At 56.7% G+C, this 114,154-nt stretch carries 107 protein-coding genes, 1 rRNA gene, 1 pseudogene and 2 riboswitches (2 of these 111 only partly in view); of the genes and pseudogenes, 67 read left to right on the forward strand and 42 right to left on the reverse strand.

The features are described 5' to 3' along the window. Positions 1-117, forward strand: partial view of a glutathione peroxidase gene (locus tag VXJ35_RS00230; RefSeq protein WP_064020006.1) — the final stretch only. 426 nt of this gene lie to the left of the window's left edge; 117 of the gene's 543 nt are visible here — the last part of the coding sequence; its start codon lies off the left edge, out of view; its stop codon occupies positions 115-117. 28 nt (positions 118-145) lie between these two features. Here VXJ35_RS00230 and VXJ35_RS00235 read toward each other — a convergent pair whose 3' ends face one another. Continuing rightward, positions 146-568 (reverse strand): helix-turn-helix domain-containing protein, encoded by a 423-nt coding sequence (locus VXJ35_RS00235; protein ID WP_064020007.1) that lies wholly within the window; start codon positions 566-568, stop codon positions 146-148. A gap of 133 nt (positions 569-701) precedes the next feature. Between VXJ35_RS00235 and tmpT the strand changes: the two genes are divergently transcribed. Next, the gene (tmpT, locus tag VXJ35_RS00240) at positions 702-1,343 is read left to right on the forward strand and encodes a thiopurine S-methyltransferase (protein ID WP_064020008.1); all 642 of its coding nucleotides are present in this window, start codon (positions 702-704) and stop codon (positions 1,341-1,343) included. A gap of 92 nt (positions 1,344-1,435) precedes the next feature. On the opposite strand, the gene lacI is transcribed toward tmpT, so the two are convergent. The 3 genes from lacI to VXJ35_RS00255 all read right to left on the reverse strand — a co-directional run bounded on the left by lacI (position 1,436) and on the right by VXJ35_RS00255 (position 4,466). After that, positions 1,436-2,518, reverse strand: coding sequence for a DNA-binding transcriptional repressor LacI (lacI, locus tag VXJ35_RS00245; protein ID WP_000805902.1), 1,083 nt, complete (start codon positions 2,516-2,518; stop codon positions 1,436-1,438). A gap of 683 nt (positions 2,519-3,201) precedes the next feature. Further along, positions 3,202-3,317: ribosomal RNA gene (gene rrf, locus VXJ35_RS00250) — 5S ribosomal RNA — on the reverse strand. 108 nt (positions 3,318-3,425) lie between these two features. Beyond that, on the reverse strand, positions 3,426-4,466 hold the full coding sequence (locus tag VXJ35_RS00255) for a site-specific integrase (protein ID WP_408953922.1): 1,041 nt from the start codon (positions 4,464-4,466) through the stop codon (positions 3,426-3,428). A 628-nt stretch (positions 4,467-5,094) separates the two neighbouring features. Here VXJ35_RS00255 and VXJ35_RS00260 point away from each other — a divergent pair. Then, a complete protein-coding gene (locus VXJ35_RS00260) occupies positions 5,095-6,090 on the forward strand; it encodes a hypothetical protein (RefSeq protein ID WP_064020009.1) in 996 nt (331 codons plus the stop codon). Between the two features lie 196 nt (positions 6,091-6,286). Next, positions 6,287-7,228, forward strand: a complete 942-nt coding sequence (locus VXJ35_RS00265; RefSeq protein WP_064020010.1) for a dienelactone hydrolase family protein — start codon at positions 6,287-6,289, stop codon at positions 7,226-7,228. Between the two features lie 121 nt (positions 7,229-7,349). On the opposite strand, the gene VXJ35_RS00270 is transcribed toward VXJ35_RS00265, so the two are convergent. Both VXJ35_RS00270 and VXJ35_RS00275 read right to left on the reverse strand, forming a co-directional pair. Further along, entirely contained in the window at positions 7,350-7,589 is a 240-nt protein-coding gene (locus VXJ35_RS00270; RefSeq protein WP_064020011.1) for a Rho-binding antiterminator, read from the reverse strand. Continuing rightward, complete coding sequence (locus tag VXJ35_RS00275) at positions 7,586-7,981, reverse strand: translocation/assembly module TamB domain-containing protein (RefSeq protein ID WP_157198026.1); 396 nt, start codon at positions 7,979-7,981, stop codon at positions 7,586-7,588. Before VXJ35_RS00275 ends, VXJ35_RS00270 begins: the two co-directional genes overlap by 4 nt. A gap of 430 nt (positions 7,982-8,411) precedes the next feature. On the opposite strand from VXJ35_RS00275, the gene VXJ35_RS00280 reads away from it, so the two are divergent. The 3 genes from VXJ35_RS00280 (at position 8,412) to VXJ35_RS00290 (ending at position 11,735) form a co-directional block, all read left to right on the forward strand. Continuing rightward, positions 8,412-9,392, forward strand: coding sequence for a YiiX/YebB-like N1pC/P60 family cysteine hydrolase (locus tag VXJ35_RS00280; protein WP_064023301.1), 981 nt, complete (start codon positions 8,412-8,414; stop codon positions 9,390-9,392). Between the two features lie 96 nt (positions 9,393-9,488). Beyond that, on the forward strand, positions 9,489-10,298 hold the full coding sequence (locus VXJ35_RS00285; RefSeq protein WP_064020013.1) for a class III extradiol ring-cleavage dioxygenase: 810 nt from the start codon (positions 9,489-9,491) through the stop codon (positions 10,296-10,298). Positions 10,299-10,484: 186 nt separating this feature from the next. Then, positions 10,485-11,735: a dicarboxylate/amino acid:cation symporter gene (locus tag VXJ35_RS00290; protein WP_064020014.1), complete on the forward strand. Its 1,251-nt coding sequence runs from the start codon at positions 10,485-10,487 to the stop codon at positions 11,733-11,735. Between the two features lie 9 nt (positions 11,736-11,744). On the opposite strand, the gene VXJ35_RS00295 is transcribed toward VXJ35_RS00290, so the two are convergent. Further along, positions 11,745-12,341: a Uma2 family endonuclease gene (locus VXJ35_RS00295; RefSeq protein ID WP_064020015.1), complete on the reverse strand. Its 597-nt coding sequence runs from the start codon at positions 12,339-12,341 to the stop codon at positions 11,745-11,747. 150 nt (positions 12,342-12,491) lie between these two features. Between VXJ35_RS00295 and polA the strand changes: the two genes are divergently transcribed. Together polA and VXJ35_RS00305 are read left to right on the forward strand one after the other, a co-directional pair. Further along, complete coding sequence (gene polA, locus VXJ35_RS00300; protein WP_064020016.1) at positions 12,492-15,221, forward strand: DNA polymerase I; 2,730 nt, start codon at positions 12,492-12,494, stop codon at positions 15,219-15,221. Positions 15,222-15,227: 6 nt separating this feature from the next. Continuing rightward, a complete protein-coding gene (locus tag VXJ35_RS00305) occupies positions 15,228-16,133 on the forward strand; it encodes an MBL fold metallo-hydrolase (RefSeq protein WP_064020017.1) in 906 nt (301 codons plus the stop codon). A gap of 16 nt (positions 16,134-16,149) precedes the next feature. On the opposite strand, the gene hldE is transcribed toward VXJ35_RS00305, so the two are convergent. Further along, a complete protein-coding gene (gene hldE, locus VXJ35_RS00310; protein WP_064020018.1) occupies positions 16,150-17,580 on the reverse strand; it encodes a bifunctional D-glycero-beta-D-manno-heptose-7-phosphate kinase/D-glycero-beta-D-manno-heptose 1-phosphate adenylyltransferase HldE in 1,431 nt (476 codons plus the stop codon). Between the two features lie 72 nt (positions 17,581-17,652). Here hldE and arsC point away from each other — a divergent pair, with 72 nt between their 5' ends. The 3 genes from arsC to VXJ35_RS00325 all read left to right on the forward strand — a co-directional run bounded on the left by arsC (position 17,653) and on the right by VXJ35_RS00325 (position 19,473). Further along, positions 17,653-18,000 carry an arsenate reductase (glutaredoxin) gene (gene arsC / locus VXJ35_RS00315; RefSeq protein WP_064020019.1) on the forward strand — a complete coding sequence of 116 codons (348 nt, stop codon included), beginning with the start codon at positions 17,653-17,655 and terminating at the stop codon, positions 17,998-18,000. After that, the gene (gene wrbA / locus VXJ35_RS00320; RefSeq protein WP_064020020.1) at positions 18,000-18,587 is read left to right on the forward strand and encodes an NAD(P)H:quinone oxidoreductase; all 588 of its coding nucleotides are present in this window, start codon (positions 18,000-18,002) and stop codon (positions 18,585-18,587) included. Before arsC ends, wrbA begins: the two co-directional genes overlap by 1 nt. 535 nt (positions 18,588-19,122) lie before the next feature. Then, a complete protein-coding gene (locus VXJ35_RS00325; protein WP_197495924.1) occupies positions 19,123-19,473 on the forward strand; it encodes a hypothetical protein in 351 nt (116 codons plus the stop codon). Here VXJ35_RS00325 and VXJ35_RS00330 read toward each other — a convergent pair. Beyond that, positions 19,439-20,536, reverse strand: coding sequence for an IS5 family transposase (locus VXJ35_RS00330; RefSeq protein WP_064020022.1), 1,098 nt, complete (start codon positions 20,534-20,536; stop codon positions 19,439-19,441). The two genes, VXJ35_RS00325 and VXJ35_RS00330, sit on opposite strands and share 35 nt — an antisense overlap. A 64-nt stretch (positions 20,537-20,600) precedes the next feature. Here VXJ35_RS00330 and VXJ35_RS00335 point away from each other — a divergent pair, with 64 nt between their 5' ends. From VXJ35_RS00335 to VXJ35_RS00365, 7 genes are all read left to right on the forward strand, one after another. Beyond that, positions 20,601-20,999, forward strand: a complete 399-nt coding sequence (locus tag VXJ35_RS00335; protein WP_269454919.1) for an RNA polymerase sigma factor — start codon at positions 20,601-20,603, stop codon at positions 20,997-20,999. A gap of 142 nt (positions 21,000-21,141) precedes the next feature. Further along, a complete protein-coding gene (locus VXJ35_RS00340; protein WP_064020024.1) occupies positions 21,142-22,170 on the forward strand; it encodes a FecR family protein in 1,029 nt (342 codons plus the stop codon). Between the two features lie 199 nt (positions 22,171-22,369). Then, complete coding sequence (locus VXJ35_RS00345) at positions 22,370-24,784, forward strand: TonB-dependent receptor (RefSeq protein WP_064023302.1); 2,415 nt, start codon at positions 22,370-22,372, stop codon at positions 24,782-24,784. Positions 24,785-25,030: 246 nt separating this feature from the next. Next, a riboswitch (cyclic di-GMP riboswitch) is annotated at positions 25,031-25,109 on the forward strand. A 124-nt stretch (positions 25,110-25,233) separates the two neighbouring features. Next, a complete protein-coding gene (locus VXJ35_RS00350; protein WP_197495926.1) occupies positions 25,234-26,037 on the forward strand; it encodes a hypothetical protein in 804 nt (267 codons plus the stop codon). A gap of 250 nt (positions 26,038-26,287) precedes the next feature. After that, positions 26,288-27,013, forward strand: a complete 726-nt coding sequence (locus VXJ35_RS00355; RefSeq protein WP_064020026.1) for a hypothetical protein — start codon at positions 26,288-26,290, stop codon at positions 27,011-27,013. A gap of 5 nt (positions 27,014-27,018) precedes the next feature. Continuing rightward, positions 27,019-28,662 carry a hypothetical protein gene (locus VXJ35_RS00360; RefSeq protein ID WP_157198028.1) on the forward strand — a complete coding sequence of 548 codons (1,644 nt, stop codon included), beginning with the start codon at positions 27,019-27,021 and terminating at the stop codon, positions 28,660-28,662. Between the two features lie 27 nt (positions 28,663-28,689). Further along, positions 28,690-29,313: a cohesin domain-containing protein gene (locus VXJ35_RS00365; protein WP_157198029.1), complete on the forward strand. Its 624-nt coding sequence runs from the start codon at positions 28,690-28,692 to the stop codon at positions 29,311-29,313. A gap of 47 nt (positions 29,314-29,360) precedes the next feature. On the opposite strand, the gene VXJ35_RS00370 is transcribed toward VXJ35_RS00365, so the two are convergent. Continuing rightward, positions 29,361-29,510 (reverse strand): multicopper oxidase domain-containing protein, encoded by a 150-nt coding sequence (locus VXJ35_RS00370; RefSeq protein WP_197495930.1) that lies wholly within the window; start codon positions 29,508-29,510, stop codon positions 29,361-29,363. Here VXJ35_RS00370 and VXJ35_RS00375 point away from each other — a divergent pair, their 5' ends adjacent. Beyond that, on the forward strand, positions 29,511-29,987 hold the full coding sequence (locus VXJ35_RS00375; protein ID WP_064020029.1) for an MEKHLA domain-containing protein: 477 nt from the start codon (positions 29,511-29,513) through the stop codon (positions 29,985-29,987). Positions 29,988-30,025: 38 nt separating this feature from the next. Further along, positions 30,026-30,502 carry a CreA family protein gene (locus VXJ35_RS00380; protein ID WP_064020030.1) on the forward strand — a complete coding sequence of 159 codons (477 nt, stop codon included), beginning with the start codon at positions 30,026-30,028 and terminating at the stop codon, positions 30,500-30,502. A gap of 8 nt (positions 30,503-30,510) precedes the next feature. On the opposite strand, the gene VXJ35_RS00385 is transcribed toward VXJ35_RS00380, so the two are convergent. From VXJ35_RS00385 to VXJ35_RS00400, 4 genes are all read right to left on the reverse strand, one after another. Next, complete coding sequence (locus tag VXJ35_RS00385) at positions 30,511-32,451, reverse strand: hybrid sensor histidine kinase/response regulator (protein WP_064020031.1); 1,941 nt, start codon at positions 32,449-32,451, stop codon at positions 30,511-30,513. Continuing rightward, positions 32,448-32,963, reverse strand: a complete 516-nt coding sequence (locus VXJ35_RS00390; protein WP_064020032.1) for a YfiR family protein — start codon at positions 32,961-32,963, stop codon at positions 32,448-32,450. The genes VXJ35_RS00385 and VXJ35_RS00390 overlap by 4 nt, the downstream gene beginning before the upstream one ends. Before the next feature lie 14 nt (positions 32,964-32,977). Further along, a complete protein-coding gene (locus tag VXJ35_RS00395) occupies positions 32,978-35,017 on the reverse strand; it encodes a TonB-dependent siderophore receptor (protein WP_064020033.1) in 2,040 nt (679 codons plus the stop codon). 93 nt (positions 35,018-35,110) lie between these two features. Next, positions 35,111-35,959 carry an aldo/keto reductase gene (locus tag VXJ35_RS00400; protein ID WP_064020034.1) on the reverse strand — a complete coding sequence of 283 codons (849 nt, stop codon included), beginning with the start codon at positions 35,957-35,959 and terminating at the stop codon, positions 35,111-35,113. Between the two features lie 631 nt (positions 35,960-36,590). On the opposite strand from VXJ35_RS00400, the gene VXJ35_RS00405 reads away from it, so the two are divergent. The 3 genes from VXJ35_RS00405 (at position 36,591) to VXJ35_RS00415 (ending at position 41,044) form a co-directional block, all read left to right on the forward strand. Further along, positions 36,591-37,523 (forward strand): GIY-YIG nuclease family protein, encoded by a 933-nt coding sequence (locus VXJ35_RS00405; RefSeq protein WP_082880748.1) that lies wholly within the window; start codon positions 36,591-36,593, stop codon positions 37,521-37,523. A 489-nt stretch (positions 37,524-38,012) separates the two neighbouring features. Next, the gene (locus VXJ35_RS00410) at positions 38,013-39,176 is read left to right on the forward strand and encodes an FIST signal transduction protein (protein ID WP_064020036.1); all 1,164 of its coding nucleotides are present in this window, start codon (positions 38,013-38,015) and stop codon (positions 39,174-39,176) included. Beyond that, positions 39,173-41,044, forward strand: coding sequence for a bifunctional diguanylate cyclase/phosphodiesterase (locus VXJ35_RS00415; RefSeq protein WP_064020037.1), 1,872 nt, complete (start codon positions 39,173-39,175; stop codon positions 41,042-41,044). The genes VXJ35_RS00410 and VXJ35_RS00415 overlap by 4 nt, the downstream gene beginning before the upstream one ends. Positions 41,045-41,079: 35 nt before the next feature. On the opposite strand, the gene VXJ35_RS00420 is transcribed toward VXJ35_RS00415, so the two are convergent. Together VXJ35_RS00420 and VXJ35_RS00425 are read right to left on the reverse strand one after the other, a co-directional pair. Further along, a complete protein-coding gene (locus VXJ35_RS00420) occupies positions 41,080-41,295 on the reverse strand; it encodes a diguanylate cyclase domain-containing protein (protein WP_064020038.1) in 216 nt (71 codons plus the stop codon). Between the two features lie 68 nt (positions 41,296-41,363). After that, positions 41,364-42,711, reverse strand: a pseudogene (locus tag VXJ35_RS00425) (IS5 family transposase). Positions 42,712-43,696: 985 nt separating this feature from the next. Here VXJ35_RS00425 and VXJ35_RS00430 point away from each other — a divergent pair. Together VXJ35_RS00430 and VXJ35_RS00435 are read left to right on the forward strand one after the other, a co-directional pair. Beyond that, complete coding sequence (locus VXJ35_RS00430; RefSeq protein WP_064020039.1) at positions 43,697-45,229, forward strand: DUF1175 family protein; 1,533 nt, start codon at positions 43,697-43,699, stop codon at positions 45,227-45,229. Then, complete coding sequence (locus VXJ35_RS00435; protein ID WP_064020040.1) at positions 45,199-46,899, forward strand: hypothetical protein; 1,701 nt, start codon at positions 45,199-45,201, stop codon at positions 46,897-46,899. The genes VXJ35_RS00430 and VXJ35_RS00435 overlap by 31 nt, the downstream gene beginning before the upstream one ends. A gap of 154 nt (positions 46,900-47,053) precedes the next feature. On the opposite strand, the gene VXJ35_RS00440 is transcribed toward VXJ35_RS00435, so the two are convergent. After that, on the reverse strand, positions 47,054-47,590 hold the full coding sequence (locus VXJ35_RS00440; RefSeq protein WP_231914818.1) for a GNAT family N-acetyltransferase: 537 nt from the start codon (positions 47,588-47,590) through the stop codon (positions 47,054-47,056). 43 nt (positions 47,591-47,633) lie between these two features. Then, on the reverse strand, positions 47,634-48,104 hold the full coding sequence (locus VXJ35_RS00445; protein ID WP_064020042.1) for a hypothetical protein: 471 nt from the start codon (positions 48,102-48,104) through the stop codon (positions 47,634-47,636). A gap of 551 nt (positions 48,105-48,655) precedes the next feature. On the opposite strand from VXJ35_RS00445, the gene VXJ35_RS00450 reads away from it, so the two are divergent. From VXJ35_RS00450 to VXJ35_RS00460, 3 genes are all read left to right on the forward strand, one after another. Next, positions 48,656-49,825, forward strand: coding sequence for an ATP-binding protein (locus VXJ35_RS00450; RefSeq protein WP_157198030.1), 1,170 nt, complete (start codon positions 48,656-48,658; stop codon positions 49,823-49,825). Next, on the forward strand, positions 49,818-50,447 hold the full coding sequence (locus tag VXJ35_RS00455) for a DUF4276 family protein (RefSeq protein ID WP_197495932.1): 630 nt from the start codon (positions 49,818-49,820) through the stop codon (positions 50,445-50,447). Before VXJ35_RS00450 ends, VXJ35_RS00455 begins: the two co-directional genes overlap by 8 nt. 81 nt (positions 50,448-50,528) lie before the next feature. Continuing rightward, positions 50,529-51,626, forward strand: coding sequence for an IS5 family transposase (locus VXJ35_RS00460; protein WP_064020044.1), 1,098 nt, complete (start codon positions 50,529-50,531; stop codon positions 51,624-51,626). A gap of 410 nt (positions 51,627-52,036) precedes the next feature. Here the strand turns inward: VXJ35_RS00460 and VXJ35_RS00465 are convergent, their stop codons facing one another. Genes VXJ35_RS00465 through VXJ35_RS00475 form a run of 3 tightly spaced genes read right to left on the reverse strand, consistent with a single transcriptional unit; the run spans position 52,037 to position 55,261 of the window. Then, positions 52,037-54,424 carry an ATP-binding protein gene (locus tag VXJ35_RS00465; protein WP_064020045.1) on the reverse strand — a complete coding sequence of 796 codons (2,388 nt, stop codon included), beginning with the start codon at positions 54,422-54,424 and terminating at the stop codon, positions 52,037-52,039. A gap of 5 nt (positions 54,425-54,429) precedes the next feature. After that, on the reverse strand, positions 54,430-55,038 hold the full coding sequence (ribA, locus tag VXJ35_RS00470; protein WP_064020046.1) for a GTP cyclohydrolase II: 609 nt from the start codon (positions 55,036-55,038) through the stop codon (positions 54,430-54,432). Between the two features lie 28 nt (positions 55,039-55,066). Continuing rightward, positions 55,067-55,261, reverse strand: a complete 195-nt coding sequence (locus VXJ35_RS00475; RefSeq protein WP_064020047.1) for a hypothetical protein — start codon at positions 55,259-55,261, stop codon at positions 55,067-55,069. 54 nt (positions 55,262-55,315) lie between these two features. Here VXJ35_RS00475 and mnmG point away from each other — a divergent pair, with 54 nt between their 5' ends. The 18 genes from mnmG to VXJ35_RS00565 all read left to right on the forward strand — a co-directional run bounded on the left by mnmG (position 55,316) and on the right by VXJ35_RS00565 (position 73,257). Then, the gene (gene mnmG / locus VXJ35_RS00480) at positions 55,316-57,184 is read left to right on the forward strand and encodes a tRNA uridine-5-carboxymethylaminomethyl(34) synthesis enzyme MnmG (protein ID WP_064020048.1); all 1,869 of its coding nucleotides are present in this window, start codon (positions 55,316-55,318) and stop codon (positions 57,182-57,184) included. Then, positions 57,184-57,810 (forward strand): 16S rRNA (guanine(527)-N(7))-methyltransferase RsmG, encoded by a 627-nt coding sequence (gene rsmG, locus VXJ35_RS00485; RefSeq protein ID WP_064020049.1) that lies wholly within the window; start codon positions 57,184-57,186, stop codon positions 57,808-57,810. The genes mnmG and rsmG overlap by 1 nt, the downstream gene beginning before the upstream one ends. Further along, positions 57,803-58,579 (forward strand): ParA family protein, encoded by a 777-nt coding sequence (locus VXJ35_RS00490; protein ID WP_064020050.1) that lies wholly within the window; start codon positions 57,803-57,805, stop codon positions 58,577-58,579. Before rsmG ends, VXJ35_RS00490 begins: the two co-directional genes overlap by 8 nt. Next, positions 58,579-59,430, forward strand: coding sequence for a ParB/RepB/Spo0J family partition protein (locus tag VXJ35_RS00495; protein ID WP_064023303.1), 852 nt, complete (start codon positions 58,579-58,581; stop codon positions 59,428-59,430). Before VXJ35_RS00490 ends, VXJ35_RS00495 begins: the two co-directional genes overlap by 1 nt. 269 nt (positions 59,431-59,699) lie before the next feature. Next, on the forward strand, positions 59,700-60,068 hold the full coding sequence (locus tag VXJ35_RS00500; protein ID WP_064020051.1) for an ATP synthase subunit I: 369 nt from the start codon (positions 59,700-59,702) through the stop codon (positions 60,066-60,068). A gap of 19 nt (positions 60,069-60,087) precedes the next feature. Next, positions 60,088-60,852 carry a F0F1 ATP synthase subunit A gene (atpB, locus tag VXJ35_RS00505; RefSeq protein WP_054760845.1) on the forward strand — a complete coding sequence of 255 codons (765 nt, stop codon included), beginning with the start codon at positions 60,088-60,090 and terminating at the stop codon, positions 60,850-60,852. Positions 60,853-60,894: 42 nt separating this feature from the next. Then, positions 60,895-61,179: a F0F1 ATP synthase subunit C gene (atpE, locus tag VXJ35_RS00510; protein WP_020484117.1), complete on the forward strand. Its 285-nt coding sequence runs from the start codon at positions 60,895-60,897 to the stop codon at positions 61,177-61,179. Positions 61,180-61,279: 100 nt separating this feature from the next. Beyond that, a complete protein-coding gene (locus VXJ35_RS00515; protein WP_054760810.1) occupies positions 61,280-61,753 on the forward strand; it encodes a F0F1 ATP synthase subunit B in 474 nt (157 codons plus the stop codon). 3 nt (positions 61,754-61,756) lie between these two features. Next, on the forward strand, positions 61,757-62,287 hold the full coding sequence (locus tag VXJ35_RS00520) for a F0F1 ATP synthase subunit delta (protein WP_054760812.1): 531 nt from the start codon (positions 61,757-61,759) through the stop codon (positions 62,285-62,287). 21 nt (positions 62,288-62,308) lie between these two features. Continuing rightward, positions 62,309-63,850, forward strand: a complete 1,542-nt coding sequence (gene atpA / locus VXJ35_RS00525) for a F0F1 ATP synthase subunit alpha (RefSeq protein ID WP_064020052.1) — start codon at positions 62,309-62,311, stop codon at positions 63,848-63,850. A gap of 11 nt (positions 63,851-63,861) precedes the next feature. Further along, complete coding sequence (gene atpG, locus VXJ35_RS00530; protein ID WP_064020053.1) at positions 63,862-64,725, forward strand: F0F1 ATP synthase subunit gamma; 864 nt, start codon at positions 63,862-63,864, stop codon at positions 64,723-64,725. A 45-nt stretch (positions 64,726-64,770) separates the two neighbouring features. Further along, positions 64,771-66,144: a F0F1 ATP synthase subunit beta gene (atpD, locus tag VXJ35_RS00535; protein WP_054760816.1), complete on the forward strand. Its 1,374-nt coding sequence runs from the start codon at positions 64,771-64,773 to the stop codon at positions 66,142-66,144. Between the two features lie 24 nt (positions 66,145-66,168). Beyond that, positions 66,169-66,591 carry a F0F1 ATP synthase subunit epsilon gene (locus VXJ35_RS00540; RefSeq protein ID WP_054760818.1) on the forward strand — a complete coding sequence of 141 codons (423 nt, stop codon included), beginning with the start codon at positions 66,169-66,171 and terminating at the stop codon, positions 66,589-66,591. Positions 66,592-66,662: 71 nt separating this feature from the next. Continuing rightward, entirely contained in the window at positions 66,663-68,087 is a 1,425-nt protein-coding gene (gene glmU, locus VXJ35_RS00545; protein ID WP_064020054.1) for a bifunctional UDP-N-acetylglucosamine diphosphorylase/glucosamine-1-phosphate N-acetyltransferase GlmU, read from the forward strand. Then, positions 68,087-69,922, forward strand: coding sequence for a glutamine--fructose-6-phosphate transaminase (isomerizing) (gene glmS / locus VXJ35_RS00550; RefSeq protein ID WP_064020055.1), 1,836 nt, complete (start codon positions 68,087-68,089; stop codon positions 69,920-69,922). The genes glmU and glmS overlap by 1 nt, the downstream gene beginning before the upstream one ends. 249 nt (positions 69,923-70,171) lie before the next feature. Next, positions 70,172-70,624 (forward strand): nucleoside deaminase, encoded by a 453-nt coding sequence (locus VXJ35_RS00555; protein ID WP_064020056.1) that lies wholly within the window; start codon positions 70,172-70,174, stop codon positions 70,622-70,624. Further along, complete coding sequence (locus VXJ35_RS00560) at positions 70,617-72,515, forward strand: diguanylate cyclase domain-containing protein (RefSeq protein WP_064020057.1); 1,899 nt, start codon at positions 70,617-70,619, stop codon at positions 72,513-72,515. The genes VXJ35_RS00555 and VXJ35_RS00560 overlap by 8 nt, the downstream gene beginning before the upstream one ends. A gap of 247 nt (positions 72,516-72,762) precedes the next feature. Continuing rightward, positions 72,763-73,257: a GNAT family N-acetyltransferase gene (locus tag VXJ35_RS00565; protein WP_064020058.1), complete on the forward strand. Its 495-nt coding sequence runs from the start codon at positions 72,763-72,765 to the stop codon at positions 73,255-73,257. Between the two features lie 149 nt (positions 73,258-73,406). Here the strand turns inward: VXJ35_RS00565 and VXJ35_RS00570 are convergent, their stop codons facing one another. Both VXJ35_RS00570 and VXJ35_RS00575 read right to left on the reverse strand, forming a co-directional pair. Beyond that, positions 73,407-74,201 (reverse strand): LytTR family DNA-binding domain-containing protein, encoded by a 795-nt coding sequence (locus tag VXJ35_RS00570; protein ID WP_064020059.1) that lies wholly within the window; start codon positions 74,199-74,201, stop codon positions 73,407-73,409. After that, positions 74,195-75,520: a LytS/YhcK type 5TM receptor domain-containing protein gene (locus tag VXJ35_RS00575; protein WP_054760827.1), complete on the reverse strand. Its 1,326-nt coding sequence runs from the start codon at positions 75,518-75,520 to the stop codon at positions 74,195-74,197. Before VXJ35_RS00575 ends, VXJ35_RS00570 begins: the two co-directional genes overlap by 7 nt. A 339-nt stretch (positions 75,521-75,859) precedes the next feature. Between VXJ35_RS00575 and VXJ35_RS00580 the strand changes: the two genes are divergently transcribed. The 7 genes from VXJ35_RS00580 to VXJ35_RS00610 all read left to right on the forward strand — a co-directional run bounded on the left by VXJ35_RS00580 (position 75,860) and on the right by VXJ35_RS00610 (position 84,881). Further along, the gene (locus VXJ35_RS00580; RefSeq protein ID WP_064023304.1) at positions 75,860-76,861 is read left to right on the forward strand and encodes a hypothetical protein; all 1,002 of its coding nucleotides are present in this window, start codon (positions 75,860-75,862) and stop codon (positions 76,859-76,861) included. A 216-nt stretch (positions 76,862-77,077) separates the two neighbouring features. After that, positions 77,078-77,599 (forward strand): RNA polymerase sigma factor, encoded by a 522-nt coding sequence (locus VXJ35_RS00585; protein WP_064020060.1) that lies wholly within the window; start codon positions 77,078-77,080, stop codon positions 77,597-77,599. 100 nt (positions 77,600-77,699) lie between these two features. After that, positions 77,700-78,659, forward strand: a complete 960-nt coding sequence (locus VXJ35_RS00590; protein WP_269454934.1) for a FecR family protein — start codon at positions 77,700-77,702, stop codon at positions 78,657-78,659. A 14-nt stretch (positions 78,660-78,673) separates the two neighbouring features. Then, positions 78,674-81,139 carry a TonB-dependent receptor gene (locus VXJ35_RS00595; RefSeq protein WP_064020062.1) on the forward strand — a complete coding sequence of 822 codons (2,466 nt, stop codon included), beginning with the start codon at positions 78,674-78,676 and terminating at the stop codon, positions 81,137-81,139. 230 nt (positions 81,140-81,369) lie between these two features. Then, positions 81,370-81,445, forward strand: a riboswitch (cyclic di-GMP riboswitch). Positions 81,446-81,518: 73 nt separating this feature from the next. Continuing rightward, positions 81,519-82,403 carry a hypothetical protein gene (locus VXJ35_RS00600; protein ID WP_064020063.1) on the forward strand — a complete coding sequence of 295 codons (885 nt, stop codon included), beginning with the start codon at positions 81,519-81,521 and terminating at the stop codon, positions 82,401-82,403. Positions 82,404-82,481: 78 nt separating this feature from the next. Continuing rightward, a complete protein-coding gene (locus VXJ35_RS00605; protein ID WP_064020064.1) occupies positions 82,482-83,660 on the forward strand; it encodes an HAF repeat-containing protein in 1,179 nt (392 codons plus the stop codon). A gap of 141 nt (positions 83,661-83,801) precedes the next feature. Beyond that, positions 83,802-84,881 carry a hypothetical protein gene (locus VXJ35_RS00610; protein ID WP_064020065.1) on the forward strand — a complete coding sequence of 360 codons (1,080 nt, stop codon included), beginning with the start codon at positions 83,802-83,804 and terminating at the stop codon, positions 84,879-84,881. A 121-nt stretch (positions 84,882-85,002) separates the two neighbouring features. On the opposite strand, the gene VXJ35_RS00615 is transcribed toward VXJ35_RS00610, so the two are convergent. Then, entirely contained in the window at positions 85,003-85,155 is a 153-nt protein-coding gene (locus VXJ35_RS00615) for a hypothetical protein (protein ID WP_157198031.1), read from the reverse strand. A gap of 278 nt (positions 85,156-85,433) precedes the next feature. Here VXJ35_RS00615 and VXJ35_RS00620 point away from each other — a divergent pair, with 278 nt between their 5' ends. Continuing rightward, positions 85,434-86,153, forward strand: a complete 720-nt coding sequence (locus VXJ35_RS00620) for a hypothetical protein (RefSeq protein ID WP_064020066.1) — start codon at positions 85,434-85,436, stop codon at positions 86,151-86,153. 141 nt (positions 86,154-86,294) lie between these two features. Then, the gene (locus tag VXJ35_RS00625) at positions 86,295-87,011 is read left to right on the forward strand and encodes a YebC/PmpR family DNA-binding transcriptional regulator (protein WP_064020067.1); all 717 of its coding nucleotides are present in this window, start codon (positions 86,295-86,297) and stop codon (positions 87,009-87,011) included. Positions 87,012-87,014: 3 nt separating this feature from the next. Here VXJ35_RS00625 and VXJ35_RS00630 read toward each other — a convergent pair whose 3' ends face one another. From VXJ35_RS00630 to VXJ35_RS00665, 8 genes are all read right to left on the reverse strand, one after another. Further along, on the reverse strand, positions 87,015-87,605 hold the full coding sequence (locus VXJ35_RS00630) for a TIGR00730 family Rossman fold protein (RefSeq protein ID WP_064020068.1): 591 nt from the start codon (positions 87,603-87,605) through the stop codon (positions 87,015-87,017). 107 nt (positions 87,606-87,712) lie between these two features. After that, positions 87,713-87,853: a hypothetical protein gene (locus VXJ35_RS00635; RefSeq protein WP_157198032.1), complete on the reverse strand. Its 141-nt coding sequence runs from the start codon at positions 87,851-87,853 to the stop codon at positions 87,713-87,715. 105 nt (positions 87,854-87,958) lie between these two features. Beyond that, on the reverse strand, positions 87,959-88,426 hold the full coding sequence (locus VXJ35_RS00640) for a CBS domain-containing protein (protein ID WP_064020069.1): 468 nt from the start codon (positions 88,424-88,426) through the stop codon (positions 87,959-87,961). A 758-nt stretch (positions 88,427-89,184) separates the two neighbouring features. Then, positions 89,185-89,457: a DUF5710 domain-containing protein gene (locus tag VXJ35_RS00645; protein WP_408953923.1), complete on the reverse strand. Its 273-nt coding sequence runs from the start codon at positions 89,455-89,457 to the stop codon at positions 89,185-89,187. Positions 89,458-89,607: 150 nt separating this feature from the next. Continuing rightward, complete coding sequence (locus VXJ35_RS00650) at positions 89,608-89,763, reverse strand: hypothetical protein (protein ID WP_197485085.1); 156 nt, start codon at positions 89,761-89,763, stop codon at positions 89,608-89,610. Between the two features lie 159 nt (positions 89,764-89,922). Then, the gene (locus VXJ35_RS00655; RefSeq protein ID WP_064020070.1) at positions 89,923-90,402 is read right to left on the reverse strand and encodes a cupin domain-containing protein; all 480 of its coding nucleotides are present in this window, start codon (positions 90,400-90,402) and stop codon (positions 89,923-89,925) included. Between the two features lie 2 nt (positions 90,403-90,404). Then, positions 90,405-91,241, reverse strand: coding sequence for a glutamate racemase (gene murI, locus VXJ35_RS00660; RefSeq protein ID WP_064020071.1), 837 nt, complete (start codon positions 91,239-91,241; stop codon positions 90,405-90,407). A gap of 95 nt (positions 91,242-91,336) precedes the next feature. Then, positions 91,337-92,392, reverse strand: a complete 1,056-nt coding sequence (locus VXJ35_RS00665) for an NAD(P)-dependent alcohol dehydrogenase (RefSeq protein ID WP_064020072.1) — start codon at positions 92,390-92,392, stop codon at positions 91,337-91,339. Positions 92,393-92,564: 172 nt separating this feature from the next. Here VXJ35_RS00665 and mutY point away from each other — a divergent pair, with 172 nt between their 5' ends. From mutY to VXJ35_RS00680, 3 genes are all read left to right on the forward strand, one after another. Next, entirely contained in the window at positions 92,565-93,632 is a 1,068-nt protein-coding gene (gene mutY / locus VXJ35_RS00670; RefSeq protein ID WP_064020073.1) for an A/G-specific adenine glycosylase, read from the forward strand. Next, a complete protein-coding gene (locus VXJ35_RS00675) occupies positions 93,616-93,888 on the forward strand; it encodes an oxidative damage protection protein (protein WP_054763375.1) in 273 nt (90 codons plus the stop codon). The genes mutY and VXJ35_RS00675 overlap by 17 nt, the downstream gene beginning before the upstream one ends. Positions 93,889-94,026: 138 nt before the next feature. Continuing rightward, on the forward strand, positions 94,027-94,563 hold the full coding sequence (locus tag VXJ35_RS00680) for a hypothetical protein (protein WP_064020074.1): 537 nt from the start codon (positions 94,027-94,029) through the stop codon (positions 94,561-94,563). Between the two features lie 38 nt (positions 94,564-94,601). On the opposite strand, the gene VXJ35_RS00685 is transcribed toward VXJ35_RS00680, so the two are convergent. From VXJ35_RS00685 to hpnR, 8 genes are all read right to left on the reverse strand, one after another. Then, complete coding sequence (locus tag VXJ35_RS00685) at positions 94,602-95,138, reverse strand: hypothetical protein (RefSeq protein WP_064020075.1); 537 nt, start codon at positions 95,136-95,138, stop codon at positions 94,602-94,604. 37 nt (positions 95,139-95,175) lie between these two features. Continuing rightward, positions 95,176-96,591, reverse strand: coding sequence for a dihydrolipoyl dehydrogenase (lpdA, locus tag VXJ35_RS00690; protein WP_064020076.1), 1,416 nt, complete (start codon positions 96,589-96,591; stop codon positions 95,176-95,178). 208 nt (positions 96,592-96,799) lie between these two features. Further along, the gene (locus tag VXJ35_RS00695; protein WP_064020078.1) at positions 96,800-97,897 is read right to left on the reverse strand and encodes a phosphatidylinositol-specific phospholipase C; all 1,098 of its coding nucleotides are present in this window, start codon (positions 97,895-97,897) and stop codon (positions 96,800-96,802) included. Positions 97,898-98,319: 422 nt separating this feature from the next. Further along, positions 98,320-98,820, reverse strand: a complete 501-nt coding sequence (locus VXJ35_RS00700) for a YkgJ family cysteine cluster protein (protein ID WP_064020079.1) — start codon at positions 98,818-98,820, stop codon at positions 98,320-98,322. 30 nt (positions 98,821-98,850) lie between these two features. Continuing rightward, positions 98,851-99,156 (reverse strand): hypothetical protein, encoded by a 306-nt coding sequence (locus tag VXJ35_RS00705; protein WP_064023306.1) that lies wholly within the window; start codon positions 99,154-99,156, stop codon positions 98,851-98,853. A gap of 196 nt (positions 99,157-99,352) precedes the next feature. Continuing rightward, entirely contained in the window at positions 99,353-100,054 is a 702-nt protein-coding gene (locus VXJ35_RS00710) for a hypothetical protein (protein ID WP_064020080.1), read from the reverse strand. A gap of 213 nt (positions 100,055-100,267) precedes the next feature. After that, positions 100,268-101,011: a hypothetical protein gene (locus VXJ35_RS00715; RefSeq protein ID WP_064020081.1), complete on the reverse strand. Its 744-nt coding sequence runs from the start codon at positions 101,009-101,011 to the stop codon at positions 100,268-100,270. Between the two features lie 163 nt (positions 101,012-101,174). Further along, a complete protein-coding gene (hpnR, locus tag VXJ35_RS00720; protein ID WP_064020082.1) occupies positions 101,175-102,737 on the reverse strand; it encodes a hopanoid C-3 methylase HpnR in 1,563 nt (520 codons plus the stop codon). Between the two features lie 319 nt (positions 102,738-103,056). Here hpnR and hisC point away from each other — a divergent pair, with 319 nt between their 5' ends. The 4 genes from hisC (at position 103,057) to VXJ35_RS00740 (ending at position 106,987) form a co-directional block, all read left to right on the forward strand. Then, positions 103,057-104,136: a histidinol-phosphate transaminase gene (hisC, locus tag VXJ35_RS00725; RefSeq protein WP_064020083.1), complete on the forward strand. Its 1,080-nt coding sequence runs from the start codon at positions 103,057-103,059 to the stop codon at positions 104,134-104,136. Between the two features lie 131 nt (positions 104,137-104,267). Continuing rightward, on the forward strand, positions 104,268-104,867 hold the full coding sequence (gene petA / locus VXJ35_RS00730) for a ubiquinol-cytochrome c reductase iron-sulfur subunit (protein WP_064020084.1): 600 nt from the start codon (positions 104,268-104,270) through the stop codon (positions 104,865-104,867). After that, on the forward strand, positions 104,864-106,261 hold the full coding sequence (locus tag VXJ35_RS00735; protein ID WP_064020085.1) for a cytochrome bc complex cytochrome b subunit: 1,398 nt from the start codon (positions 104,864-104,866) through the stop codon (positions 106,259-106,261). The genes petA and VXJ35_RS00735 overlap by 4 nt, the downstream gene beginning before the upstream one ends. A gap of 3 nt (positions 106,262-106,264) precedes the next feature. Continuing rightward, positions 106,265-106,987 carry a cytochrome c1 gene (locus VXJ35_RS00740; protein WP_054759463.1) on the forward strand — a complete coding sequence of 241 codons (723 nt, stop codon included), beginning with the start codon at positions 106,265-106,267 and terminating at the stop codon, positions 106,985-106,987. An 85-nt stretch (positions 106,988-107,072) separates the two neighbouring features. Here the strand turns inward: VXJ35_RS00740 and ftsH are convergent, their stop codons facing one another. After that, complete coding sequence (gene ftsH / locus VXJ35_RS00745) at positions 107,073-108,986, reverse strand: ATP-dependent zinc metalloprotease FtsH (protein ID WP_082880752.1); 1,914 nt, start codon at positions 108,984-108,986, stop codon at positions 107,073-107,075. A 571-nt stretch (positions 108,987-109,557) separates the two neighbouring features. On the opposite strand from ftsH, the gene lexA reads away from it, so the two are divergent. The 3 genes from lexA to VXJ35_RS00760 are packed head-to-tail and all read left to right on the forward strand — an operon-like array spanning position 109,558 to position 110,718. Further along, entirely contained in the window at positions 109,558-110,187 is a 630-nt protein-coding gene (gene lexA / locus VXJ35_RS00750) for a transcriptional repressor LexA (protein WP_064023307.1), read from the forward strand. A 12-nt stretch (positions 110,188-110,199) separates the two neighbouring features. Continuing rightward, positions 110,200-110,349 (forward strand): hypothetical protein, encoded by a 150-nt coding sequence (locus tag VXJ35_RS00755; RefSeq protein ID WP_157198033.1) that lies wholly within the window; start codon positions 110,200-110,202, stop codon positions 110,347-110,349. A gap of 45 nt (positions 110,350-110,394) precedes the next feature. Beyond that, on the forward strand, positions 110,395-110,718 hold the full coding sequence (locus tag VXJ35_RS00760; RefSeq protein WP_054759467.1) for a hypothetical protein: 324 nt from the start codon (positions 110,395-110,397) through the stop codon (positions 110,716-110,718). Positions 110,719-110,740: 22 nt separating this feature from the next. Here VXJ35_RS00760 and VXJ35_RS00765 read toward each other — a convergent pair whose 3' ends face one another. Then, positions 110,741-111,895 carry a PilT/PilU family type 4a pilus ATPase gene (locus VXJ35_RS00765; protein WP_054759524.1) on the reverse strand — a complete coding sequence of 385 codons (1,155 nt, stop codon included), beginning with the start codon at positions 111,893-111,895 and terminating at the stop codon, positions 110,741-110,743. A 161-nt stretch (positions 111,896-112,056) separates the two neighbouring features. Here VXJ35_RS00765 and VXJ35_RS00770 point away from each other — a divergent pair, with 161 nt between their 5' ends. Beyond that, a protein-coding gene (locus tag VXJ35_RS00770; RefSeq protein ID WP_064020086.1) for a PAS domain-containing protein crosses the window boundary here: on the forward strand, positions 112,057-114,154 show its 5' portion. Its footprint extends 512 nt past the window's final position; only the first 2,098 of its 2,610 coding nucleotides appear in the window; it begins with the start codon at positions 112,057-112,059; its stop codon lies beyond the right edge, outside the window.

Genomic DNA, 114,154 nt, shown 5'->3' on the forward strand with positions numbered 1-114,154 from the left:
TGGAATTTTCATAAATATCTGATCGGCCGCAACGGCGAATTAATCTCGGCCTTTCCCAGTAACGCCACGCCGGAGCAATTGGACGCCAAAATCGGCGAATTGCTGTCCGGGCATTGATTCCGTGAGGGGGAGGCTTCGCCGCGCGCTAGCCGCCGTTCTTGACGTTTTTCCCGCTTCTGCCTGCTGCGGGCTTGCGCGCGGCCACTTTCAGCAAGCGCAAAAATTTCGGGCATTCGAAATGGCTGGCTGCGGTGCAGTCGGCGGCATGGAGCAGGCCGTCGCGCATCGCGGCCAATTCCCGTATCGTGCGATCCAGTTCCCGCGCCTTCTCTCGCAACAAATCGCGGTCGATGTTGGTGCCTTCGGCCGAAAACATCGTGGCAATCTGGTCCAACGTAAGCCCGGCGCGCCGGCCCATCGCAATCAGCCCCAGCCTTTGTAAGGTCGCGGTATCGAACTGCCGCCGCAGCCCGATTCGGCCGCTAGAGCGGATCAGGCCTTTTTCCTCGTAATACCGCAACGTGGACGCCGGCAATCCGGAAATCCGCGCCACCTCGGCAATATCCATCAGCGTTCCTTTCGAAATTAACACTTGACTTAAAGTCGGCTTGAGTTCGTATTCTGAGCCGGAACCCCATTCGCCGCAATGCCCGAGGCAACGCGGCGCCATGGCATCGAACCCGAACCCGTGAGGATTAAATATGGATGCGAATTTTTGGCACGAAAGATGGCAACGCCGCGAAATAGGCTTTCATCAGCCACAGGCCAATCCGTTGTTGGTTGCCTATTTCGATAAACTGAATTTAGCGGCCGGCAGCCGGGTTTTGCTGCCCTTGTGCGGCAAGACCCGCGACATCGCTTGGCTGCTGGACCGTGGTTTCCGCGTTGCCGGCGCGGAACTCAGCAAGATCGCGGTCGAGGAATTATTCGACGAATTGGAATTGGCGGCGCAAATCAAACCGGCCGGTCCGCTATGGCACTACCGGGCGGATAACATCGATCTGTTCGTCGGCGACATTTTCCAACTGTCGGCCGAACTGCTCGGTCCGGTAGACGCCGTTTACGACCGCGCCGCCTTAGTCGCGTTGCCAGCGGAAATACGGCGAAAATACGCAGCCCATTTGACCGGTTTGACCGCCGGTGCGCCGCAGTTGCTGGTGGCATACGAATACGACCAACTGCTGGCCGAAGGCCCGCCGTTTTCTGTGGTCGCCGACGAAGTGCTTGGCCTCTATGCCGGCAATTACCGCTTGACGCCGCTAGCGCGCAGCGAAGTCGAAGGCGGCTTGAAAGGCATGGTGGCGGCGGTCGAAGCCACTTGGTTATTGGAAAAAGCGAACTGAAAGCCGCGGCCGCCGGACTGGTGGCGGCAGGCCGTTTTCGCGGCTAGATGGTGTGCAGCAGCGCGTATAGCCGAACTTGCGTCACTAGGCCTTCACTGCCCGCTTTCCAGTCGGGAAACCTGTCGTGCCAGCTGCATTAATGAATCGGCCAACGCGCGGGGAGAGGCGGTTTGCGTATTGGGCGCCAGGGTGGTTTTTCTTTTCACCAGTGAGACGGGCAACAGCTGATTGCCCTTCACCGCCTGGCCCTGAGAGAGTTGCAGCAAGCGGTCCACGCTGGTTTGCCCCAGCAGGCGAAAATCCTGTTTGATGGTGGTTAACGGCGGGATATAACATGAGCTGTCTTCGGTATCGTCGTATCCCACTACCGAGATATCCGCACCAACGCGCAGCCCGGACTCGGTAATGGCGCGCATTGCGCCCAGCGCCATCTGATCGTTGGCAACCAGCATCGCAGTGGGAACGATGCCCTCATTCAGCATTTGCATGGTTTGTTGAAAACCGGACATGGCACTCCAGTCGCCTTCCCGTTCCGCTATCGGCTGAATTTGATTGCGAGTGAGATATTTATGCCAGCCAGCCAGACGCAGACGCGCCGAGACAGAACTTAATGGGCCCGCTAACAGCGCGATTTGCTGGTGACCCAATGCGACCAGATGCTCCACGCCCAGTCGCGTACCGTCTTCATGGGAGAAAATAATACTGTTGATGGGTGTCTGGTCAGAGACATCAAGAAATAACGCCGGAACATTAGTGCAGGCAGCTTCCACAGCAATGGCATCCTGGTCATCCAGCGGATAGTTAATGATCAGCCCACTGACGCGTTGCGCGAGAAGATTGTGCACCGCCGCTTTACAGGCTTCGACGCCGCTTCGTTCTACCATCGACACCACCACGCTGGCACCCAGTTGATCGGCGCGAGATTTAATCGCCGCGACAATTTGCGACGGCGCGTGCAGGGCCAGACTGGAGGTGGCAACGCCAATCAGCAACGACTGTTTGCCCGCCAGTTGTTGTGCCACGCGGTTGGGAATGTAATTCAGCTCCGCCATCGCCGCTTCCACTTTTTCCCGCGTTTTCGCAGAAACGTGGCTGGCCTGGTTCACCACGCGGGAAACGGTCTGATAAGAGACACCGGCATACTCTGCGACATCGTATAACGTTACTGGTTTCACATTCACCACCCTGAATTGACTCTCTTCCGGGCGCTATCATGCCATACCGCGAAAGGTTTTGCACCATTCGATGGTGTCAACGTAAATGCATGCCGCTTCGCCTTCGCGCGCGAATTGATCTGCTGCCTCGCGCGTTTCGGTGATGACGGTGAAAACCTCTGACACATGCAGCTCCCGGAGACGGTCACAGCTTGTCTGTAAGCGGATGCCGGGAGCAGACAAGCCCGTCAGGGCGCGTCAGCGGGTGTTGGCGGGTGTCGGGGCGCAGCCATGACCCAGTCACGTAGCGATAGCGGAGTGTATACTGGCTTAACTATGCGGCATCAGAGCAGATTGTACTGAGAGTGCACCATATGCGGTGTGAAATACCGCACAGATGCGTAAGGAGAAAATACCGCATCAGGCGCTCTTCCGCTTCCTCGCTCACTGACTCGCTGCGCTCGGTCGTTCGGCTGCGGCGAGCGGTATCAGCTCACTCAAAGGCGGTAATACGGTTATCCACAGAATCAGGGGATAACGCAGGAGGATCCTACCGTTCGTATAATGTATGCTATACGAACGGTAGATATCAAGCTTATCGATACCGTCGACCTCGAGTGTCCTACTCAGGAGAGCGTTCACCGACAAACAACAGATAAAACGAAAGGCCCAGTCTTTCGACTGAGCCTTTCGTTTTATTTGATGCCTGGCAGTTCCCTACTCTCGCATGGGGAGACCCCACACTACCATCGGCGCTACGGCGTTTCACTTCTGAGTTCGGCATGGGGTCAGGTGGGACCACCGCGCTACTGCCGCCAGGCAAATTCTGTTTTATCAGACCGCTTCTGCGTTCTGATTTAATCTGTATCAGGCTGAAAATCTTCTCTCATCCGCCAAAACAGCCAAGCTTGCATGCCTGCAGGTCGACCTAATCGCCATCTTCCAGCAGGCGCACCATTGCCCCTGTTTCACTATCCAGGTTACGGATATAGTTCATGACAATATTTACATTGGTCCAGCCACCAGCTTGCATGATCTCCGGTATTGAAACTCCAGCGCGGGCCATATCTCGCGCGGCTCCGACACGGGCACTGTGTCCAGACCAGGCCAGGTATCTCTGACCAGAGTCATCCTTAGCGCCGTAAATCAATCGATGAGTTGCTTCAAAAATCCCTTCCAGGGCGCGAGTTGATAGCTGGCTGGTGGCAGATGGCGCGGCAACACCATTTTTTCTGACCCGGCAAAACAGGTAGTTATTCGGATCATCAGCTACACCAGAGACGGAAATCCATCGCTCGACCAGTTTAGTTACCCCCAGGCTAAGTGCCTTCTCTACACCTGTGGTGCTAACCAGCGTTTTCGTTCTGCCAATATGGATTAACATTCTCCCACCGTCAGTACGTGAGATATCTTTAACCCTGATCCTGGCAATTTCGGCTATACGTAACAGGGTGTTATAAGCAATCCCCAGAAATGCCAGATTACGTATATCCTGGCAGCGATCGCTATTTTCCATGAGTGAACGAACCTGGTCGAAATCAGTGCGTTCGGACGCTAGAGCCTGTTTTGCACGTTCACCGGCATCAACGTTTTCTTTTCGGATCCGCCGCATAACCAGTGAAACAGCATTGCTGTCACTTGGTCGTGGCAGCCCGGACCGACGATGAAGCATGTTTAGCTGGCCCAAATGTTGCTGGATAGTTTTTACTGCCAGACCGCGCGCCTGAAGATATAGAAGATAATCGCGAACATCTTCAGGTTCTGCGGGAAACCATTTCCGGTTATTCAACTTGCACCATGCCGCCCACGACCGGCAAACGGACAGAAGCATTTTCCAGGTATGCTCAGAAAACGCCTGGCGATCCCTGAACATGTCCATCAGGTTCTTGCGAACCTCATCACTCGTTGCATCGACCGGTAATGCAGGCAAATTTTGGTGTACGGGCAGTAAATTGGACATGAATTCCATGGTCTGTTTCCTGTGTGAAATTGTTATCCGCTCACAATTCCACACATTATACGAGCCGGATGATTAATTGTCAACAGCTCATTTCAGAATATTTGCCAGAACCGTTATGATGTCGGCAGGCCTTGAAGCGCTGCATCATAACGCTTTTCGGCTCGACCGCGTTTCCCGCTGCCAACCAGTCCATTTTGTATCGATCCATAGCAACATCGAACCACGTTGCTTCAAGGATTGGTTGTAATCGCGCCAACTGGTTGTTCTGTATTTTTGGGATTGTGGCTTGGGCATTTCGGCTCGCAGTCAGTGATTTTCCTCACTCAATGGGGACTGCAGGTGATTGATGCAACAAAGCCCCCAGAACTTGAATCGCCGCTAGTTCCCAAAGTCGGCCGCTTAGCGTTATACATCTATACTTAACCGCCTTCCGGCCAGGCTCCTCTGTGCGTGGTAACGGGGGCCCGGAGCCGTAACCGCGCTCGAATTCAGGCTGCAAGGGCGATCGTAACCATCATCCATTAGCGCTGAAGCAGGTGCCAGCCAGGCGAGTGCGTTATCTGTATTCCGACTGGCGCAGCAGCATGGGGACTAAGGCGAAGGCGTTTCGCGACATTATTGAATACGGAAAAATATCATGAGTTTGAAAGGTTTGGCTTCAGCGTTTGCGTTGGTGTTATCGGTGCTCGCGACAGTCGTAGGAATGAGCATGTTGCAAAGCCATTTCGGCTGGTCGGAAGCCACCATGTCGTGGCTTTTCTTCGGTATCGGTACGCTTGCCTCTGTCATTTTGACGTACAAATTGAGGCATCTCGCGTTCGTCAATGTAATCCCCATCGAAAAGAACCGGCCGCTAAAATTGAAGCCCTTACATTATGTCGGTTTGTGCACGATGGCAGCGGGTGCGACATTGTCGGTAGCAAGTATCACAGGCGTGTTCGTTACCTTCCCGTATGCAGACAAGTTAGTACTGTTGCTCGGGTTAGCGGTTTACATGATCACCACGCCGGCGAACGGGCAATCGACTTTCCGCGCCAATCGGCCGGCGGACTTGCTCGGCAGGTTTAGATTGCTGGCAATCTTGGGCACTTGCGTCCTGTTTCTTTCTATCGTCGGTTGCTTGGTCGACATAACGTTGAGCACGATTTTACCCAGCGACTTCGGCTTATCCGTAGGTATTGGCGTCGGAGTTGTCCTTGCAATCGGCATGGTCGTTTTAGCCGAAAACGCCCGGAGTCGTGTCGGCACTCACTACCAAACGAAAGGGCAATTCCAAAAAATGCTGCAAATCAGCTGGATTAGAATCCCGGTGACTTTGATGCTTGGCTTATACATCGGGGTTAGCGGAATTGGGCTCGGAATCGGTTACGGATACACGTATTTATTCGGAGTAGAAACGACCAAGGTATTCGCAGTAACCGGCTGGCATTACGGCGGTTCGCGGAGATGCGCCAAACCGGAAATCGAGGGCCGACCCTTGTTGATCGGCGAAAAGGCGCTTTGCGTCTCGAAAGATGCAAGATTGAGTCTACCGGTAGGGACGGAATTGAAAGCCGAAGGCCGCGAATCCGTCGCGGGGTTTAACGTCAATAGAATTCTTTCCTACACGCAGAAGGCCGGTTCGACTAACTAATTTGACGGAAGCGGCTGCGGCGAATCTTGCGCCGGTTTGGCAATCTTACCCACCTCTTGATTTCAACTCTGCGCCGCCCCGGTTGAGCGGCAACTGCGTTTTGCCGGGAGAGACTATACTCTTCTGCGCCTTAGTATAAAGGCTAGAATCCGGAGCGCCCGGTTTGGTGTTAAATCCATCTGCAGAGGAAACGATTATGAAAATATGCCGCTACGCCGTATTGGCGGGCTTTTTAATGGCGAATGCCTTCATCGGGGTTCAGGCTCACGACCGTCCGAACTGCACCGAGCAACGCCGGCCGTCAATCGAGTTTGTCGAGATCCAATCGGAAAAATTGGCATTCGATTCCGCCGTGCCGGGCGGTGTGGTCAGTCAGGGGCCGTTAACCGTTAAAGCCAAACTGTCGATACCGGCCAAACGCCATTGCCGTGGCGGTTTGCCGGCGGTTGTGATTTTGCATGGTTCCGCCGGCATCGATTCCCGCGGCGATTTCTATACCGGCGAATTGCTGGAAGCCGGGATCGCCACGCTGGAAATCGACATGTGGGAAGCGCGCGGCGTTACGTCCCCCGCCAATCGCCCGCTATTACCTATTCTGACCTATCCCGACGCCTTTGCCGCACTGGCGTTTTTGAGCAAGCAGGAAGGAATAGACCCGGAGCGTATCGGCGTAATGGGTTTTTCCTGGGGTGCGATCATGGCCTTGGCCAGCGCTACCGAGCAGGTGACGCAGCACTACGGCGACGGCCGCCGGTTTAAAGCACATGTCGCCAATTATCCGTTGTGTTACGGATACAACAATCCGCGTTTGCCGTATTTCAGCTTCGGCAGCCAAAACGGCAACCCGTTGACCGGCGCGCCGGTGATGATTCAGATCGGCGAGCTGGATGGTTACGACGAAAGCGCGGCGCCGTGTCATGCCTTGAAAGCCGTTCTTCCGGCCGACGAACAAGCCTTGGTCGACGTCGTCAGTTATCCGAATGCTACCCACGCTTGGGACCGACTAATGGTGCCGATCGCGATCACGGATAATTTCGCCCATTTGGGTAGGGGCGGTACGGTGGAGATGATTCCGGAGGTTGAGCAAGCTTATAGCGCGCGTCAGAAAACCGTCCGCTTTTTCCGGCGCCAACTTTAACGGCGTAACGCGCGCCGGTCCGGCCCGGTAAAGTCCTAAGCCCCGTTGGACTGTCGCGTTTGTCGACCGGCTTTTGCGGCGACAAGCGCGAACCGGCCGGATCTCGCAGCACGGCAAGCGATCAAAACCGCACTTCTTCGAATGCAGCGTTGGGCGTCAGAACTTCCATTTTTGCCAGGCAGTGGGTTTCGACCCGCTCGCTATCGAGTTGCAAATACTCGCGTTTGTCCGCCGTCGTTCCGGTATCGACGGCTTTGGCTTTGATAATGCGGCCGTCTTTCAACGTCAGCCGCACGCGGTAACCGTACATACAGGCGATTTCCAGATAATCGTGCAAATCGCAGGCGATGGGTTGGGTCATGGCGAGTCTCCTAAGGAGCAGGTGATCGAATAAGCCGGGGTATCGGATTCCGGCAATTCCGGTTCAGAGTAAATCCGGGTTTGTGGCGCTTTTGCCGGGCCGCTAACGGCCAGTATCGCAGAAATTTTTTGGTCTTTCGACAAACGGTAGGCTTTCACATCCAGCCACGGCTCGGCCGGCGGACCGTTGAACAGGAATTTAGCCTTGCACAGCGTCTGCGGTAGCGGCCTTCCTTCATACCGACTCAACCGTTCAACTTTGTGGCGTCGGCCGGCTTCCGCAACTGTAAGCGTCCGGCCTGCTTGGCGGTCAAACCCAAACCGGAAAAACTGACTCGATCGCCGAGTAGGATGGCGACGTCGGCAGCTGCAAACGGGCTGCGGATCTTCCATTCCGGGAACTCACTGTCTTCGTTATGCAGGGACAGGCTCAGTTCGACGTTGCGCTCGGCATTGCTCGACGATGGCGCCGCCGCCGAGTTTCGGATTGGCCGTGGCTTTGCAACTTTGCGTCAAATGCGGAAAAGCTTGCGGTGAGCTTCGAGTTCGCATCATACGGGCTAAACAAATCCTGATAAAACCGAAGCCGCTAATGACAATCGTGGGGCAGTCGGTCGAGCACGCGGCGCCGATTGCGTTGTGCTGAAACTGCCGGCCAAGAGATGCGGTAATGGTTAACATGACGACCGCAAAGACCGCTATCGGCGCAGTTCGAATGATATACGGAAGGGAAAATCCTTACCGATTACGAATTTATTGTGGCGACGTAGGCTTCGTGGTAGATATACAGAAACTATCTAATAACTTGTTAAGTGTTGTAAGCATGTACATCATTGAAATAGCCAAACTACAGGCTGGCGATATATTTTTGACTACACAAAAACATATAGTCAGCAAAGCAATAAAGGCGTTTACGTCAAGTGATTACTCTCATGCGATGTTGCATGTAGGTGATGGAAGTTATATCCATTCAGATGGGGATGGCGTTCAGGCTGGAAATGTTCAAAGATTGCTATTTGATGACGAGAAGTATATTCAAGTGTTAAGGCTTAAAGATGGCATAGATCGCAAGTTAATTGATGCGGCATGTGCATTTGCGAGAAATGAGGTAGGTAAACAGTATTCTGTAAAAGATGCAATAAACACAAAAAATCCATTATCAAAAAAATCAGAAACTAACAGACAGTTTTGTTCACGCTTAGTAGCTCAATCATTTGAGAGTGTGGGTTTGAAACTCGTAAAGAATAGCTCATATTGCGCACCGCAAGAATTGGATGACTCAGAATTTACTGTTCGGGTTTCTGATTGCGTTCGGAAGGCCACTGATGCTGAAATTGAATTCGCAAACACACAAAACCCGTTAGAAAATCAGGCTAATATCACCAACAGTATTTTTACAAAAACCAGAAGTGTAACTGGCCAAGACATTCAAACATTTGAACAGCTTTCTAATTATCTGCTAGAAAATATTCAGCATGATGGACAAATAACCAATATTATTATGGAATCTGGTTATCTGTTCATGTGGCAGCATGAGGTGAACGCTAATCCTTGGCGTTACACTCAAGAATTATTCATGTCTCTTCCTGTATCAAAAGAAAAGCTTAACGAAATAGCTGTCGCTGAATTAAAGAGTGCGCTTAATTCTAAACAGAGGTATGTCTATATGTATGAACAGTACATGAGGATCTGGCAAGCCAAACGACTTAAATATGCAGCCATACATATCATGCTTTACCAAAAATTAATTGAATTAACTGATCTAAGAATCAGTAATAGTTCTCATGTGATAGAAAACACTTAACAATTAGTTCCAGTGGACATCAAAAAGCACCACTCGTTCCTCGCTCTGCTTGTTGCTGCCACTAAGCATAGCGTTAGCTTTCACTAGAGAGTACTTATGAATAATCAACGTCGAGCATTGTTCTTATCTCATGGGGGTGGCCCACTGCCACTTCTTGGTGACGGTACTCATACCGAAATGGTTTCTTGCCTGAAGGAAATCGCTGCAAGGATTTCTAAACCTGCTGCAATTATTGTTGTTAGTGCGCACTGGGAGGCTGGCATTGCAACCGTTACTTCCGGTGCAAACCCAAGTTTGATTTACGACTACAGCGGCTTCCCGCCAGAGTCCTATGAAATCAAATACCCCTGTCCCGGCAGTCCGGCCCTAGCCAGTTCCATCATCAGGCAACTTGAAAAAGCGGGCATCAATGCGAGTACTGACAGCGCCAGAGGATTCGATCACGGGCTGTTCGTGCCGTTAAAGATCATGTATCCAGAAGCAGACATACCCTGCGTGCAGTTGTCACTCATTAAAGGCCTTGATCCTCTAGTACACATTAATCTGGGGCGTGCACTCCAGGGCTTGCGCGATCCATCGATCCTTCTGATTGGTTCGGGGTTTTCCTTCCACAATATGAGAGCCTTTTTTGCACCGGAAACGGTAGATTCTCAGAATGCGAATACGTCATTTGAGCGTTGGTTGATTGACACTTGTTCGAATAAAAGCATTTCGGAAGAAGAAAGAACCAAAAGGTTAATAAATTGGGAGGCAGCTCCTTCCGCTCGCTATTGCCACCCCAGAGAGGAGCATTTATTGCCCCTTCAAGTCTGTTATGGGTTTGCAGCTTCTTCTTGTACAAAATCTTTTGAATTGCAAATTCTCAACAAAGAATCGAGCATGTATTTGTGGGAGCATGAAAGCTAGCAAATCGCTGTACAGGACAGTTTTTCCGTTCGCTGCCGCTCACTCCAAAACTGCCTGTGGCTCAGGCGTTATGCAATATATGGGAAGCCAGCTCATAGATGTGCTGAACAACGCGAAGCCTATCGCTCGCGACTCGCACGTTCAATATCAACTTAAGGTCGTTCCGCTTTTCGCCCATTCCATTCTATGAAACACCACCATCGTTTGTTGCTGAGTCTCGTGCTTGGCGCCGCTGCCGGTTTGGTTTGCCACGGTTTCGCCGGCAACGGCGGCTTGCAGATGTTCAACCGTTACCTGCTGGAGCCGGTCGGTCAGATTTTCCTGCGTTTGATTTTCATGATCGTGGTGCCGATGGTGATGAGCGGCCTGATGCTCGGCGTCTACCAGCTCAGCAGCCACCACGGTCTGGCGCGGGTGGCCAAGCGTACTTTGCTGTTCACCGTGATGGCCAGTTCGGCGTCGGTAGTAATCGGCGTGTCGTTGGTCAATCTGTTGCAACCCGGCACCGGTCTGGATATTTCGCAGATGCTCGGCGACGCGGCCGGCGTGCACAAGATTAGCCAAAACGTGGCGCAAGCCAAGCCGGTGGTGCAATCGTTGCTGGAGATCATCCCGAAAAATCCGCTCCAAAGCGCGGTACAGGCTTTGGACGGCGAAATGCTGTCGTTGATGTTTTTTTCGCTGGCGTTCGGCGCGGCGTTGGCGGCGGCGAACGGCGGTAAACCGTCGCGCTGGCTGGAATTGCTGGAAGAAACTTACGCTGCCTGTCTGCGCGTGGTCGACGCGGCGATGCAGTTCGCGCCGTGGGCGGTGTTCGCGTTGGTATTTCAATCCACCTTCAAATTCGGCCACCAGATTTTGTTCTCGCTGGGGTTTTACGTGCTGGTGGTGGTTGCCGGCCTGCTGTTGCAACAGGGCTTGGTTTACAGCGCGCTGCTGCGGCTGTTCGGCGGCATTGCGCCCTGGCAATTTTTTCGGCAATGCCGCGACGTGTATCTGTACGCCTTCGCCACCGCGTCGTCGAACGCCACGCTGCCGCGTTCTTTGGAATTGGCGGAGCGGGAATTGAAGCTTCGCCCGGAAGTGTCGCGCTTCGTACTGACTATAGGCTCCACCGCCAACCAGAACGGCACGGCGCTGTTCGAAGGCATTACCGTGTTGTTTTTGGCTCAGGTCTATGGCGTCGATCTATCGCTGGCACAGCAAGTACAAGTGGTGTTGATGTCTATCCTGGCCGGCATCGGCACCGCCGGCGTACCGGGCGGCTCGCTGCCTTTAATCATGATTTTGACCCAGCAGGTCGGCATCCCGGCCGAAGGCATGGGCCTGATTCTAGGGGTGGACCGGTTTTTGGACATGTGCCGCACTACCTTGAACGTCAGCGGCGATTTGGTCATTGCCGCACTGGTCGATCAGCCGCGGCAAAATCCCGTTTGATGCCGCCGGTTAAGGCAACGGCTCGGCCGGCGGCGCTTGGTTAAACGCGGCGACGTCCTCGTTATCGACTTGCTCGTAGATGTCGGCCACGCTCAGGCTGATACCCAGCGCTGCGAATTCGATCCGGTCGCCCAGATAGTAATAAAACGACTGCCAATGCTGGTTGCGGCGGAATACCTGAATCTCGCCTTTATCCTGCTCGACCAGCACGTATTCTTCCAGCGTCGGAATGGTCTGGCAGCGCAGGCGTTTGGCGGTTTGGTCGAATTTGCGGGTGGTTTTGGACAGGACTTCCACGATCACCACCGGCGCGGTTTTGTAGTAGTTGTCCTGCTTATCTTCGCCGCAAACCACCATTACGTCCGGGTAGAAAAAATCGTCGGCGATGCGCAGATTCATGTCGTGCATGAAAGTCTTGCACGGCTTGCCTTTCAGGCCGTTCTTGAACAAATTGAAAATATTACCTTCCAGCAAGTTATGGTTCTCGCTGTCGCCGGTCATCGCATAGGCTTCGCCGTCGATTAATTGATGCCGGAGTTCGGACTGGCGTTCGCCGGCCAGATATTGGTCCGGGCTGATGCGGGTTTTGAGTTTGGCAGGGGCCATGACCGTGCTCTGCTAAGTTACCGATTGCTAAAGTCTACTGCGCCAAGCGCTGCCGAGAAAAGCGCGCATGGGCGGGGTGTGAAATTCTACGCTTGCAGCGCTCTGGCTCGCCCTGTATCGTTCCGGCATCTATCTGTCTTTTAATCGCACATGTCCGATTCCGCCAACAATAAACTGATTCTGGTCGACGGTTCGTCCTTTCTGTTTCGCGCCTTTCATGCGGTACCGCCATTGACCAACAGCAAGGGCGAGCCGACCAATGCCGTTTACGGCGTTTCGAATATGCTGCGCAAGCTGATCAACGATTACGCCACGCCCTATTTCGCGGTCGTGTTCGACGCGCCGGGCAAGACCTTCCGCCACGAGTTGTACGACCAATACAAGGCGCACCGGCCGCCGATGCCGGACGAGTTGCGGGTGCAGATTCAACCCTTGCACGACTTGATCCGCGCGTTGGGTCTGCCGCTGATCATCGAACACGGCGTCGAAGCCGACGACGTACTGGGCAGCTTGGCGCAAAACGCCGCCCGCCAGGGCTTCAACGTGATCATTTCCACCGGCGACAAGGACATGGCGCAATTGGTCACCGAACGGATCATTCTGGAAAACTCGATGACCGGCGCGGTGATGGACATAGCCGGCGTGCAGGAAAAGTTCGGCGTCAAACCCGAGCAGATTATCGATTACCTGGCCTTGATGGGCGATGCGGTCGATAACATCCCCGGCGTGCCCAAAGTCGGGCCGAAGACCGCCGCCAAGTGGTTGCAGGAATACGGCACGTTGGACAATCTGATCGCCAGCGCCGCTGAAATCAAGGGCAAGATCGGCGACAACCTGCGCGAGGCCTTGGGCCAACTGCCGTTGTCGCGGGAATTGACCACGATCAAATGCGACGTGGCTTTGCATTACAGCCTGGACGACCTGAAACGCAAGGCCCCCGATATCGCCGCGTTGAAGGACCAGTTGGGCAGTTTGGGTTTTAGCAGTTGGTTGAAAACGCTGAACGGCGACGCGGCGGTTACCGCCGGCGAGCCGGCCGCACCAGCAGCAGCGCCGAAACCGGCGCCGGTTGCAAAAGACTACCAAACCATCCTCGGCCAAGCCGAGTTCGACGCGTGGTTGGCCCGGCTGGAACAAGCCGAGTTGTTTGCCTTCGATACCGAAACCAGTAGCTTGAACTACAGCGAAGCCGAGATCGTCGGCGTCTCGTTTGCGATCGAAGCCGGACAGGCCGCCTATTTGCCGCTGGCGCACGACTATCCCGGCGTGCCGGTGCAATTGGATCGGCAGGCTGTTTTGCAGACCTTGAAACCGCTGCTGGAAAATCCCGACCGCGCCAAACTCGGCCAAAACTTGAAATACGACGCCCACGTGCTGGCCAACCACGGCATTGCACTGCGCGGCATTCGCCACGACACCATGCTGCAATCCTACGTGCTGAACAGCACGGCGACCAAGCACAATATGGACGACCTGGCCAAACATTACCTGGGCGTGGACACCATCCATTTCGAGGACGTTTGCGGCAAGGGCGCCAAGCAGATCGGCTTTGCCGAAGTGGCTATCGACCGCGCTACCGAATACGCCGCGGAAGACGCCGACATTACCTTGCGCCTGCACCAAACCTTGTCCGCCGAATTGCAGCAACGGCCCAGCTTGTGGGCTTTGTATAACGACATCGAATTGCCGTTGGTCAAAGTGTTGGCAGCAATCGAGGAAAACGGCGTGCTGATCGACAGCGACATGCTGGCCCAGCAAAGCCAGGAACTGGCGGACCGGATGATAGGCTTGGAAATCCAGGCCCACGATTTGGCCGGTTCGGCATTCAATTTGGGTTCGCCGAAACAGATTCAGGAAATCCTGTACGACCGGCTGAACCTGCCGGTGTTGAAGAAAACCCCGAAAGGCCAGCCCTCGACCGACGAGTCGGTGTTGCAGGAACTGGCCGTGGATTACGCGCTGCCGCGCGTGATCCTGGAGCACCGCGGCCTGAGCAAGTTGAAATCGACTTATACCGACAAGTTGCCGCAGCAGATCAATCCCAAAACCGGGCGGGTGCATACCTCCTACCATCAGGCGGTGGCCGCGACCGGGCGCTTGTCGTCCACCGACCCCAATCTGCAGAACATTCCGATCCGCAGCGAAGACGGCCGCAAAATCCGCCAGGCCTTTATCGCCCCGCCCGGTTACAAAATCGTCGCGGCCGACTATTCGCAAATCGAACTGCGGATCATGGCGCATTTGTCCGGCGACGCCGGCTTGCTGAACGCGTTCGCCGCAGGCGCCGACATCCACCGCGCTACCGCCGCCGAAGTGTTCGAGGTGGCGCCGGACCAGGTCACCCACGACTTGCGCCGTTCGGCCAAAGCGATCAATTTCGGTTTGATTTACGGCATGTCGGCCTTCGGTTTGGCGCAGCAACTGGGGCTGCCGCGCAACCAGGCCCAGTCTTACATCGACCTGTATTTCAGCCGGTATCCCGGCGTCAAGCACTACATGGATAGCACGCGCGAATTGGCCAAGCAGCAAGGCTACGTCGAAACCATCTTCGGCCGCCGCCTGTATTTGCCGGACATCAATGCCCGCAACGCCGCCCAACGCCAGTACGCCGAACGCACCGCGATCAACGCGCCGATGCAGGGTAGCGCCGCCGATATCATCAAACGGGCGATGTTGGCCTGCCACGACTGGATCGAAACCAGCGGTGCCGATCTGAAAATGATCATGCAGGTGCACGACGAGCTGGTGTTCGAAGTCGCGGAACCGATTCTCGCGGACAGCATGGCCAACATCACCGGCATCATGTCCGCCGCTGCCGAGTTGGCCGTGCCGTTGCTGGTGGAAGCCGGCAGCGGCGCCAACTGGGACGAGGCGCATTAGGCCGGTATGAAGTTCAAGTTCTGGGGCGTCAGAGGCTCGATCGCCACGCCGGGGCCGAAGACCGTCCGCTACGGCGGCAACACCACCTGCATCGAAATCACCAGCAGCGCCGGCGATCTGATCATTCTCGACGCCGGTACCGGCATTCACGCCCTGGCGCAGACGCTGCTCGATCAGCGCAACCTGACGGCCCACATTTTGATCACCCACACCCATTGGGACCACATCCAGGGCTTGCCGTTTTTTTTGCCGATGTTCAGGCCCGGCAACCGGATCAACATCTACGGCGGCCTGGAACCGGTCACCCATCAGGGTATCGAGCGGGCGATGCGGGTGCAGTTACAGCACGCCTATTTTCCGATCAGCGAAGCGCAACTGAAGGCGGAGGTGCGTTACACCACGTTGAAAGCCGGCGAACCGGTGCGGATCGGCAGCGTCCGCGTCACGCCGACCGTGTTGAACCATCCGGTATTCAACTTCGGCTACCGGGTCGACGACGACGGCGGCGGCTCGCTGTTTTTCACCGGCGATTACGAGCCGCCGCTGAACCCCTATCCGGAGCAGCACCCCGGTTATTCGGCGATGCAGGAATTGATCGATCAGAAAAACGAAGAAGTGGTCGGCGCAATGGCCGGCGTCGACGCCTTGATCATCGACAGTTCCTATACCGACGCCGAATACGCCGAGCGCCACGGCTGGGGCCACGGCACCTACCGTTCGGCGTTAGATATTGCAGCCCAGGCCAAGGTTAAGCAATTGTTTCTAACCCACCATGAACCGACCCGCAGCGACGCCGAGCTGGATACGATTTATTCCGGCCTGTTGCAAGCCGGGCAATTGGGATTTCCGGTCTGGCTGGCGCGCGAGGGCGACCAGTACTGCTTGCCGTTCGTAGCGGAAAATCCGGCTTAGCGTACGGCCAGCGCCATCACGGCCGAGATTTATCGCGGATGGTCTGGATGATGCCGGTGGTGGAATGGCCTTCGATGAAAGACAGTATCTTCACTTCGCCGCCTGCCGCCAGTACGCTGTCGTGGCCGGCTATGCTGGTGATGTCGGTATAGTCGCCGCCTTTGACCAGAATGTCGGGCAGTAATTGGTCGATGGCCTGCTTCGGCGTGTCTTCCGCGAACTCCACCACCCAGTCCACGCACTCCAGCGCCGCCAGCATTTCCATCCGGTGAGCCAGACCGTTGACCGGACGTTCCGGGCCTTTCAGACGCTTGACCGAATCGTCGCTGTTGACCAGCACCACCAGGCGGTCGCCCAGGGCTTTGGCTTGCTGCAGATAACGCACATGGCCGGGGTGGAGGATGTCGAAACAGCCGTTGGTGGCGACGATTTTTTCGCCGTTTTGTTTGGCGGCGGCGCGTTCCTTCAGCAGTTCCGGCAAGGTGCAGACGCCCTTGTGCCGCGCCCGCGGGCCTTGCAGCGCGGCGGCCAGTTCGTCGGTATCGACCGTGGCGGTACCCATTTTGCCGACCACGATGCCGGCGCCGATGTTGGCCAGTTGCGTGGCCTCCGCCAGCGTTTTTTTCGCCGCCAGGCTGGCGGCCAATACCGAAATCACCGTGTCGCCGGCGCCGGTGACGTCGAACACCTCGCGGGCATGGGTCGGCAAATGCAGCGGTTCGGCATCTTTGCTGAGCAGACTCATGCCGTGTTCGCCGCGGGTGACCAGCAGCGCGTCCAGTTGCAGGGTCTCGATCAGATTTAGGCCGCGTTCGACGATCTGCGCCTCGTCGTTGCAGCGGCCGACCACCGCTTCGAATTCGCCCAGGTTCGGCGTAATCAAGGTCGCGTTGCGGTATATCGAAAAATCGCTGCCTTTCGGATCGACCAGTACCGGTTTTCTCAATTGCCGGGCCAGCGCGATGAATTGCTGCACTTTGTTTAACGTGCCTTTGCCGTAATCCGACAACACCGCCACTTGCGATTGCATCAGCTCGGCGTGGTACAGGTGCAGTAACGGATCGCTGTCGATTTGGTGAAAGCCGTCCTCGAAATCCAGCCGGATCAATTGCTGGTGGCGACTCATCACCCGCAGTTTGGTGATAGTCGGGTAATTCGGGATCGCTTGGAACAGGCACAACACCCCGGCGTCCTTCAGCAATTTTTCCAGCGCGTTGGCCGCCTGGTCTTCGCCGGTAAAGCCCAGCACCGAGACTTTGCCACCCAGCGCGGCGATGTTCAGCGCGACGTTGCCGGCGCCGCCGGCGCGGAACTCGTCCTGTTTGACATGCACTACCGGCACCGGCGCTTCCGGAGAAATACGCGAGGTCGGGCCGTGCCAGTAGCGGTCGAGCATCAGGTCGCCGACCACCAGCACCCGAGCGTTGGAATAGTTGGGTAATTGCATGGCTGTGTGAAGTAATCCGTGATTCGAAGGGTGCTATTATAGCCGCAACCCATTGCGATACAGGTGCGAAGCATGAGCGTGAAAATCTACCACAACCCGCGTTGCGGCAAATCCCGGGATACCTTGAAGCTATTGGAAGCCAATAATATCCAGCCCGAAGTGGTCGAATATCTGAAAACCCCACCGACCGCCGCCGAATTGCAGGATATTTTGCAGAAACTGGGGCTGAAACCGCGCGAGTTGATGCGTACCAAGGAACCCGAATACAAGGAAAACGGTTTGGACGACAAGTCGTTGAGCGATGCCGAATTGATCGAGGCCATGGTCAGAATTCCGAAACTGATCGAACGGCCCATCGTGTTGAAAGACGGCAAAGCCGCCGTCGGCCGTCCGCCCGAAGCCGTGTTGAGTATCCTGTAATGGCGAAAATCCTGATCCTGTATTACAGCCGCGACGGCGGTACGGCTCGAATGGCGCAGCATATCGCCCGCGGCGTCGAGTCGGTGGCCGGCGCCGAGGCGTTACTGCGCACCGTGCCGGAGGTGTCGGCAGTATCGGAAAAAGTCGCCGACAGCGTTCCCGACAACGGTGCGCCGTATGCGACGTTAAACGATCTGGAAGGCTGCGACGGCTTGGCGCTGGGCAGCCCGACCCATTTCGGCAATATGGCGGCGGCATTGAAGTATTTTCTGGATAGCTCGACACCGCTGTGGTTTTCCGGCGCGCTGTCGGGCAAGCCGGCCGGCGTGTTCACCTCGACCGGCAGCATGCACGGCGGCCACGAAACCACGCTGTTGTCGATGATGTTGCCGTTGATGCACCACGGCATGCTATTGATGAGCCTGCCCTGCAACGAAATCGCGCTGCGAGAAACCGTCAGCGGCGGCACACCCTACGGCCCCAGCCACTGTTCCGAAGCCGACGCCGAACTGACCGAGCACGAGAAGCGCTTGTGTTGGGTGCTGGGCGAACGTTTGGCGAAGACTGCTTTGGCCTTGAAAGCTTAATCCTGGAAATCGCGGCGGGTGGGTCGGACGAGAATCCAGACGGTCGGGTAGCGGGCTGGAATTGAAATGCATTGGCAGCAAAACCTATTTCGAGAACGCAGTAATCGGCCACGGCTTGGTGCTCGCCAATGGATAAGCCAACGGCCCTATTCCCTGGGATAAGCGTTATCGGCACAGTTGTGGCGTGACTCATAGTGAGTTATATGACTTAACGACTGTGTCATTTCACCTATTCAGCAACCTTAACACCAGCCATCGACTAGCTGCCGTTTTACCAATTCCACATCATATGGCGCTGCCAGAGTTTATTCCGGTCGAGCGCTGTCCCCGCCAAGCCTGGATTAAGCGCGTAAAACGATAAGCCTATCCCGCACAATCGCCGCAATCCGAACCGAAGCCTGGCATATGGCCCCGCTTTTGCTTTCAATGAAGTTCAGATTTCCCGATTCAGCGCTAATGCGCCCATTTTTGGCGGTTATTGGAGCCAAAAATACAATCCACTGATTTTGCCGGTCAATAACCCACATCACACAATATGGGCGCACAACCGTTCGCTGATATTTCCGCTTTCTGGACCGAGTCGCTGGCGAACGAACTACTGCGCTTTTTTTACGGCCGATTGAAATGTCCGGATACGGCGGCGGAATTGACCCACGATACCTATCTCGGCTTGCAACAAAGCATTAGCAGGCTGGTGAAAAACCCACTGATATTTCCCCTTACCCACGGTTGCCGTGATTTTTTCGTGTTGAAATCGGTCATGACATCGAGTTTCAAGCGTTTTGCCCCTGTTTCAAGGGCTTTTTATTCGCCTGAAGCCGTCTGTGGACGGTTTTCAGGCGTACTTCACCCTAGGTGGGCGCACTCCACGCCGGTTTCGGCGTGAACACCAATAGGTTGAGCAAGCGCGTCAGGTTGTAGGCGGCGAAGCAAAACAAGGCTTGGCCAGCGACTTTGGCTAAGCCGATGTGACGGGTTTTGCGCAGGCCGCCGACCGTTTTGACCCAGCCAAAGGCTTCTTCGACGATTTTGCGGCGCTTGAGGCTTTGGGCGTAACCTTTGCCGCGCGCGGTGCGGCCATCGACGGCACTGCCGGTCTTTTTCCGGGCCACATGGGCTTTGATGTCTTGCGCCTTGAGTCCGTTGACGAAAGCCGGTTGGTCATAGCCTTTGTCGGCACCGACGCTACCGCCTTTGGGCACACGGCGTTTGATCATTGTTTGCGCGGCTTCGATTTCGGCGGTGCCGGTGGCTTGGGTGGTTTCGACATCGACAATCAGGCCGTTGCGATTCTCGGACAAGGCATGGGTGATGTAACGCAGTTTGGCCTCGGTGTATTCGCCTTTCTTGTAGAGCCGCGCTTCCGGGTCTGTCGTGCTTTGGTGGGTGGCGTTGCTGCGCTTTTCGCCGCTGAAGTCGACCTCGGGATTGCGGCCGGCGGGTTTGTCCGGGCCGCTGCCGTCTTTCTTAACGAAGCTTTTGTGCGAGGCCCAGGCTTCAATGAGGCTGCCGTCGACACTGAAGTGTTCGTCGGACACCAGGTTTTGCCATTCGGCTATGGCCAGTACCCGCTCAAAAAATTCGCGACTCAGCGCTTCGGACAGCAGCCGTTCGCGGTTGGCGCTGAACACGCTGCGTTCCCAGACAGCATCGTCGATGCCCAGACCGACAAACCAGCGAAACAGCAGGTTGTAGTCCAGCTGTTCCATCAACTGGCGTTCGCTACGAACGGTGTACAGCACTTGCAACAGCAAGGCGCGCAGCAGTTTTTCGGGCGCAATCGACGGGCGGCCAGTGTGCGAGTAACGCTCGGCAAAGACGGCATTCATAGAGGTCAATACGCCATCGACGAGTAGACGTAAACGACGCAACGGATGCTGTTTGGGAATACGTTCTTCCAGGCTAACGTAGCTGAACCAGCTATTTTGAATGGCATCGTGTCCGCGCATTGAAAGGCTCCAAATTTAGGTAGCCTATTTTAACAGTTGGCGGCTCATCTATGCCTTAGCCTACTTGGCTTTTCGAGTTTTTCACCAGCCTGTTAGCAGAAATTCGCCGGATAACATCCGTGCCATGGCATTTCGCATAGCCGTCAATCTGGCCATCGACCACCAGCGTAAAACCATCGTCAGGGATCGGCATAGCGCAACCGACGATTTCGACACTATTGCCGATACCGTAGCGTCGGCGGCGGCGCAACCGGAGCAAATACTGATGGCCAGGGAACGGCTATCCAGGTTGAACAGCGCACTTAACAGCTTACCGGCGACGACCCGAACCGTATTTTTGCTGCACGGTTCCGAAGGCCTGACCTACTCGGAAATCGCCGAACGCCTCGGCATATCCAAATCCCAGGTCAATAAATTACTGGCCGAGGCGATGCGGCATTGCTCGCAACAAATGCCCGATTGACCGATGCCGCACTTAACCTCCACCGCGTAACGCAATTAACTGCCAGCATAGCGATATCGGTAAAATCGCCTCTACCGTGGTCGTTTTAGCGCGGCAAACGTCTTTATAGATAGCCTTACCAATATCCTATTGCCAATTCAAAATGATTGCCCCATCGGACCCAGCCAGCAGCCTCTCGGTAAAGGATCAGGCCATAGATTGGTTGATCCGGCTGCGAGACGATCAGGTTGGCGACGACGATCTCGAAGCCTTCGCCGAATGGTTGGGACAAACGCCGGCACACGCGGAAGCCTTCGCCGACGCCGAACAACTGTTCAAAGACATGGTGTTGGCTGCCGGCGATCCTGCGCCAAGCGCAAGCAACTCAGTCGCGCCGCCCAAGACAGCGCAAACCGTTCCGCTGACGAAGCGGCTGCGCCAAGTCGGCATGCAGCGCTGGCTAGCTCCGGCAATCGCTATCGCCGCAGCTTGGCTGGTGGCGGTCGGCCTGGTCATGCCGAAACAGGCGCATTTACTGAGCGATTATCTCAGCGACTATCGCACCCAAACCGGCGAGCTGCGCGAAGTTCAACTCAGCGACGGCAGCCGTTTGCTGTTAAATACCAACAGCGCGATTTCAGTGGATTTCAGTTCGAATGCGCGGCAAATCGTGTTGCACCACGGCCAAGTTCGTTTCACGGTCGCCAAGGATGCGCAACGGCCATTCGAGGTGGTCGCCGACGACCTTAAAATACGGGCTCTAGGCACGATTTTCGATGTCTACAAAAACGGTCATGCCCAGACCCGCGTCATTGTGCAGGAGCATGCGGTGGCGGCAACGCTAATCGGTAACGGCCCGGAACCCGCCGGCGTCAAAATCCGGCAAGGGCAGCAATTGAATGTTCAAGCGGGACAACCCTTGCCGCAGCCGGAACCGGCGACACTGGAGCAAGCCACGTCTTGGCAACAACGCCGCTTGGTAATCAATGACCGGCCGCTGATCGAACTGTTAGCGGAGCTGGAGCGCTATCGCCTGGGCAGAATTTTTGTCGGCGACGCGTCGCTGAACCAGCTGCGCGTCAGTGGCGTGTTCTCTTTAGACGATCCCGAAAGCGCCTTGCGGACGCTGCGCCAGGCACTGGCATTAAAAGAAACCCGAATCGGCCCGTGGTGGGTGGTGCTCCACCGGTAAAGCGGATTTTCCGAATCGAAGTTAACCGCCGCCAGCCACCGGCCGCAACGGATTTCAGCAAGGAAGGCTCTTGAGAAACGCCAGCACAGATTTGGGAAGCTGCGAAAGTAGCCGGATTGCTGCCAAACCCGGTCGATCGGCAACAGATAGCGCTAATTCGGCCCGGAAATCCGAAATCGGCAAAACGCTGCTTGCCGGAATGCTGGCTTCGTACCATCTGTTCGGCGTCGGCGCGGTATCGGCAGCCGATCCCAGCGTTCGCCACTATCGGATACCCAGCCAATCGCTAAACAACGCACTGCTCCGTTTTGCCACGGAGTCCAATCTGGAACTGGTGTTTTCGGCCGACGGGGTACGCGGCATCGACAGCCCCAATCTGGACGGCGATTTCACGCCGGAGCAAGCCTTAGGCAAACTGTTGCAAGGCAGTGGTTTCAGTTACCGATTCAACGACGCCGACACCGTCACCCTGGAATTGCAGCCGCAGACCACGGACCAGGCGCTGCCTTCCAGGCCTGTCACCCTCGAGGCATTGACGGTGATCGGCGAAACCGGCAGCAAGATGCCGGCGGCAACCGACCCGACCACCGAAACGCTCGTGGAAACTGGCGTCCCCAGGTACGCGGTCGCAACTATCGCCAGCGCCACCCGCACCGATACCCCGACCAGACAAATTCCGCAATCGGTGCAGACCGTCAAACGCTCGTTAATCGACGACCAACAAAGCGTGACCGTCAGCGAGAGCCTGATCAATGTCAGCGGCGTGGTGCCGCGCAATACGCTGTACACTCCGGCGCTGGAAGGCACCATTATTCGCGGTTTTGCTTCGGAACAACTGCTCGACGGCTTCACCCAGTATTACAACCCCGGCGATCGGGAAAGCACCGCCAACATCGACCAGGTCGAAGTGCTCAAGGGCTCGAATGCGCTGTTATACAGCGGCGGTTCCGGTTCGCCGGTCGGCGGCGTCGTCAACATCAGCTCGAAGCTGCCCCAAGCCAAAGTTTTCGCCGAAGCCGGCGTCAAAGTCGGTAGCTACGATTTCTATCAGCCCTTCATCGACCTCAACCAACCGTTGAACGACAACGTGCTGTTTCGGATCAACGCCGAATACACTGCGGCCGGCAACCGGATCGATGCCATCGACAGCCAGCGTTTCAATGCCAATCCCGCGCTAACCTTCACCGACAACGACCGCACCCGTTTCACCGTGCAGGGCAAGATTTCGCGTTGGCAGCAGCCCGAATACCAGGGGGCGCCGGCCACCGGCACGATTGCCGGCGACTTCCGCAGCGACAGCGACCGTTTCATCGGTCCCGCCAACGCACCGGACAGCCGTTCCAAGACCGATGCCGTTTGGGGCACTCTCGAACACCGACTCAACGCCATCTGGACCTTGACGCTGAAAGCCCGTTACGCCGAGTCGGCTTTCAACCAACGAGTGCAAACGCTATTCGGCGACGACAACTTCTCCGCCGACCGGCCCTACTCGTTATTCGGTTCAACCACTTGGGCCCTGGTCAACGCCGAGTTGAGCCAGCATCAACAGGAGCGTAGCGTCCAGGGTTACGCGGTCGCTAAATTCGATCTGGGCCCGAGCAAGCATTCGCTGGTTTTAGGCGCCGACGGCAGCCGGCTCGACGATGCCGGCTTCATTGATGCCGACATGGCTCGTACCGGCTTGGCCGACCTGTCCGCGCCGGTTTTCAACCTGCCGTACCACAAGCCCGGCCCCGGAATCGACAACCAGTTTATCGGTAACCTGACCTACGGCGGTTATGCGCAACTGCAAAGCGACTTTTACCGGCGTTTTCATCTGCTTGGCGGGCTTCGGCTGGGCACGGTCGAAATCGGCTTTGAAAATCGGCAGTTGCATATCCGAGCAACCACCGACAGCCAAAAGCTGTTGCCAAAAGTCGGCGGAGTCGTCGACCTGACCGACCATATTTCCTGGTTTGCCGGTTACAGCGAAGGTGTGCGCGGCCAGCCGTTCGTCAATTTTGTGTCCACGCCGCTGCCCGAACTGTCGCGCCATCTCGAAACCGGCTGCAAATTCCAAGTCGCCGACCAGCTCAGCGGCCAAGTCGCCGTCTACCGGATAGACCGCAGCCAGGTCGCTGTCACCGATAGCGGCGATATCGAGCGCCGTTCCGTCGCGGCCGGACAACAACGTTCTCGGGGAATCGAAGCCGATCTGGCCTGGCAACCATTCCAAGCTTTGAGCGTACTGGCCAATTACGCCCATACCGACGCCCGCTTCGCCGACGGCAAAGCCGGGGTCGCCGCCGGTAACCGCTTGCCGCAGGTGCCGGAAAATTCCGGAAGAGTTTGGAGCCATTACCGCTTTCAAGCCGGAATCCTTAATGGCTGGAGCGCTGGATTTGGCGTTTATCTGCGCGACGGCGCCTTTTTGTCGAACAACAATGGCTTTAAAACTAGCGGCTATCACAGCTTCGATGCCGCCATCGCTTACGAAACCGGACATTTTAAGTTAGCCGCAACCGTCAAGAATCTGACCGGCGAACGTTATTTCCTACCCTACGACTATTTCGATGGCCGGGTGGCGCCGGCGGCCAATACGTCGCTGTTCGCGACCTTGTCGGTGAAATACTGAGCCATCCTCCGCGCCGAGTCGCCGTATTCGCACCGCGCGCGCCAACCCGGTCGACGCAAAAAATTAAACCTGTTCGCCACTTTTTTGTGGTCGTTTTTTTAGTTCATCCGACTTCCTATATGACGATGTTTCGATCCCGTTGCGAACGCTTTGGCGGCGGCATCGAACTTCGCCGCCCCGCTACGGCCATCGATGCCGCGCTGTAGCCATTGGTGATCTCGCCAGCCTGGAGCGATGTTGCAGGCATAGGACACCAGCCACATCCGCCGCGAGGCGGAGCCGGAAAGCCACGGGTCTTGGACGACAAGACGGCCGGGTTGCCTTCGACCGACAGGTTGAGGCTGTCGTAACGCGGCAGCCGATCGAACCGGATTATCTCGTTACCGGTTCGACACCTGGCGTTTGCAAGTTAAACGCTAACCGTAAACCGTAATTTTTAAGGAAAAAATATGCATACCAAACCCGCCAAGTTACTCTTTCCAGCGCTAACCCTAGCATTTGCATTCGCCTCGACAAACGCTAGCGCTACCTTGCTAAACGCCAGTTCCGGCGGCACTTTTACCATCAATTTCGACCGCGATGCCTTTGCCAACATGTTGGGTGGCAGCGCCAGCGGTATTGCCGGCATATTCAACGACCGGTTTTATAACGCGGCCGAATCCGACTACACCACGCAGTCGGGTGGTGCGCTGTTAGCCGGTCGGGATAATGTCGAATCGGACTCTACTAATTTGATCCACACCCTGACCGGTACTTCTGTCAATTCGGTGCAAGCAACTTCTCGCCACGCTCAAGCCACTTCCGCCGACTTTGCCATCGACTCCGATTCCGGCAGCTTTGCCGGAACAGGGCAACTGGGCATGCTCGGGGTGCAAGCCATCGGCATAGGCGCCACCGCGCTTGCCGGCCCTTATGCTGGCGGCGGTATGGTCTATGGCGATTATTCGCTTAAGTACAACAGCGCTTCTGCCTATTGGTCTTTGCAAAACAATATTTTCTTCCCTATGGAAGCCTATGCGTTGGCCGATTTGGCACTGGTCTTCACAGATGCCAATAACTGGCAATTGACCGGTAATTTGCTGCTGAGTGCCGACAATGCCAGCATGTTGTTTGGAACCGAGGGGGCCAATGTCGGCACGTTCAAACTGAGCGTCGGCTCAATTTCCGCAGTACCGGTTCCGGCTGCCGTTTGGATGATGGGGTCCGGTTTATTGGGTTTGCTGGGCATCGCCCGCCGGCAAGCCGCGGTTTAACACGGGTTATGCGCCGCAGCCGACGCTTTTTCGGGATCGGTTGCGGTTTTCCCGGAATTGCGCCGGTCAGGCCGGCTAACGCCCCGGAATCTTAATTTACGCAGGAGCGCCCATGTCAGTTGCTTTTCGTTGTGCCGGTTCGGCACCAAGAATTTTCTTTGTCCTTACGCTCAGCGTTTCAGGTGTATTTTTCACCCCTTTCGGTGCATTCGCGGCCACGCTGAATGCCGCGGCGGGCGGGACTTTTACGATGAACCTGGACCGCAATGCCTTTGCCTTACTCAACGGCGGCACGGCCTCTAATCCCGGCGACTTTTTAGTGCAGTTTTTCGATACGCAGGCTTCGGATTATAAAAGCTACAGCGATTCGTATTTTTACCTGGGCAATACCAGCCGCACGGAAGTTTCGGCCCTGAATTTGGTGCATGACATCACGCCGGTCGGCAGCAGCAATCCGACAGGCCAGGCCGCCAACCGCCACGTCAAATCCACCACGCCCAACTTTTCAATCGACAGCGAGACCCTGGCCGGGACGGGTTTGCTGGGCATGACCGGTATCGAGCTGTTCCGCGGCCTCTACAGCGGATCGCTCATCACTGGCGACTATTCTTTGCTGTACAACCCGAATAATCGGCAAAATGCCTGGGCCGATTTGGGGCAAGACGGCACACCCAGCGGCTGGTACCTGCAAAACAATGTCAGCTTTAGCATGGTGGTTTATGAACTGACCAATCTGGTAGTGAGTTATACCGACGCCAATCATTGGCAAATGAGCGGAGACTTACTGATGAGCCCGGAAAATGCCGACTTTTTACACGGCGCGCGTCTGGCCGATATGGGCGATTTTTGTTTGGGCGTTGGCAGCCACAGCGGTTGTGGGCAAGTGAGCACCGTGCCGGTACCGGCGGCTCTATGGTTATTTATCAGCGGATTAACCGGTATGTTTATCGGCCGGCTGCCAGGCCGCCGGAGTTGATTCCCATGCGCGCGATACCTTACTTAATATCTTCGCTTGCCATGTCGATGCTAGCTACGGCCGGCCATAGTTATGCCCAATCGCAATTTACTTATGGCCCTTACGTCAGCGTGCAAATGAATGTCGACGGCAACGGCAATAACATCCCGGGCGATGCCGCTCACGAGCCGACCATCGCCTTCGATCCCAATAACCCGGATAAACTGGTCGCCGGCTGGAAGCATTTCGCCAGCGTGTTATCCGGCAGCCGGGAAGGCGGCTGGGGCTTCAGCGACGACGGCGGCAAGCACTGGCAATTTCAGGGTTCGGTTACTCCCGGCCAGCAACGTACCAACAACATGGTCGATGTGGACTCGCTTGGTAATTTCTACTACCAAAGCCTGCATTACGACGCTACCGGCAGTTATGCGCAAGATATCGAAGTGCTTAAATCGATCGATAGCGGGATCAGTTGGCAAGCACCGGTTTACGCCCACGGCGAAGGTGCCGACAAAGGCCGCATCGGCATCGACCGCAGCGGAGCGGCGAGCGACGGCCATATCTATTTGGCCTGGCGCGAGGGCCTGGACGATCGGCATTTCAGCCGCTCAACCAATCATGGAGAGAGCTTCGAGGAACTGATAGCCATCCCCGGCAACCCGGCTTTCGGCACGATAGGCGTCGGCCCGCAAGGCCAGGTTTATGTTAGCGGGCGGAGCGAAAACGGCGAACTGGTGGGTGCCAAACTGGTATTTGAGGCTTATCTGTTTGCGACCTCGCCGGATGCGCGCAATCCGCGCGTTACCCCGACGTTTACCACGCAAACGCTGGATTTGGGCGGATCGCCGGTGATGTTTCAATACCGGAACAACCCCAACCAATACGGTCCGCCCGGCGATGTACAAGTCAGCGTCGATACTTCCGATGGCCCGATGCGCGGCAATATTTATGTCATGGCCCCGGTCGATCCGGCGGGTATCGACAATATGGACATCAATTTCATTCGCAGTACGGACGGCGGTCTGACCTGGTCGGCCCCAATGCGCCTGAATAACGATCCCGCCGACCGCAATGCCTATCAATGGTTTGCGATGCAAGGCGTCGCGCCCAATTCGCGGATCGACGCCGTTTGGTACGACACGCGCGGCAGTTTACAGCCCGGCATTTCGCAACTGTATTACGTTTACTCTTGGGACGGCGGCGTTACCTGGAGCGCCAACCAGGCCGTGACCGCACCGTTCAACACCCAGATTGGCTACCCGCAGGGTGCGCAAAAACTGGGCGACTATACCCATTTGGTTTCCGACGCCAACGGCGCGCATGTCGCCTACACCGCCACTTACAACGGCGAACAGGACGTGTATTACCTTAACCTGTTTCCGGACTGCAACCACAATGCAATTTCCGACGTGTTGGATATTCAGCAACGCCGCGTCGGCGACACCAACGCCAACCATCTGCCGGATAGCTGCGAAAACATCATTGTGCCCGGCGATATCGATGGGGATAAGGACGTTGACCTGTCGGATATCAAGTTGGTATTGGCCGCAAAGAATCGCGCCGCATCGGCCAATAACGATCCCCGCGATCTGGATCGGAACGGCGTTATCAATATGCTGGACGCCAGAAAACAAACGTTGTTATGCACGCGTTCGAATTGTGCAGTTTAAGCGACAGGAAGGAATTTGATGTTAACCATGAAAATTAATTTGTTGTGGGCGCCGATGTTGCTGGTTGCCAGTAGCGCGCAAGCCGGCATCGAGTTGGGCTTTGGCTTGGCCGCACAATCAGGCAGCCGTGTCGAGGTACCGATCGTGGTATCCGGCTTGGTCGATGTTTCGGCACCGTCGTTGGCCGCCTACGATCTGGACATCGGTTCCGATTCCCGCCGGCTAGCGTTCTCCTCGGTAAGTTTCGGCAATCAATTGGATGTATTCGGCCTGGGCATAAACCCAGCTGCAGCGGAATCGGTTGGGCCTGTGCCCGGCTTGCTGAATTTATACGAACTGTCGTTGGACAGCGGAAACGACTTGGATGCGTTTCAGGCCGACAGCTTTACTTTGGCTACACTGGCATTTAACGTCCTGCAACCCGGCAGTAGCGACCTTACCATGGTTGCCAATGCTCTGAGCGATGCTCACGGAGAGTCATTGCCGGGAGTCAGTGTGCAAACATCGGCGACCGTTACTACCGTACCGATACCGCCCGCCGCCTGGTTAATGTTGAGCGGATTGGGATTTGGGGTAAGGCAGCCTCTAATACCAAAAACCCGCTTAAGGACCGGTTTTAAACCTGCTTTCGACCGAGTTTATAGAAATTAAAGCGTCTCACCGCGCGATCCGAATGGCCGCGCGGTAATCTCGAATGGTTACTGGATATTCCAAACGCCCATCATGCCCATGTCCTCATGCTCGAGGATGTGGCAATGGAACATGGTCATACCGGTAAAATCGGGAAGGCAGCCGGGTTTTAGCGTATAAAACAATTCTACCGCCTCGGCGTTACTCAACAGCCCCATATGCTCGACTTAACCGTTCCCAACTCGGCCAACGATTTCCACGGCCGCCACATCCGTTTGGTGCTGGACAGTTACCGGCGTTTGCTGGGAAAGCCGTTGTTACAACCCGCTGCCGGCCAGTCGCTGGGCGAAGCCGCCTTTAACGCCGAATTCGTGCTGCTGTCGCACACGGCCGATGCCGACCCGCTATTCAACTACGGCAACCGCCAAGCCTTGGCATTGTTCGAATTCCAGTGGGCGGAATTGGTCGGCCTGCCGTCGCGCTTTTCGGCGGAGCCGGTCAACCGCGCGGAACGCGAGCGCTTGTTGGCGCAAGTGTCCGGCCGCGGTTATATCGACGATTATTCCGGCGTGCGCATCGCCAAGTCCGGCAAGCGGTTTCTGATCGAACACGCGGTGGTTTGGAACGTTTACGACCAATGGCGGCGCTACTACGGCCAGGCCGCTTGTTTTAGCGATTGGCGCTTGCTACCCTGAAGCGCCTGCCCGTTTCCTCGAATCCAGCGGAGAATTTTATGTTCAAAAAATTACTGAAACATGGCGGCCGCATCGCGTGCGGCTTGATTGTCGGCGCGGCCGCACCGGCAATCGCCGACGAAGTAGGTTGCGTGACCACGGCCTGGAAATTGATCGGCGCCAACCACAAAGTCTGCGTCGATGTGTTCGAAGACCCGAAAATTCCGAACGTGATTTGCCATATCAGCCAGGCCAGAACCGGCGGTATCTCCGGCGGCTTGGGGCTGGCGGAAGATCCGTCACAGTTCTCGCTGGCCTGCCGCCAGATCGGCCCGATTGCGTTACCGGCCAAATTGCCGGCCGAGGAAACCGTATTTTCGGAAAGCACCTCGTTATTGTTCAAATCGACCAACATCACCCGCTTGTGGGACGCCAAACACAACACGCTGGTCTATCTGGCAATCAGCCGCAAGGTGATCGAAGGCGCGCCGGCCAACAGCGTGTCGACGGTGCCGGTGATGCCCTGGGGGAAATAAGCCGGCGCTCAGGCCGGCGGCTGGCTAGTGGCGGTTCGGCCTGCCGTCGGCGGCGCGATCCATTTCAGCAAGGCCTCGTACAATGTCGCCGGCAGGATCGGTTTGCCGATGAAATCGTTCATGCCGGCTTCGGCGCATAATTGCTGGTCGCCGTGCATTACGTTGGCGGTCATCGCAATCACCGGCAACTTCAAGCAGGACGGCATTTGCCGGAGCAGCCGGGTGGCCTGGTAGCCGTCCATCACCGGCATCTGCACGTCCATCAACACGCAGTCGTAACGGCCGGCTCGCAGTTTTTGCAGCGCAATTTCGCCGTTTTCGGCCACATCCACCTGAATTTGGGCTTGTTCCAGTAATTCCACCGCGACGATGCGGTTGATTTCGTTGTCTTCGGCCAGCAGTACCCGGCTGCCGTGCAACGGCCGCAACCGTTCGGGTTCGAAACTGCTGCGGTGGCGGCGCATCTGGAAATTGCGGATCGTGGCCAAATCGGTGACGCCGAGCAGCACGTCGAAGGTAAAGGTGGAGCCGATGTTGGGCCGGCTATCGACCCGGATGCTGCCGTGCATCTGTTCGATCAATTGTTTGGAAATGATCAAACCCAGGCCGGTGCCGCCGTAATTGCGGGTCACGCTGCTGTCGCCCTGGCTGAATGCCTGGAACAGTTTGTGTTGCTGTTCGGCGGTAATGCCGATGCCGGTATCGCTGATGGCAAACTGCAAGCGCACCGTCGCCGCATCGCGCTGCAACTCGGTGACGGCGACCCGGACTTCGCCGCGCTCGGTAAACTTGATCGCGTTGCCGACCAGATTGATAAAAATTTGCCGCAAGCGCTGCGGATCGCCGATCACGGCATGGTAAGCGTCGGTTTGCTCGGGCCGGATCAGGCGGATACCTTTCTTGGCGCTGAGCTGCAACATGGTCGAGAACACGTGTTCCAGCGTTTCTTCCAATAAAAACGGGATCGTCTCCAACTGCATCTTGCCGGCTTCCATTTTGGAAAAGTCGAGGATGTCGTCGATCAACGCCATCAGCGAATGTGCCGACGATTCCACCCGCAATAAATATTCGCGCTGCTTAACGTTCAACGGGCTGTTCAGGCACAGTTCGACCAAGCCGACGATGGCGTTCATCGGCGTGCGGATCTCGTGGCTCATATTGGCCAGGAATTGGCTTTTGGCCTGGTTGGCCGATTCGGCTTCCAGCTTGGCGGCTTCCAGTTCCCGGGTTCGGGTCTGCACCTGGATTTCCAGCTCGGCTTCGTGGGCTTCGGTCTGGGCCAGCATGTTGTTGAAGGCCTCGGCCAGATCGCTGATCTCGTCGTTGCCGGCGTAAACCGAGCGCCGGCTGTAATCCTGGTCCCGTTCGATCTGGCGCGCGGTTTCCGCCAGCCGCAGGATCGGCCGCAAAAACGAGCGTTGCAGGCGCTGCACATATAAGCCGACCACGCTCAAGGCGATCAGGATAATGCCGGCGTTCAGTAGCGCATTGAACAACAAGGTGTGGTAGCTCTGTTTCAGGCTGGCTTCCAGCGTGATATAGCCGACCACCTGCTGGTTCTTGTGCAGAATCGGTTGAGTGATAGACCGGGTTTTGGCAATTTGCTCGGGCCACCATCCGTGCCAGGCCGACGCCGGTTTGCGGTAGCTGACCAGGGTTTTGCCGGCGGTGTTCTGAATTTGGCCGGAAATGATGTCCGGATCGTGGGCCAGCGCGTCCAGAATTTCCTGTGCCGTCTGGGCATCGTCGAACAGCAGCGCGAAACTGCTGTTTTGGCCGATCATGCTGGCGGTAAGCTGCAATTTGTAGCCGATGGCCTGTTGTAACGCGCCGTATTCGCGCACCGTCAGCGACGCTGTCGCCACCATCAAACTCAGCATCACCATCAGGCGCAGGATATTGCCGAGTTTGCGGCTGATGGAGATACGCGGTTGAGTCGAGGCGGTCATTCTATTAGTTCGGCCATCCGAAGCAATTTGGAACTCAATGTTAAATGGGCGGATTTTACCGGCGCTAAATTTACCACCAATTTCAACTTATTATCGCGCAAGCTGAATTGCACCATGCCGCCGGCGGCGGCGAAGCCGTCGCTATCGCCGACCAGCAACACGTGCCCGGCTCGCGCTTGCTCGGCGACGTCCGCGGTCAATAAGCCGTTTTCGGCCAGGAACAAAATGCTGCAGCCGCCGATGCCGGCGTTGGTTTCGATAGCGACGTGCACCGGCGCGCCGTCTATGGTTTGCCCTTCCAAAACCGGTAGAAATTTACGCAGCGGGCTGGCGCCGCGCAAACAGATGACGATGGGCCGCGGCTCCGGCCAGCGCGTCAATTCGGCGAAGTGGAACAGGTAGGCGGTTTTCAGTTGAAATTCGCGATCGCCGGCCGCGGATTCCGCCGCTGCGGCGGCCGCAGCGCTTAGCCAAACGCAGAGGCTGAGTAGCATATATAGGAAAACGCGCATCGTGTCGCTCAAGCCTAAAAGCGCCAGGATATTTGCGCCAGATAGCCGCGTTGCACCTGGCTGGAAACCGGGATGTACAACGCGTCGTTGAATTCCGGACGCTGGCCGTCCAACAGATTTTGCCCGACCAGCGACAGCTCCAGGTTCTTGGCCGGGTGCCAGCCCAGCCGCAGGTCCAGCGAAACGTAATCCGGAATCCGGGTTTGGTTGACGGTGATGCGGTCCACATAACGCAGCCAGGCGTCCAGTTCGATATCGTCGGTCAAATCCAGCATCGAACGCAACGACAGGCTGTGCTGCGGATTGACCGATTCCTCGGCCAACGGGTCCAGAAACCAGGGTTGCCGGTTGTCGGCTTCGTTGTCGAAGCGGATGCCGGTATAGGAAGCTTGCAGGCGCCAATCGTGGCTGACCCGGTAGTTGGCGGCCAGCTCCAGGCCGTAACTTTTCACGTGCCGGTAATTGCCGACGCTGAGGTCGAGAATCGGCAACGGAAAGCCCGGCGCTTGGGCATTGCCGGTAAAGCCGGCGACCTTGACGCCCTGGATCCGGTCGTAAACGTTGTAGAACAGGGTGCTGTCCAAGTCCAGCCGGTTGCTAATCTGCCAGCGCCAGCCCAGCTCGTAGGCCACCACGTTTTCGGTGCGCATGTCCTGGTTGGCGTCGGCCAGAAAAAACAACGATTGTTGGCCCGGAACCGGCAGAAACAGCCGGATGCTCTGCTGGGCGCGGTTGGGCAGCGCCACCGCCCGCGATACCCCGGCCCAGAGCCGGTGGCGTTTGTGCGGGGTCCAGATCAGCCGGGCGTTGGGTTCGGTTTCCCAGCCGGTGTAAGTGAAGTGTTCGACCCGGTTGCCCAAGGTTAATTGCAGATTGTCCAGCAACTCGATGTTGTCCTGGGCGAACAAGCCGATGTTGTGTTGGGTAAACCGGTCCGGCTCGAAGCCCAGCGTCAGCGAGTTGTCGAAACGGTCGTCGATAATCTGGTAATTCAAGCCCCACATTAAACGGTGGTTGCCGAATAACGGCTGGCTGTGCTGGATGTCCAGATTGTAATGCGAGCGGCTCATCCGGTTGGTGGCCATCTGCCAGTCGGTCTGGGTGAAGGCCATGTTGACCCGCAATTCCCGCTCGCCGTCGAATTGGTGGGTCCAGTTGCCTTGCAGGCTGCCGGATACGCCGTCCTTGCCGAAGTCGTCCTGGCGCCAGTACGGCGGCGTGGCCGACGACACGCCGGTCAAAAAACCGTGCAGCCGGTAACGGGTGGCGGTGGCTTCCAGCATTAACTGGTCGCGTTCGCTCAGTTGGCTGTCCAGGCGGAAGTTGGCGGACTCGGCATCGCCGGTATCGTGGGTGTTGTGCACGCCGGCCATATCCACACTGGCGTCGCGCACCACCGCATTGACCGAACCCCGCAAGTAAGTCGACTCGGACAGCTTTTGCCCGTAACGGACGCCGCCGAAGCCGCGTTCCTCGGTGCCGCCGCCGGCCGTGAGCAGGCCGCCCTCGGTGTCGGCCGCCGAACGGGTGACGATGTTGATCGCGCCGTTCACCGCATTCGCGCCCCACAAACTGCCGCTGGGGCCGCGCAGCACTTCGATCCGCTCGATGTTTTGCAGCAGCGGAATGTGCTGGCCCCAATACACGCCGCTGATCAGCGGGTCGTAAATGCTGCGGCCGTCGACCATGACCTGCAGTTTGTTGGCGTAGAGGTCGTTGAAGCCGCGGGCGCTGACGCCCCAGTTCCAACTATTGACCCTGGCTACGGCCATACCCGGCGCCATGCGCAACAACTCCGGCAGGCTGGTGGCGCCGGAACGGCGGATATCCTCGGCGCTGATCACAAACGCCGCGGCCGGCGTGTCTTTGACGGTTTGCGCCTGGCGGGCCAGACCGGATACTTTCAGCTCGGTCAATTCGTCCCAACTCAAGGACAACAACTCGCTGGTGCTGTCCAGCGCATCTGCGTCGTCGTCGTCGGCCATCGCCAGTTGCGCCAATAGCAGCGTCAGGCATAGGCCGGCGAGTTGGCGAATCAGGCGAGTTGAGGCCATGGTCTGGGATTAAGGCAAAAGTTGTCTTGCATTATAAGTGAGTCGCCGCCGCAGGCAACGCGACTATGGTATGAACTGCGCCGGACTATCCGCTCAAAACAGCGCCGAAATGGCCGCGCATTCGTCGGCGTCGAGGGCAAATTCGAAGATCGCCAAATCCTCGCGCATATGTTGCTCGGAACTGGTGCCGGTCAGCGGCACGACGCCGTGCTGGTGCAGATAGCGGAAAAATATTTGCGCCGGCGTCCGGCCGTGCGCGCTGGCCGGTCCGGTTAGCGCCGGGTGCGCCAGAAGCCGCGGGTTGGCGGTCAAGGTCCAGAAACTTTGGTAGACGATCTGCCGCTGCCGGCAGAAGGCGCGAATCGGTTTGTCGTAGCCGGTGTCGGCATAAAACCGGTTTTGAATTACGGCCGGTTTGACCGTGGCGGTTTGATACAAATATTCGAACAACGCAAAATCGTAACAATTGCTGATACCCAACTGCCGCACCTTGCCGGCCGCGACCAAGCTTTCCATGGCTTGCCAGACTTCCAGCAACTGGCCGCGGTCGGCCAGCGGCGAATGCAGCACCAGACCGTCCAGATAATCGGTTTGCAAATTGCGCAGCGAAACCGCGAACGACTGCGCGACCTGCTCCGCCAGCCCGGCGCGCGGGTCGTAAGGAATCCGTTGCGGATCGTGGCCGTTCAGCGGCGTGAATTTGGTTTGCAGGTAAAGGTCGGCGCGGTCAAGGCCCAAATTGGCGCAGGCGGCGGCAATGCCGCGGCCGACGCCGGCTTCGTCGTAATGCTTGGGTTGGCAGGCCGTGTCGATGCCGCGAAACCCGGCGGCGATGGCTTGCTCGACCAGTGCGGCAGTGCGTTCCTGTTTCCAGGCCGTACCGTAAAGAATGCCCGGCATGCGCACGCCGGCGGCGGAAACAACAAAAGCGTGGTCTGGCATGAGCGGCTCCCGAAAAAAGCTCGATCTTCGGCGATTGCCGCGGGGCCGTCAATTCCCGACATATTCCAAGCCAAACCAAGCCTTCGATTCCGATAGGGTTACACCGTTGTTTATCACGGTCTTTGGAAGCGATGGAAGGCGCAATCGACCCAAGGCGGAAGTTCGTGTATTTATCTAGAATCTCGGTTTAAAATTTAAATCAGCCATTCAAATAATAAAAGTTGTAGGGTGGATAAGCGAAGCGCCATCCACCCTACGGCCCTAACAGTTTCGATGTAAACTAGGCCATCGATTTCGATATGGTTTCAACTGCGTTGAATGATGGTTTTTGGAAGTGGAAAGAGTGTATGTGACACTTTCTTGTCGGCCTCATTTATCAAACAGGTTATTGAAAAAAGAAAATCGGTGGAGAAAATCTTCCAATTTGCCGTTAAAAGCCATTTTGGCTCAAGGAGCAATGACTTAAGTAATTTTTTTACGAGAAATGCTTTTTTTGACTAAAAAGTGGAGCAGATTTTTAAATTTCAGCCGCCTGTTAACCAAATTACTGATTCGCAGCAAACTATCTTGTGATAGTTGATTAGAGAATAATTGAATTTTCATTCAGAATTAACTATTTAAATTTACTTTTATGACTACAGGTTATATTTACATATTAGCTAATAGCTCAATGCCTGACTTGGTGAAAGTTGGATATACAACTCGAAGCCCCGAAGAAAGAGCAAAGGAACTCGGCGCTAATACAAGTGTAGCTGTACCATTCATCGTTGCTTTTAAGCGTTTAGTCTCAAATTGCGAGGCTGTTGAGCGAATGATCCACGACCGACTGGCTGCAAAGGGGTTTCGGGTTGCAGAAAATAGAGAATTCTTCAGAGCACCCGTATCTGTTGTTGTAGATATCATCTTAGGCTTACCACCGGAAATACTTCAGGTTTCACCTGGAACGATAACTGAATCTATTTCGCCCAATCTACTATCTAAAGAATCATTGCCGTGGATTGATCTATGGCGACAAGCTGAGTCGCTTTTTTATGGCCTTGGGGATGACCTAGAAGATAGAGAGGCTGCAAAACTAATCTATCTCGATGCAATAAAGCTTGGTTCTTCTTGGCCATATTTCCGCTTAGCCGAAAATGAATTTGCGACTAATATTGATTCCAATCGATGGACTGAAGCTCGTCGATATGCAAGAGAAGGCGTGGCTAAAGGCAACTATCTTTGTTATTTAACTTTGGCAAAAATTAGCAATATGCAGAACGATATGATGTCGGTTGTTAAGGCAACAAATCTTCTTTTTCGAACGAGAGCGGAAAAATCTGATACTAAGCTCGAAAGTATTCTGAGCTTTGTTTCTGAACTGCAGAGTCTCTTCTTTCAGGCTCCTGACGTTTTGGACAATATCAACGAAGTGTCCTTAAGTGAAATCAGGTCTTTGATAAGTGAATTACTAGATGAGTGTGATCGCAATGCTAACTTGATTATTAAATTTTGGCCCGAGGGACATGAACGGGGACTTAAAGATAACCAAAGACTTAAGGATAAAATTAAGTCGTTGTGTGTATAGCCCGGTAGATACGCACCGCGTACCTTCTGGCTTTTGCTACCATGAAGGCTTTAACAGGTTGGTGAAAAACTCTTTTTTGCAACCAATCAGACCTATATTTAGTACTACAAGATTGATTCAGCACTAAATAAAGGCTTCTTCTAGCTAAATTAGTGGCTGGAATATGGTTTTTCACCAACCTGTTAATGGTAAGCGATGCGTACACATCTGATGTGCAATTAGCATTCGATCAAGCGTTACAGGCTCCGAACCGTACATACAGAAAGGAAGCCCAACAGTCCGCTTTTGGCCGGACGGCGCCACTCGGGGGGAGGGACTGGAACCGCGTAGCGATTTCGTCGAAACGTTCAATTCCCCGCCGGCTACCTGCGCCACCCCGCCGAAGCAGCGCGAAAACTGTGCGCCAGCCAGCGCGGTGCTGCGCCCGGTTTTTACATTTTCCCTTACGCCAAGTATGCTTTCCGCCGGAACGTTTATGGAGCACGCACAATGGGGCCGGGAAGTTTTGCCTATTTTCCCTCAATCGATTTACCCGCCATCGAAAGCCGGTTGGCGGAATGGCGCGCGGTTTTTCCGGAAATGGGGGTGCTGGCCTTGTTTCCGGAAGCCGAAAAGGCGCAGATTTCGGAATTGCAGGCCTTATGTAACGATTGCGGTCTGCCGCTGTGCGGCGCGATATTTCCGCAATTGGTCTACGCTACCGATTTTCGCAGCAACGGCCTGTGCCTGCTGCGTTTCGACCGGATGCCCTACACCGCGCTGTTCGAGGTACCGCGGCAGGACGGGATCGGTGCGGCCGAGGCCGCCGACACCATTGCCGGCCACATCGGCCGCCATCTCGAAGACGATGTGCCGGCCACCTTGTTTTTAATGCTGGATGCGCTGCTGCCGAACATCGGTTCCTTGCTCGACGAACTTTACCTGCGCCTGGCCAACCGCGTGCATTACGCCGGCGCCAATGCCGGCAGCGAGACTTTTCAAGCCATGCCCTGCTTGTTCGACAATCAGCGGATCGTCGGCAGCGGCGTGTTGGCGATGTTGCTGAAGCCGCATTTCGGCGCGGTGTTGGAGCACGGCTACCGCAGCGAAGCCGAAACGTTGCCGGCCACTTCCACCGACCGCAACCGGATCATCCATATCGATTGGCGGCCGGCATTCGAGGTTTACCAGGAACTGGTACGGGCCAAATTCGGCGTCGAGATTACCCGCGATAACTTTTACCAATACGCGGTGCATTTTCCGTTCGGCATTCTCCGCGCCAACCACACGACCTTGGTGCGGATTCCGGTCATGCTCGACGCGGACAACGCGCTGTACTGCATCGGCGAAGTGCCGCCCCATTCGATGTTGGCGCTATTGGACGCTCCGCAAGTCGATTCGCCGGATACCTTGCAAACCCTGCACGGCGGATTGTCCAAACTCAGCGGCGATCCGGCCGGCCAAGAGTTGCTGCTGTTTTATTGCGCCGGCCGCCGCCAACATCTGGGTGCGGCCGCCGCCGGCGAAGAATTGGCGATTTTTAAGAATTTCAGCCAAGCATCCGCCATCGCCGGCGGTCTGGCATTGGGCGAAATCGGCGACACCACGCTGTGGGGATACCCTTTGTTCCATAACGCGACCGTGGTTAGCGCCGCCTGGACGAATCCCGCATGAGGCACGACGACGTCATTCCGGTTTTGTACGAAATGGCGATGACGATCGGCGGCGAGATCAGTTTGCAGCCGCTGCTGACCCGCACCCTGCAACGCCTGCTGTACTTCACCTCGTTTCCGGCCGGTTTCATTTGCCTGGATCTGGCGCCGAGCGCAACGGCCGGCGACGCTTATCTGGAGGCGGCGCTTCTGGCCGCGATCGGCGATTTTCAATTAATCAAACACATCGGCGACAGAATAACGCTACCGGCCGCCTTGGCGCTGGGTCCGGCGGCTCGGGAAGACGACCGGGCCGCGTTATTCTCCGGATTGCCGGTGAGTCGGGACCGCTACCGGGCGTTTCTGCGCTTGCCGATAACCGACATCGGCGTCGTGATTCTGATCGCGCCGATCATGCCGGAAACTCATCTGCCGCTGACGCGGATGTTCGAGCCGATCATGGCGCATTTGGCCAGGGCAATATTGCTGTGCCGGCATTACGACCAACATACCTCGCAACTGATTGCCGACAAACGCCAGGCCGACCAGCGCGCCGAGTTTCTAGCGTTGCACGACGGCTTGACCGGGCTGCCCAACCGGGCATTGCTGCTCGACCGCATTCAGCAAGCGATGGCGATGGCCACCCACAACGGCCAATACGGCGCGCTGTTGACGCTGAACCTCGACCATTTCAAGCAACTGAACGACATTTACGGTTACGAGACTTGCGACAAGATTCTGGTCGAAACCGCGCGCCGGCTGGAGCATTGCGTGCGGGAGGGCGATACCGTGGCCCGCTTCGGCGGGGACGAATTCGTCTTGCTGCTGTGGCCGTTGTCGGTATCGAAGCAGGAAGCGGCGATTCAGGCCGAAGCCATCGCCCAAAAGGCGCAGCAGGCGCTGCTAACGCCTTACCAATGCGACTCGCGCGGTTTGCTGGCGACGTTCAGCATCGGCATCAGCCTGTTCCGGGCCCACGGCGACAGCCTGGAAAGCCTGCTGAAAAATGCCGAAACCTCGTTGTACCAGGCCAAAACCGCCGGCCGCAATACCATCCGCTTCTTCGATCCGGGGATACAAGCCGCGATGATGCAGCGGCTGGAATTGGAGGCTGACTTGCTGTCTGCAATACGCGGCAACCAACTCGAGCTTTATTACCAAATCCAGGTCAACGACCGCGGGCTGGCCACCGGCGCCGAGGCTTTGATCCGCTGGCACCATCCGCGGCGCGGAATGGTTTCGCCGGCGGTATTCATTCCGCTGGCGGAAGAGGCCGGGTCGATTATCGAAATGGGCGATTGGGTGCTGGCCGAGGCTTGCCGCCGGCTTGCAGCCTGGCAGTCCGATCCGCGGCTAGGCCGGCTGGAGGTGGCCGTCAACGTCAGCGCGATTCAGTTTCAACAACAGGACTTTACCGCCAAGGTCGGCGCGCTGTTGGCCGAATACCCGTCGGTGTCGCAACGCTTGAAACTGGAGCTGACCGAAAGCGTGTTGTTGAACCGGGCCGAGGATGCGATCGAAAAAATCCGTTTACTAAAAAACCAGGGCATCCGCTTTTCGCTGGACGATTTCGGTACCGGTTATTCGTCGCTGGCCTACTTGAAGCGCTTGCCGCTGGACCAATTGAAAATCGACCAAAGTTTTGTCCGCGATATCGCCAGCGACCCGAGCGCCGCGGCGATCACCCAAACCATTATCGCGATGGCGCAGACATTGGGCTTGGAGGTCATCGCCGAAGGTGTGGAAACGCAGGAACAATTGGGGTTGCTGAGGAATTTCGGCTGTCGCCATTACCAGGGTTATCTGTTGAGCCGGCCGCTGTCGGTCGGCCAATTCCAGGCCTTGCTGGCCGGCGGCAACCCGCTGTTAGATGCGGCCGAGGCGGAATGACGCCAAACCGCAGCGCCGCTCCGGTTTGACCGGCGTCAAGCCGTAACAGCCGTGGGGTTCGGCTGCGGCCGGTAACGCCGCTTCGCTTGATACATGCGCTGGTCGGCAATCTCCAGCAAGGCATTGATGTCGCCGCTATCGTCGGGAAATTGGGCGGAACCGATACTGGCGGACAGCGCATAGCCCCTGTTCTCGAACGAAAACGGCGCCTCGATGGCCGAATTGATCCGGGCGACGGCCGCTACTCCCAATCGGTTGGAAAGTTCCTGAATAATTAGTCGTCCCTGAAAAAGCCGAAATTGTTCAGAGACGACCGCTCTCATGCGAACGATAAAAAATGCTCGACTGATGAAGTCATCCCAAGTCGTGACAGTAGCGCCCAAAAACGAGACCAAAAAATCCTCAACCGCCTGAGGATCAAACGGATGTTATGGCCGGCACCGCACAGGATGGCATGCAACGCATCGCCCAGTTCGCCTTTCAGGTAGTTGCGCCCCAATAATCCGTCGTTCTTTAGGTGGCCGATGATCGGTTCGATAGCGTTGCGACGTTTGAGTGCGCGTTTGAGTCGTCGTGTATCCACGCCGCGTTTTTGCCGGGCTTTGTAAATCGTGACCCCGGGCAGCTCGACACCACGATAACCCAAGTCGACAAACGCTTCTTTGGCGTGCGTACCGCTCAGTATTTCTGCCTGTTCCAGACAGGATTCCAGGGTGTGACCATCGTAGGGATTACCCGGAAAGCTACGGGCACCCAGTACGAAATTGCTTTTATTCGTGACGGTGATGCCCACTTTGACGCCGAATTCATATTTCTTGTGGACTTTACCTTTGGCAATGCATTCCACTTCCGGGGCGTGAAAACTGTAGAGTTTGTTTTTATCCTGGGGGTTGCTGATTCAGAATCCGTTGGGTTTTCGCCAGCGTCTCTTTGAACACCCCTTTGACGGCGTCGGATTGATTGTCCAATTGACGTTCAATATCTCGATACACTCGGCCGACCAAAGTCTTTAACTGCTTGAGCATTTTGCGTTTGCGCTTCATTTGCTTGGCATGACTGTACCGGTTCGCCATTAGCAGCAAATACGGAGCTTTACGGTTGTAGTTCTGCCGTAGCGAAATCTCATGCTGCTCAGCCAAGCGGACCAGGTGCTGGCGACAGCGTTCGTACAACTTCCCATCGGTCGGATACGTGATGGCTTTCTCTTGCACCGTGCTATCGACCGTCACCGATTCAAAATCCTGCTTGTTCACGGTCTTGCTATCTACGCCAGCCTGAATCGTCACCGATAACATCCATTCACAACCGGCTTCGCCAATCCGTTTCCGCCAATAGGTCAGTGATGTGGGGTGGCAAGGCATCTGGTGTTGGAAATACGCTTCGCCGCAAAAGTATTGCCAGTACGGATTTTCCAGCCATTGCGCGACCACCGCTTCATCGGAGCGTGCGAAGGCATGTTTGAGGTAATGAAGTCCCGCTATCAGTCGCGTGGGCAAGGCAGGCGCACCTTGATTCTCGGTAAAGAACTCGCCAAAGGCATCATCCAGGACTTTCCAATCGATCAGATTAGCCAGTTGGTAAAGCTCGTGTTTTGGGTTTAACAGGTCGGCTAGCGGTGTGTTGAATAGATCGATTTGACCACTCGTTTCTTGGGATTTTGGCTTCATTTTGAATAAAAATTTGCAAGAAATTAATAGCTATTTTACCCCTTTCTTGCAATTATTGCCCGCTTCTTAATTAGATTACTTATTTTATTTCAATGTGTTAGTGGAAATTTTAGGGCTTTTCAGGGGCAACTAATTACGCCGAACAAGTGATCATTAACAGGTTGGTGAAAAACTATATTCTGGACACTAATTTCGCGGGAAGCCTGCTATTTTTAGTTCAAAAGATTGTTCTACGATATTAAACATAGATTCAGTTGTCTTCGAAAATGAATTTTTCACCAACCTGATAAGAGTAACGTAGCCACGCTACTCTTATCCTTAAAAAGCTGTTGAGAAAAGTCCAGCTTCTAAGCTGGTTATAAATTTTGCAAGAGAAGGGGCTTTGATACGCGTGTTTAACAGGTTGGTGAAAAACCATATTCCAGCCACTAATTTAGCTAGAAGAAGCCTTTATTTAGTGCTGAATCAATCTTGTAGTACTAAATATAGGTCTGATTGGTTGCAAAAAAGAGTTTTTCACCAACCTGTTAGGCGAATAACAAGGAGTTATACGGTTTCTGTATACCTACCGAAATTGATCCTAGAAAAGAAACTTTGAGGATCATCATATGAATTTTTTCTTTAAATTATCTGAACTGCGTGAACTTACCGCTAATACCAGATCTGCGCCATTGAATCAGATTAGACGATAGACAGCAATGGTTCGTCAGCCTCGAATCATCAACTCACTGAATGAAATTGGTGACATCGATCTACCCCATGATCAGCGTATTCAACATACTGTTTTTGAGTTAGGAGTAAGAAAGGATTTGTATCCCTGAACCTATCGAAAGGCGCGCAGCATTGAGCTTCGACGAACTCAGTCTAGAATGCCGGTCAATCCAAACGCCGCCATTGTCAAACAACCTGGCTCAGATTTGCCGTTAGCGGATTTGATTGCTACATTTCCCGCACCGAATGAGATGTCGTTGCCGTGGAGGCCTGGATGCGGAAATTTAGCTTGCTCAACCGATACCGGCTGTCCGGGTTAGCCCTGGCCTGGCTGGCGGTATCGGCTCACTGTCCCGCTGCGCCCAGCGACGATCCGGATATTCTGGCCCGGCGCGGCCAACAAAGGCCGTTCAGCACCAGCCCGGCCGAAGCGCCGACCATCGTGCTGAGCAAGCCGGCCGGCGGTTGGACCAGCGGCTTGCAAATAACCGTCGCCGGCACCTGCTCCGACCCGGCAGCCGATCCGGTCGTGGTGAATATCAACGGCGTGCGCTATTACGTCCGTAATGCCAACGGCAGCTTCAGCCGCGCCTTCCCGGCCGCAAAGGGCAAGAACAGCGTGATTGCCGAATGCGCCAATGCCGCCGGCGTTGCCAAAGCCTCGGCGACGGTGGACGCGGTGATTTCGCCGATACCGTTGAAAGTGATCCTGACCAGCGACAGCGACGGCGTCTATACCGACCTGCACATTTACGAACCGGACAAAAGCCACGTCTATTGGGCCGATACCAACTCCAGCAGCGGCGGCATTTTCTTTTTGAATTCGAACGGCGACAACTTCGACCAAGCCGGCTACGGGCCTTATTTATACGTGCATCCGGCGCCGCCGGTCGGCGTGTTCCGCATCGATACCAATTATTGGCCGGGCGGCGCGGTGCAACACACGCTAGCCAACCTGGACATCATTCTCGACGAAGGCCTGCCGAGCGAAAGCCGGCGCCGGGTGCAAAAACCTTTGGCTCGGCCCGGCGAGACCCAAACCCTGGCTTACGTCGCAATCCAGGGCAACCGGCAACCGGCGAAAATTTACGTGCCGGGGCAGGACGCGGAGCGCGACATGCCGGCCGAAATCAGAGAGTACATCAAACAGGAACCCAAGCGCGAAGGCGAAGATAGCGGCGAGGATTTGAGCTATTTGCCGGCGGCGGACGCCGAAGCGCTGCGCGAGACGGTCACCAACGTCGCGCTGCTGCAAGCCCGCAAACCCAGCCCGTTGTGGGAACCGAAACAACGCGACTGCGCCGGCCTGGTCCGCTTCGCCTACCGCACCGCGCTGGAACCGCGCGATGCGGCCCGCACCGCCAAGCTCGGCATCCCGGCCAAACTGAATTTGCCGGCCGTGTCGGAGCAGGCCCGGAAAACCTTGCCGAATTATCCGCAGCTCTGGCAGACGGGGGTAAGTAACGGCTTGCCGCGTTACGGCCATTTTGCCGACGCCGAAACCCTGATCGGCTATAACTTTCGCTTGAAATCGCGCGATCTGGCGGCGGCGCAGAGCGGCGATTTGCTGGTTTACCAAAAACCGTTGCTGAACGACGAGCCCTACCATTTGATGCTGTTCGCCGCCGGCCGCGCCGAAAGCCTGGCCGTTTACCATAACGGCGCTCAAGGCAGCGAGGGCCAGGTAAGGGTGGTGCGCGTCGCCGAATTGCTGAACTCGCCCGACCCGGTCTGGATTCCCCGCCCGGAAAATCCCTATTTCCTTGGAGTGTTCGAATGGAACCGCTTACGCCCGCAAAACGCCTGACCGCCATCGCCGCCGGCATAGTCTTGGCTGCCGGCGCCGGCGTGGCGATCTACCGGGAAGTGGCCCGGCAACCGTTGGCCAAGTTGGTCCGCGCCGATCTGCCGCTGCTGGAATTGACCGTGAAATTGCGCGACTCAGCCAATCAAGATCTGGACGCCGCCAATTCGCTGGTCGGCAGCAACGACGAGGTTCCGGCCGGCGACGAACGCTGTCCGGCGCTGGTCGGCGGCGACGCCGGTTCGGCTACGGTAGTGGACGTCTTCGTCAAGCGCCCGGCCGACTGCCCGAAACGCGCCGCCTGGTATGTACGCAAACACCCGGTGGCGTTGACGCTGCACTTCAACCAGGGCGAGGCGTTTTTACAGTGGTGGGACCAGCAAGCCGAGGTGCAACGCCTGCTCGATAACCGCTTCGTCAAAGGGCTGTTCTTCGGCCTGCTGCAAAGCCTGCACGTCAAAGCCGAACAGCTCAATCTGCAAGGCATACAAGGCGACTTCCTGCTACAGGTGCTGCGCGACGCGGTCGGCGCCAACGCCGAATTGCATTACGACATGGCCCACGGCAGCCAGGGCTGGGTGATTGGTTATAGCCGCGGCGCCAGCCGCTTTGCCGACCAGGCCATGCCGGCACTGGCCGGCGTGCTGGCCAGCAGCGGCTATCGGGTCGGCAAATTGCCGGAACCGATTCTGGAAGCCCGCATCGGCCTGCAAAAACTGTTCGTCACCGAATACGACGGCCGAATTTATCTGGCGCAAAGCCTGGAAGCGTTACTGAACGTATTGGACAGCATCGCGCCGGAAGCCGGCGGCGGCGATGCGCCGCTCAGCCTGGTGCTGCGCAGCGAGGCCTTCGTTGCCCATCTGCTGCCGGTAATGGCCGGCGCGGAAAGCTATCCGATCCGCTGGGATTTTGCGCTGAATGGCGCCGAACCCGGCTGGTTAAGCTTGCCGGCAGCAAGCTGGCAGCGCCAATTGCACCCGCGTTTGTTCGATGGCGTAGTCGCCAGCATGCCGCACGACGCTTTCGCCGGCTTCGCGGCCAGTCTGGCGTTGCCGCCGGACCTTACCGGCGACGATTGGCGCAAACTGGCCGCGGCCGGCCCGGCGGCCAACCCGCCCGGCCCGGAGCCGGCCGGCATCGGCGTGGTGTGGGATTTCAGCCCGGACGATCCGGCCGGCGCGGTCGGCGTCGTCGTTGCCAATCCCGGCCAGCCGCAAGCCAGCGCGGCCTATACCCAATACCTGAAAAATCAGGACCTCGGCGCCGAGTGCGCCGGCGGCAGCCTGTTCCTTGCCGCCAGTTCGGCGAATTTGCTGACGCGGATGAAAGACGCCTGCAACAAACAATCGCTGAGCCCGCTGGATTGGCAGCGCGGCGCCGAGAAACAACGCTTGCAGGATGCGCAGTTGCTTGCCTTCGTCAACCCCGGCGCGGCCGCCCGCGAATTGTTTCTGGCCGGCGGCGCCGGCGCCAACCAAGACGCCAACGAATTCGCGCCGCGCTGGCAACAAGACTACGAAGCCGCCAAAGCCGCGATGCGCCGGGATGGCGACAAGCTGTTCGGCAATCTGCCGCTGCTCAGCTACGCCGGCCGGGTGGCGGACAATGCCGCCGGCGCTCGCTTGCAAGGGAAATTGGTCGCGCAAGCCGTGGCGGCAGCCGCCGATTGAAGCGCCGCCGCCCAGCGCATTTGGTTTGTTAACCCGGCCCGTTTAATCACTGGTATTCCGTTCGGGCTGAGCGCTTCGAAGCCCTTTGCAGCATACCCTTCGACAGGCTCAGCACCCTCAAGGGCATAAAGGCGAAAGTTATTTAAGGGCCAAGTTAATAATCGCCGGAGTTAAGCGACATCTGAGCCTGCTGCACCGGTTTTTCCAGCAGTTTCAGACACAAGCCGCCGACCTTCGGCGTCCACAGTGCCGGATTCTCGGGGAAGGGTTCGATACGACCGGTACTGCGATAACCGCGGCGCTGGTAAAACTCGATCAATTCCCGCCGCTGCGGAATCACAGCCATGACAAAAACCCTGACCGGCCAGATTCGCGTCGCCCATTGCTCGGCCTGCTGCAAAAGTTGTTTGCCGATACCCTGGCCTTGATGAGCCGGGCTGACCGCCAACATGCCGATATGCACCTGCCTCGCGGCATGGCGTAAATGCACCGATCCCAAAAGCTGGGTTTGCCATTTACAGGCCAGAATCAGCGAATCGGATTCGGCCAGCAATTCGAAAATCCCGGCGGCGTCGATTCGGCGGCCGTCGAGCAAGTCGGCTTCGGTGGTCCAGCCCAAGCGGCTGGTTTCGCCGCGATAGGCCGAGTTGATCAATTGCGCCAACGCCTCGGCGTCGTTCGCATCAGCCACACTAAACTCCAATTCCATAGCCCGCTCCCGATCCGGTCGCCAGTCAAGCCAACCAGGCGTTGATTTTGGCTTTGACATCCGCTTTCAGTTGCTTGGCGAAACGGTAAATGGCGGTCTCGGCGATTTTGGCGTGTGCCCAACGCAGCCAACCGCTGACGGTATGGTAGATAAAGGCAATCGGCGTAAAGGTCAGCAGTTGCGGCTTGGTCAGGCTGAACACCCGCGCCACCAGCAAGGTACCCAGCAGCTTGGCGAACAGTTCCAGCAAGATGCCTTGCAATAGCAGTCCGTGTACCAATAGCGATAGCGCCGCCAAATTGATCGGCGTGACGATCATTATCGGCACCGCAATCGCCAACAAGGCCATCGGCGGCGAGGTCCGGCTCAACCAACGCTCGACACTTTCCAGCCGCAACCACAGCGCCAGATAATGGCCGCACGCGGACAGAAAGTCCCACAGCCATTCCTCGATAATCAGCAGCACCGCAAGCAGCGTCAGCAAAAGTTTTTTCATCGTCGTCATCCGGCAAAAAATTCAACCGCACTATACCGAAACGGGCTCGGCGTTGTCGCCGAAAACCGCCAGATAAGCAGGGATACCGGCATTCCCTTACAACAGGCCGCTCCGGTATTGCTCTTGCATTCTCTAGGAACCCACGAATCACAGAAACATCTCGACTCTAGTAAGGTGGTGATAACCATATCCCGACCTCTACACTTAATAGGGGACAAAAGCTTTATTTAGTGCCAATTTCTCATTTAACCACTAGATATAGACTAAATTGGTCTCAAAAAATAGTTTTTCACTAACCTGCTAACTCTAACGGTATTATCCTATAGCTAGTAGCCCTCTGTGGGTAAACGGTGGGTGTGGTAGAATATAAATATTTATGAATTACTCTCGTTAGAGTGATTTATTGAATTTCTTCAAGCGCTAGTTAAGGCATAGGGTTTATTATGGCATTAGCAGGTTGGTGAAAAACTCTTTTTTGCAACCAATCAGACCTATATTTAGTACTACAAGATTGATTCAGCACTAAATAAAGGCTTCTTCTAGCTAAATTAGTGGCTGGAATATGGTTTTTCACCAACCTGTTAGTGAAATTATGTTACTCGGAATTTAAAGATGAGCCTAGATACTGGGATATTTCTGATGCAGAGTTTTCTAAAATTAATTTGATTGTAGGAAAAAACTCATCGGGTAAATCCAGACTTATGTCTGTAATTAATTCTTTTGCCAGAATACTGTGTGGACAGCACAAGGCTTACGAAGCCTGTGGTTTTTTGGTAACTCTAAAGTTGAATAGTGGTGAGTTTTCATATGAAATAGCATTTAAAGAAGGAACTGTAATAAAAGAAGTTCTTTTGGTTGATGGCGAAAAAAAGCTTAGTCGCGATGAAAACGGATCCGGGCAAATTCACTACGAAAAAGAAAACACCTTTTTGGACTTTAAAATTCCAGCTAATGCGATTGCTGCAGTAAACCGCAGGGATGAAATTCAGCATCCTTTTTTAATAGAGCTATATCAGTGGGCTAATAGTGTTGTTTTGTATTTATTCGGCTCAGACTTTGGAAGGTCGCGCGTTATGGGAGTAACTGACGCGCATGCATTTTTTAACAACCCCAATCCTCCTCCATTTGATGATCCTGACGACTTTGTTAGAGTCTACTCTTCTGCATATAAGAGATTTGGTGAAACGTTTGATAAGGCTGTTATTGCAGACATGGGGGAATTGGGCTATTCATTATCAGATGTAGGGGCGGACAATCTTCAGGAACTTTCCAACTTTCCTTTTGCTGCGGTAGGAATATTTGTAGTAGAAACCGACTTAGGATTTAAAAATCCGCAAATACAAATGTCTCAAGGCATGTTCCGTGCCCTCGCACTTGTAGTGCATCTCAATTTGTGCGCATTTTCAAGAAACAAGCAATTAATTCTTGTAGATGATATTGGTGAAGGATTGGATTATGAAAGAGCAACATCAGTAATCAAACTTCTAATAACCAAGGCCAAAGAAAACGATATGCAGCTTATTATGACTACTAATGATCGTTTTGTTATGAATGAGGTGCCGCTAGAATATTGGGCTGTATTAAAGCGAAAAGGCGGCATTGTTAAGATGTTTAATGCCAAAAACTCTCAAAAGCAATTTGAACAATTTAAGTATCTTGGTCTTAATAACTTTGATTTTTTTGCTTCGGATTTTTTTGAAGCAGAGGTTCTTAATGACTAAAAAATTTGCTGTATTTGTCGAAGGATTTACAGAACAAGAGTTCGCAATTCGGTTATTGTCCGAATTAGCAGGAAATCATGGAATATCTTTTGAGGTTCAGTTACAGCATCAGGGGAAACTTTCTTTTTCGGAACTGCGTTCACATCAGTCACCGACCATACATGTTTTAGTCGCAAATTGTTGTAATGATGGACAAGTTAAATCGCAAATAAAAGATCGGTATAATTCTCTAAAACTGGCCGGATATTCCTTAATTGTCGGCTTGCGTGACGTTTATCCATTTACACATACTGAAATAGACAAGTTAGAAAACAGCTTATTAATTGGGCTACCTATTGGTGATTTACCAATACATCTACATTTAGCTATTATGGAAATTGAAGCTTGGTTTTTAGAGGAAACAACCCATTTTCAACGTATTGACAACAATATAAATACAAGCAATTTAATTGCCAGTGGTTTTGACACCAACAGTATGCATGCTTATGATTTGCCACATCCCGCCGAAACCCTAGCAAAAATATATAACAGCGTAGGTAAAGGGTATACGAAAAACAGAAGGCAGGTACAGAGAACTATTGATGCATTATCTTACGAAGAATTGTACTTAACAGGCTGGTGAAAAACTCGAAAAGCCAAGTAGGCTAAGGCATAGATGAGCCGCCAACTGTTAAAATAGGCTACCTAAATTTGGAGCCTTTCAATGCGCGGACACGATGCCATTCAAAGTAGCTGGTTCAGCTACGTTAGCCTGGAAGAACGTATTCCCAAACAGCATCCGTTGCGTCGTTTACGTCTACTCGTCGATGGCGTATTGACCTCTATGAATGCCGTCTTTGCCGAGCGTTACTCGCACACTGGCCGCCCGTCGATTGCGCCCGAAAAACTGCTGCGCGCCTTGCTGTTGCAAGTGCTGTACACCGTTCGTAGCGAACGCCAGTTGATGGAACAGCTGGACTACAACCTGCTGTTTCGCTGGTTTGTCGGTCTGGGCATCGACGATGCTGTCTGGGAACGCAGCGTGTTCAGCGCCAACCGCGAACGGCTGCTGTCCGAAGCGCTGAGTCGCGAATTTTTTGAGCGGGTACTGGCCATAGCCGAATGGCAAAACCTGGTGTCCGACGAACACTTCAGTGTCGACGGCAGCCTCATTGAAGCCTGGGCCTCGCACAAAAGCTTCGTTAAGAAAGACGGCAGCGGCCCGGACAAACCCGCCGGCCGCAATCCCGAGGTCGACTTCAGCGGCGAAAAGCGCAGCAACGCCACCCACCAAAGCACGACAGACCCGGAAGCGCGGCTCTACAAGAAAGGCGAATACACCGAGGCCAAACTGCGTTACATCACCCATGCCTTGTCCGAGAATCGCAACGGCCTGATTGTCGATGTCGAAACCACTCAAGCCACCGGCACCGCCGAAATCGAAGCCGCGCAAACAATGATCAAACGCCGTGTGCCCAAAGGCGGTAGCGTCGGTGCCGACAAAGGCTATGACCAACCGGCGTTCGTCAACAAACTCAAGGCGCAAGACATCAAAGCCCATGTGGCCCGGAAAAAGACCGGCAGTGCCGTCGATGGCCGCACCGCGCGCGGCAAAGGTTACGCCCAAAGCCTCAAGCGCCGCAAAATCGTCGAAGAAGCCTTTGGCTGGGTCAAAACGGTCGGCGGCCTGCGCAAAACCCGTCACATCGGCTTAGCCAAAGTCGCTGGCCAAGCCTTGTTTTGCTTCGCCGCCTACAACCTGACGCGCTTGCTCAACCTATTGGTGTTCACGCCGAAACCGGCGTGGAGTGCGCCCACCTAGGGTGAAGTACGCCTGAAAACCGTCCACAGACGGCTTCAGGCGAATAAAAAGCCCTTGAAACAGGGGCAAAACGCTTGAAACTCGATGTCATGACCGATTTCAACACGAAAAAATCACGGCAACCGTGGGTAAGGGGAAATATCAGTGGGTTTTTCACCAGCCTGTTAACCTGGCTCTGTTATTTCCGATATTCTGTTTGGGCTGAGCCGGGCAAAGCTTGAAGTGGAGAGCACTCGACCAACTCAGGGCGAACGGTATTGAAGCACTGGGTTAATAGATGCCGGCTGCTGCAAATGTTGCTGCAAGAAATGCCGGATGTTACTGAATTTGGCCGGATATGGCTGAAGCAAGTAAAGGCGGTTGGTTAGGTAAATCCAACCGTTTGTGCCGGCTGCCGGCTGTCGGATGTTTCAGGCTCCGGTCTCGGTTTCCTTGTCTTCGTCGGAGGTCATTTCGGAAATTTCCTTCAGGCGGGCGACGGCTTTGAAGTTGACGCTGCCTTCCGGATACTGGCCTTCGGCGTTCATCGTGCCGGCTTCCTGGCCGGTCAGCAGGCTGAGGGCTTCATCGACGTTGGAAACGGCGTAGATGGCAAAATTGCCGCGCTCGACCGCGTCCACCACTTCTCGTTTCAACATCAGGTTGCGTTTGTTCGAGGTCGGAATGATCATCGCTTGCCGGCCGGTCAAGCCGCGCGCGGCGCATAATTCGAAGAAGCCTTCGATTTTTTCGTTGACGCCGCCGATGGCTTGCACTTCGCCGTATTGGTTGATCGAGCCGGTCATCGCGAAGCCTTGGTTGATCGGGGTGCGGGTCAGCGCCGATATCAGGCAGCACAATTCGGCCAGCGAGGCGCTGTCGCCGTCGATGTGGCCGTAGGACTGTTCCATCGCGATGCTGGCCGAGATCGCCAACGGAAATTGCTGGGCGTAACAGTGGCCGAGGTAGCCGGTCAGAATCATCACGCCTTTGGAGTGGATGGGTTGGCCGAGTTCGACTTCGCGTTCGATATCGACGATGCCGCGCGAGCCGGGATGCACCGTGGCGGTGATCCGGGCCGGTGCGCCGAAGCTGCTGCCGCCGATGTCCATCACGGTCAGGCCATTGACCTTGCCGATGGCTTCGCCGTCGGTGTCGATCAGGATCGTGCCGTCCAGCATTTCTTCCAGGATGGCTTCGGCAATGCGGCCGTTGCGTTGTTCGCGGGCGGCCAAGGCCAATTCGATTTCGGCTTTGCCGATCTCGCTGGCGCCGGTCTGGCTGCTCAATAGGTTGGCTTCGGCGATGATTTCCAGGCAGTTGTTGACGTGGGCCGACAGCCGCTGCTGGTTTTCCGCCAGGCGGCAACTGTGTTCGATCAGGCGGACCAAGGCCAGGTCGGTCAAGGGTTTTGCGCCGGCGTCGCGGGCCTGTTGTTTCATGACCTGCACGAACTGGCCGATGCTGTCCGGCGTGCGTTTGATGTGGTCGTCGAAATCGGCCAATACGCGGAACATCTCGTTGAACTCGCTATCCAGCTCTTCCAGCAGGTAATAAATGTCGCGGGTGCCGACCAGGATTACTTTGACGTTGAGCGGAATGACTTCCGGTTTCAAGGTGATGGTGTTGATGCCCAGTTCCGAATACGGCGATTCGATTTCGATTTTGCCGGCTTTCAGCGCCCGCTTCAGGCCCTCCCAAACAAAGGGGTAGGTCAATACTTTTTCGGCGTCGAGGATCAGGTAGCCGCCGTTGGCACGGTGCAGTGAGCCGGGGCAGATGCGGCGGTAATTGGTGATCAGCGTGCCTTGGTCGCTGACGTATTCGATGCGGCCGAACAGGTTTTGGTAAATCGGGTGCGGCTCGTAAATCACCGGGGCGCCGGCGGCGTCGTGCTTGCAGTCCACCAAAATGTTGGGCAGATACTGTTCGATCAGCATCTGGCGTTTGGCGATGATTTCCCGGTTTTCCGGGTTGCGGCTCGGCATCAAGAAGTCGCTGATGGTGTTGCTCAGGTTTTTCTCGATTTCCGCCAGGTAGGTAATCACGTCGTCGACGTTCTGGTACTTGTCGGTCAGTTCGGCCAGCAACGGTTCCAGCGCCAGTTTGATAGTATCGCTATCCAGTTGCCGAATTTCCTCGGCCAGCGTACGCCGCCACTGCGGCAGTTCCAGCAATACGTCGCCCAGATACTCTTCGAGCTCTTCGGTGTGTTGGTGGAAGGCGTCGCGCTCGGCTTCCGGCAGCAGCGTGAATTGCTCCTCGTCCAGCGCCTTGTTGTTGCGGATCGGCAGGAAGGTGATCGAGTCGTTGTCGCGGTACAAGGCCACGCCCATGGCCCGGGCTTTGCTGTCGACCAAATCGATTGCCGCGTTGTAACGCTGGTTGAAGCGGCGTTCGATCGCGGTTTTCTTTTGCTGGTAGCTGGGGCTTTCGAAGGCGGCCGGAAAGGTGGCCAGCACGTTGTCGATCAATTTTTCGACGTCTTTGGCAAAACTGTGGCCTTCGCCGGACGGCAATTCGACGGCAACCGGTTCGCGCGGGTTTTCGAAGTTTTCGACGTAAGCGTAGGACAGCGGCGATTCCTGTTGTTCGGCGTAGCCGGTCAGGTAATGGCTGACCATCGACAGCCGGCCGGTGCCCGGATCGCCCATGACGAAGATGTTGTAGCCGGGGGCTTTCATCGCGATACCGAACGCCAGCGCCGACTGGGCGCGGTTCTGGCCGAGGATGCCGTTGTAGCGGGAACCGGTGTCGGCGGCAGGCAGGTCGATCGTCAGCTTCAGCGCTGCGGCCGGTAGTTTCAAGTGGTCTAGCATGGCGCTCAGGAACGGTCCGGGACCGACAGCATGTGGCGCATGCGTTCGGCCTTGGTTTTCAGGTAGTCGAGGTTGTCGCGGTGGATGCGGGTTTCGATGGCAATCCGGTTATTGACTTGCACGCCGAGTTTGGTCAACTCGTCGATTTTTTGCGGGTTGTTGGTGATCAATTCGATCGAATGCACCTTCAGGTTGTCCAGAATCAGCGCAGCGATGTCGTATTGGCGTTCGTCGGCCAGATGGCCGAGTTTGATGTTGGCATCGACGGTATCCAGGCCTTGGTCCTGTAGGTTGTAGGCTTGCAGTTTCTTCAGCAGGCCGATGCCGCGGCCTTCCTGGCGCAGGTAGATCAATACGCCGTAACCGGCGGTATTGATCATGTCCAGCGCCATGTCCAACTGCTCGCCGCAGTCGCAGCGGCGCGAGCCGAGCACGTCGCCGGTGAAGCATTCGGAATGGATGCGGACCGGCACGTCGTCCTTGCCGGCCACGTCGCCTTTGACGAAGGCCACGTGTTCTTTGTCGTCCAGACTGTTGCTGTAGTAATGCAGGATGAATTCGCCGTGTTTGGTCGGAATCCGGGTTTGAACTTTGTCTTCTACGGTTGCTTTCACTGAGCTGGAAATCCTTGAAATGCGCGGGTTACGCGGCTAAGCCTTTTGCCATCGCCTCTCCGGAAGCGATGGCAAAAGGCTCCAACCCGCGATGTTTGGCTTTACGGCGGTATTGGGTCTTGTCGGCGTAGGTTTGAGCTTTGTTGAATTGGCGGGCGAATTTAGCGACCGGATTGTGCTTGGGTTTGTCCGGCAAGCCCTGGCCGGGGTTTTGTTTTCTCATGCTTTTTTCTCTCTAAGCTATTAAAATAACGTTTTATTTGAACATAGATTGCCTGTGAAATTCCAGAAAGACTTTGACGTAATCGTGGTCGGCGGCGGCCATGCCGGTACCGAAGCGGCGTTGGCGGCGGCGCGTACCGGCGCGCAAACCCTGTTGCTGAGCCAAAACATCGAGACGTTGGGGCAAATGAGCTGCAATCCCGCCATCGGCGGCATCGGCAAGGGCCATCTGGTCAAAGAGGTCGATGCGCTGGGCGGTATCATGGCTAAGGCTATCGATTTGGGCGGTATCCAGTTTCGCATCTTGAACGCCAGCAAAGGCCCGGCGGTGCGGGCGACCCGGGCGCAAGCGGATCGCCAGCTTTACAAACAAGCGGTACGTAGTGCGTTGGAAAATCAGCCCAATCTGGCCCTGTTCCAGCAAACCGTATCTGACTTGATCGTACACGGCGACCGCGTCACCGGCGTCAAAACCCAGATGGGTTTGGAGTTTAACGCCAAGGCGGTGGTATTGACCGCCGGCACTTTTTTGGCCGGACGGATTCACATCGGTCTGGAAAATTACAGCGGCGGCCGCGCCGGCGATGCGGCATCGATTGCGCTGGCCGAGCGCCTGCGCGAGTTGCCGTTTCGCGTCGGCCGGCTGAAAACCGGCACCCCGGCCCGGATCGACGGCCGCACCATCGACTACAGCAAATTGCAGGAACAGCATGGCGATACGCCGCTGCCGGTGTTTTCTTTCATGGGTAGCCGCGAACAGCATCCGCGCCAGGTTTGTTGCCATATCACGCGGACCAATCAGGAAACCCACGACATCATTCGCTCCGGCTTGGACCGGTCGCCGATGTATTCCGGCATCATCGAAGGCGTCGGCCCGCGCTACTGCCCGTCGATTGAGGACAAAGTCGTGCGCTTTGCCGAGCGCGATTCGCACCAGATTTTTGTCGAGCCGGAAGGTTTGAATACCAACGAAGTCTATCCGAATGGTATTTCCACCAGTTTGCCGTTCGATATTCAGTATCGCTTCATTCGCACGATGCTGGGTTTCGAGAACGCCGAAATCGTTCGCCCCGGTTATGCCATCGAATACGACTTTTTCGATCCGCGCGATTTGAAAACCTCGCTGGAAACCAAGCACATGAATGGGCTGTTCTTCGCCGGCCAGATCAATGGCACCACCGGCTACGAAGAAGCCGCCGCGCAAGGTTTGATCGCCGGGCTGAACGCCGCGCGCTTGGCAAAAGGCCTGGAAAGCTGGTGCCCCGGCCGCGAGGAAGCTTACATCGGCGTGATGATCGACGACTTGATCACGCGCGGCACATCCGAGCCTTATCGCATGTTCACCAGCCGCGCCGAATACCGCTTGCAATTGCGCGAGGACAACGCCGATCTGCGCTTGACCGAACAAGGCCGCGAATTGGGTTTGGTCGACGACGAGCGTTGGCGCCGGTTCGAGGAAAAGCGCGAAGCCATCGCCAATCTGCAAGGCAAGCTTGCCAAAAAGTGGATCAGAGCCGAATCCGACGAAGCGGCGTTGGCGGAGCAGTACTGGGGCAAAAAATTGGTCAAAGAAGCCAGTTTGATGGACATGCTGCGCCGGCCGGAGGTCGATATCGAAAATCTGTTAACCTTCACCGACGAAACCGAAATCGACGAGCAAGTTGCCGAACAGGTGGCGATTCAGGCTAAATACGCCGGTTACATCGACCGTCAGCAAACCGAGATTAGCCGCACCCAGCGCTATGAGCATCTGAAATTGCCGGAGAACGTCGATTACAGTCTGGTGTCCGGCCTGTCCAACGAAGTCAGCGAAAAATTGAAAAAACAGCGTCCGGAAACTTTGGGTCAGGCTTCGCGCATTCCCGGCATAACGCCGGCGGCGATTTCCTTGCTGTTGGTGCATCTGAAAAAGAAAAGCGCCTGATGGACGCCTGCCGAGAACAGTTGCGGCAAGGCCTTGCCGCCTTGGGCTTGTCGCTCGAGGATGGCCAGATCGAAGCATTGCTGCGCTTCGTGGCGCTGATGGGTAAATGGAACAAGGCCTACAACCTGACTGCGGTGCGCGATCCGCTGGATATGGTGGGTTTGCACATTTTGGACAGTCTGGCGGTTTTGCCGCATATCAAACCGGAATTGATCGCCGATATCGGTACCGGTGCCGGTCTGCCCGGTATTCCGTTGGCGATTTGCCGGCCCGATTGCCGTTTCGTGCTGGTCGATTCCAATTCCAAGAAAACCCGCTTCGTGCAGCAAGCCGTGCTGGAGCTGAAATTGACAAACGTCGACGTGGTGCACAGCCGGGTCGAGCAATTCAAACCGAGCCGATTGTTCGACATGGTGTTGATGCGCGCTTTCGCCTCAATGCCGGACATCGTTAAAATGACCGGCCATTTGTTGGCCGAGGACGGCGTGTTGCTGGCGATGAAGGGGCAGCAGCCGATAGGCGAACTGGCCGGAATCGGCGCCGAATACCAAGTGATTCCGCTGGCGGTGCCTGGCGTAGATGCCGAGCGTTGTCTGATTCGCATAGAGAGACTCAAGCATGGCTAAGATAATCGCGATCACCAATCAGAAAGGCGGCGTCGGCAAGACCACGACCAGCGTCAATCTGGCCGCCGCGCTGGCAGCGACCAAGCGCAAAATCCTGCTGATCGATCTCGATCCGCAAGGCAATGCGGCGATGGGTTGTGGCGTCAACAAGGACGAGCTCGAATATTCCAGTTGCGAATTGTTGCTGGAAGAGGTGCCGGTCTCTGGCATCATCGTCAAAAACAAGGCGTTGGGTTTTGATTTGATTCCGGGTAACGCCGATCTGACCGCCGCCGAAGTGCAATTGATGGCGGCGCAACACCGCGAGCGGCGTCTGGCCGATGCGTTGTTGCCGGTCAAGGACCAGTACGATTACATTTTGATCGACTGTCCGCCGTCGTTGAACATGTTGACCTTGAACGCCATGGTCGCGGCGCACAGCGTTCTGATTCCGATGCAATGCGAATATTATTCGCTGGAAGGCTTGTCCTCGTTGATGTCGACCTTGCGCAACATCCGCGATACCGTGAATCCGGGGTTGCACCTGGAAGGCATACTCCGGACCATGGTCGACAGCCGCAGCCGCTTGGGCAAGGACGTGTCGGACCAATTGATCGAATATTTCGGCGATAAGGTATTCCGCACCACGATCCCGAGAAATATCCGGCTGGCCGAAGCGCCCAGCCACGGCGTGCCGGTATTGGCTTACGACAAGGCTTCGCGCGGTGCGGTCGCCTACATCGCGCTGGCCGGCGAACTGATCCGCAAACATAAAGCAGCAGCCAAATGATGAATCCGAAAAAACGCGGTTTGGGCCGGGGCTTGAGCGAATTGCTCGGCGACGTTTCGGCGCCGGCTCCGGAAAAGACCCACGATACGCAAAAGCTGCCGATCGAATTTCTGCAACGCGGCAAATACCAGCCGCGCAAGGATATGGATCCCGACAAGCTGAAAGAGTTGTCCGATTCGATTGCGGCGCAAGGCATCATTCAACCCATCGTCGTGCGCAAAGTCGCCGGCGAAAAATACGAAATCATCGCCGGCGAGCGCCGCTGGCGCGCCGCGCAGTTGGCGGAGCTGGCCGAAGTGCCGGTGTTGGTCAAGGATATCGACGACCGCTCGGTGATGGCGATCGCCTTGATCGAAAACATTCAGCGCGAGGATTTGAATGCGTTGGAAGAAGCCGAAGCCTTGCACCGGTTGCAGGACGAGTTCGAGTTGACCCATCAGCAAATCGCCGAAGCGGTGGGTAAGTCGCGGACTACGGTAACCAACTTGCTGCGTTTGCTCGAATTGGCCGGCGAGGTGAAAACCATGCTCGGCAAAGGGCTGCTGGAAATGGGGCATGCTCGCGCCTTGCTCGGTTTGGACGAGGCGAAACAGGTCGAAATTGCGCACAAGGCCGTCAAGCAAAACCTGAGTGTTCGCGCCGTCGAGAAGCTGGTGCGCGAGATGCACGAGGACAAGCCGGCGGCTCCGGTAAAACGGATCGATCCCGATACCTTGCGCCTGCAGCGCGAGTTGTCCGAGCGCACCGGCGCCAAGGTCGAGATCAACCACCAGGCCGGCGGCAAGGGTAAGTTGATCATCAACTACACCAGTCTGGAAGAGCTGGAAGGCATTATCGGCAAAATCCACTGATACGGCGGATTGTTGCAAGCCCGTGTCGGTTTGTCGCATCTGCTACACGGTTTTCTCGGCAAACCTTAGAAAAACTGTTGATTTGTCCCTTGGCATGCCGATTGCTTTTATTGTCGGGGCATTGTCGGACAGTCCTGTCCGGGTTTTGAATTCTTGATTGCGCTTCAAAGCCTTAGCTTCGGCTCGGCCCGAGCTGAATGGCGGCCTTACCTTGCGTAAACGGCGGTGGCTGGATATAATCGCCGCGCTTAACGGTCAAGGAGATATTTATGACAGTCGAAAATTCGTTTTCAACTGTCAGACGGGTGTTGTATGCGCAGGTCCTGATGGCTACGGCAGTGGCGTCGGGATTTTTATTGATGGGCGGCTGGAAATCCGCAATGTCGCCGCTGATCGGCGGTGGCGTGGCCTTGATTCCTAATCTTTATTTTGCATACAAAGTCTATCTCGCCCGGTATCGGGATGCGTCCGGCATCCTCAAGGCGTTTTATGCCGGTGAGACGGTCAAGCTGTTGCTGACGGCGGCCTTGTTCGCGATGGTATTGCAAATCCCTTGGATTAATTTTTTAACGCTGTTGGTGGGTTATATCGCAGTGTTGTCGGTTTTTTGGTTCGCGCTTTTTTATTGGCGCGGTTAGTTTTGAATTGAGAGGCAAAATGGCTAGTGAAGGCGGCGCAACCGGTTATATAGTCCATCACTTAACTCCGTTATCGGTTGGTGAAGGATTTTGGACATTGCATCTGGATACCTTGTTTTTTTCCGTATTTTTGGGCGGATTGTTCATTTTGTTTTTTAAGTCGGTTGCCGAGCGGGCAACCTCCGGCGTGCCGGGACTGGCGCAAAATATTGCCGAAATGCTGGTCGAATTCGTCGATACGCAGGTCAAGGACAGTTTTCACGGCCGTAGCGCGTTGATCGCGCCGTTGGCGCTGACCATCTTCTGCTGGGTATTTCTGTGGAATGCGATGGATATGCTGCCGGTAGATTTGTTGCCGATGATCGGTAGCCTGATGGGCATGGAATACATGCGCGTGGTGCCGAGTACCGATTTGAACGGCACCTTCGCGCTGTCCATCAGCGTGTTTTTCCTAATTTTCTTTTACAGCATCAAAGTCAAGGGCTTGGCCGGTTTTGCCCACGAAATGACTTGCACCCCGTTCGGCCCGAAAATGATGCCGTTCAACCTGCTGCTGAAAACCGTCGAGGAATTGGCTAAACCGATCTCTTTGGGTTTGCGGCTATTCGGTAACCTTTACGCCGGTGAGCTGGTGTTCATCCTGATCGCATTATTGCCGCCGATCGTGCAGCCTTTGCTGGGCTTCCCGTGGGCCGTATTCCACATTCTGGTCATTACTTTGCAGGCTTTCATATTCATGGTTTTGACCATCGTTTATCTGAGTCTGGCCTGCGAAGACCACTAACCGTTTTATTTTTTACATTCATATCAATCTTTAGGAGACATTATGGAACTCGCATCATTAATCGCCAACGTTCAAGGCTTCACCGTTATTGCCGTCGGTATCATTTTAGGTTTGGGCGCGATCGGTACTGCTATCGGTTTCGGCCTGTTGGGCGGTAAATTCCTGGAAGGCGCGGCCCGCCAGCCTGAATTGGTGCCGATGCTGCAAGTCAAAATGTTCATCATCGCCGGTTTGCTTGACGCGGTAACCATGATCGGCGTAGGTTTGGCGCTGATGCTGACTTTCGCGAACCCGTTCCTTTCTGCCGTTCAATCCGTTGCAGGTTAATTAACCCACCCATCTGTAACCTGAGGCGTAAGCCTTTTGCGTGTCGTTTATTGCGACTGCGGACAGATAGACTAACAACGGCATTACGAGGAAAGCATCAATGAGTATCAATGCTACTCTGATCGGGCAGATGATCACTTTCACGCTTCTGGTGTGGTTCACCATGAAGTATGTCTGGCCGCCGATCATTGCTGCTCTGGAAGAGCGCAAAACCAAAATTGCGGAAGGTTTGGCTGCGGCGGAAAAAGGCCAGGAAGAGATCAGACTGGCCGAAAAGAAAGCCAAAAGCGTTTTGAAAGAAGCCAAGGAGCAGTCGGCCGAGATCGTCAGCGCCGCACAAAAGCGCGCCAACCAATTAGTCGAAGAAGCCAAGGAACAAGCTAAAAAAGAAGGCGAGCGCCTGTTGGAAGCAGCGAAAGCGCAAATCGAACAGGAAATGCTGCACGCCAAGGAAAGTTTGCGTAAGGAAGTTTCCTCTCTGGCTTTGCGTGCCGCCGAGCAGATTTTGAAAGAAGAAATCGACAAGGCCAAGCACCAGGACATTATCAGTAAAGCGGCGGAACAATTGGGTTAAGCGATGGCTGAAATATCGACATTAGCAAGACCTTACGCTCAGGCCGCTTTTAAGCGGGCCAAAGAAGCCAATGCTGCCCAAAACTGGTCCGATTCTTTAACGTTTTTGTCTTTGTTGGTTCAGGACGAGGCCTTAGCCGGTATCGTCGCCAATCCCAGAGTCAACAAACAGAATACAGCACAGTTGATACTGGATATTTGCCAGGATCAAATTCACGATGAAGCCAAGAATCTTCTCAAAGTGTTGATCGAGAACGACAAATTGCCTTTGTTGCCTCAAATTTCGGTGATGTTCGAACAGTATAAGGCCGACGACGAAGGTTACGTTAATGTCGAGCTGCAAAGCGCTTATGCTTTGACAAAAGCCGAGCAAGGCAAATACGTCGCCATGCTCGAGAAATTTTTGCAGAAAAAGGTCAACGCGTCCGTGTCTGTCGACAAATCGTTAATTGGGGGCATCCTCGCCAAAGCCGGCGACAAAGTCATTGACGGTTCCATCAGAGGCCAGCTTCATCAATTAGCTAAAAGACTTTAAGAGTTAGAGCGGGAAAATAACATGCAATTAAATCCATCAGAAATAAGTGATCTGATCAAGAAGAAGATCGAGAATTTCGACGCGCATCTCGAGGCCCACACCGAGGGCACCGTAGTCAGCGTTACCGACGGTATCGTTCGGGTTCACGGTCTGTCTGAAGCAATGCAAGGCGAAATGCTGGAATTTCCTGGCGGCTCTTACGGCATGGCTTTGAACCTGGAAAGAGACTCGGTCGGTGTGGTTGTGCTGGGTGCATACCAACACATTACCGAAGGCGACACCGTCAAGTGCACCGGCCGTATTTTGGAAGTGCCGGTCGGCGAAGCCTTGTTGGGCCGCGTGGTCGATGCGTTGGGCAACCCGATCGACGGCAAAGGCGCGATCGAGACCAATCTGACCTCCCCCATCGAAAAAATCGCTCCGGGCGTTATTGCCCGTCAATCGGTAGACCAACCGGTCCAAATCGGATTGAAATCTATCGACTCTATGATTCCGGTCGGCCGCGGCCAACGGGAGCTGATCATCGGCGACCGCCAGACCGGTAAAACCGCGATTGCCGTCGATGCCATCATCAACCAAAAAGGCACCGGCATTAAATGTATTTATGTCGCCATAGGCCAAAAACGTTCGTCGATTGCTAATGTGGTACGCAAATTGGAAGAACACGGCGCGATGGAACATACCATCATCGTCGTGGCATCGGCTTCCGAATCGGCTGCGTTGCAGTTCATCGCGCCGTACACCGGTTGCTCGATGGGCGAATACTTCCGCGACAACGGTCAAGATGCGCTGATCATTTACGACGATTTGACCAAGCAAGCGTGGGCCTATCGCCAAATCTCCTTGTTGCTGCGCCGGCCGCCGGGACGCGAGGCGTATCCGGGCGACGTGTTTTACATCCACTCGCGCTTGTTGGAACGTGCGGCCCGAATCAACGCCGACGAAGTCGAAAAACTGACCGGCGGTAAAGTCAAAGGCAAAACCGGTTCCTTGACCGCATTGCCGATCATCGAAACCCAAGGCGGCGACGTTTCGGCCTTCGTTCCGACCAACGTGATTTCGATCACCGACGGCCAGATATTCCTGGAAACCGGTTTATTCAACTCCGGTATCCGTCCGGCCGTAAACGCCGGCTTGTCGGTATCGCGGGTTGGCGGTGCGGCGCAAACCAAGATCATCAAAAAGCTGGGCGGCGGTATCCGTTTGGACTTGGCGCAGTTCCGCGAATTGGCGGCATTTGCTCAGTTCGCTTCCGACCTGGACGAGAGCACCCGCAAACAAATCGAGCGCGGCCAACGCGTGACCGAACTGATGAAGCAAAACCAATATGCGCCGATGTCGGTCGCGGAAATGGGCGTTTCGCTGTATGCGGCAAACAATGGATTCCTGGATAGCCTGGAAGTCAAGCAAGTCCGTATGTTCGAAGCGGCGCTGTTGGATTTCATGAGAAACGAGGAAGCCGAGTTGATGGCGAAAATCAACGAAAAAGGCGACTACAACGACGATATCCAAAAAGGCATTCACGCGGCGATCGAGCGTTTCGTCAAGACTGCTAGCTGGTAAGGGACTCGCACATGGCTGTTGGTAAAGAGATACGATCAAAAATCGCGAGTATCAAAAATACTCAAAAGATTACTCGAGCCATGGAGATGGTGGCGGCGAGTAAGATGCGTAAAACCAAAGACCGTATGCAGGCTACCCGGCCTTACTCGAAAAAAATTGGTCAGATCATTCGGCATCTGGCCAAAGCCAATCCGGAATACAAGCATCCGTTCATGATCGAGCGGGAGGTTAAGCGGGTAGGCATTATCGTGGTGAGTTCCGACCGTGGTTTATGCGGTGGCTTGAACGCCAACCTGTTCAGAAAAGTGCTGGCCGAAATGCAGCAATGGCAAAGCAAAGGCATTGCCGTCGATGTCTGCGCGATTGGCGGCAAAGGTGCTGCGTTTTTCAGCATGATCAACGCCAATCTGGTCGGCCAGGTTTCGAAGTTGGGCGACACGCCGCACCAAAGCGACATTATCGGTCCGATCAAAATCATGCTGGACGCGTTCACGAACGGCGATATCGACGAACTGTTCTTACTCAGCAACGACTTTGTCAACACCATGACGCAAAGGCCGGTGATGCAGAAGCTGTTACCGGTGGCGGTTGGCGAGCTGGGCGAAGAGACCAAGGGCCGGTGGGATTACCTGTACGAACCTAACGCGAAAGACGTGTTGGACAGCTTGCTGATCCGCTATGTCGAATCGGCGGTATTTCAAGGTCTGGTGGAAAACAACGCCTGCGAACAGGCGGCGCGGATGGTGGCGATGAAAAGCGCTTCCGACAACGCCGGCAATATCATCAAAGAATTGCAACTGGTCTACAACAAAGCCAGACAGGCTGCGATCACGCAGGAAATTTCCGAAATCGTCGCTGGCGCCGCTGCGGTATAAGGCATTCGAGACAAGTTTAGATAGATTTTTATAGAGGACGACATAATGAGTTTGGGTAAAATCGTTCAAATCATCGGCGCGGTCGTCGACGTGGAATTTCCGCGCGATAACCTGCCGAAAGTATATGACGCGTTGAATGTCGAGGGCGGTCTGGTTCTGGAAGTTCAACAACAATTGGGCGACGGCGTGGTGCGGACCATTGCGATGGGTTCCACCGACGGTCTCAGCCGCGGCGTCAATGTCACCAACACCGGCGAAGCGATTAAAGTACCGGTGGGCCAAGCGACGCTGGGCCGCATCATGAACGTTCTCGGCGAAGCGATCGACGAAAAAGGCCCGATCGGCGAGAAAGAAAAATGGACCATTCATCGCGATGCGCCATCTTACGACGAGCAAGCGCCGGCCAACGAATTGTTGGAAACCGGCATCAAGGTTATCGACCTGGTTTGCCCGTTCGCCAAAGGCGGTAAAGTCGGCCTGTTCGGCGGTGCCGGCGTGGGCAAGACCGTCAACATGATGGAATTGATCCGCAATATCGCGATCGAGCACAGCGGTTACTCGGTATTCGCCGGCGTCGGGGAACGGACTCGCGAAGGTAACGACTTCTATCATGAAATGACCGATTCCAACGTTATCGACAAAGTATCGTTGGTTTACGGCCAGATGAACGAGCCGCCGGGAAACCGTCTGCGTGTGGCGTTGACCGGTCTGACCATGGCGGAATTCTTCCGCGACGAAGGTCGCGACGTACTGTTTTTCGTCGACAACATCTACCGCTACACGCTGGCCGGTACCGAAGTATCGGCGCTGTTGGGCCGGATGCCGTCCGCGGTAGGTTACCAACCGACGCTGGCTGAAGAGATGGGCGTACTGCAGGAACGTATCACCTCGACCAAAACCGGTTCTATCACCTCTATCCAAGCGGTATACGTACCGGCCGACGACTTGACCGACCCGTCGCCAGCCACTACTTTCGCTCACTTGGACGCGACCGTGGTATTGTCCCGCCAGATCGCCGAGTTGGGTATTTACCCTGCCATCGATCCGCTCGATTCCACCAGCCGCCAGTTGGACCCGCTGGTGATCGGTCAGGAACACTACGAAACCGCGCGTACCGTACAAGGTATCCTGCAACGCTATAAAGAATTGCGCGACATCATCGCGATCTTGGGTATGGACGAACTGTCGGAAGAAGACAAATTGACCGTGGCTCGTGCCCGGAAAATTCAACGTTTCCTGTCGCAACCGTTCTTCGTAGCCGAGGTATTTACCGGTTCGCCGGGAAAATACGTGTCGCTGAAAGACACGATAGCCGGTTTCAAAGGCATCATCAGCGGCGAGTACGACAGCTTGCCGGAACAAGCTTTCTATATGGTCGGCACGATAGACGAAGCCATCGAAAAAGCCAAAGGCATGTAATCCGGCCCATAGGAGAGTTTTAACATGGCAATGACAATACATGTGGACATCGTCAGCGCCGAGGCGGAAATTTTTTCCGGCTTGGCGGAGATGGTGTTCGCTCCTGCCGAGTTGGGCGAAGTCGGTATCGCGCCGCGCCATGCGCCGTTGATAACCAAATTGAAGCCCGGCGAAGTCAGGGTGAAAATCAGCGACAAAGAATCGCAGGCGTTTTTCGTGTCCGGCGGGTTCTTGGAAGTGCAGCCGCATTTGGTGACCGTGCTGGCCGAAACCGCGATCAGAGCCCACGACATTGACGAAGCGGCGGCATTGCAAGCCAAAGCCAGAGCGGAAGAAATGTTGCAAGACAAGTCCGGCAAATACGATTACGCAATTGCCGAAGCCGAGTTGGCGCAGGCGGTCAACCAGTTGAAAACTCTGGACAGACTCAGAAAGCGTGGCGCGTAAAATCCGATTTGCGTGAAAATTTAAGCCCGATAGCGTAACGTTATCGGGCTTTTTTTGTTTAAGGAACAGCGATGTCGATAAAAACCATTATTCTTGCTGCCGGCCAAGGTACGCGGATGCGCTCGTCCCGGCCGAAAGTACTGCACGAAATTGCCGATAAGGCGCTATTGCAACACGTCTACGAGACAGCGCGCTCGCTGGACAACAACCAAATCTACATCATCTACGGCCACGGCGGCGAGACCGTCAAACAAACGCTGGCCGCACTCGATGCCACCTGGATCGAACAAAAGCAACAACTGGGCACCGGCCACGCCGTACAACAAGCGATTCACCACGTCGAAGACCCGGACACGGTTTTGATTCTGTACGGCGATGTACCGTTGCTGAAACCGAAAACCCTGCACGCCTTGCTGCATAAAGTCAGCTTGACCTCGCTGGCGCTATTGACGGTCAAACTCGAAGACCCGACCGGCTACGGCCGCATTGTTCGGGACAAAGACCACGCCGTGGTGCGTATCGTCGAGCAGAAAGATGCCAACGAAATCGAGTTGCAAATCAACGAAGGCAATACCGGCATTCTGGCTTGCAAGGGCAGCCAACTCAAGCAATGGCTGGCCAGACTCGGCAATAACAACGCGCAAAACGAATATTACCTGACCGACATCATCGAAATGGCGGTGGAAGACGGTTTGACCGTCGAAACCAGTCAAGCCGGCAGTGCCGACGAAGTGCTCGGCGTCAACAACCGGGCGCAACTTGCCCATCTGGAGCGGGTCTATCAGGCCGAGCAAGCGCAAATGCTGATGGAAAATGGCGTTACGCTACGCGATCCCGCTCGTATCGACGTCCGCGGCGAATTTGCCGAACTCGGCCAAGACATCGATATCGACGTCAACGTTATTTTTCAAGGTACGAATCGGATCGGCTCCAACGTCAAAATCGGACCGAATTGTCTGATCAAGGATGCGACGATTGCCGAGGGTGTGGAAATCTTGGCTAACAGCGTCATCGAAGACGCCAGCATCGGCAGCGGCAGCCGGATCGGTCCGTTCGCCCGCTTGCGGCCGCAAACCAAGTTGGCCGACCATGTGCATGTCGGCAATTTCGTCGAAATCAAAAAATCCACAGTCGCCAGCGCTAGCAAGATCAACCACTTGAGCTATATTGGCGATAGCGAAGTCGGTAGCAAGGTCAATATTGGCGCCGGGACCATCACCTGCAATTACGATGGCGTCAATAAATTTAAAACCGTGATCGGCGACGGCGCGTTTATCGGTTCCGATACCCAATTGATCGCGCCGGTGACGGTTGGCAAAAACGCCACGATAGGCGCGGGCTCCACCATCACCAAAGACACGCCCGACGGCCAATTGACGCTGAGCCGCGCTAAACAGCTTAGCGTGCCGAATTGGCAAAGACCGGTTAAACAGGCGGAGATTGTTCCCGACAATCTTCCGCACTCCCAACATCCCTGTCGGTCGGAGAAAGAATAATGTGTGGCATAGTCGCAGGCGTTGCTCAGCGCAACGTGGTCCCGATTTTGATTGAAGGTTTGAAGCGTCTGGAATACCGCGGCTACGACTCGGCAGGACTTGCCGTGCTTCACAGCGGCGAAATATTCAGAAAACGCGAACTGGGCAAAGTCAAAGGATTGGAAGAATTGATCGCGGCCGACCCGATCGAAGGCCGCATCGGCATCGCCCACACCCGTTGGGCTACCCACGGCAAGCCCAGCACCCGCAATGCCCATCCTCATGTCAGCAAGGACAGAGTGGCGGTGGTGCATAACGGCATCATCGAAAACCACGATAACCTGCGCACCGCGTTGCAGAAAAACGGCTACGTGTTCACCTCGGAGACCGATACCGAAGTTATCGTGCACAAGGTTGCCGAAGAACTGAAGGCAGCCGGCAGTTTGCTCGACGCGGTCGGTAAAACCGTGAAAAGCCTGCGCGGCGCCTATGCGCTGGGCGTGATCGACAGCGAACAACCGGACGTGCTGGTTGCCTGCCGCAAAGGCAGTCCGCTGGTGATCGGCATCGGTATCGGCGAATACTTCATCGCCTCGGACATCGCCGCCTTGTTACCGGTCACGCAACGTTTCATCTTCCTGGAAGACGGCGACATCGCCGAATTGACCATCAATGGCGTCACCATCTTCGACGAGGCCGGCCGCCGCGTGGTACGCCCTGTCATCGAAAGCCAGCTCAAGGCCGACGCGGTCGACAAAGGCAAGTACCGCCACTACATGCTCAAGGAAATCTACGAGCAAGCCTGGGCGGTGTCGGAAACGCTGGAAGGCCGCTTCATCGACAACCGCCTGCAGGACAACGCCTTCGGCCACAACGCCGGCGAAGTATTCGACCAAATCAAGTCGGTGCTGATCCTGGCCTGCGGCACCAGTTACCATTCCGGCTTGGTCGCCCGCTACTGGTTCGAAAAATACGCCCGTGTGCCCTGCTCGATCGAAATCGCCAGCGAATTCCGCTACCGTAATCCGGTCGTGGCGCCGGATACCTTGGTCGTGACCATTTCCCAATCCGGCGAAACCGCCGACACGCTGGCCGCCTTGCAGGAAGCCAAAAAACTCGGTGTCAAGCACTCGCTGGTGATCTGCAACGCCCCGGAAAGCTCGCTGGTACGTGAATCGGAATTGGTGTTGATGACCCGCGCCGGCCCGGAAATCGGCGTGGCTTCGACCAAGGCCTTTACCACCCAGTTGGTGGCCTTGTTGATGCTGATTATCGCGGTCGGCCGCCGCTTCGAACTCAGCGCCGAGAAAGAGGAACACATCGTTTCGCAACTGTTCGCCCTGCCCGGCAACATCGAAAAAGTGCTGAAGCTGGATAACGCCATCGAACTGTTGTCGCAGCGTTTCGCCGACAAGCATAACGCGCTGTTCCTCGGTCGCGGCACCCATTACCCGATCGCGATGGAAGGCGCGTTGAAGCTGAAGGAGATTTCCTATATCCATGCCGAAGCCTATCCGGCCGGCGAATTGAAACACGGCCCGCTGGCCTTGATCGACGCCGAAATGCCGGTGGTCACGGTCGCGCCCAACAACAATTTGCTGGAAAAGCTGAAATCCAACATCCAGGAAGTCAGCGCCCGCGGCGGGCAGTTGATCGTGTTCATGGACGAGGACTTGGCCGAAAGCGATGCCGCCGACGAGAACGTGCAAATCGTCAAAATGCCCAGCGTCGCCAACGCCATCTCGCCGATCATCTACACGATACCGCTGCAACTGCTGTCCTACCACGTCGCCGTACTGAAAGGCACCGACGTCGACCAGCCCAGGAACTTGGCCAAGTCGGTCACGGTGGAATAGCGCGGCGAATTCGACGGACGGGATTCCGTAGCAGTAAAGGGGAAATTTAAGGGTTTGTCGAATAAGGTTCGGCAAGCCCTTTTTATTTGCCAGTCAATGGTGGCAAAAGCGGCTGGAACTTGCCGAAGAGATCGGTGTTCATTAGTTTGACGTCGGTCCGACAATCGAGGCTTATCAGGCGAAGGCGATACGGCATAATGTGGTTTTACAAGTTCCGACGCCGCTGCGTCCCAGTTTCGGAGTACCCAGATGAACTACGATAGCCTATTGAAGATTGCATATCAGGAAGCCCTCACCGGATTCGAAGAAGGCGGTGTCCCGGTCGGCGCCGCCTTGTTCGATGCCGGCGGCAATTTGTTGGGACGCGGCCGCAACCGCCGAGTGCAGGATAACGATCCGTCGGTTCACGGCGAAACCGATGCCTTTCGCAAGGCCGGCCGGCAAACCAACTACCGCGACAAGATTTTGGTGACCACACTGGCGCCCTGCTGGTATTGCTCGGGCCTGATCCGCCAGTTCAACATCGGCACTGTGGTGATAGGCGAATCGGAAAATTTCGCGGGCCACCTGGATTGGTTGCGGGAAGCCGGCGTGACCGTCGTCGAAATGGACGACGAGCGCTGCAAAGCGCTGATGCGGCGCTTCATTGCAGAGTCGCCGCACATTTGGTTCGAAGACATCGGCGAATGCCGGCATGGCTAGAGTATTGCTGTTTTGGCTGCTGCTGTCCGGTCTTGCGGCCTCGGCCGCCGAACCGGACAAAGTCAGCTTGCAACTGAAATGGAAACACCAGTTTCAATTTGCCGGTTACTACGCCGCCAAGGAAAAGGGTTTTTACCGGGAAGCCGGCCTGGATGTAAACATCGTGGAGGCGGAAACCGGTACCGACCCGGTGAGTGAAGTGGCTGCCGGCCGTGCTCAATTCGGCGTCGGCACCAGCGAATTGATATTGAATCGTTATCGCGGCGCTAACATCAGGGTGTTAGGCGTGATTTTTCAACACTCGCCGCTAAGCTTGATTACCCTGGCCTCGTCGGGCATAGACCATGTCCACAAGTTGGTCGATCGCAAGGTGATGATAGAAGCCAACTCCGCCGAACTGTTTGCCTATCTTTATCAGGAGGGCTTCACGCCCAGAGCCTTTGCGTTGCAACACCATAGCCAGGATTTAAACGATCTCTTATCCGGCGAAACCGATGCCATGTCGGTTTACGTCACTGACGAACTCTACGAGCTGAAACGGCAACGCATCGCCTATAACCAATTCAGCCCGAACATGAGCGGCATCGATTTTTACGGCGACAATTTTTTTACGCTGGATAGCGAACTCCAGACCAAGCCCGAGCGGGTCAAAGCCTTTCGGGAAGCAACTTTGCGCGGCTGGCGTTACGCGATGCAGAACCCGGAGGAACTCGTTCAACTCATTTACCAGCAATATTCGCAACGCCACAGCATCGAACATTTACGTTACGAAGCGGCGGCAATGGCCGAACTGATGAAACCGGACTTAATCGATCCCGGTTACATGAACAAAGGCCGGTGGCAACACATTGCGCAAACCTATCATCAACTCGGACTGCTACCGGAAAATTTCGATGTCGAAGCCATGCTCTACTTTCCCGACAGCGAAGCCGATCTGAGCAAGTTGAGAACAACGCTGTATTACGGCGCGGTGGGATTGGCGCTAATGAGCCTGCTGTCGGTCGTCCTGTTTCGTTTCTACCGTCGGGCCAGCATCAATGAAAATCGGCTGAATACCATGTTCGAGCATGCACCGTTGAGCCTGATCGTACTCGACGAACGTTGCCTTATCAAAAGCTGGAATACGGAGGCGGAAAAGACCTTTCTTTGGCGCAGCAGCGAGATGCTGGGCAAAAATATCATGAGCATCGTTGCACCCCATTACTGCGCGGATGTGGAGCAAAAACTGGCCGAGGTGATTCGACGGCATAAGGTCGTACGCTGCGAAAATCTCAACCTCAGGCGAGACGGCAGCGAAATTCTGTGCGAATGGCTGAATGCGCCGTTTCAAGACGCCAAGAATCGCGCCAACTTTATCCTCTGCATGGCACGCGACATCACCGAACAGAAGCATCTGGAGCAGCAATTGGAACAGGCTGCGCATTACGACCAACTCACGTCTCTGCCTAACCGGGCGCTCATATTAGAGCTGATCAAGCAATCGCTGGCTGTAGCCGCGCGCCAAAAAACCAAGCTCGCAATTCTGTTCCTGGACTTAGACGGCTTTAAAGCCGTCAACGACCGCCTCGGCCACAATATCGGAGACATGTTGTTGCAAGCCACGGCCAAGCGCCTGTCACACGTCATCCGCAACTGCGACTATGCGGGCAGATTGGCCGGCGACGAGTTTTTAGTCATTTTGCAGGACATCGGCGGGCGAGAAAACGCGCAACGCGTCGCCGATATTTTGCAGCGTACGATCGCCAAACCGCTGACGCTCAATTCTCATCCGGTTACGGTCACCGCCAGCATTGGCATCAGTCTTTATCCGGATGACGCTGACGATATCGATCTGTTGATTAACGAAGCCGATCAGAATATGTACCAGGCAAAACGCGGCGAATTGGACTAAGTTTTCGTGACAAAATTGAGATCGTTCGCGCGGTGCTTCCGCGCTGGTTTTTAGACTACCCTGAGCAACAAGTTGCCTTTGTCGCTGCCATCGAACCAGGCCACGATTTGGTAAACGGACGTTGGTCGAAGTTAGTCCGGATACCCGCGAAAAAACTTCTCGTGGAGACGGGGAAGCTTCCGGCAGTACTTTGGGTGGCCCGAAAGTCTTTAAACCTACGAACCCCTAACTCGGTCAAAATTAAGCAATGATCATACGATACGCTGTAAACGGCGACGCTAGAGCTCTGTTGAGTTTGTTTTCCAAGTTGGATTACGAGTCTGATTTCATGCTGTTCGAGCCGGGAGAACGCCAAACCACAGAGTCGGAACAAGTGGCCATTATCGAAGCTTTTGCCAATACTGGCGGCCGCTTCATGTTCGTCGCCGAAACGGCGGACGAATTGGTCGGATTTTGCGTGCTGGTGGGCAACCAACAACGCCGCAGCGCCCATATGGCCTCCCTGGTGGTCGGGGTCGCACAAGCCCATTGGCGGCGAGGCGCGGGTGCAAAGCTGATGGCAGCCGCTATCGAACAAGCCGCTGCCAGCGGCATCTCGCGTATCGAACTGACCGTACGCACTGACAACGTCGCGGCATTGGCGCTGTACCGGAAATTCGGCATCGCGATTGAGGGCGTCAGAACCGGCTCGCTCGAGATAGGCGGCCGGCTATTCGACGAATATTACATGGCGAGAGTCTGACAATGCCCGGCTCCCGCAAATCGTGGCCGCCTTGTTCGACCATTACGCATCTTATGCGGAAGCCGAAATAAACCGGTCGGGTTACCCTTTAGTAGACGGCTCGCAATCCTGCGCCACAAAGCCGAGCGAAGTTTCACGGCCGGGCTCGGTTACCGCAACCCAACCTCCATTTTCTGCCGCAACGTTTCCAGATATTCCGGACCGACCGCGAGTTCGTGCGCCGAATCCTTCAGCGCGACTTTATACACTTCGTTCTCTCCCGGCCGCGGCCGCAAGCTGCGGACTTGACGGATATTCACCAAATGGCTGCGGTGGATTTGTAACAAGCCCAGCCCTGGGTATTTGTGCTCCCACTCCTTCAGTGCGCCGTAAACCCCGTCCAAAGCCGTGCCGTTACTGAGCTGGATGCGCAAACTGTTGGCGGCGTTGTTTTTGGCGATGAATACGATTTCGCGCGGGTCCACGTATTCGACATGGGTTTCGCGTTCGTCGAAGCGGTTAACGATGCGGTGGCGGATTTTGATGCGTTGCGGTAGCGGGTCGGCGCCGAACACCGCCCGTGCCACTTGGCGCCGAATCCAGCTCAAGGCTTCGTCGACCTTAGCGTCGTCCAGCGGCTTTAACAGATAGTGGGCCGGATGCAGCCGGTGCGCCTCGACGGCGGTTTGCGGATGGCCGGTGATAAATACGATCCACGGTGCGGCCGGCAGATTGTTGATGGCATATGCCAGATCCAGCCCGGCGCGTTCGCCTTCGGTCTGGATATGAATGTCCAGAAACACGCCGCCGATTTGTTCCCGCTGCAACGCGGCCCAAGCCTCGCGGGCGTTGGCGGCTTCGGCGACCGGCTCGAAATCCGGATGCCGGCGCCGCAAAATATCTTTCAGTTCGTCGCGCGCTAGATATTCGTCGTCGACCAGCAATACGCGTTGTGTGGCTACCATGTGGCGGTCCTCTTCGGAATGGTCAATATGACTTCGGTACCGTGGCCCGGCCAACTGTTGATGGCCAGGTTGGATTGGCGCGGAAAGGCCAATTTCAGGCTGCGCTTGAGCTGGTACAGGCCGCTACCGTTGCCGGCCGCCGACTCGACCGGCCGGCTGCCCAGTTCTTTCAGGCGCGGTGCGGCGATGCCGCAACCGGTATCGCTGACCCGCAACGTCAGCGTTTCGCCGTGGTCGACGCCGATGATGTCGATTTTCAACGGCCGGTTTTGGCCTTGCATACCGTGCAGCAAGGCGTTTTCGGCCAGAGTTTGCAGGCAACGCGGCGGCAACTGGCACGGCAACAGTTGCGGCGAGATATTGCGTTGAAATTGAAACGCCTCCGGGAAACGTAGGCGTTGGAAATCCAGATAGCGTTCGACCTGGGTAATTTCCTGTTGCAGCGAGATCGAATTGGCGCCGGTATTGGTGCGGGTGTCGTCCAGAAACCGCGCCAGCTTGACGACGTACTGCGCCGCGGCGTCGGGATCGCGCCGGATCAAGGCCTTGATCGCATTCAATGTGTTGTTCATGAAATGCGGTTCGATTTGCGCGTTCAATGCCCGCAGTTCGGCCTGGCGGGCCTGATTGGCCAGACGGTCGCGCTCCAGATCCTGCATCACGAACAAAAACAGCAATAGGCCGAAGGTATTGACGACCGCCACCGGCAGCGCGGTTTCCACCACTAAGGCCAGCGCGTCGGCATAGGGCGATACCAGCGCCAACAGCACCGCTTTCTGCATCAGCGTCCCCACCAGGGCGATGAAAGCGGCGCCGCGCAGGCGTCTGGCCAATACCGGCCAGAATCGAACCGCCAATCCGGCCCAAACCCCTTGCAGCACGGTCGCCGCTGCGCTGGCTTCGCCGGCGAAACCGCCCAACAAGTAACGTTCGCCGCCGGCAGCGACGCCGGCGCCGAAACCGATCCAGGGCCCTGCCGTCACGCCGGCCGCCAACACCATCAAGTCGCGGAAGCCGATCACTGCCTGCGAATGCTTCAGCGCATCCGACAACTCCGCCGGCCAGGCAATATGCTTGCCCAATTGGTGAACGTCCAGCAAGAAACCGCTGTGGGTGCCGATCATCGCGAAGATTCCGAAAAACGCCGAACACACCAAGCGGTTGCGCCACAGGTGGCTGTCGCCGCGCAAGGCCTGCCTGAGCCAGTCGATCCGGATCGATACGTGCGCGGCAATCAACACCACGCAGACCCGTTGCGACAGTTGCGCGGTATTGTCCAGCCAGTGGAACAGCATGTCGCTGCCGATTGGATAGTGCATGGCTTGTCCGTGTTTTGCATGTTAATGGCTATTCCGTTCCCGGTCACCGGCATCGCGCCGGGCCATAATCGGGCTACGACTTCATCAAAGCCGGCTTAACGCAACATTAAAACCCGACTGGGGCTCGCCTTCCGCTGTCGGCAAGGCCGCTTCCGGATTTCGCCACCGTTTCCCGGCGTTTGAACATCGATTGCCGCCTTTTGGCCGGGTCGCGCTGGCGTTGGGCTGCCGTTGGGAAATACTGCTGGCGCGGCTGAGACAAAACACCGGGTACGCGACAAAACCGGCAAACGCGGAGCGAAAAGCGGCCGCAGCACAGCAACCTATATCGGAGGCACCATGACACGTTTATTACTTTTGTTGTTTTCGCAACTGCTTCTCGCCGAGTTCGCGCAAGCGCAGATTTCCCAGCCATCGCCGCAGCGGCCGCTATTCGCAGAACCCCTGCAATGCGCAGCGTTCAGCCCTTACGTCGGCAACCTGACGCCGGAATACGGGCCGCCGCCGTCCAGGCAGCTAATCGACGGTTTGCTCGATCAGTTGATCGAACAAACGCCGTTCCGCTGCATCATGACTTACGGCGTCATCAACGGCCTGGGGCAAGTGTTCGCCTCGGCCCAAGCGCGGCACTTAAAAGTCATCGCCATCGTTTGGCTGGACAGGGATGCGGCGATGAATACCCGCTCCATCGCGGCAGGCATCGATACCGCCAAATCCTATCCGGACACGATTATCGCGTTGAGTTGCGGTTCGGAGGTCCGCACCCGCCACGGCAACCGTTTCGACGGCGAAATTTTGCGCTGTATCGACAGTTTGCGCCAGGCCGGCGTCCGCCAGCCGATCACGACCATCGATACCTGGTGGGAATGGTGCGACCGCAGCCTGAACTGCCGGCCGACTCTGTTTGCCGACAAAGTCGATTGGATAGGCACCAATATTTTTCCGTGGTGGGAGAACAAATTTTCGCCGATCCATGCCTGCACCAGCGCTGAACAGGCCGCCGCTTTCCATATCGCTCGGGTCGAGGAACTGCGCCGGACCTATCCCGGCAAAGACGTCGTCATCACCGAATTCGGCTGGCCGAACGGCCCGGCCGGCGGCTCGGAAAGCAATCGCCATACCGGCCAACGTTGCGGCATCGCCAATCCGGAAAATCAGGCCTTGGTCGTGCGCACCACCTTCGAGAAACTGGCGGAACGCGGCTGGTCCGGCGTCGTGTTCGAAGCCTTTTCCGAAAACTGGAAACCGGGCAGCGAAGGCCTCTTCGGCAGTTTTTGGGGGCTTTGCCAAGGTCTAGAGCCTTATACCTGCCAACGGCCGTTCGCCGCATTCCGGCCCTGAGACCAGTACGCACGCAACGGTTCGGCCAAGCCGGTCGCCATAACTGCCGCCGGCCATTGGCGAGTGGCGCGGCGAAACCAATTTTTACGGCATATCCCGCAACGGCCGAGGCATTTGCCTCAGCCGGTCTGGCCGTTAACCCGCACAAGCCGCAACGGTACGTTTGGTATAAATAATGCTCGTCAACCAAGTCCAGTTACTTGATATTGCACCGGCATGGCATTATTTGGCGACAAGCTCGCACCCGCTCCCGATTTGACTGCCTTTTTCAACGAACGCCATGAGCAGTTGACCAACTATCTGTACTACATGGTCCACTCCCGCGAAAATGCCGAGGAACTGGCCCAAGAAACCTACTTTCGATTTTTAAAACAGACCCCGCAAGCCGCCATCCTCGATCTGAATGCCTTTCTGTTTACTATCGCCAGCAATCTGGCCCGCGACCATTTACGCGCCGCCAAGCGGGACCGGGAGCGCGAATTCGTAGCCTTGGACGATAACATGCCCGACCATAAACCCGACCCGGAGGCCGTTATCGCCAAGCGCTGCGTCGAACAACAACTGCAGCGCGCGATCGCCAGCCTGCCGAACAAGACCCGGGAAATCTTTTTGCTATACCGGGCCGACGAACTCAGTTACAAACAAATCGCCCTCCGCCTGAACATCTCCGAGCGTAACGTCGAACACCACCTGCATCAGGCGCTAATGCAGTGCAGAAACTTTTTGACAAAACCATGAACGCTGCTTAAATGGCCGAACCGCTATCGCCGCCGTTTCCGCCAGTCCAATCGGAGTTCCCCCCATCGAGCCTCACACGCCTTTACCCGAACAGGAAGACCTGTTCGCCGCCGCCAGCGGCTGGTTCTTTCGCTTGCGCGCCGACAACGCCGATAAGCAGCAACGCGTAGCCTTCGTCGCCTGGCTCAACGCCTCGCCGCAACACGCCGCGGCCTGGGATGCCGTGCAACTCCTGTTCGCCGAACTGGAAGCGCCGGCCAAAGCCTTGCGGGCCGAACATGCCGGCGATGCCGGCCCGACGCCGAGCCGCAACCTACACTCCGCCAACGTCAACCGCCGCAAACGGCTTTTGGTGCGGATACCGGCTGCGGTAGCCGCCAGCCTGTTGTTGCTGGCCGGAGTGCTGCAGTCGGATTGGTGGCAAAACCGACAGGCCGATTACCATACCGTCGCCGGCGAACAACGCCGGATTGCGCTGGCGGACGACTCGACAGTGGTATTGAATACCGATACAGCGCTGAAGGTATCGTTGCAGGCGAACCAGCGCCGCGTCGAATTATTGCGCGGGGAAGCCTACTTCCAAGTCGCACACGCCGCGGAACGCCCTTTTTGGGTAATCGCCGGCGATACCCGCGCCAAAGTGACCGGCACAGAATTCGCCGTTAAACGGGCCGCCGCGGAAGTCAGCATCAGCGTGGCCGAGGGGCGAGTGGAAACCAGCACGGTCCGCAATACCGATCCGATTTTGGCCTTGGCGCCGGGCCAGACCGCCGTTTACCGCGACGGCCGGGCCGCCGGCCTGGAACCGGTCGATTTGAGCCGCAGCCTGGCTTGGCAGCAGGGGCGCATCGTATTCGTACAAACGCCGTTGGCCGAAGCGGTCGAAGAGCTGAACCGTTACCGCGGCGACAAGCTGGTGTTGACCGATCCGGCGCTAGCCCGGCGGCCGATCACGGCGGTATTCGCCGTCGACCGTCCGGATGACGCCGTTTCGGCACTGGAACAAACACTGAATGTCCGCGCCCGCCGGCTGGCCGGTTTTTGGGTGTTGCTGGGCTGACGCCGGGCACGCATATGCCCCAGATTCCCGGGCAAAATCCGGCAGGCCCGCTTACAGCTGCGCCGCCCGGAGACCGAACAACGGCCTGGCACCGCTTGTTATTGCCGGCATTGCTGGCTCTGCCGGCTTATGACGCAGTGGCCGGCAGCGTGCTCGACGTTGACTTCGCCTGCCATATCGCGGCCCAGGCTTTGGATCGGGCGCTGGTCGAATTCTCGCTGCAATCCGGTCTGCAGATCGTTGCCGACGGCCAACTGACGGCGGGCCTGAATTCGTCCGGCGCCAGCGGCCGGCTGAAGCCGAGCCAAGCATTGGCAAAAATTCTGGCCGGCAGCGGTCTTGGTTTTACGATTAGCGCCGACAACAGCGTTCTGCTGCATCATGCGGCAACCGCCGCGACTGGGGATGCCAGCCTTCCCGACTTCACCGTGGTCGGCAGGCGCACCGAGCCGCCGGGCAATCCGGCGAATCAGGATTACCGGCTGGAGAATTCCGTTACCGCCACTAAAACCGACACTGCGCTGATGGAAACGCCGTTTTCGGTAGCGGGCGTTACCCGGCAGGTCTTGCTCGACCGCCAAGCCGTTCGCCTCGACCAGGCGCTGCAACTGGTTGCCGGCGTGTTGCCGGAGGCGTCGAGCGCCTTGCTGCGCGACAGCTATACCATGCGCGGTTTCAGCACCGGTAACGGCATTTTGGCCTACCGCGACGGCAGCCCGTTTCCGCAGGCCTATTCCAACGGTTTTTCCAGCAAACGCGACCCGGCCAATCTGGAGCGGCTGGAAGTACTGAAAGGCCCCGGCTCGATCCTGTTCGGCCGCGCCGAACCCGGCGGCATCGTCAACATGGTCACCAAACAGCCTTCGGCCAAGCCGTATTACGCTGTGCAGCAGCAGTTCGGCTCGTTCGACTATTACCGGACCAGCCTCGACGCGACCGGTCCGGCCGCTAGCAGCGGCAATGTGCTCTACCGTTTCAACGCCGCTTACGAAAATGCCGGCTCGTTTACCGACTTCGTCGCCAGCGACCGCTTGTTTGTCGCCCCGGTGTTGAAATGGCAACCGAACCCGCGCAGCCAGTTCACTACCGAATTCGAATATCAGGGGTTTGACGAATCGCCCGGGGCGGCGATTCCGCCGCTAGGCAATCGCCCGGCCGCGGTAGCCCGCAGCCGTAACACCGACGAGCCGGATTTCCTGGGCAATCGCGGCTATCGGATGTTGGCCGGTTACAATTGGTCGCACGAGTTCAACGATTTTTGGCAACTGTCGCAACGTTTTTACTACCACTCGATTCGCGCGGAGATCGAAAACGCCTTTTTTACCGGTCCCGCCGATGCCGCCGGCAATATCCGGCGCGGCCTCGGTCGGCAACGGCCCCGTTCGGACAATTTCTTTACCTCGCTACAGCTAACCGGCCGCGTCGCCACGGCGGGGCTGAAACATACGCTACTGTTAGGCGGCGATTACTATCGTGCCGACGATAGCGATCCGTTTGACGTACGTTTTTTACCGGGCAGCTTCAACGTCTTCGCTCCGATCTATAGCCCTATCGGCTTCGACGGCATCGATTCCGCCCGCGGAACCTTTTTTGCCGTCGACACCAGCACGTCCTGGTTCGGCTTGTACCTGCAGGACCAGATCGAAATGCCTTACCGGGTGTTTGTTTTGGGCGGTTTGCGTTTCGATCAAGCCAACCAGTTAGACCGCTTGCTGAACGCGATCGCAGGCGACGAACACCGAGTCAGTCCGCGCGGCGGCCTGTTGTGGCGGGCGTTGCCCGAATTGTCGCTTTATGCCAATTACAGCGAGAATTTCGGCGCTCAGAACGGCCGCAACGGCGCCGGTGGGATGTTGCCGGCGCAAACCGCGCAGCAATGGGAGCTGGGAGCCAAGACCGAGTTGGCAAACGGCAAATTTTTCGCCAGCGCCGCTTATTTCGATCTGAGCAAACAGCATGCGGCCGTGTCGGACCCGGTCAATCCGCAACTGTCGACGGCCATCGGCGCGGCGCAAAGCCGCGGTGCGGAACTGGAAATCAGCGGCGAACCGTTACCGGGCTGGCGCATCGTTGGTGGTTACAGCTATTTGATGTTTGCCGAAATCGTTCGCGATACCGGCGGCAGCAGCGGCAGCGGCGACCAGGGCCACCGGCTGCCCAACGCTCCGCGCCACTCGGGCAGCCTGTTTACCAGCTTCGAATTCCAGAGCGGCCCGTTCGCACATTTGAAACTGGGCGCCGGCTGTAATGCCGTCGGCCAGCGCCAAGGCAATCAAGCCAACGACTACCAGGTTCCCGGGTATGTGTCGGCCAACGTGATGGCGGCCTATTCGCTGAAACTCGGCCATAGCAAGCTGACCGCGCAACTGAATGTCGAGAACGCGTTCGACAAGTATTATTTCGTCGGCAGCAACACCGGCTACGATATTTTCTTCGGCGCGCCGCGCACGTTTCTCGGCGCATTCCGCGTCGAGTATTGAACCCGCCTTCGCTAACCCCGCAATACGCCGTCCGATACATTCCTAAGTTCCGGCTCAATCGACAGCCGCTCGCCGGCACAAACGCTTTGTAAAAAAAATTTTGGGACTTTCCCGGTCGCCGTCGTCCTAAACGATGACGGCCAGCTACAGGCCGTTTCGGGATAAGCGCGCAATCCGCTGCCGACCGTTCGGCAATTTAGCGGCGTTAGGCGCTTAACCCGCGTCACGGACGACGGCAAAGCCACACCCGCCGCGAGACGGGGCCGGAAAGCCATGGGGTCTGTTTCAGACAGCCCGGTTGCCGCTCGGACGACCGAGGACGAGGCCGATAGCCGGAAGGCTATCGATACCGCAATCCCAACATCAAGGCATACAAACTATGACTATCTCTAAAGCGCAATCGAATCCGCGGCATCGCTTCGGTGCCGCAGCGGGTTCGGGTTTCGACAGAAAAATCCCGTTAGCGCTGTTACTGGGCGCCATATCGTCGACGCCGGCCACGGCGCACATCATCCCGGTCAATTTCGGCACCTTCGATGGCGCCTCGGCCGTGGCGCCGATTTCGTTGAACAGCGGAGTGGTCGGCAACTACGGCTGGGCCGACGGCGCCGACGCCGATTGGGCCGACACCCATAAACTGGCAGCGTTTGCGTTTACCTTGACCGGCCGCGCCAATGTCCTGCTGCAGTTCGATAAGAAAGCGAATGCGTTCGGCATTAACGGCATGGTTCCCGGCTTTTCTCTCTACTTGGGCTCGCCCCACTCGGGTGCCGTCGGTTCCGACCACGACTATTCGGTGGGGTCGGAATTGCTCAGGGTCGCCGATTGCGCAGCGACACCGGGCTGCACGGCGACGGAAGGTTCCTTCAGATCGCTAACCAGTTGGAATATCACCAACGACCCCGATCCCGGCGCCGCATCGCCCAGCCGTTTCGAATACATAGGCAGCGCCTACGACGGTAGCCAGACCTTGCCGGCCGCCAATTCGCCGTTAGCGGACGGCAACGCCTACCCGATTCCCGGCGGCGACGGCTTGCAAGACGGATCGGTATCCAAGTTGTTCAGCAATCTGGCACCCGGCAGTTACACGGTATTTGTCGGCGGCGCGGTCTATACCAGCCAGGCCAACAATGCCAACCGAGGCGTATTGGGCAGCTTCAGCCTGACGCCGGCCGCGGTACCGGTGCCGGGTGCGGTCTGGCTGTTCGGCAGCGCGCTGGCATTGTTTGGCGCCGCTAAAAAACGCAAAGCGCGGCCGCTCTAACAGGCTACTCGGCTAGTCGCTATGTCCGCTCACGCCGGACCGGCATTACTCGATTAAAAATCTTTAAAGGAATTACACATGAGTTCTCCAACATTACCCGCTTCCGTCCTGAAACTGCGCGCCGCACTGGCCTTGGCCGTATGCGGCTGTCTGGCCGCCCCGGCCCACGCCGCCGACTATGGTTTTACCGACCTCGGCACCGCCGGCGGTCCGTATTCATCTGCCAACGCGATCAATAACGCCAACCAAACCACCGGCATCAACAGCCTGGGCACGCCCAGCGAAGACCAGGGTTGGGTTCTTTCGCGCTGGAACGGCGCCACGCTGAACCTGATCTCCGATCCGGGCCGTTTCAACGGTGGTTGGGCCATCAACTCGGCCGGAACCATAGCCGGCGGCTCGTCTCGTGCCTTCGTCGGCTATATCCACGCGGCAGTCTGGAACGGCAGCACCCGAACCGATTTGAACGATTTGGGCGGTGCGACCGATCCGAACGATAGACGTTGGAGTATAGCTACCGGCATCAACGACGCCGGCCAAGTGATCGGTACTTCGGTTACTGCCGACGAAAGCGCCACCAAAGCGGTATCGTGGAACAACAGCGTCAATCCCACCGTGTTGGCAACACTGGGCGGGGCTTCCAGCGAAGGCAACGGCATCAATAATGCCGGGCAAGCTGTCGGCAGCAGCTATCTCGACGGCGATGAATTCCGCCACGCGGCAGTCTGGAATCTGAACAACGCCGGCGTTGCCGATCTCGGTACCTTGGGCGGTAGCGAGAGCAATGCGTTGGCGATCAACAATGCCGGCCAAATCGTGGGTTGGAGCGACCTCACCGGCGATGCCGAACGCCATGCCGCACTTTGGAGCGCTGGCAGCGCAATCGATTTGGGTACCTTGGGCGGTTTGGAAAGCCGGGCGCTGGCGATCAACGATGGCGGCGCAATCGTCGGTTGGAGCAATTTGGCCGATGGCAGCCAACGTGCCGCGTTATGGAGCGGCGGCTCGGCCATCGACCTGAATAGCTTGCTGGAGCCGAGCGTGGCGGCAGCGGGTTGGATTTTGACCGAGGCGACCGGTATCAACAGCCAAGGCTGGATCGTCGGCAATGCCAAAAACAGCCTGCTGGGCATTACTGAAGGCCATGCCTACCTCCTGGCGCCAACCGCAGTGCCGCTGCCGGGCGCGGTCTGGTTGTTCGGGTCGGTGCTGGCGGGCTTTGCCGGAGCGGCGCGGCGCAAGCCCGCCAACGTCTGAGCGCCGCTTGGTGTCGGCCGTCCGGCATAGGCTGACGGCCGGCCGTTTGATCGCCGCGGCGGAGTCGGTGAAAGGCGCCGCCGCTTTTACTTGGCCATTTAACCGGCCAGGCATAGATCGGCATTTTTAGCAGGATTTCATATGAACAAACTTTTTTACGCTTTATTGGCCGCTGCCGGGTTGGTGGCGTTTGCCCCGCCGGCAACGGCCCACATCAGTTACGGCGATTTGGGCAGTCTTAGCGCCGTCGGCGATTCTGCTACCATGAGCAGGGGCCGGTTTTCGCGTTTCGGCTGGATCGCGGGGACCGGCGACAGCTTGGGCGACAGCCATGAGCTTGCCAGCGCCACTGGCTTTTTCAAGTTCAATCTGGCTCAGGCCGCCAACGTCCAAATCAGCGTAACCGCCGCCTCAGCCCAAATGAACCCGGCGTTCAGCGTCTACGCCGGTCTGTTGCCTAGCCATTCGCACGATTACGACGGCCACGATCCCTTGGCGAGTTACGACGATAATCTGTTGTATACGGCTTCGGCGCACGACCGTCGCCCGGACGACCCGTTGATCAGCCATTGCATTCCGGCCGGTTACGACAACAACGGCGCGGTGTTGACAGACCCGGTGTCCGGCTATCCGGTACTGGTGGAAAACCCGGCCTGGAACGTGGCCGATCCCAATCTGAACGGCTTGAGTCCGGCGCAATGGTACGCACAGAACTATCAAGCGCACGACGGTTACCGCGACACGCTGAACTTCACCACCTTGGGCGGCTTGAAATACGAAGCGGAAGTCGGAGGCTGGGTGCCGGCTAATTTCGATGTGTTGAACGGCTCGTTCGACGGTTTTTCCGGCCAATTCGACGCCTTCGGCAATTGGAGCATGGCCAACGGCGACGGCGAGTGGAGCCGGATCGATTACATTTCGTCGGTTAGCAGCACCGCTTGTGCCGGGCCGAATTGCGTCGTTACCGGCAGCGGTGGGTTCGCCAACCCCGGCCATTTCGCCGGCAACGACGGCATAACGGAGACCTTGATATTGGCGTTGGCTGCCGGAAACTACACGATTGCCGTCGACGGCGAGTCTTGCAACGACTCGTCTTTGGATTGTTTGGCTCCGTTCATGGCGGCGAACGTAAGCGTGCGGGTGGTGCCGATACCCGGCGCGGCTTGGCTGATGCTTTCTGCGCTGGTCGGTTGGATCGGTTGCAAACGCCGGGCACTGTGAGGTTTTTTCTGCCGCGGGCCGGAATGGGATGATCCGTTTCTCATCCGCACCCGGCTTCGCCGGTTCTGAGGAGCAAAGCAGGCTTTAGTTGATCCGGCCGAGCTTTGCTCCGCTCCCATTTTTAGTAACGAAACTCCGGCAAAAACACCGATTTTGCTTTCCAGTTGTCGCTCCAGCGTTTGTAGGCTTCCTTGGCGGAATGGCCGGCGCCGATCGCCAGCGGGCAAGAGCAAATCCAGATATGTTTGTTCAATTTCATCTTAGGTTTGGTCATGGACTGATACTCCGTGTTGTTGCAATTTGGTTGGGCGGCATTCTGGCCGCGCTGTCTTACAAATTGCTTAACGAACTGGCTTTTTATCCGATTCGAATCCGTTACCGGTTACCGCCAGGATGCGCGTTTAGCTCAGTCGGCATATAAAATTTTTCATATAAGTCATTCAGATAATGCGCATTTGACTGATTTTCAGAGCTAGAGTAGATTGCAACAACCTCCGCACGGCATGCCTTGGCGGCATGGAGTGGAGAGTTTCAAATCTACAGGAGGTTTTTATGATTTGCTTTGCCCGACTGCGCTCAACCGCCGCCCTCGCCCTGGTTCTGCTAACTCAGCCGGCACTGGCCGGCACCATCCTGTCGCCGATTGCGGTGATTAACAACACGATAGGCAATTACAAAGGCATCGCGGGTTTTCCGGAGGATACCGACGAGACGCCGATGTTCAACCAATCCGGCCTTTCCCTCGGCTTCACTAGCGGCGTCACCGATTTCGCCGCATACATCGCCTCCAACCCGACCCATATCGGCGGCACGCCGGAAATCGGCAACGGCTGGATCAGCCCGGCTTATTGTCCCTGCACCGGCACCCTCGATTTCGATTTGGGCGCCAACTACAGCATCAAGCAAATGGCGTTATGGAACATGGCCGCCAACAGCGGCGCCAACGTTGCGGAGATAAATTTGTACAGCTCCAAGACCGCCGATTTCGCCGCCCCCACTGCCATAGGCTCGTTTACCAACCCGGAAATGCCCGACGATAATCGCCCGCGCGCGCCGTATCCGGCAACGGTATTCGACCTGGACGATTCGGTCGGCCGCTACGTCAGATTGCAGATCAATTCGTATTACGAGGCTTATCTGGTTTCGGAAATCGGCGAAATCGCTTTCGACGTCAGCGCCGTACCGCTACCGCCTATGCTATGGTTGTTTGCCGCCGCCAGTTTCGGCATCCTTAGCGCGGGTCGGCAGCGGCAAACTACGGCATTGAATTAATTCGCAGCGGAATCCGGCGCCCTAAACCGCTCGAAGCGGCGCCGGTACCCGACGAAATGCCCCACTAACGGTTCCCCTCGTTAAAATCTGCCTGTAAAATCCGCCGACTTCATTACTGCGATTACCGGGAGCAGCGCACTCATGGGCAGAGCCTACCAAAACCGAAAAGTATCGATGGCCAAAACGGCCGACGCCAAAACCAAGATTTACAGCAAATACGGCCGGGAAATCTATGTGGTCGCCAAGTCCGGCGGCGTCGATCCGGCCGGCAATCTGACCTTGCGCGGCTTGATCGACCGGGCCAAGAAAGACCAGGTGCCGTCCCACGTCATCGAAAAAGCCTTGGAAAAGGCCAAGGGTGCCGGCGGCGAGGATTTCGCACCGGCGCGTTACGAAGGCTTCGGCCCCGGCGGCTGCATGGTCATCGTCGATTGCCTGACCGACAACCCCAATCGCACTTTCAACGACGTCCGCCTGTGCTTCACTAAAACCAAAGCCAAGATCGGTACGCCGGGCACGGTTGGCCACAGTTTCGATCATGCTGCAATTCTGGCTTTCAAACACGACGACGAGGATGCGGTGTTGGAGGCGCTGTTGGCGGCGGACGTGGATGTCAGCGATATCGAAAACGACAACGGCAAGATCACCGTATTCACGCCGCATTCCGACTATTTCAAAGCCAAACAGGCATTACTGGATTTATTGGGCGAGATAGACTTCGAAGCCGACGAGATTCAGTTCCTACCGAAAGGCTCGACGCCGATTGCCGGAGACGATGTGGCGATGTTCGAAAAATTCCTGGATATGTTGAACGACCTGGACGACGTGCAAAACGTCTACCACGACGCCGAGTACTAAAACTCAGGTCTGGCTGCGGTCCAGCCAATGCGCGACCGCCGGCGCCCGGTAGCCGGCGTAGCGTTCCAGTAAGGCCGCCGGATCGGTGTCGACCATCAGCAGCGCCCGCGTTTGCGGTTTGACGAATTGTTCGGCGGCGACGTGGTCGAGGAATCGAATCAAGGCATCGTAATAGCCGGCGATATTCAGCACGCCGCAGGGTTTGGCGTGAAATCCGAGTTGAGCCCAGGTCCAGATCTCGAATAATTCTTCCAGCGTGCCGATGCCGCCGGGCAGTGCGATAAAGCCGTCCGCCAATTCCGCCATCCGCATTTTGCGCTCATGCATCGATGCGGTGACGTGCAGTTCGGTCAAACCGGGGTGGGCGACTTCCTTGGTTGCCAGCGCTTGCGGAATTACGCCGACGACTTGGCCGCCGAGCTCCAATACCCGGTCGGCGACGGCACCCATCACGCCGATACCGGCGCCGCCGTATACCAGACGCACATTCCGTTCGACCAAGGCTGCGGCCAGTTGCCGGGCCGCGGCGAGGTATATTTCGCTACGGCCCGGACTGGAGCCGCAATAGACACAAATACTGCGAATGGCAGCCATTTTTTAAATCCAAAACTATTCTGCGCGCCAGGCAAATGCCGGCAGCGGGACAGGTTGCGAATCTGGTCCGGCAGTGGGAGCCGAACCGGCTTTGCGGCCGAAAAGGGTCAGCCGCCGTCGGAATCAGCCGACGAGTCGCCGCCGGGCTTACCGCTATCGCGTTTTTCCTTGGCCAACACCTTGGTCGCAAAAAACAAACCGCCGACCAAAGCCAGCACCATTACCACCTCTAGCAACATTCTCATCATAGCGGCCACCCCTTGCACGACGTTGGCGAACGCGGCACCGGCACGGGTACCGCTGCCTCGTTTTAGACCGCGCTCCAGCGGCTGTCAACCATGATGCCGGCAGGGTTAAGCGCCGGCGTTACCTTGCTTCAGGTCTTTTTCCAGTTGCTCGTGCGCCCGCTCCAATTTGGCGAATACCCGCAAAATGTCGGTGGCCGACAGGATGCCGACCAATTTGTCTTTCTCGACCACCGGCAAAGCGCCGATGCGGTGGTCGGCCATCATCGCCGCAGCCGCCGACGCCGTGGTGTCGGGGGTAACGGTATAAACGCCGCGGTGCATGATGTGCACCACTTTCTGCGAGATCACATGCAACTGGGTGTGGTCCTTATTGGCTTCGACGGCGTTGGAGTTGCTTTTCGGTCCCAAGGCCTTGTACAGATCGCGGTCCGAAACGATACCGACCAGTTTGCCTTTCTCGACCACCGGCAAATGGCGGATTTTTTCGTAGTGGATTAGGAAAAACACCCGGTCGATCAAGTCGTGGGGTTCTACGGTAAATACCTTGGTGGTCATCAATTCCGAAACTAGCATGTCGTTCTCCGATACGGGTTCAGCTTATAAAAATTATTAGGTTATTGGTTAATGGTCCGACCAACGGCGGTTAAAATCAAGCGCCGTTGCCGGCGCCCGGCGGGCACAACGGTCCGAGCGCCTGCAAATGTGTCAGATAAAAATGCATATCAAGCGCCATTTGCCGTCAAGCGGGCTGCACTTTATCTTTTCGCAAAGCCGTTAAAAAGCTTTGTCATCTCGTTTTGCGGGTAATTGGGCCAATTGGTGGGCGACAACGCTGGCCTACACACAGGTCTGTTTTAAACACCGGTTCGATGCGTATCTCGTGTTCGCCCCTCTGGACTCGCGAAACGCTGTTGTCCAGCCTCCCAGAGCCCGGTGCCGATATCGATTTTATCGCTGTATACGATTTTGACCGAAGGAGCGGATTGGCGCAGCATCGATGCCGAAGGTCGAGCAATACAGGAGAGAGTGCCGAAACCGCGCGCGTATTTGTTTGGAACGGATGGGAACGGCCGATAGGCTGGTCCGAAGGGCGAAAACCGGGGACGGTTTTGCTAACGAAAGAACCTCGGCGGTCGAGTCGAGACCCGCCTTTAAATCCGGCTTTGCATAGCGGCTCGTTCATAACGCCTTAGCTTGATCGCACTCTTTCAAATCCATCGCGCAGGCGCAAAGCGCTTTGGAGGATTTGCTGCCGTGGGCTTGCGGCTAGCCTGCCAGGTATTCAGTGGCGGCATAGGCGGCGAGCCTGCCGCTGTCGGAAAGCGCACCGGTCAGTCCCAGGGCGGCTCGTTGCCGTCGTAAGCGACGAAATGGCTATCGGCCGGCTGAGTGATATTTGCCGCCAGCGCCGTAACCGGTGTCACGGAGTCGGCCTTGGCAGCGGCTGGTTCCGCGGAACCTAGCCATTGGCCGAAGGGCTCAGGGTCCTTGCCGGCTGGGATGTACCATTTTTTGTTGGCGGCATCCCAACGCGCACCGAGCGCTTTTGCGGCGTCCTTTTGCGCGTAAGGCACATTCAAATAGGTTTTTGCGGCCGCCATCATACTAAGCGCGGCCAAGCGGTAGTCTCAATCATGCCGGCATTGTAAATGATTGCCCACCCAAGCCAAACCGAGAATCGCAGCGTTCGCGCAAGCTTTTGCCGCCGCGGCTCCGACCGACCGGTTGACACCGCCCGCGCCGGGCGCAAGCGGTCAGTCTTTTTGATTTTTCCGGTTTAGGTTGATATTGCTGGCAAACGTGGTTGTGGCGAACAACAGCGACGAAATAATGAACTCGCCGGACAAGAAGCCGACGATTCCGGTTATGAAGGCCAAGCCGTTCAGAATGTCTTTTTGTACGTTAGTCATGGTCTACTCCAAAAGTTGAACACATGGCTAGACTATAGGGACGACCTGTTTAATTAACAATAGTGCAAAAAATAGACACATTGTTTTTTAATAAAAAACAAACCGGCGAAATCGGCCTGATCTCGCTGCGGTGGCGGCCTGCCGCGGTGCCGATTGGGTTTAGTAAGGCGTCCCGTCTTTGTGGGTGAAATGCCAGCGGCCTTCGATCCACGCCGCCTGCAGATCGTCGTCGGGATATTGGGCCGAGTCGGCGGGACTGCGGTCGCCGATTTCCAGATATTGCACCGGCTGCTCGGTTCGGTTCAGCAGATGGTGGGCGTCGCCGCTGCCGGCCTTGAACCCGGCGCACATGCCCGGTGCCAGCGGAGTTTCCCCGGTATCGGTCACCAAGGTCGGATGGCCTTGCAGCACATAGATGAATTCGTCCTGCTGCGAATGCGCATGCCGTAACGCCGAACAGGCGCCGGGCTGCAAGGTCGTCAGATTGACGCCGAAATTAGTCAAGCCGAACCAGTCGCCGAGCGCGCGCTTTTCCCGGCCCGCCATCCTTGCGGCGAAAGGTTGCGGATACGACGAGGCTTTGGCTCTGGGCTCGACCGCCGCCGCGAAAACGGCGACCGGAATATCGCGCTGGTTCATATTCACCCCGCAGCCGGCACCAGCCGGTGGTTGCGATTGGCCTGGACCGGTTCGACTTCGACCGGGCAGCCCCATAGGGCCGAAACGACCGCATTCGCCCGCCCGCCCGCCGCGCTGGACAGGAAACGCGTCCGGGCCGGGCCCGGACGCAAAGCCGTGGCGCGTTGATTGCCTAGCCGCCGTGCCAATTCCTTGGCGACTGCGGTCGCCGGATCGATAATCGCTCGCTCGGGACCGACGATGTCCCTGACCAGCGGCAGCAAAAACGGATAGTGGGTACAACCCAACACGATGGTATCGGCGCCGGCTGCCAGCAGCGGTGCCAGATAAGTTTCCAGCAAAGCCCGGGTGGCGGGACTGTCCAATTCGGCATTTTCCACCTGCTCGACCAGGCCGGGACAGGGTTGCAACAGAATTTCGATGTCCTGGCCGTAAGCCGCGCACAGCCGCGCAACGTTGGCGCTGGCCAAGGTCTGGCGGGTGGCCAGCACGCCGACCACGCCGGATCGGGTAATCCGCGCGGCGGGCTTGATCGCCGGTTCGATCGCCACGACCGGCAGCGGGCACCAGGAGCGCAGTTTTTCGATGGCTACCACGGTCGCCGTATTGCAGGCGACGACGATGGCCTTGACCCCCTCGTCCAGCAAAAAGCCGGCAATAGCGGCGGCGCGGTCTTCGATAAACCCGGCATCGCGCTCGCCGTAGGGGGCGTAACCGGAATCGGCTACATACAGCAAATCTTCCGCGGGCAACTCGGCGCGAATGGCCCGCAACACGGACAAACCGCCGACGCCGGAATCAAATACGCCGATAGGAGCTTCGGCGGCAGACATACTCATGACAGGACAAATTACCAGCTTGAATGGTTAATCGATATTGGCGAACAACTATACCAGCATCGCCGGGCGAAACGCTGTGCCGCCGATAATTCGGGCTAGCGCGCTGGCGCCAGCGTCGCCATATCGATTACGAACCGGTATTTGACGTCGCTTTTCAACATCCGCTGGTAAGCGTCGTTGATGCCGGCCATCGGAATCAATTCGATGTCGGAGACGATGCCGCGCTCGGCGCAAAAATCCAGCATTTCCTGGGTTTCGCGGATGCCGCCGATCAACGATCCGGCCAGCGAACGGCGCTGAAAGATCAGATTGCCGATATTGGGCGCCGGATGCGGCTTTTCCGGCACGCCGACCAGACACATCACGCCGTCGCGCTTCAGCAAAGCCAGATATTGGTCCAGATCGTGCGCCGCCGCGACCGTGTTCAAAATGAAATCGAAACGTTTCAGATAACGGCTCATCGCTTGCGGATCCTTGGAAACCACCACGTCGTCGGCGCCGAGCCGCTTGGCATCGGCTGTCTTATCCGGCGAGGTCGTGAACAGCACAGTCTCGGCGCCGAAGGCCTTGGCGAATTTCAGTCCCATGTGGCCCAAGCCGCCCAAACCGACGATGCCGACTCTGTGGCCGGCGCCGATCCGCCAGCGCCGCAACGGCGAATAGGTGGTAATGCCGGCACAAAGTAACGGCGCGGTTGCCGCCAAATCCAGCGCGGGAGACAGCCGCAACACAAAATCCTGATCCACCACGATCTGGTTCGAATAGCCGCCGTAAGTCATTTTGCCGGTGTGCGGATCGGGGCTGTTGTAGGTAAATACTGCGTTTTCGCAAAACTGTTCCTGGTGGTCCAGGCAATCCGGGCAGGTGCGGCAGGCATCGACCATGCAGCCGACGCCCACCGAATCGCCGGGGCGGAAATCGCTTACCGCGCCGCCGACGGCCGCGACTTTGCCGACGATTTCGTGGCCCGGCACGATCGGAAAGCTGCTGCCGTTCCATTCGTTGCGCGCCTGGTGCAAATCGCTGTGGCAGACGCCGCAGTACAGAATGTCGATCAGCACGTCGCGCGGCCCCGGTTCGCGGCGTTCGAATTGGAACGCACGCAACGGCGTCAACGGGTTGTAGGCGGCGTAACCATAACTTTTCAGCATTTCGGCGTCTCCTGGTGCGAATCGGGTAAGCGGGATAAATAGCGGATTTTTACCACAAATCGCGCTACGGCAGGGTGGAAGCCTGGCCGGACCCAACAAACAACGCTGAAGCGGCCGGCTCCGGTTCGTGCTAACGTAGCGCCGATTTCAGCAGCACGCACTCGCGAGGTTCATGTCTCCCGACCAATTCCAACGACAGCTACTGGCCTGGTTCGACCGCCACGGCCGCAAGGATTTACCCTGGCAACGCGATATCAGCCCTTACCGGGTCTGGGTATCCGAGATCATGCTGCAACAAACCCAAGTCGCCAGCGCGATCGGCTATTTCGAACGCTTCATGTCGCGCTTCCCGTCGGTGCAGAGCTTGGCTTCCGCCGAATTGGACGAGGTACTGCAATACTGGGCCGGGCTGGGCTACTACGCTCGAGCCCGCAACCTGCATAAAACTGCACAAATCGTCGCGGCCGGCGGCGGCGAATTTCCGCAGACGCTGGCCGGCATGTGCGCACTGCCCGGCATCGGCCGCTCGACGGCCGGCGCCATTCTCAGCATCGCCTGCGGCCAGAGCCAGCCGATTTTGGACGGCAACGTCAAGCGGGTGCTGGCCCGCTACCACGCCGTAACCGGCTGGCCGGGAGAAACTCGCGTTGCCGAGCGGCTCTGGCAAATCGCAACGGCGTACACGCCGTCGCAGCGCACCGCAGCCTATACCCAAGCCATGATGGATCTGGGCGCTACGCTGTGCACTCGCAGCAAACCCTTGTGCGAAATCTGCCCGGTCGCCGCCGGCTGCCAAGCCCGCCAACAAGGTCTGGTCCGGCAATTGCCGGAAGCCAAACCGCGCAAAACCTTGCCAGTGAAACAGAGCTATTGGCTGCTGCTGCAAGATCCGGAACGGCGAATATTGCTGGAAAAACGGCCGCCGACCGGCATCTGGGGCGGTTTGTGGAGCTTGCCGGAATTCGAAGACATCGCCGCCGCCGGCGACTGGTGCCGCCGGCTCGGCTGCATGGTACAGGCACCGCAAGCGCTGCCGGCCGGGCGCCACACTTTTTCGCATTACCACCTGGATTACACGCCGCTGCTGGCCGAGCTGGAAAACCCCATAAACAATGTGATGGAAGCGGACCGGGCGGTTTGGTATAAAGCCGCCGACTTTGCGTTACTTGGCTTGCCGGCGCCGGTCAAGCGCCTGCTGCTGCAACATTACCCCGAGGATTTTTATGACGAGAATGGTTAAATGCGTGAAATTGGGCATCGAAGCGGAAGGGTTGGATGCGCCGCCGTTTCCTGGTCCAAACGGCCAGCGCATTTTCGAGCACGTCTCGAAACAGGCCTGGAAAGACTGGCTGGCGATGCAGACGATGATCATCAACGAGCGCCGGCTGGCCAGTTTCGACCCGGCGGCGAAAAAGGTATTGGAAGCCGAGCGCGAAAAATTCCTGTTCGCCGGCGGCTTCGAAATGCCGGACGGTTACGTACCGAAAAAGGATTGAGCCGCCGGGCGTAACAGCCCTGCCGCCTTGCAATCGAGTGCACAGGTTTTATCCGGATAATATCTGTGCGCAGCATTGACAACAAAGGCTGGTCTGGCAGACTGGCGACGGTTACACCAACCGTGCCAGGAGACCGCCATGAGCGCAACCGTAGCCCCGCAAGTCCAATCTATGCGCGCCGCGCTAAGCGACGGCAATTGGATCGGCCGCATCGTCGACGTGTTTTACGCCAAGATGCTCGACGACTACCGCATCAACCGTTTTTTCTGCACCCGTCCGGCCGCCGAACAAGCTGCGGCGCTAAAGGCCTATCTGAAGGCTTATGCCGGCAACTTCAACAGCAAGGACGAAAAAGTGCTGGCGGCGCTGGACCATTACTTCACCGTGGCGTTCGCCCGCAACAACGCCAAGCCCGGCGGTAACGATTTTGTATTTTTGCCGGATACCGCCGGCGGCCGGGACAGCGGAACCGCGACGCTGCTATGCCCGGCGCACGGCTTCCTGGTCAAACTCGGCCTCGACGATTTTCATTACGATATCGTTATCGAGCATCTCAGCGCCGCTCTACAGCAATTGAACGTGGCCGACGATCTGGCTTACCAGATGCTGGCTTTGGCCGAAAAAGGCCGCAACGGTTTGTTGGCCCGCGCCGGTAAATCCAATAGAATCGGTTGACCGGCAGTATTCGCCGGGGCGTTTGGCCCAGAAGCGGGTCAGCGCAAAATATCGTCGCCCAAGGTTCTGGCGTAATCTTCCGGAAAAGCGGTTTGAATATGGATGTCTTCCCGGCCGTTATCGGTCAGCTTGCAGACCAGAATAAACAATTGCACGATGAAGCCGTCGCCCTTATGGGTGGATAACCAGTCGAACGACATTTGCGCGCCCTTGGCTTTGGGGCGGAACACGGTAAATACGTCGAAATCCCGCCCCTTGCGCAGCACCACGCCGCGAATCTCGACGTTCCGGCATTGCGGATCGTTGAGCTTGGCCAGCTCGATTTGGCCCGGCACCGAATTCAGCACCTCGTGTACGGCCTGTATCAGATGCTTGCGCGAACCGAGCAAAATCGAATCTTTGGCCGGCAGTTTGGCGCCGCCGCGCGAGAAAAAATCCTCGCGCTCAGCGGTGTGCAGCGAGATGGCATGGCCGGGTTTGGCGACCCCGGCCGCCAGATCGGGGCGCGGCCGGCGCTCGCTGTCGCACAGTATCCGGTGGACTTCGTCCAGCCCGTAGGGGCGGTTATAAGCCATCGCTTAATTCCTTTCCGAAAACCGGTCGGCCAGAGGTTTACTTCTTCACGTACAAGTCGGTGATCGTGCCTTCGATCATCTCCGCCGCGAACGCGAAAGTTTCCGACAAGGTCGGATGTGGATGGATGCTGAGGCTGATGTCGGTGGCATCGGCGCCCATTTCCAGCGCCAACACCGCTTCGGCGACCAGTTCGCCGGCGCCGGGACCGGTAAAGCCGGCGCCGAGGATGCGGCCAGTGGTTTTGTCGGTCAGGATTTTAGTAATGCCTTCGCTACGGCCCAATGCCAGCGAACGGCCGCTGGCTGCCCATGGGAATACCGCTTTATCGAATTCCACGCCATTTTGTTGCGCCTGGGTTTCGGTCAAGCCCATCCACGCCACTTCGGGATCGGTATAAGCCACCGACGGAATGGTCAGCGCATCGAATCCGGCTTTGTGGCCGGCGATGGTTTCGGCGGCGATTTTGCCTTCGTGGGTGGCTTTATGGGCCAGCATCGGGTTGCCGACGATGTCGCCGATCGCAAAGATATGGTTAACGTTGGTGCGGCCTTGCTTGTCGACCGGAATGAAACCGCGCTCGTCGACCGTAACTCCGGCTTGCTCAGCGGCTATCAACTTGCCGTTCGGCCGGCGGCCAACCGCGACCAGCACCGCATCGAAGGTTTCGCTTTCCGGCGCCCCCTTACCTTCCATCGTGACTTTAATGCCGGCGTCGGTCGCTTCCATGGCCTTGACGCTGGTTTGCAGCCACAGGTTGTCGTATTGCTTTTTGATCTTGCGCTGCAATGGCGTGACCAAGTCTTTGTCGCAGCCGGGGATGATTTGGTCCATCAACTCGACCACGCTGATTTTCGAACCCAGCGCGTGGTAAACAGTCGCCATTTCCAGGCCGATGATGCCGCCACCGACGATCAACAGTTTTTCCGGCACGAAGTTCAGATTCAACGCGTCGGTGGAATCCCAAACCCGCGGATCGTCGTGCGGGAAACCGGGGATTTTGGTCGGCTGCGAACCGGCGGCGATGATGGCGTTGTCGAAGGTCACGGTCTGGGTGCCGGCCTCGTTGGTCAGCGTCAGGCTGTTGGCGCCGGCGAATTTGCCTTCGCCGTGGAGCACAGTCACCTTGCGCTGCTTGGCCAGTTTGGCCAGACCGCCGTTCAGGGTTTCGGTGACGCTTTGCTTCCAACTTCTAACTTTGTCCAGATCGATTTGCGGTTTGCCGAAACTGACGCCGTGCGCGGCCATGTCTTCGGCTTCGTGGATGATTTGCGCCACGTGCAGCAAAGCCTTGGACGGAATGCAGCCGACGTTCAGACAAACGCCGCCCAATACCGGATGGCGTTCGACCAAAATCACTTGCTTGCCCAAATCGGCGGCGCGAAACGCGGCGGTGTATCCGCCGGGGCCGCCGCCCAAAACCAGAACTTCGGCGTGAGTTTGTGTATTGCTCATGAAATGGAACTCCCTGAATGGTGGAATCGGTTACCGGCGCCTGCGGCAAGCTGGCGCATAGCTTAGCAACGATTTTACCGGTTACCGCGCAGGATAGAAAATTAATCGGCCCCGGCCCGGAATCCGCAGATTCGGCAGGGGCGATCGGGCGGGAGTTCGCCGCCGCAACCGAAGGCCGGCCGGCCTTCGGCCGAGTTTGAAAAAATGCCTATTTGTTCATCGCGATGATGTTGTTGATCAGACTCTTGCCCGGAAAATCCATCATTACCATGCCCACCCGTTTGCTGATGCGCATGTTGATATTCAGCGATTGGTAAACCTGGTTCAAGACCGCGTAACTGGTGCGCAGATTGGCCAGATATTGACTGCTCAACGGATTGGTGCCGAGAAACGCGATCGAACACAGCTTGCCCAGGCAATTCACCCGCGGAAAATCCGGATAGGTGTTGGGATTGGTCAATGTGGTCAAGCCGGTCATCAATTGCGGCGCGTCGGTTTGCGGCGAGCTTTTGCCGCTGGCGGCGAAGTAGGGAAATCCGCCGGTGGAACCGGTCAGGCAGCGGTTTATGTAAATTTTGTCCGGGTCGCCGCTGGCCGCCGCCATGAACTGCGTTTTGGCCTTTTCCCAGACGCTATACAGGTCCCAATTGGTGTTGAGCGGGCAATCGTCCGGCGCCGTGCCTTGCCGTTCCAGTTCCTTAAAATTGATACCCAGCCGGGTCCATTCCGCGAAGTTTTGCAGCAATACGACTTTGCCGCGCACCGAGCCCAAGGCCGGATTGAAGTCGGCGTCGGGTTGCCAGAACAGGTCGGGGTATTTGCCGGCGATCGCATTGTAGGTTTGCCAAAATTCACGGGTGCTGCCGATGGCGGTCGATTCTTCCTTGACTCGCATCACCACGGTTTCGCCGGGATGCTGCGCCAAAAACGCCTGCACGATATCCAGTACGCCGGTAAAACTGGCTTTTTGGTAGACGGACCCGTGGTAAATCAGGAAATTATCGTTGACGTGGCGGCAACGGATGTCCAGCACCCGGATACCGGCTTCGAGCTGCTCGCGCAGGTCCATGGACTGGGTTTGCGGAATATCGCCGCCGTACAAAGACATCGTGTCGTGAGTGCCCGGTAACGATAGTTGGCTAAGTTTCAGCGTATCCGGCAGGTCGGTTAGCCAGTCCGGGTTGTGCGCGCCGCTGTCGGCGTCGTGGGAATAGGCCTCGCGGTCGATGGCGGTGGAGGCGGCTTCGGCATTGGCGGCGATCAGGCCGGCCAGGGCAAATGCGGTTAACGTGGCGGTAAATTTCATGGCTGTCTCCTGATTACGGTTATCGAGTACCGAAGATCGGCTTCGGTTAACCGATAACAGTCAATCCGCGTGCCAGCTTGCGCGATTCGGGGCAATCCCTTGATTTATCGTGCTTATTGAAAATTAACCGCCGGCTTTAGCTAAGAGGGTGTGCTGGGATGGGTACGAAATATCGTATATTTGCTTTATCTCGTGCCGAGCTTGCCGACACAAAGCCGGCAGCCGCGTTGCAACCGAACGTTAGCCGGTAGCGGAATGAAAGGTTAGGAAATGGGTATCAGCGCAGCGAAAATTTTGCCGTTTTACCGGCATTTGCTGCGCGGCAACATCCGAACGCAATAGCCATTTCCTAAGAGGTTCATATTGGCTCGGCGTTTCCGGCAAATGCCGAGGCTGCGCGGCTAACGGCTTACTCTGTACCGCTATCCTACTGCTTCCCGCTGCGCAAACCACTCCGTCAATGCCCTGGTTTCCCCCAGCGCCTGCAGCCGGCGGTCGACCGCATCGTGGTTGCCCCAAACCACATCGTTCAGTACGCCATTGTCGACTTGGGCTTCGATGTCTTTGCAGTACAAGCCCTTATCGCGTTGTAGGTAGAATCCATAGGTCCGACAAGCGATCGGGCGTTGGGGGTAGACTCGGCAACTGCCGCTAGCGCGGTCGAGCAAGGGGCAGACGATAGGGCGGACGCTTTGCTCGGCCAGCGCGGCAACGTCTTCGGCTACCGCCCGCAAAATCTCGCTTGGCAGCAAGGCCAGCCCTTCGTCGAGTAGCCGCCATTCCGCCAGGCTGAGCCGCGGAATGTCGGCCAGGCGGTGGCAACAACCTTGGCAACCTTGCCGGCACAGCCAGTCGGGGCGTTCGAAGCGGATAGCCGCGACCCTAGTGTCGATGTCGGCGTGTAAGCGTTCGAGCGGCGTCATCGGCGCAACTGGCAATACAGCGCGCGTTCGTTATTGCGGTTCCGCATCGCCTTGCCGAGTCTGTTCCGTAGCCGGCCGGTCGGCTACGGTCCCGCGCTTTTTCCATTTGGCGTAGAAGTAGGTCGCGCCGGAAACGGTGCCGGCCACCGTCGCCACCGTGCCCAGGATGGGCGCGGCGGTGACGATTAACGGCGGGCTGACGATGCCCAACCAGACGCCGACCGCAGTCAGCCCGGTGGGCGCCGCGACGGCTGCGCCGGCGGCGGCGATACCGGCGGCAATGCCGGTTGCCATGGAAACGTTTTCGGTTCGGTTGGCGAGTTTTTCGTGATCCATCTGCTTGGCCTGTTGTGCTAGGGGTTGGATTGGTTGTTGGGGTTGGCCGGTAACGCGCCACATTGTGGTCCGGCCGCGAAAACCCTGTCAATGCAGCGAACGCGCGAGGTGCTGGCGGCGCGGTCATCGGCACGCGGCGGGAGTTCCGATCACCGCTTCGATGTTACCAAGCGGTTGATTGCGCCGGCAGCCGTTATCAGCTCACCACGGTGCGCATGGCATGCTCCTCGTCGAACAGCGTGCGTTGTTGTTCCAATTTGTCGACGAATTCTTTGTAAAACTCGCCGGAAATCTTGGCCATCATTTTCGCAGCTTGCTCCGCCAGCTTGGGGTCGCTGGTGGTGCCGGTGTATCGCAGCGGACCTTGGGTCGGATCCGGATTCGGTACTCCCAGGTGTTTATCGAGCACCATTTTATTCTGTATCGGCCCGGCCTTTTTGGTATTACTGACTACCCGGAAGCGGTTGCCCAGCTCGTTGGCTTTGATGCTCGGCCCCATCGCGCCGGAAATTTCGATACCTTTCAAACCGCGGTCGCCGAGCGCTTTGGCGATCACATCGATCACTGCGGTGCCGGGCGTGTTACCGACTAAAACGCCGGCGTAACAGGACGTGATGATCAAGCGGCGAAAGTTATCGGGTAATCTTTTGGCGCCTTTGGTCAGCTTGTTCGCCATATCCTGCGCCGAGCGGCTTTCGATTTGCCCCGGAGAACCGTGGCCGACGATACACAGTTCCTGAACGCCGCTCAGATCGGGGTTGTCGTCGTAGTACAGCACGGGGCCGCCTACCCGGGTCAAGCCGTAATCGATCGACGTCGAAACGATAAAATCCAATTGGCTGGCGGTCGTGCCGGAATTGCCGATAGCGACTTTAGGTACGGTTACAAGTACGGCCATGTCTCACCTCGCTTGCTCGAAAGCAGTAGATTGCGCATTTGAATAAAACCAGATAGCTAGTTAGCGGGCCGGGCGGCCCGTAACCGCTGAATGAAGTATAGCCGGGGGTGGCCCGGTTCGTCAGGCTTATCATGCGTGCGGCGCAGACCGTTTGCAGGGTCTGACGGCGCGCCTGCGGCGCCGGCAAACCAAATCGCTTTACGGTCTTGCCGCCTACAACACGATGTTCTCGCCGGTCACCTTGTCGGTTTGCTGCTTTACGATGGGCTTCAGTCCGCAATATTCGAGTACTTCGGCAATCCTTTGTTGGGTGGGCCACTTGCCGGTCTTGCGGATTTCGTATGCCAGCAACATTTCGGCGCGTTCGACCTGGGAAATCTGAAAACTGGTGTGGCCGTTGCCGTCGTAGAAACTGACGCTGTTGCCGTTTCTCACCATCGCTTCGTAGCTCAGGTCGGCGATGAAGAAATCCTGACCCGTGGCATCGCCCTTGGCGTCGGCCGGCAAGTGGGCGTATTCGAGCTGGTTGAACTGGACTGCGGACGACACCGTTTTCTTGTTGTTGACGTCCGATTTGCCGTCCTGCAGGATGCCGCGCTGGATATTGCGATAAATGTCCGCGGCCGCACCGCTGCCGGTGCCGGGGTGCGCCCGATGCAAGGGTTTGACTTCGAGGTAAGCCAGCCCCTGCATCTCGATGACCTTTCCTTCCCCGTGTTTGCGGTCGTGGTCCTCGGCATAAACGTTGTAGCCGACCACATGCTCGGATTCGTGACGGGTACCGGTGGTGCCCAAAGTCTTGCGCTGAAAAGCCGCGGAACCGTGCGTGCCCACGCCATACTTGCCGCGCCGCTTCCGCAGCAACAACTTCATCTTCTTTTTCTTTTTATCGACTCCGCCGGAAAGTTTGAGTACGACTTCGACATCGAGTCCGACGTGGTTTTTTTTGTGTTTCATAGATAATCCCGGCTATTTGTTGCAAAAACGCTTGGCGGCGAATCGCCGCCGCAACCTGGGCCGACCGGCCGCGGAAAAAATCCGTCTAACGCCAAACGGGTTGGGCAAATAGTAGACGCAATCCCGGTTCGCGGGCGTTTTGCCCGCATCCCCACGCCGTCAGTTAGCCTTCGGTAACTTGCTCGGCGCCGCGGCTTTGGTCGACGAAACGTTCGGAGGCTTCGTCCAATTGCCGGCCGGCGCGGCCGAGCGGTTGGTGGACGTACAGCGACTTCGACAACGATTTGCCGCGTTTGCCGTCGCCGTTGCCGGGCGGCTTCATCGCGTATTTGACCGGCATGCGGTGGTCGGCCAGTTGCAGGGCCGGGTTGAACACCTTGTCGAATTTCCACAAGTTGCCAACGAAGTTGGTCTGGCCGCGCATTAATATGCGGCCGACCGATTTGCCGAATTTGCGGATCGCGCTCCAGCCCATATGTTTGGTAAACATGATGCGCTGGGTTTCGACCAGTTCGGCGTAAAACTCTTCCAGCGGCATCCGCGTCGGCATGACCGCGTGCTGGATGTCGAACAGGCGATAGTCCAGCGTGGATAATTTGCGCGATTCGGTCAGCCAGATTTCGGTGCCGGGGTAAGGCGTGTTGATGCTGATATTGACGATTTCCGGCACTTCCTTACACCATTCGCGCACGACGCGGAAGCGTTCGTGGTCCCAGTCGGTATCGGCGATGATGTTGATCGCCACGTTGATATCCAGCGAGCGGGCGAACTCCAGCGCTTCGAAATTGCGGCTCAAGTCGATGCGTTTGCGATACCGCTCCAAGCCCTCGGAATCGATGGCTTCGATGCCGAGAAACATATAAGCCATACCCAGTTCCTTCCACAGGCGGAATACGTCCTTGTTGCGCAACAGCACGTCGCCGCGGGTTTCCAGGTAATACTCCTTTTTGACGCCCTTGCGCGCCAGCGCTTCGCCGATCTCCAGGCCGAGTTTCTCCTGGATGAAGGCGACATCGTCGACGATGAACAGGCCCGGCTCGCGCACCCGCTGCACTTCTTCGACCACTTTGTCCGGGTGCAGGGTGCGGTAACTGCGGCCGTAAAAGGTCCAGGCGCTGCAAAAGCTGCAATCCCAGGGGCAGCCGCGCGAAAATTCGATCGAGGCGCACGGGTCCAGCATGCCCAGAAAATACTTGTTGCGGTGCCTGAGCAGGTCGCGCGCCGGGCTAATTCGGTTCAGGTCGGTGACGAAGCTGGGTTGCGGGCCTTGGCCCTGAGTGGTGACTACGCCGGGTACCGCGTGGACATTGGCGCGTTCGGTTTCGATTGCCTCCAGCAGCAAGGGCAGGCCGGATTCGCCTTCGCCCTTCAGTACCGCATCGATGGCTTCCTCGCCGTGTTCCAGCAACTCGTCGGCGATGAACGACGCGCTATGGCCGCCGACCACGATAAAAGCCTGCGGCAAGCGTTGTTTGCAGGCTTTGGCCAAGTCGACGACTTCCGGCACGTTGGCCAGATAGTTCAGCGAAATCGCGATGACGTCCGGACGCCAGGCTTCGACCAGGCGGAACAGGGCTGGCGCCGGCTCGACTTGCAAGTCGATCAACTGCGTTTCGCAGCCGTAGCGGCGTGCGGTTTCGGCGATCAGTTCCAGGCCCAAAGGCTCCAGGCGCAGAAAGACTTTGGTATACATCAGCGGGCTAGGGTGCACGGCCAGAAATTTCATCGGCGACTCTCTGTTGGCGGCTGCGGGAACTTCAGATTATGCCAAATTTCGCCGCAGGGCAAAGCCGGCAGCTAAAAGGAGTCTTTCCCGAAATTCGGCCACGCCGCGTTTTTGCCAAGCCGAGACCGGCGGTGCTAGAATGGCGCCGCATTTCCGCCCGCGCCGCCGCGGGCGGTTCGCGTCAACGGGGACGCTGGATGGCTGGTTTGCAAGGTTATGCTTTCGTCCCTCGCTTTGTTAAAATCCGCCGACTTTTTTGCCCCGCGGTTGCCTTGGTTATCGCCGATGCCGCCCTTCCAATTCCGCCGGATTTGACACTATGCCGCTCCCACCGCTCGAAACCCTATTCCGCCGCGAAGTGCTCGCGATGTCGGCGTATCATGTCGCCGACGCCAGCAATTACATCAAACTCGACGCGATGGAAAATCCCTATTCATGGCCGGATGACATCCAACAGGCTTGGCTGCAACATTTGAAAACCTGCCCGCTGAACCGCTATCCGGACCCGGAGGCGAAAGTTTTGGCCGACGCGCTGCGGCGCAGCAACGCTATTCCGGAAGCATCTGCCATTCTGCTCGGCAACGGTTCCGACGAGATCATTCAAATCCTGCTGATGGCCCTGCCCAACACCGCTGCCGTGTTGGCGCCCGAGCCCGGCTTCGTCATGTACAAGCAAATCGCGCTGAGTTTGGGGTTGCGTTACCGGGGCGTGCCGCTGGCGGCGGAAAGTTTCGATCTGGATTTGCCGGCGATGCTGGCCGCAATCGAAGCCGAAAAGCCGGCCGTCATTTTCCTGGCCTATCCGAATAACCCGACCGGCAACCTGTTCGACCCGGCGGCGATCGAAGCGATCCTGGCCGCCGCGCCGGGCTTGGTGGTGGTGGACGAAGCTTATGCGCCGTTCGCCGACGCCAGCTTCATCGAACGCTTGGCGCAATACGATAATTTATTGGTGATGCGCACGGTATCGAAGCTGGGCCTGGCCGGTTTGCGGCTGGGCTTTCTGGCCGGCCCTCCGGCCTTGCTGGAACAACTGAACAAGGTCCGCCTGCCTTACAACATCAACTGTCTGACTCAGGCTACGGCCGGTTTCGCGCTGGAGCATCCGCAGTTTCTGTTGGAGCAAACCCGTTTGATTCGCGAACAGCGCGGCGTCGTGATGCAAGCCTTGCAAGCGATCGATTCGGTCAAGGCCTATACCAGTGCGGCCAATTTCATTCTATTCCGGACGTTAACCAAGCCGGCGGATGCGGTGTTTGCCGGTTTGAAACAGCAAGGCGTGCTAATCAAGAACCTGTCGCCGCAGGGCGGAATGTTGGAAAACTGCTTGCGGGCGACGATAGGTAAACCGGAAGAAAACCAGGCCTTTCTGCAAGCCTTAAAAGCCGCGCTGGCCTAGGCCGGCAGGCGCCGCAGCCCCGGCGTAATAACAGTTTTAATAAACAGGGCCAGTAAGGTATATTTGCCGAACAATTATAAAAATTGATGTAGCTCTAAAAAATACATCGTCACGCAACAGGAGTATGTTCTATGAATCAAGAAGGCGTCGATACGTCAAAGCGCCAATTTCTGACCTCGGCGCTGTCGGTGGTTGGAGCCGTGGGTGCCGGTTATCTGGCGGTGCCCTTCCTCTCGCAAATGCAGCCCAGCGCCAAAGCCATGGCGGCGGGCGCTCCGGTCGAGGTCGACATCAGTAAAATGGAACCGGGCCAGTTGATCCGGGTGGCTTGGCGCGGCAAGCCGGTATGGATCCTGAACCGTACCCCGGAAGTGCTGACGACGCTGGCCACGCTGGACAGTAAACTGGCCGATCCGGTTTCCAACGAATCTCTGCAGCCCGAAAACAGCAAAAATCCGGTGCGCTCGATCAAGCCGGAAATTTTTGTCGCGATCGGCCTGTGTACCCATTTGGGCTGCTCGCCCACCTTCCGCCCGGAAATCGCCCCCGCCGATTTGGGCAACGATTGGAAAGGCGGTTTCTTCTGCCCCTGCCACGGCTCCTGGTTCGATTTGGCCGGACGCGTGTTCCGCGGCGTTCCCGCGCCGACCAATCTGGAAATACCGCCCTACCGGTATGAAACAGACAATCTGATCGTCATCGGCGAAGACAGCGAGGCTAGAGCAGCATGAAGCAAAAAATGAATCAATACAGCGACTGGCTGTTGGAGCGCTTTCCACTCTCCGATTTGTGGAACGAACACATGGCGCATTACTACGCGCCGAAAAATTTTAACATCTGGTATTTCTTCGGCTCGCTGGCGCTGTTCGTACTGGTCAACCAGTTCGTCACCGGCATTCTGCTGACGATGAACTACAAACCGGACGCCAAACTGGCGTTCGACTCGGTCGAATACATCATGCGCGACGTCAACTGGGGTTGGCTGGTGCGCTATATGCACTCCACCGGCGCCTCGGCGTTCTTCATCGTCGTCTATCTGCACATGTTCCGCGGCCTGGTTTACGGCTCGTTCAAGCAACCGCGCGAACTGATCTGGATATTCGGCATGCTGATTTTCGTCTGCCTGATGGCGGAAGCCTTCATGGGCTACCTGCTGCCTTGGGGCCAAATGTCCTACTGGGGCGCGCAGGTGATCATCTCGCTGTTCAGCGCGATTCCGGTGGTCGGCGACGAATTGTCGTTGTGGGTTCGCGGCGACTACGTGGTATCGGATGCGACGTTGAACCGCTTCTTCGCCTTTCACGTCATCGCCGTGCCGCTGGTGTTGCTGATCCTGGTGTTCCTGCACATCGTCGCGCTGCACGAAGTCGGCTCCAACAACCCGGACGGCGTCGAGATCAAGAAAAACCTGAACTGGAAAGGCAACCCGATCGACGGCATTCCGTTCCACCCTTACTACACCGTCAAGGATATCGTCGGCGTCGGCGTGTTTATGTTCTTCTTTGCCACGGTGATTTTCTACATGCCGGAGCTGGGCGGTTTCTTCCTGGAGCACGCCAATTTCATTCCGGCCGATCCGCTGAAAACGCCGGAGCATATCGCCCCGGTCTGGTATTTCACCCCGTTCTACGCGATTTTGCGCGCGGTACCGGATAAATTCGCCGGCGTCATCGCCATGGGCGGCGCCATCGTCGTGTTGTTCATGCTGCCTTGGCTGGACCGCAGTCCGGTCAAATCCATCCGCTACCGCGGCGGCTTGTTCAAAAAAGCGGTACTGTTGTTCGTCATCGCCTTCCTGGGTCTGGGCTATTTGGGTACGCAACCGGCCACGCCTGGCGCGACGATGGTGGCGCGGGTATTCACCGCGGTGTATTTCGGCTTTTTCCTGTTGATGCCGTTATATACCCGTTGGGAAAAAACCAAGCCGGTGCCGGAACATCTGACGCCGCAACCGACGCTGGAAGACCGGATTCCGGCAGTCAAGGCGTTGATCGAAGAAGTGGTGGCAGTCCGTCAGGTTCCCGATAATTTGGGCGGTACGATTCCGAAAAAAGGCCCGAACTGGCCCGGTATACAAGCCGTGCTGATTCGTTTCGCAAAAAACCTGAAAAAGAGCCTGGACTAAGCCATGAAAAAGACACTCTACACTCTTTTGTTTTTGCTGCCTTTCAACGTGTTGGCCAGCGGCGGCGGCATCAAACTGGACAGCGCCGATATTGACCTGAGCGACATCCAGTCATTGGAACGCGGCGCCAAACATTACGTCACCTATTGCTTGGGTTGCCATTCGGCCAAACACATCCGCTACAAACGCATCGCGCTGGATTTAAAACTGGACGAAGCGGAAATCCTGAAAAATGTCGCGCCGCTGGGCGCCGGCATTTACGACCAAATGCATTCGGCGATGAACGCCCACGATGCGGAAAAATGGTTCGGCACCACGCCGCCGGATTTATCGCTGATCGCCCGCTCCCGCGGCGCCGACTGGCTCTACAGCTATCTGCGCAGTTTCTACAACGACCCGTCGAAGCCGTTGGGCGTCAACAACGCGGTTTTCAAAGATGTGGGCATGCCTAACGTGTTCTGGCAATTGCAGGGCTCGCAAGCGGCGGAAATCCATAAAGTCGAAGGCCAGGACGTGGTTACCGGCTTACGTTTGGAACAACCGGGGCAGTTGTCGCCGAAAGAGTTCGACAAATTGGTCAACGACCTGGTCAATTTCCTGGTCTACGTCGGCGAACCGGTGCAACTGGAACGGCAGCAAATGGGTAAATACGTGTTGTTTTTCATCTTCATGTTCATTGTCTTGGCCTATTTGCTGAAGAAGGAATACTGGAAAGACGTGCACTAAGCGTCGGCTCCCAGACCGCAAAAAACCGGTATCGGCCACCGATACCGGTTTTTTTATGCTTTGATTTCGGACCAGCCCGCCAGCGCTAATCGCCCTGGAACGGAGTCCGGCCGAAGGCCGGCACTCCGGGCAGCGGCCCGGCCGAGCCCGGATCGCTCCAGGCAATACTGGTTTTACCGGTTTTGGCTGGATCGCGCACCGCCTTGGGCGGGGCAATTTTTTTGCCGCCCATCAATTGGTCGATTTGGCCTTTGTCCAGCGTCTCCCAATCCAACAAAGCCTGAGCCATGTTGTGCAGAATGTCGATATGCGTCTTCAGAATGGTTTCGGCGCGTTGGTAGTTGCTGGACAGCATGCGCCGGATTTCCTTATCGACGAATAAGGCCATTTGTTCGGACATCGGTTTGGCCTGCGGCCCGAAATAGCCGCTGTCGCTATCGCCGCAATCCATCGGCCCCAAGCGGTCGGACAAGCCCCATTTGGTCACCATGTTCCGCGCCAGTTGGGTAGCGCGCTGAATGTCGTTGGATGCGCCGGTAGTGACTTTATCTTTGCCGTAAATCAAAGCCTCGGCAATCCGGCCGCCGAACAGGCTGGAAATTTGCCCTTCCAGTTTCGCCTTGCTGGCGCTGTATTGGTCCCGTTCCGGCAGGAACATTGTGATGCCCAAGGCGCCGCCGCGCGGCATGATGCTGACTTTATAAACCGGGTCGTGCTCCGGCACCAGCCGGCCGACGATGGCGTGTCCGGCTTCGTGGTAGGCCGTCATCAACAGTTCTTCCCGGCTCATGATCATCGTGCGTTTTTCCGCGCCCATGATGGTTTTGTCGCGGGCTTTGTCCAGGTCGTTCATCGTCACTTCCCGCTGGTTGTTGCGGGCGGCGAACAAAGCGCCTTCGTTGATTAGATTGGCCAATTCGGCACCGGAGAATCCGGGCGTACCGCGCGCCAGCGCGTTGATATCGACATCGGCGGCCAGCGGCACCCGGGCGGCATGCACTTTCAGAATTTGCTCGCGACCCTTGATATCCGGCAAGCCGACTTGCACCTGGCGGTCGAAGCGGCCCGGCCGCAGCAGGGCTTTATCCAGCACGTCGGCGCGGTTGGTGGCGGCGATGACGATAATGCCCTCGTTACCGCTGAAACCGTCCATTTCCACCAACAACTGGTTCAAAGTCTGTTCGCGTTCTTCGGTTCCGCCCATGTTGCCGCTGCTGCGCGCGCGGCCGACCGCGTCGATTTCGTCGATGAAAATGATGCAAGGCGCGCGTTTTTTGGCGTTATCGAACAAGTCGCGCACACGGGACGCGCCGACGCCGACGAACATTTCGACGAAATCGGAACCCGAGATCGAGAAGAACGGCACGCCCGCCTCGCCGGCAATAGCGCGAGCAATCAAGGTCTTACCGGTGCCGGGCGGTCCGACCATCAACACGCCGCGCGGAATTTTACCGCCCAGCGCTTCGTATTTGCCGGGATCTTTCAAGAAATCCACCAACTCGGCCACGTCCTGCTTCGCTTCCTCGGCGCCGGCGACGTCGTCGAAACGTACCTTGACCTGGTCTTCCGTCATCAATTTGGCCCGGCTTTTGCCGAAGGCGTTTTGGCCGCCGGCGCCCATTTGCTGCTTGCGCATGAAATAAATCAAGACCGCAATCAACAATAAGGTCGGAATCCACGAGTAGAAAATTTGCAGAAAGCTGGTTTCGTTGTCCGGACGCTCGACCTTGATTTTGACGCCGTATTCCAGCAAATCGTCGATCATGCGCATATCGCCCGGATTGTAGGTGCTGAATTCGCTGCCGTTATGGCGCCGGCCGCGAATGGAACGGCCGTCGATCACGACTTCGGCGACCGACTTGCTGCGGACGTCGAGAATGAAATCGGAATAAGACTCGTCGTTTTGATTGCGGTAGGCGGACGAGGTGGGGTCGAAGGCGGCAAACAGGGCAATGGCAACGCCGGCCAATACGAACAGTGGGATGAGGATTTTTTTCATGATAAGCCTCCCGATGAGGATGCAAGCCGCAGTCGCGGCGGAAAAACAGCCGACCTACTAAATCGTCGATTGTTTATCCAAATCAAGCAAATTTCAGTCCAAGTGCAGAATTGGTGCATATTCCGTTAACAACTCCCTACCTTTGGCGCTATCGGCGACGACAATGCGCCACGGCCAGGGCGTTGCAGTCGGTAAGTTATTCGCGGAAAACAGTTTCGTTGCCACGTGCCGGAATAGGGTTCGAACAAGCGGATTCCGCTATGGCGCGGCTGACAATCGCTGCGGATAAGGCATCGATGCACTGTGCCGGCCGGTTTGAGCGATCCGGCCGCATACGGTATCGCGCGGGAATTGCAAAAACGGGCAAATATGAACCAAGTTGGTGCGTTTTCGCTGTGGCGGGCCTTGTATAGGGATGTTTTGTAGTGGTTACGACAACGTTGCGGTCGCCTGTCGCGCGGTTTTCGGGCGGATTTACGACAAAACCAACATTTCGCGGGAACTGAAAAAAATGTTTGTTTTGAATTTGTTTTGTATGTATTATTTTTTCAAAACAAATACAGAACAAAAAATGAGCCTGACCCGTAAACAACAAGAGATTTTCGACTTCCTGCTGCAAAACCAGGAACAGTTCAACCATCCGCCAACGCTGGAGGAACTCTGCACGGCGATGGGTTTGAAATCGCGCGGTTCGCTGCACAGCCAGATCAAAGCTTTGATCGACGCCAACCTGGTCGAAGCGCCGGAGCGTAAACAGCGCGGCATCCGTTTGACCGAATACGCCAAGGCCATGGCCAAACCGGCCGAGCAGTCCGACCTATTGCCGTTCGTCGGCTACATCGCCGCCGGCAAACCGATCGAAGCCATCGAAAATATCGCTTACATGGCGGTACCGGAGCAGTTGAAAACCGGCAAGTCCTGTTACGTGTTACAGGTCAAAGGCGATTCGATGTTGGAGGAAGGCATTTTCGACGGCGACTGGGTCGTCATCGAACAACGCAGCCACGCCCGTAACGGCGAGATTGTCGTGGCCTTGGTCGACAAAGCCGAAGCCACGTTGAAGTTCATCGAGCAATATCCGCACGAAACCTTGCTGATACCCGCCAATTCCACGATGCAGGCCATGCGCTACAAGCCCGAGCAAGTGGAAATCCAAGGCGTATTGGTTGGGCAAATGCGGAGTTACACCCACCACCATTAATGAGGAAACGTTATGCCGCGTCAATCAGTCCATATGCGAGACCAAAAAGCCAACCAACTAGCCATGCACATTCGTGCCGACCGCCAGGCGGCGCTGAATATGATCGAGGAAATCACGCTGGTGATTGTATTGTGGGGCGTATTTTTGCTGGCGGCCGGCTGATGCGGGTTGCCGATAGCGGGATTCGCTACCAACGGTCGGCGCGCAATGTATAAACTCTGTTTTTACGCGCCGGCCAGCCATGTCGAAGCCATTAAACACGCCTTGTTCGAGCTGGGCGCCGGTCGTTTCGGCGACTACGACCGCTGCTGCTGGCAGACGCTGGGCCAGGGCCAGTTCCGCCCGTTATCCGGTAGCGAGCCGTATTTAGGCGCCATCGATCGGCTGGAAACCGTTGCCGAGTACAAGGTGGAAATGGTTTGCGCAGACGAGGTTGTCAAAGCCGCCGTGCAAACCCTGCTAGCCTGCCATCCCTACCAACAACCGGCCTACGCCGTTTATAAAATGCTGAATCTCGAAGATTTGCCGTAACGCGGCCGAGAGACAGCCGGCATCAATGGCCTTCGTCGCCGTCCTCGCCTTCCTTCTTGCTGATTTCTTCCAAAGCCAGACTGCCCAGCGCCCCGGCCGGTTTGGTCGCCGAACCCAAGCCCTCGCTCAAGTTGATTTTCAATTTCAGATTGTTCGGCGAATCGGAATTGCGCATCGCTTCTTCCAGTGAGATCACGCCGCTTTTGTACAGCTTCAATAGATGGCTGTCGAAGGTCTGCATACCGACGTTTTCCGACTTTTCCATCGCCTCCTTGATCGCGTGAATGTCGCCTTTATGGATCAAATCGCTGACCAATTTTGTGCCCAACAGGATTTCGATTGCCGCAACCCGCTTGCCTTCGATGGTCGGTACCAGACGTTGCGAAACGAAGGCCTGCAAATTCAACGACAAGTCCATCAACAACTGCGGCCGGCGCTCTTCCGGGAAGAAATTGATGATCCTATCCAGCGCCTGGTTGGCGTTATTGGCATGCAAGGTCGACAGGCACAAATGTCCGGTTTCGGCAAAGGCTAACGCATGTTCCATCGTTTCCTGGCTGCGGATTTCGCCGATCAGGATCACGTCGGGCGCCTGGCGCAAGGTGTTTTTCAATGCGTCCTCGTAACTCAGCGTGTCGACGCCGACTTCGCGCTGGTTGACCAGCGAACGCTTATGCGGGTGAACGAATTCGATCGGGTCTTCGATGGTGATGATGTGGCCCGACGAATTGCTGTTGCGGTAATCGATCAAGGCGGCCAGCGAGGTCGATTTGCCGGAACCGGTGCCGCCGACGAACAAAATCAGGCCGCGCTTTTCCATGATTTTGTCTTTCAAAATTTGCGGCAAGCCTAAAACGTCGGCATTCGGAATATCCACCTTGATATTGCGGATCACCAACGCATAACAATTGCGTTGCTTGAAAATATTGACCCGGAATCGGCCGATGCCCTCTTCGGTAATCGCCAGATTCATCTCCGGTACGTGTTCGAAACTGGCGCGCTGCTCGTTGTCCATCACGCTGTCGGCAATCTGCCTGATCCGCTCCGGAGTCAGCTTGACGTTTTCCAGCGGCTTCAAGGTGCCTTGAAATTTTGCAGCCGGCGGCGCGCCGGCCGTCAAATACAAATCGGAACCGTCGTGCTGCACCAGGATTTTCAAATAGTCTCTAAATTCCATACCGGCCAATCTCGCGTTGAAAAATACCTAAAGTTTAGGCCAATCGGCCGACAAGTGAAGTCCGCCAAAATACCGGGTTGGCCGACTCGCGCCGAGAAATTCTTTGCCATCGCCGCCGATTACTCGTTTATCCTTGCGTTTTTTGCAATGCCGCCGCCGCCATGCCCCGCACCCGATTCAAGCTGAATGACCCGTATGCCGAAATCGATTGGCTGTACGGCATCGTCGCTAGTATCGACGACGCCGCGCTGGTGCTAGGGGCCGACCGGCATATCCTCTACGCCAATCCGGCCGCGGAAGCATTGTTCGAGCTGGCCGGTTCTGAATCCCCTCGCGCCGGCGAATGGCACGCCCGCCTGTATTACCCCGACCGGATGCAGCGTTGCGCCGTCGCCGAATTGCTACGGTCGGCCGGGACTGAGCCTGCGCCCGCAATCGCGCTGTGTCTGGCCAATACTGCCGGTTCCAGCATGGCGTTGTCCTTGAAAATCCGCAAGCTGGACAGCCGGCAAGGCCAAGCCTACCTGCTGCTGTTTTCGCCTCGCGCGCCGAGCCCGGCGCCGGCAGCGGAATCCGCCGTCGAACTATTGGAGCACAGTCCGAATTTGAGCACGGTTCTAAACCACATGCCGGCCATGATCGGCTACTGGGACTGCAATTTGCGCAACCGCTTCGGCAATACCGCTTACGAAGAGTGGTTCGGTTTCACGCCGAGCAGCATGCTCGGCAAACACATCCGCGAAGTGATCGGCGATAAGTTATATGAATTGAACAAACCGTATTTGGACGCGGTACTGCGGGGGGAAGCGCAGTATTTCCAACGCACCATCGTCGATGTTGCCGGCAGGGAGCGTTATACCCAGGCGGCGTATTTGCCGGACTATGCCGACGGCCGGGTCATCGGCTTTTTCGTCCTGGTTACCGATGTGACCGAATTGAAGCGCGCCCAAAAACGGGTCAGCGAATCGGAAGCCAGCCTGCGGGCGATCTACGACAACCTGCCGTTTCTGGCCTGGATGAAAGACCGCGACGGCCGCTACTTGCAAGCCAACAAGCATTGGTTGCAGGCGGTCGGCGTCAATCAACTGCACGCGCTGAACGGTATTACCGATTACGACATCTGGCCGCGCGAGCTGGCCGAACATTACCAGGCGGTGGACCGGGAGGTCATGCAAAACCGCCGCCAAATCCAGCTCACCGAGCGTGCGTTCGACGGCCGCCGCGAAACCTGGACCGAAACCATCAAGTCGCCGGTCATCGGCGAAAACGGCGAAGTGCTCGGCACCACCGGCCTGGCCAGGGACATAACCGAGCAACGCATCGCCGAAGAAACGCTGCGCAATTATAGCGAGCGCTTGCGCCTGGCCACCCAGGCCTCGGCCATCGGCATTTGCGAATGGGACATCGGCAGCGGCCAAGCCGACTGGGATGCGCGGATGTACCAGATATTCGGTATCGCCCAGGGCACGCCGATAGATTACGACGTTTGGGCACAACTGGTTGTCGCGGATGATTTGCCGCGCTGCAAAGCCAAGCTGCGCAAGTTGATCCACCACAAACGGGAACAACATTGGGAATTCCGCATCCGCCGCCAAAGCGACGGCAGTTTGCGCTACATCCAGGCGGCCGCCATCGTCGGCAGCAGCCCCAACGGCGAGCAGCAAAAAATCGTCGGCGTCAATATCGACGTGACCCGCTACAAGACCATCGAGCATGCCTTACGCGACAGCGAAGCCCATTTGGCGCACGCACAAGCGCAGGCTCATCTTGGCAGTTGGCGCCTGGATAGCGATTTGAGTACGTTGCACTGGTCGGACGAAAATTACCGGATATTCGGCACACCAGCAGGAACCGCCGTTACCTATCGACATTTCCTCGATTGCGTACATCCGGAAGACCGAAACTTCGTCGACACCGCCTGGCAAGCGGCAATGAAAGGCGCAATTTTCGATATCCAGCACCGCATCCTGGTAAACGGCCAGCTCAAGTGGCTGCGGGAACGGGCCGAACTGGATTTCGACAGCCAGGGCCGCTTCTTGCGCGCGGTGGGCACGTCTCAAGACATTACCGAGCTGAAGGAGATCGAACGCGATCTGGAGCACTCGCGTTCCCGGTTGCGGCTCCTCTACGCCCGCCGCGAAAAGGCCCGCGAAGAGGAGCGCAAGCGCATCGCCCGCGAAGTGCACGACGAACTCGGCCAGATGCTGACGGCGCTGCGCATGCAAATTTCGTTGATGCGGCTGCGGTTTGCCGGCGGCA

The sequence above is a fragment of the Methylomonas sp. DH-1 genome (assembly GCF_046097555.1).
In the GTDB taxonomy this organism is placed as follows: domain Bacteria; phylum Pseudomonadota; class Gammaproteobacteria; order Methylococcales; family Methylomonadaceae; genus Methylomonas; species Methylomonas koyamae.

Bases quoted from the DNA above. Each gene is read 5' to 3' on its own strand.
- VXJ35_RS00580 (WP_064023304.1), top strand. From the start codon at position 75,860: ATGACACGTTTATTACTTTTGTTGTTTTCGCAACTGCTTCTCGCCGAG.
- hpnR (WP_064020082.1), bottom strand. From the start codon at position 102,737: ATGAAATTTCTGGCCGTGCACCCTAGCCCGCTGATGTATACCAAAGTC.
- VXJ35_RS00340 (WP_064020024.1), top strand. From the start codon at position 21,142: ATGATTGCCCCATCGGACCCAGCCAGCAGCCTCTCGGTAAAGGATCAG.
- VXJ35_RS00760 (WP_054759467.1), top strand. From the start codon at position 110,395: ATGTATAAACTCTGTTTTTACGCGCCGGCCAGCCATGTCGAAGCCATT.
- VXJ35_RS00595 (WP_064020062.1), top strand. From the start codon at position 78,674: ATGCCCCAGATTCCCGGGCAAAATCCGGCAGGCCCGCTTACAGCTGCG.
- VXJ35_RS00380 (WP_064020030.1), top strand. From the start codon at position 30,026: ATGTTCAAAAAATTACTGAAACATGGCGGCCGCATCGCGTGCGGCTTG.
- VXJ35_RS00475 (WP_064020047.1), bottom strand. From the start codon at position 55,261: ATGAGAAAACAAAACCCCGGCCAGGGCTTGCCGGACAAACCCAAGCAC.
- polA (WP_064020016.1), top strand. From the start codon at position 12,492: ATGTCCGATTCCGCCAACAATAAACTGATTCTGGTCGACGGTTCGTCC.
- VXJ35_RS00570 (WP_064020059.1), bottom strand. From the start codon at position 74,201: ATGGTAGCCACACAACGCGTATTGCTGGTCGACGACGAATATCTAGCG.
- VXJ35_RS00330 (WP_064020022.1), bottom strand. From the start codon at position 20,536: ATGCGCGGACACGATGCCATTCAAAATAGCTGGTTCAGCTACGTTAGC.
- VXJ35_RS00415 (WP_064020037.1), top strand. From the start codon at position 39,173: ATGAGGCACGACGACGTCATTCCGGTTTTGTACGAAATGGCGATGACG.
- VXJ35_RS00410 (WP_064020036.1), top strand. From the start codon at position 38,013: ATGGGGCCGGGAAGTTTTGCCTATTTTCCCTCAATCGATTTACCCGCC.
- tmpT (WP_064020008.1), top strand. From the start codon at position 702: ATGGATGCGAATTTTTGGCACGAAAGATGGCAACGCCGCGAAATAGGC.
- VXJ35_RS00685 (WP_064020075.1), bottom strand. From the start codon at position 95,138: ATGGCTTATAACCGCCCCTACGGGCTGGACGAAGTCCACCGGATACTG.
- VXJ35_RS00370 (WP_197495930.1), bottom strand. From the start codon at position 29,510: ATGGGGCTGTTGAGTAACGCCGAGGCGGTAGAATTGTTTTATACGCTA.
- ftsH (WP_082880752.1), bottom strand. From the start codon at position 108,986: ATGAAAAAAATCCTCATCCCACTGTTCGTATTGGCCGGCGTTGCCATT.
- murI (WP_064020071.1), bottom strand. From the start codon at position 91,241: ATGAGTATGTCTGCCGCCGAAGCTCCTATCGGCGTATTTGATTCCGGC.
- VXJ35_RS00325 (WP_197495924.1), top strand. From the start codon at position 19,123: ATGGGCGCACAACCGTTCGCTGATATTTCCGCTTTCTGGACCGAGTCG.
- VXJ35_RS00495 (WP_064023303.1), top strand. From the start codon at position 58,579: ATGAATCCGAAAAAACGCGGTTTGGGCCGGGGCTTGAGCGAATTGCTC.
- VXJ35_RS00575 (WP_054760827.1), bottom strand. From the start codon at position 75,520: ATGCACTATCCAATCGGCAGCGACATGCTGTTCCACTGGCTGGACAAT.
- VXJ35_RS00260 (WP_064020009.1), top strand. From the start codon at position 5,095: ATGAGTTTGAAAGGTTTGGCTTCAGCGTTTGCGTTGGTGTTATCGGTG.
- VXJ35_RS00295 (WP_064020015.1), bottom strand. From the start codon at position 12,341: ATGGCCCCTGCCAAACTCAAAACCCGCATCAGCCCGGACCAATATCTG.
- VXJ35_RS00435 (WP_064020040.1), top strand. From the start codon at position 45,199: ATGGAACCGCTTACGCCCGCAAAACGCCTGACCGCCATCGCCGCCGGC.
- wrbA (WP_064020020.1), top strand. From the start codon at position 18,000: ATGGCGAAAATCCTGATCCTGTATTACAGCCGCGACGGCGGTACGGCT.
- atpD (WP_054760816.1), top strand. From the start codon at position 64,771: ATGAGTTTGGGTAAAATCGTTCAAATCATCGGCGCGGTCGTCGACGTG.
- VXJ35_RS00255 (WP_408953922.1), bottom strand. From the start codon at position 4,466: ATGGAATTCATGTCCAATTTACTGCCCGTACACCAAAATTTGCCTGCA.
- VXJ35_RS00695 (WP_064020078.1), bottom strand. From the start codon at position 97,897: ATGAAATTTACCGCCACGTTAACCGCATTTGCCCTGGCCGGCCTGATC.
- VXJ35_RS00490 (WP_064020050.1), top strand. From the start codon at position 57,803: ATGGCTAAGATAATCGCGATCACCAATCAGAAAGGCGGCGTCGGCAAG.
- lpdA (WP_064020076.1), bottom strand. From the start codon at position 96,591: ATGAGCAATACACAAACTCACGCCGAAGTTCTGGTTTTGGGCGGCGGC.
- mutY (WP_064020073.1), top strand. From the start codon at position 92,565: ATGTCTCCCGACCAATTCCAACGACAGCTACTGGCCTGGTTCGACCGC.
- VXJ35_RS00500 (WP_064020051.1), top strand. From the start codon at position 59,700: ATGACAGTCGAAAATTCGTTTTCAACTGTCAGACGGGTGTTGTATGCG.
- VXJ35_RS00355 (WP_064020026.1), top strand. From the start codon at position 26,288: ATGAACCTGGACCGCAATGCCTTTGCCTTACTCAACGGCGGCACGGCC.
- VXJ35_RS00365 (WP_157198029.1), top strand. From the start codon at position 28,690: ATGAAAATTAATTTGTTGTGGGCGCCGATGTTGCTGGTTGCCAGTAGC.
- VXJ35_RS00705 (WP_064023306.1), bottom strand. From the start codon at position 99,156: ATGGATCACGAAAAACTCGCCAACCGAACCGAAAACGTTTCCATGGCA.
- atpE (WP_020484117.1), top strand. From the start codon at position 60,895: ATGGAACTCGCATCATTAATCGCCAACGTTCAAGGCTTCACCGTTATT.
- VXJ35_RS00385 (WP_064020031.1), bottom strand. From the start codon at position 32,451: ATGACCGCCTCGACTCAACCGCGTATCTCCATCAGCCGCAAACTCGGC.
- atpA (WP_064020052.1), top strand. From the start codon at position 62,309: ATGCAATTAAATCCATCAGAAATAAGTGATCTGATCAAGAAGAAGATC.
- VXJ35_RS00460 (WP_064020044.1), top strand. From the start codon at position 50,529: ATGCGCGGACACGATGCCATTCAAAGTAGCTGGTTCAGCTACGTTAGC.
- VXJ35_RS00305 (WP_064020017.1), top strand. From the start codon at position 15,228: ATGAAGTTCAAGTTCTGGGGCGTCAGAGGCTCGATCGCCACGCCGGGG.
- VXJ35_RS00345 (WP_064023302.1), top strand. From the start codon at position 22,370: ATGCTGGCTTCGTACCATCTGTTCGGCGTCGGCGCGGTATCGGCAGCC.
- VXJ35_RS00350 (WP_197495926.1), top strand. From the start codon at position 25,234: ATGCATACCAAACCCGCCAAGTTACTCTTTCCAGCGCTAACCCTAGCA.
- VXJ35_RS00455 (WP_197495932.1), top strand. From the start codon at position 49,818: ATGACTAAAAAATTTGCTGTATTTGTCGAAGGATTTACAGAACAAGAG.
- VXJ35_RS00635 (WP_157198032.1), bottom strand. From the start codon at position 87,853: ATGATGAGAATGTTGCTAGAGGTGGTAATGGTGCTGGCTTTGGTCGGC.
- arsC (WP_064020019.1), top strand. From the start codon at position 17,653: ATGAGCGTGAAAATCTACCACAACCCGCGTTGCGGCAAATCCCGGGAT.
- VXJ35_RS00620 (WP_064020066.1), top strand. From the start codon at position 85,434: ATGATTTGCTTTGCCCGACTGCGCTCAACCGCCGCCCTCGCCCTGGTT.
- VXJ35_RS00565 (WP_064020058.1), top strand. From the start codon at position 72,763: ATGATCATACGATACGCTGTAAACGGCGACGCTAGAGCTCTGTTGAGT.
- VXJ35_RS00375 (WP_064020029.1), top strand. From the start codon at position 29,511: ATGCTCGACTTAACCGTTCCCAACTCGGCCAACGATTTCCACGGCCGC.
- VXJ35_RS00700 (WP_064020079.1), bottom strand. From the start codon at position 98,820: ATGACGCCGCTCGAACGCTTACACGCCGACATCGACACTAGGGTCGCG.
- VXJ35_RS00585 (WP_064020060.1), top strand. From the start codon at position 77,078: ATGGCATTATTTGGCGACAAGCTCGCACCCGCTCCCGATTTGACTGCC.
- VXJ35_RS00755 (WP_157198033.1), top strand. From the start codon at position 110,200: ATGCCGCGTCAATCAGTCCATATGCGAGACCAAAAAGCCAACCAACTA.
- VXJ35_RS00235 (WP_064020007.1), bottom strand. From the start codon at position 568: ATGGATATTGCCGAGGTGGCGCGGATTTCCGGATTGCCGGCGTCCACG.
- VXJ35_RS00665 (WP_064020072.1), bottom strand. From the start codon at position 92,392: ATGCTGAAAAGTTATGGTTACGCCGCCTACAACCCGTTGACGCCGTTG.
- VXJ35_RS00280 (WP_064023301.1), top strand. From the start codon at position 8,412: ATGTACATCATTGAAATAGCCAAACTACAGGCTGGCGATATATTTTTG.
- VXJ35_RS00515 (WP_054760810.1), top strand. From the start codon at position 61,280: ATGAGTATCAATGCTACTCTGATCGGGCAGATGATCACTTTCACGCTT.
- VXJ35_RS00270 (WP_064020011.1), bottom strand. From the start codon at position 7,589: ATGACCCAACCCATCGCCTGCGATTTGCACGATTATCTGGAAATCGCC.
- VXJ35_RS00710 (WP_064020080.1), bottom strand. From the start codon at position 100,054: ATGGCCGTACTTGTAACCGTACCTAAAGTCGCTATCGGCAATTCCGGC.
- VXJ35_RS00715 (WP_064020081.1), bottom strand. From the start codon at position 101,011: ATGAAACACAAAAAAAACCACGTCGGACTCGATGTCGAAGTCGTACTC.
- VXJ35_RS00265 (WP_064020010.1), top strand. From the start codon at position 6,287: ATGAAAATATGCCGCTACGCCGTATTGGCGGGCTTTTTAATGGCGAAT.
- hisC (WP_064020083.1), top strand. From the start codon at position 103,057: ATGCCGCTCCCACCGCTCGAAACCCTATTCCGCCGCGAAGTGCTCGCG.
- petA (WP_064020084.1), top strand. From the start codon at position 104,268: ATGAATCAAGAAGGCGTCGATACGTCAAAGCGCCAATTTCTGACCTCG.
- VXJ35_RS00735 (WP_064020085.1), top strand. From the start codon at position 104,864: ATGAAGCAAAAAATGAATCAATACAGCGACTGGCTGTTGGAGCGCTTT.
- VXJ35_RS00655 (WP_064020070.1), bottom strand. From the start codon at position 90,402: ATGAACCAGCGCGATATTCCGGTCGCCGTTTTCGCGGCGGCGGTCGAG.
- VXJ35_RS00610 (WP_064020065.1), top strand. From the start codon at position 83,802: ATGAACAAACTTTTTTACGCTTTATTGGCCGCTGCCGGGTTGGTGGCG.
- VXJ35_RS00400 (WP_064020034.1), bottom strand. From the start codon at position 35,959: ATGCCAGACCACGCTTTTGTTGTTTCCGCCGCCGGCGTGCGCATGCCG.
- VXJ35_RS00650 (WP_197485085.1), bottom strand. From the start codon at position 89,763: ATGACTAACGTACAAAAAGACATTCTGAACGGCTTGGCCTTCATAACC.
- glmU (WP_064020054.1), top strand. From the start codon at position 66,663: ATGTCGATAAAAACCATTATTCTTGCTGCCGGCCAAGGTACGCGGATG.
- VXJ35_RS00555 (WP_064020056.1), top strand. From the start codon at position 70,172: ATGAACTACGATAGCCTATTGAAGATTGCATATCAGGAAGCCCTCACC.
- atpB (WP_054760845.1), top strand. From the start codon at position 60,088: ATGGCTAGTGAAGGCGGCGCAACCGGTTATATAGTCCATCACTTAACT.
- VXJ35_RS00680 (WP_064020074.1), top strand. From the start codon at position 94,027: ATGAGCGCAACCGTAGCCCCGCAAGTCCAATCTATGCGCGCCGCGCTA.
- VXJ35_RS00285 (WP_064020013.1), top strand. From the start codon at position 9,489: ATGAATAATCAACGTCGAGCATTGTTCTTATCTCATGGGGGTGGCCCA.
- atpG (WP_064020053.1), top strand. From the start codon at position 63,862: ATGGCTGTTGGTAAAGAGATACGATCAAAAATCGCGAGTATCAAAAAT.
- VXJ35_RS00615 (WP_157198031.1), bottom strand. From the start codon at position 85,155: ATGACCAAACCTAAGATGAAATTGAACAAACATATCTGGATTTGCTCT.
- VXJ35_RS00560 (WP_064020057.1), top strand. From the start codon at position 70,617: ATGGCTAGAGTATTGCTGTTTTGGCTGCTGCTGTCCGGTCTTGCGGCC.
- VXJ35_RS00520 (WP_054760812.1), top strand. From the start codon at position 61,757: ATGGCTGAAATATCGACATTAGCAAGACCTTACGCTCAGGCCGCTTTT.
- VXJ35_RS00625 (WP_064020067.1), top strand. From the start codon at position 86,295: ATGGGCAGAGCCTACCAAAACCGAAAAGTATCGATGGCCAAAACGGCC.
- VXJ35_RS00740 (WP_054759463.1), top strand. From the start codon at position 106,265: ATGAAAAAGACACTCTACACTCTTTTGTTTTTGCTGCCTTTCAACGTG.
- VXJ35_RS00675 (WP_054763375.1), top strand. From the start codon at position 93,616: ATGACGAGAATGGTTAAATGCGTGAAATTGGGCATCGAAGCGGAAGGG.
- VXJ35_RS00395 (WP_064020033.1), bottom strand. From the start codon at position 35,017: ATGGCCTCAACTCGCCTGATTCGCCAACTCGCCGGCCTATGCCTGACG.
- rsmG (WP_064020049.1), top strand. From the start codon at position 57,184: ATGGACGCCTGCCGAGAACAGTTGCGGCAAGGCCTTGCCGCCTTGGGC.
- VXJ35_RS00630 (WP_064020068.1), bottom strand. From the start codon at position 87,605: ATGGCTGCCATTCGCAGTATTTGTGTCTATTGCGGCTCCAGTCCGGGC.
- VXJ35_RS00390 (WP_064020032.1), bottom strand. From the start codon at position 32,963: ATGCGCGTTTTCCTATATATGCTACTCAGCCTCTGCGTTTGGCTAAGC.
- VXJ35_RS00275 (WP_157198026.1), bottom strand. From the start codon at position 7,981: ATGGAAGATCCGCAGCCCGTTTGCAGCTGCCGACGTCGCCATCCTACT.
- VXJ35_RS00360 (WP_157198028.1), top strand. From the start codon at position 27,019: ATGCGCGCGATACCTTACTTAATATCTTCGCTTGCCATGTCGATGCTA.
- hldE (WP_064020018.1), bottom strand. From the start codon at position 17,580: ATGCAATTACCCAACTATTCCAACGCTCGGGTGCTGGTGGTCGGCGAC.
- VXJ35_RS00405 (WP_082880748.1), top strand. From the start codon at position 36,591: ATGACTACAGGTTATATTTACATATTAGCTAATAGCTCAATGCCTGAC.
- VXJ35_RS00640 (WP_064020069.1), bottom strand. From the start codon at position 88,426: ATGCTAGTTTCGGAATTGATGACCACCAAGGTATTTACCGTAGAACCC.
- glmS (WP_064020055.1), top strand. From the start codon at position 68,087: ATGTGTGGCATAGTCGCAGGCGTTGCTCAGCGCAACGTGGTCCCGATT.
- VXJ35_RS00600 (WP_064020063.1), top strand. From the start codon at position 81,519: ATGACTATCTCTAAAGCGCAATCGAATCCGCGGCATCGCTTCGGTGCC.
- VXJ35_RS00465 (WP_064020045.1), bottom strand. From the start codon at position 54,424: ATGCTAGACCACTTGAAACTACCGGCCGCAGCGCTGAAGCTGACGATC.
- VXJ35_RS00445 (WP_064020042.1), bottom strand. From the start codon at position 48,104: ATGAAAAAACTTTTGCTGACGCTGCTTGCGGTGCTGCTGATTATCGAG.
- VXJ35_RS00645 (WP_408953923.1), bottom strand. From the start codon at position 89,457: ATGATGGCGGCCGCAAAAACCTATTTGAATGTGCCTTACGCGCAAAAG.
- lexA (WP_064023307.1), top strand. From the start codon at position 109,558: ATGAGCCTGACCCGTAAACAACAAGAGATTTTCGACTTCCTGCTGCAA.
- VXJ35_RS00540 (WP_054760818.1), top strand. From the start codon at position 66,169: ATGGCAATGACAATACATGTGGACATCGTCAGCGCCGAGGCGGAAATT.
- VXJ35_RS00430 (WP_064020039.1), top strand. From the start codon at position 43,697: ATGCGGAAATTTAGCTTGCTCAACCGATACCGGCTGTCCGGGTTAGCC.
- VXJ35_RS00290 (WP_064020014.1), top strand. From the start codon at position 10,485: ATGAAACACCACCATCGTTTGTTGCTGAGTCTCGTGCTTGGCGCCGCT.
- VXJ35_RS00765 (WP_054759524.1), bottom strand. From the start codon at position 111,895: ATGGAATTTAGAGACTATTTGAAAATCCTGGTGCAGCACGACGGTTCC.
- VXJ35_RS00605 (WP_064020064.1), top strand. From the start codon at position 82,482: ATGAGTTCTCCAACATTACCCGCTTCCGTCCTGAAACTGCGCGCCGCA.